Source organism: Staphylococcus sp. GDY8P120P (assembly GCF_017892065.1).
In the GTDB taxonomy this organism is placed as follows: Bacteria; Bacillota; Bacilli; order Staphylococcales; family Staphylococcaceae; genus Staphylococcus; species Staphylococcus nepalensis.
In genome coordinates this window covers 57672-173014 of sequence record NZ_JAESKI010000013.1, presented here as the reverse complement: position 1 = coordinate 173014, position 115343 = coordinate 57672, and the positions used below count along the sequence as shown (strand labels likewise).

Sequence of the window (115343 nt, the reverse complement as noted above, 5' to 3'; positions counted from 1 at the left end):
TAAACTAGCAATTCCGGGTGCTATAACAGCATTCATTGGTGCTGCGATATTAAGTCATATACACAGCGATTTTATTAAACCATTCATTGCTATATTTTTGTTAACAATGGGGCTCTATATTTTATACCAATTTTTATTTACAAAAGAAAAATCTGTCTCAAAAACAAAGACAAAAACATCACGCTTAATCTTAATTCCGCAAGGTGCAGTTGCAGGTTTTTTAGATTCTATAGGCGGTGGTGGATGGGGACCAGTCAATACGCCATTAATGCTTGCTCAAAAGAAGTTAGAACCTAGGTATGCAATTGGTACTGTATCAGCGAGTGAGTTTTTCGTGACGGTGTCTGCTTCTCTAAGTTTTATTATTTTTCTCGGTTGGAGCCAAATCAACTGGTGGCTTGTAGTATCTTTAAGTATTGGTGGCATGGTTGCTGCACCATTTGCTGCATGGTTGGTGAAGCTTTTACCCATGAATATTCTAGCCGTCTGTGTAAGTGGTTTAATTATTTTTACAAACAGTAATTCACTTATCAGCGTCGTCGGGCTGGATCAAACTTTAGCTATTACGATTAAAATTGCACTTATTGTTATTTGGTTCGTGTTAATACTATTTGCTTTATACCAAAATAATAAATTACCATTTTCGAATTTTAAAAATGAATCCAACGTAAATAAACTAGATTAATTCAATAAGGAGTGTGACAAAATGTCATTAATAAATGAAAAACAACAAGCTACAATCCAACCTCACGGTGGTTTACTTGTAAATAGAGAAGTCAGTGGCACAGCTAGAGAGCAATTAATCAAAGAAGCCGAAAACTTAGAACCCATTACTTTAAATTCATGGAGTTTGTCAGATTTAGAATTAATTGCTATAGGCGGGTTTAGCCCATTAACAGGGTTTATGAAAGAAGCGGATTATACAAAAGTTGTTGAAGATTTACATTTAGAAAATGATTTAGTTTGGAGTATCCCGATCACATTACCTATAACAACAGAACAATCCCAAAATTTGAATATTGGTTCTCGAATTGCTTTATATGGCGAAGATGATGTTTTGTATGGCGTGCTCGATTTGGAGGAAAAATATACGTATGACAAACAAAAAGAAGCGCAACTTGTATACGGCACTACAGATGTTGATCATCCAGGGGTAAAGAAAGTTTATGAAAAAGGTGACGTTTACCTAGCTGGACCAATTTATTTATTAAATAGACCTAAACATGATGAATTTGTAGATTACCATTTAGACCCGTCAGAAACAAGACAGTTATTTTCAGATTTAGGTTGGAAAACGGTAGTTGGATTTCAAACTAGAAACCCGGTGCATCGTGCACATGAGTATATTCAAAAGGCAGCATTAGAGGCTGTAGATGGTTTACTATTAAACCCTTTAGTAGGTGAAACTAAATCAGATGATGTACCAGCTGCTGTTCGTATGGAGAGTTATCAAGTCATACTGAAAAAATATTACCCAGAAAATAAAACACGCTTAGTTATTTATCCAGCAGCGATGAGATACGCAGGTCCAAGAGAGGCTATATTACACGCTACAGTACGTAAAAATTATGGTTGTACACATTTTATCGTAGGGCGCGATCACGCAGGTGTAGGTAACTATTACGGAACATATGAAGCGCAAGCGCTTATTTCAAAATATGAAGCTGAATTAGGTATCCGAATATTGAAATTTGAGCATGCTTTTTATTGTAAAACTTGTGAGAATATGGCTACAGCAAAAACATGCCCTCACGATGCTTCAGAACATTTACATTTAAGCGGTACAAAGGTTCGTGAAAAATTGAAAAAAGGTGAATCTTTACCTAAAGAATTCTCAAGACCAGAAGTGGCAGAAGTACTGATTAATGGATTGAAAGAATAGCAGAATGAAAAGGAGTGCATATTGAGTGATGGGAAAATCTAAACATATAACGTGGCATGCTTCGGAAGTGACAAAAAGTGAAAGGCAACAACGTAATCAACATAAAAGCGCTGTGATCTGGTTTACAGGATTATCAGGATCAGGGAAATCAACGATATCAGTAGCACTTGAAAAAGCATTGTTTGCTCAACAAGTGCATACATATCGGTTAGATGGGGATAACGTTAGACATGGATTGAATCAAAATTTAGGATTTTCACCTGAAGATCGTAAAGAAAACATTAGACGTATAGGAGAAGTTAGTAAATTAATGGCCGATGCCGGCTTAGTGACAGTGACTGCTTTTATTTCTCCATATAAAGCAGATAGAGATGCTGTACGTCATCTCTTAGATGAAGCAGATTTTATAGAAGTCTATACAGCATGCAGTTTAACGGAATGTGAAGTTAGAGATCCAAAAGGTTTATATCAAAAAGTAAGAAGTGGGGAAATTGCAGAGTTTACTGGTGTCAACGCACCATACGAAGCGCCTACCGAACCAGAAATTATATTAGATACTGAAACACTTACTGTTGAAGCATCAGTGTCTAAAATTTTGGACTATTTACAAAAACATCAGTATATCAATACAGCACAAGTTTAACGAAAATGAATTATCGCTAAAGGGGCAATCGGATGGAATTATTAAATATTATTGCTTATACGTTACTTGTTGTATTTATTTTAGTAGTAGCTGCTGGTGTATACCTCGTAAATAAAGGCCAGAATAGAAAACATTTTCTTGTAGCACTAAAAATAGTTATCATATTAATGATCATATGTATTATTGGTATAGGTGCATCACTGTTAATATTAGGTTATTATCACCAATTTTAAAATTTAGTAATGAAACGTAACGGGCTTAGAAAATCAAATTTAATTTTTGATTTTTATCCCGTTTGTTTTTTTAATATTTTTATAAAAATACTGTGTTTTGAAGAAGTTGTGTATGCTTTAAATAGTTTTTGCAAAAATGGATTTACTTTATGTATAGTAATGTAAAAAATAAAGTGTTATATTATATGAATCATTTTTATGTAGCATATATATTAACAAGATTAAATCGCAGAATGATATTAATTTAGAGGTAGGGAAGTTTACTATAATGGATAAAAGTATAAAAGATATTGCTAAAATTGAACTCCATTGCCATTTAGATGGTTCTGTAAGTGAAAAGTTAATTCGACAGTTAGCTCAAGAACAACAAATTAATTTGGACGAAGCTAATCTAATTGTGAGTGAGCAGTGTGAAAGTCTAGATGAATATTTAAAGTGTTTTGATGAAATATTAAGCGTATTGCAAACAGCAGATAGCTTGAAAAGGGCAGTTATAGACGTTGCGCAACAAGCCTATGAGGATAATGTGAAATATATAGAAATTCGTTTTGCACCTTTGTTACATATGGAACAAGATATGACGCTCCTAGAAATAGTAAAGGCCGTTGAAACGGGGGTTGAAATTGTACAAGAAACAATGGATATTAAAGTGAATTTATTAATTTGCGCTATGAGACAACATGAACCATCTACAAATAAACAATTGTTTGATGATTTAGATGTATACAACAGCGAGGTGATACGGGGTATTGATTTTGCAGGACCAGAAGTAGGGTTTCCGCCACATACCATTCAAGATACTATTCAATACGGATTAGATAAAGGTATGCATTTAACGTTACATGCTGGTGAATGTGGCTGTAAGCATAATGTGTTAGAAGCAATTAAAATAGGAGCTAAACGTATTGGTCACGGTGTTGCTGTTAACTTGGATGAAGCGGCATTGCAAGAAGTTAAAGCGAATGATGTATTATTAGAAATATGCCCTAAAAGTAATTTGCAAACCAAAGCGATAAACGCTTTGTCAGAAATAAACATACCTTATTTATTAAACAATAATATACCATTTGTTATTAATACAGATAATCGAACAGTGACACAAACTTCATTAAATGAAGAATATGAATTACTGTTTAAACATCAATTAATAGATTTAGAACAGATGAAATATATTAATCAACGTGCAATTCAATATGCATTTTTAACTGAACCGGAAAAGCACCGATTACTTGAGTCGATGTAAAAAACCTAGTGGTTAGTAATACTTATGTAATCCGCATAGCCCTAGTAGTTCTTATGCAAGCGCCTTAGCGCTTGTATTCATTTTGTAGAGGTGGGCAAATAAATTAAACAGATAAACGATTTGGTTAGTAAATATATGCACATTGTAATGGTAAAAGTGTGCCATATCTTTAATCCTGGTTAGCGAAGTTTTTAACAGTTTGGATAAAGTTAGACGTAGGGGCATTTAAATGGTAATTTGAATGCCAAATAAAGTCTGTTGATATATTGCTGTATTTTTCTGGTAAGGCATAACTATATAATTCACCGTTCTCTAAGTCATGTTGAACTGATGATTCAGGTACTAAACTGATGCCAATACCCGATTTAACGCTTCCAATAATTGTTTCTAATGTTCCAAATTCTACAAGATTTGGTTTTTTAATATTTTCAGATTTTAACCAAGATTCGAGATTCCTTCTATAATTACATCCTTTTTCAAACACTAAAAACACAGAAGATGCTATATCTTTTAAGTCCATGGTATCCACATTAGATATCAGTACTAATTTTTCCTTAAATAACTCCATTTTATTTATGTCATGATGTTGTTTAAATCCTGTGACAAACGCGCAATCTAAACGTTGATTGACCACTTTTTGAGAAATATTCGCAGTAACGTCGGTGTATAAAGATAGAGCAACTTGTGGATATTTTTTACGGAACATTGATAGTACTTTCGGTAATTTAGTAATTGTTTCTACTATACCAATTTCAATTTTTCCACTAGACATTTCTTTCTTTTGGAAAGTACTTTCCATTTCATTCAATACATCCATAATTTTTTCAACATATATTTGGAGTTTTTCGCCATCTGAAGTCAATGTTGTTCCTTTTTTATGACGTAGAAAAAGTTGTGTATTGAGCTCTTGTTCTAATCGTTTTATACGGGAGGTAACATGAGATTGGACAAAATTAAGTGATTTGGCAGCACGACTAATACTTTGATATTGGCTAACACTTTGAAAAATCTTTAAATCTTTTATTTCCATAATATCATCCGCCTTTTTCATTTGAGGCCATTATACATGAAAAGATTTATTTTAGAATGAAAAAAGAACTGCCGGCAGTATACCGGCAGTCTATTTATTTTGCAAATTGTTTAATTAAGTTTTTGAAAAAATCAATAGAACGTTCGAATGCTTTGACTTCAACGTATTCATTTGGTTGGTGTGCTAATGTTTCAATACCAGGACCATAAATTAATGTGGGAATATTGCTGTCCGGATTGAGAACAGAACCATCCGTGTAATAGGCCATGCCTGTAATGTTATTTTCATTTGAAATGTCTAAGGCATTTTGAATAATTTCAGCGTTTTCATTAGTTAAAACCGTAGCGCGGTCAAGTAACACCTGCGTACTTACCTTTGGAGATGTGTTGTCCGAAAAAAGTTGGTTTAAACGTTGATTAAATTGATTATAAAGATTGTCATGAATATTAGGTGTAACTGTTCGAATATCGACATTTAATACACATTGGTCAGGAATAACGTTAGTTTGAATGCCACCGTTAATCATATTTGCTGATATACTACTTTTGCCTAATGCAGCTGTTTCTTCAGCCCATTCTTCTTTTAAGTCATTAACCAAATTAATCACTTTATTCATACCTTCTACGGCATTTATACCTTGTTCGGGCATTGCGCCGTGTGCAGTTTTGCCAGTTAACGTGACTTCTATCCATAAAGCGCCTTTATGCCCAATGGCTACTTTTTCGCTAGTGGGTTCTGCGATAATGATGGCATCTATGTTATCCATAGTTGTACTTTGAACATAATGCTTGGCACCTATTGAATCTACTTCTTCTCCAGCAGTAGCTAAAAATTCAATATCTTTATTTAATTCATAGCCTTCTTCATATAAAGATTCTAATGCGAGATATAAAGCGGCTAAGCCACTTTTCATATCACTTGTTCCTCTTCCGTATAGTTTTCCATCCTCAATTTCGCCTTTAAAAGGATCATATTTCCACTCTTGGGCACCAATTTTTACGGTATCTGTATGACCAGATAATAACAACTTACCAGCGTCACGTTGGTTACTTTTTAAAGTTACTGAAATATTACTTCTTTGGTCACTTAAATTGGTTATATCAAATGGTATATTTTTGGATTCACATCGCTTTTTAAAAACTTGCACTACATTATCTTCGTTAGCTGGTGGATTAGTGCTATCAATATTAATCAATGATTTTAAAAAATCTAAATTAGATTGAGTCATTTTTATTTCCCCCTTGCTTTAAAAAATACTTTTGCTTTATTTTCAGGTTGTAAACTTGGACGTGTAATTTTAAATAATGATATATCTTGTGTACTTTTCCCTTTAGTAACTAATTCATATAACACCTCTCCTATAGCGCTTGAAAACTTATAGCCGTGTCCTGAAAAGCCACCAGCAATCACAATATGTTCGTATCGAGGATGTTTATCTATGACAAAATTCTCATCTAATGTATTTGTAAACATACAAGTTTTGCCAACATTTATATTTCCGTAAGCTTGCTGCATATATTGATTTAAAAAATGACTAATATCGTTTTCATCTTTTTCGTAAGCGCCAAATGCTTTATTATAATACATTGGATCAATCGGGTCTCCATTATCATATCGGCCAATTTTTAAACCAGTGCCATCGATAGAAGGGAAACCATAGTAAACGCCGCTAGGAACGTCAGCAAAAAACCCGGGAAAACCATCTGATTTATATAAAATATCATCTGAATCAAACCATGCGATGGTCTGTCTAGATGGTTGAAGTTGCAACTGTAAACCTAAGTCATCTAATATTTTCTTATTCCAGGCGCCTCCAGTAATAATTAATTTATTTGCAGTAAATGTATTAGAATTTGTCTGAACGTTAACGACGTCATCAAACATATCGATATTCATAACTGGAGAGTTGGTTTTTAATTCAGCCCCATGGTTTAAAGCAAGTCTTTTAAAAGTACGTATACAATTTTGTGAAAATAAAACGCCTGCCTCAGGTTCATAGCAACCCATTTGATCAGGAGCTATTGTGATACCGGGCCAACGTTCATTAATTTCATCAGCTGATAATGTTTCAACATTTAGATTATATTTACGACCGCCATCTATTGCGGTCTGTACAAATAAAGAATCGCTTTGTCCAAAAGTGATGACTCCAGTATTAGAAAATATACGTTCGTTTGTTTCATTTTGAAGTTCATCCCAAAGTGTTTGCGCTCTTAAAGCAAGTGGTACGTATTCTAAGCCTTCCCCACAGGCATGACGTATTAAACGTGTATCTCCACTGTGGCTACCATTTTCATGCGGTGGGTCAAAAGCATCAATCATCAAAGTTTTGACGCCATTTTTTGCTAAATAATATCCCGCTGACATCCCCATAGAGCCTGCTCCAACAACAATAACTTCATAATGATTTACCATTTTCATTCCCCCTTTGTCGAATTAAATTAAAATGATTTTAATTTGTGTAATTAACTTAAGTGTAATGGAGAGGAGACATAAGTGTAAAATTATAAAAAGAGATGACTGATATCACTAAAAGAGATGTCAAAATAGTGCTTTTTATTTTAAGTAGACAGGGTGAAGTGTCTTATAGAGATACGCCTCAACTAATGATGAGAAGATAGAGTTTAGATGAGGATTAAAAAATTCATTTTTGTGTTGGAAATGAATTTAACACTATTTTTGCTTAAGTGTTGGTTTTCAACGAATTTAATACAGTTAGGCATTTAAATAAATGAATTGAGAAAAATATAACTTTATAAACATTAGTTGTTATACAATTTAATTAAGCAAAACGTAAAGGGGTGTATTAACATGATGATTGCAGATATTATCGGTGGTATCATTAAATTAATCAAAACTTTAGTAGATACTTTCGCTTAAGTTACAAAATGAATTAAATCAATTTAAAGGAGTGCTTATATTATGTCAAGTATCGTAGAAGCAATTTCAAATGCAGTTAAGTCTGGTTTAGATCATGATTGGGTTAACATGGGAACTAGTATTGCAGATGTAGTAGCTAAAGGTGTAGACTTCATCGCTGGATTCTTTGGTTAACGAGCACATTTCAATTCAATTTATACTTAATTTTTCAGAATAATACTTAAACAAAAAACTACTGCTATCACACTATGAGTGTCGATTTGCAGTAGTTTTTGTTTGTTATAAATTAAAGAAGAAGTAGTATAAACAATGTATAAACATAAAAAAATTATGCAATTATTTTTGTATATTTATACAGTTTATTTAAATTGTCCGGAGGCTATAAATAAACTGGCGTCTTTATTCATAAATATGTTTTGCCCATGGTAAAAAGTTTGGACATTGATATTTGAAAGCCCTAATTTAAATAATTCGCTACTGATGTCATCTTGTGCAAATCCATTATAGACTTTTGGATGGTAGACGTTTTTGTTTTTATCAAAATCAACTATAATGATTAGACCGTCTTTTTTTAAATAAGCTGTTAATCTTTGTAGTAGCTCCTTATAATTACCACTATGAAGTAATACAAGTGAAAGTATAATCACATCATATGATTGATCGACGATAGTTTGGTTTGAAGCTAGCGCATCACCTTTAATAGCTTCAATATGTTTCTTGCTTAATTTTTGAATTTTTGTATCACATATTTCAACCATTTTAGTTGAAGCGTCCAATATCGTAATGTGGTTGAAATGATGTTCAATGTTAAATGTGACAAGTCCAGTGCCACCGCCATAATCTAATAGGGATTGATAGGGTTGATTTTCTAATAACGTATTCACTCCGAGGGAGATGATTTCAGCTAGTTTAATTCTTTCATCATTATCATAATTTTGAGCGATTTGATTGAACTTAGATTGATTCAAGTTAAACATCCTTTTCTAATTCTAAAATAAATGTATATTCTGTTTTTATAGTTATTATAGATACTTTAAGTCTATGATTTATTTTAGCATACTAAAAAGCTAATCACAACCACGCGAAATCTTTAATTTTTTGTATAGCTTTAAGTGTATATATATTTATTTGATGTATAATTAAAATTATAAAATAATTTCTCATAAAATATTAAATATATATTAAATTAGGTAGGCCTAAAGTCTGATTGAGTAGGCTGTGTTTATCTGATTTACTAGAGCGTGGAGAGTTATAATGAGGTGCAGAAATGAGAAAATTATTTAAAATAATAGGACCGCGTTTAAAAGGTTTAGATTATGGAATGTTAGTTAGCTTTATTATATTAGGCATTTTAGGTGTCATAATGATATATAGTGCAAGTATGGTATCTGCGTCTAAAGGTGCCTTAACTGGTGGCATTCCTATTGAAAGTAATTATTTTATGAAAAGGCAATTTATCTTTTTGGTTATAGGCAGTTTGGCCGTTATATTTATAGCAACATGCATCAATATAAATGTATTCAAAAGATCTAATGTACAAAAAATGATAGTTTTAGGAACGTTAGTTTTATTATTAATCACGATTTTAATTGGTAAAGAAATAAACGGTTCAAGAAACTGGATTAATCTAGGTATATTTAGTTTGCAATCTTCTGAATTTCTGAAATTAGCTTCGATTTTTTATCTTTCTTATATCATTAACCAACGCGTTACAAGCCGTAAAGGTTATAGTTTGAAACATATGTTGTCTCCACTTGCTATATTAGGTGTTGGGTTATTACTTGTTTTAATGCAAGGAGATTTGGGTGGTACGCTTTTAACAGTAGCAATTATTGGTTGTATTTTAATATACTCGGATATAAAAAATAAGATAAAGTTTCAAATTAGCGTGATCACGCTAATTCCACTATTTGCGTATGGTGTTTATACGTTGATTTTTGATGCAAAAAATCTATATAGACTGAAAAGAATAAAAGTCATGTTAGATCCATTTAAATATGAAAACGATGCAGGTTATCAATTAACGAGTGCATTAACATCGATTGGCAATGGAGGATTAACTGGTAGAGGACTAGGTAATGGCATCGCTAAGTTAGGTTATTTACCTGAACCACATACCGATTTTATATTTACTGTTATCTCAGAAGAATTAGGACTGCTAGGTGTGTTATTTACATTAATAATTTATGGTTATATCTTAGTAAAAGGACTCATTTATGCGAATAAAACGAGTAATCAATTTTATAAATTGATTTGTGTTGGCGTTGTAAGTTACATATTTATGCAAGTGTTTATTAATTTAGCTGGTGTTTCTGGAATTATTCCATTAACGGGCGTAACCTTACCTTTATTAAGTTACGGGGGCTCTTCCATGTTGAGTATTAGTATTGCTTTTGGAGCACTTTTAGCAGTAGCTAGAAGAATTAACAATGAGAGAAAGGATGTTGTAAGATGACTCAATTTTTAAAAGCAGCCCTTTCAGCTATTTTACTTATTATCATTTTAATTAGTATTACAATAGGTGTTGCAAACCCAATAGATCAAACGGTTTACGATATGCTACATACATATTTAAATTCATCTATTTTAATCGATTATCTTTATTTTGTTTCGGTCATTTTTGAACCAGTTATTTGTTTGATTGTAATTTTATGTATATTAGGCGTCTTATTTTTCTATAATAAAACCAAATTTTGGTGGTATGGTTTCTGGTGTTTTTCAGTATTTTTAATAGGCACATTTATGAAATATGCAATTCAACGGTCAAGACCCTCAGCTGTATTTGATGGATATAGTTTTCCGAGTATGCACGTGTTAAGTGTATGTCTCTTAGTGAGCTTAGTCTTATTAATCAAACGGAATAAAATGCTATATTTAATTGCAATTGTTTTAGTTATATCAATTATAGCGTCTCGTATTTATGTAGGCGCACATTATTTTACTGATACGATGAGTAGTCTTTTAGTCATCTTTATTATGATTCAGTCACTTCAATATGGAAACCAAACAGACGAAAAACTGGATAAAGTGGAATAATTTGCTATGGTAAATATATAGTTTAGTTATTTAATAAAGTAGATGATAAAGGAGGGAATCTATTTGGATAATGAACGTTATTTACATAGAGCTATTGAACTTGCTGAAGCAGCTTTAAATAAAGGGAATGAACCTTTTGGCTCACTTCTCGTAGATATTAAAGGTAGTATTTTATTCGAAGATTTCAATCGCATCAGTAGTGGAGATGCAACTGAACATCCAGAAATTGCTATTGCTAAATGGGCTGCGACGCATCTTACCCCTGAAGAAAGGAAAACAAGTATTGTTTTTACTTCGGGAGAACATTGTCCAATGTGCGCTACTGCACATGCACTCGTTGGATTAGATAAAATTGTGTATGTAAGTTCTTCGAATCAATTGGCTAGTTGGTTGGAAGAGATGAACGTTTCGCCAGCACCTTTTAAAAATTTGCCTATCGAAAGTGTCATTAAAGAAGCGAACGTTGAAGGTCCTTTTGAAGCCTTATCATCAAAAGTAAAAGACTTACATTGTCGTTACTATCAACAGTAAACATGAAGTCGTTTAGTATGAATTCACCCCCGTCACTGAAAATAGTGGAGGGGGTGGTTTTATATGTGATTTAATTTGAGATGAAATTACGTTTCCATCACTTTTTTAATAATTTCAGTAGTGTTTGATTTTAAGATATTACTCGGTGTCACTTTATCAATTTCTACATTAAACATAGAACGCAATTTTTCAACTTCTTCTTTTTCTCCAGCTAAATATAATTGTTGCCAACCGTTCTTTTTGGAAGTTTTTTCGACGATAGAGGTTAAACTTTTTAGCCAACGTTCTTGATTTGCCTTAACACGCGCTTTGAACTCATCTCTTTTGGTACCCCATTGGGTGTAATCATCACCTTGTGGGCCTTGATGTTGGCGCCAATCATTCGTATCTAAATCTAAAGTATAGTCATATTCTCCGATAGCTATACCGATTTCAGTTTCTATCACACGCGCTTTGTCTTGTTGTAATACCACGATGCCAGTATATGGATAACGTTCTGTTAATGATTTCAATTGATCCAATTTAGGCGTATCACCCCAATTAAATTCAGTTTCAATGGGCACGTTAACTAATTGTTCAAACCATAATGACTCGTCTGAAGTGATAAACAATAGCACACCGTTTTTAAAGTCAGGTTCTAAATCCTGCAATCTTTTTTCCACTTTTTTAATAATATCTTTGGATTGGTTCTTTTCCTCATGATTATTACTGTTTTTTGTTCGCTTAGCTAAATCTTGCAAGGCATTTTTAAGTTCTATTTTCCACTTTTCTCCTTGCTCGGGACGTGTATCTAAATACAATGAGAATACTTTTTGGTTATTTTGTTTACCGTTGAATTGTTTCAATTGGTCAAGTTCTTGTTGTAAAAGCATCATCCATCACCCTTTCAATTACATTTACTCTTAAAATTACCTTTTTTATATTTTTTAAACTTTACGTTTATATATTATTGATTTATGAATTACTTTATTTATTTTGGGGAATAATATAAGCGTAAAACAAAAAAGTATTTATTTTTTATAATCAGGTTTTTAATAAACATTGAATACGGAAAATTAATTTATCTATTATTTGATGATTTGACTTTTTATGTTTTAAAGTTTTTATAAGTTGAATTAGCCATGACGGTCGTAGGAAAAGCATTTTGAAATGTTTAACCCTATTATGAATGGGAAAATTAAACATATTAGTATCATGTTATAACCAAATGATATAAATCATTAAGGGGGTCTTCATATGGGTACACTCATTTTTCTTTTAGTTATAGCTATAATCGTTATTATTTATTTACTTGTAAAACAAAAATTTGCGAAAGATTTTCAAATTCAAAAAAGTAAAAGATACAGAGAAAAAAGAGTTATGGATTTTATCCATAACGCATATAAAATAGAAAAAATTGAAGCGATTCATCAAAAACGTGATCATTTAGAACTCATTTATAATCGTAAAACTTTAGATGTGAAAAAAGAGCAAGTGATTTTCGTTGATGAAGCGGACCAAGAAAACGTCGAGTCTAAATTTAAGTTGACAGAAGATGATAATAAAGAAGACATGTTTGATAATATTTTAGAAAACACACATTTTTATATGACAAAAGAACGCTTTGATCATTTAATGATTCAATCTAAAAAGTAATTAATATTATGATGCGTGTATAGTTATAAAGGAGGCCTTTGTATGACGCCAGTGGTAAAAGGATATAGAATTGACGGTGACTTAGAAGTTGATGTTGTAGCACTACAAGATAAAGGTGTAGGTAGTCAAGATATGTACGTATTATCATTAGATAAAAGTCGTACTGACAAAATTGCTGAAGATACAGGAATTACAGGTATCGATATTGAAAAGGAAAACAACCCTGATAGAGTTGCTTTGAAAGAAAAACTTAAGGCAATTGGGGTAGATGATAATACTGTAGCCACATTTAAAAAGGATATGGACGAAGACAAAGTTTATCTAATCGTAACTGATTCCAGAGTGAAGGGATTATTGTAAAGTTTGTAGGTGATGAGATGGCATTACTCAAGGTTAGCAATCTTACTAAACGTTTCAACCACTTTCACGCTTTAAACGGCGTGAATATGGAGGTAAACGAGGGAGAAGTTTATGGATTTATAGGTCCGAATGGTGCTGGTAAATCAACGACGATTAAAGCAATTTTAGGTATGTTAAAGCCAACACAAGGCACGATTGAAATGTATGGCAAAGATGTGCGTAAACACGCGGTTGAAGTGCATAAACATATCGCCTTTGTTCCTGGCGATGTTAACTTATGGCCCAACTTAACAGGCGGGGAGATTATTGACTTTTTCTTAAACTTGCACGGGCGTGCCAACCATGAACGGAAGGAAACATTGATTAAGCAGTTTGAGCTTGATGTCAGCAAAAAATGTAAATCATATTCAACTGGTAATCGTCAAAAAGTAGCGCTAATTGCAGCTTTTAGTATCGATGCAGATTTGTATATATTAGATGAGCCTACTTCAGGGTTAGATCCGTTAATGGAAGATGTTTTTCAAAAATGTATTGAAGAGATAAAAAGCCAAAATAAAAGTGTGCTCTTATCAAGTCATATTTTAAGTGAAGTAGAAAAGTTGTGCGATCGTGTAAGCATTATACGGAAAGGGCAAATTGTGGAAACTGGTACATTAGATGAAATGCGCCATCTTACAAGAATGCATTTTATTGTAGAGAGTACACAAGCTTTAAGTCACTTATCGCAAGTACCCGGGGTCCATAACTTAACACAAGAAGACGAAACTTATTATTTTAAAGTAGATTCTGAAAAAATTTCCGGGGTAATTAACTATTTAGGAAATTATGAAATCAAACGCTTAGCATCCCAACCTCCAACTTTAGAAGATATCTTTAAAAGACATTATGAAGACAATGATAAAGTTGGTGAGTAAATATGAAATCAAACTTTTATCAAACAACTAAAATTTTCTTGTTCTATTTAAAAAGAAACCGTTTGAAAATGCTATTGTGGCTTGTTATTTTAGTAGGTTTGACATTAATGATTCCACCGGCTTTTGAATCGATGTATCCAGATCCAGCTAAAATGACGCCTATTATTGAAATGTCTGAAAATCCAGCGATGGAAGCTATGCTCGGCCCAGGAGATTTTAGACAGGCCAATGTAGGGGTCTTATTTACCCATGAGATGATTTTATTTACTGGAATCATGTTAGCTATTATGAATATAACTATTTTAGCTAAAGACACGCGGGGCGATGAAGAAGATGGCAGGACAGAGATTTTGAATGCTTTACCTATCGGCAGACAAGCTACTGTATTAAGCCATTTAGCGATGTGTATGTTGCTCAACATTTGCTTTGCTTTATTAACTACATTAGGTTTAGTGTCGCTTGGTATTGAAAGCATAGATTTTTCTGGCGCCGTGATTTTTAGCGTGACGCTGGGTATGTTTGGTATTATGATTGCAACGTTTACTATTTTAATAGCCCAAATAGTAGCCACGAGCACTGAAGTAGTCGGTGCTGGCATTTCATTTTTATTAGTTATGTACTTACTACGTGCTTTTGGTGATGTAAGTAATGAGAAACTTTCGTTGATTTCGCCTATGGGCTGGTTATCAAGAAGCTACGCTTTTTCAGAGAATAACTGGTGGCCTTTTTGGTGGATGCTCATATTATCAATTATCGTAGTATGTCTTAGTTTTAAATTAAACGCAATGCGAGATATGAATGAAACTTTGTTACCTAAAAGTGTACATAGACGTCATGCAAAATGGTATATGAAATCTCCATTAGGTTTACAAATAAGACTTCAAAAATCAGCATTTATTTATTTTAGTATTGGCTTGTTTGTATTAGGTTTATCATACGGGTCTATCTTTGGCGATATAAATGACTTTTTTGAAAATAACCCTTTATTAAAATCTATGATACCTAATGCATCGGGGAATTATGCGGAACATTTTTTACCACAATTAATGTTAATCATGGCAATGGTCAGTACTATCCCAGCGTTGATGACTTTATTTAAAGTTAAAAAAGAACAAGATAAAGGTTATACAGTTTTTGTATTATCCAAACCTTTATCACGCGTTAAATATTTGTTAAGTTTTTGGTTGCTTGCATTAGTAAATGCTGTTGTAATGTTGTTCTTATCCGGATTAGGTTTGTATGTTGGGCAATATTATGCTATGAAGGAGCCTTTCCAATTCGATACAATCATTACTTCGGCAATTGTCCATGTACCCGCTATACTTGTATTTATCGGCATAGGCACTCTTATCGTTGGATGGGGCATGCGCTTAGTCTTAGCGGTTTATGCTTTTTTAGCTTATACCTTTTTAGTTAACTACTTGGGTGTGTTGTTAAATATTAAAGCGTGGATGAAAGACATCACCCCTTTTAAACATATACCGCAATTGCCAATTGAAGATTTTCATATACAACCATCCATTGTTATGTTTATTATCTTTGTTGTGCTAAGTATTATAGGGTTTATTGGTTTTGGTAAAAAAGACTTATAGTTAACACGTTCTCAAAATTAGATGTTTATATGACGGAACTGATTAAGAAACAGGGTTTTACTAAGATTAGTCTATTGCTTTTTAAATATCAGCTTGTAAAAGTAACCTTATATGATTGATTTTCAAAAAAATATGTTAAGTGTGTTTTTGAGTAAAGCGAAACAAATTAAATTTTTGTTTCGTCTCTTTCGTGTTTTATAATCAAGAGAAATAGCGTTTTATAGTGTCGGTACATTGACGTAGTAGTATTATATTATGCCAATATACCGACTTTCTTTGTTTATACATTTTTTATGAAACGCCTCTCAATAGTATTGTAATGATTCTATTACCTCAATTGCCCTTTTCATGTGAAAATAACTTATATTCTACTTTAATTCAGGGTAGAAGCGCACAGTCATCGGCACCATGATTTTGGATTGTTTTTGATAATACCATTATAATATAGGTCTTTTATTAGCTTGTTGTTTGTATGTAAAATATATGTTTTCACTTGCTTTCAATATAACTGTTTTATAATTCCTACAATAATGAGTTGATGACGCATATTAAAAGGGTGATTCTATTAATAAGATAAACGGATGCATTCATTTTGGATTATGTGAGATTTTATGTAACTTCTTGTAAACCTTACGATAGGAAGTGTGAATATACACATAGTGGAAGTTAAATGAGTTAGATTTAAGCTATAAAATGGAACTAGTATATGTCTAGTTGAAAGTAACAGAAATACTAAATGGTTTTACTTTTCTAACAAACGTAATTAAAAGTTTGGTTTGTATTTAAACGCAAATGAATTGAAACGAGATATCCACGTACTTTTTCAATAAACGCCTTTGAACAAAATGATATATACATCTATCTATATAGATGATAATCTATATAGTGTTCAGGAGGGATTATTTTGTCGTATAAAGCGTTATCGTCCATTTTAAAAATTTTGGGAGATTCAAGTAGGTTAGAGATTATTGATTTACTTTCATGCGGTGAATTGTGTGCGTGTGATTTACTGGAATATTTTAAATTTTCGCAGCCAACTTTAAGTCACCATATGAAATTATTAATCAACCATGATTTGGTTTCATCACGAAAAGAAGGTAATAAACGTATGTATAACCTCAACCATGATATATTAAAAGCAGTTATAGACAATTTAAATACGATTCATTTAGCCGATGCTTCATGTGTTTGTAAAAATATACAATCAGGTGAATGCTTATGATGGATATTTTAGCAATTTGTATTTTTGTGGTTACTTTGATATTTGTGATTTGGCAGCCTAAAGGCTTAGATATTGGTATAACAGCGCTGATCGGTGCCATCATTGCTATTATTACTGGTGTGGTAAGCTTTTCAGATGTACTTGAAGTAACATCGATTGTATGGAATGCGACATTGACATTCGTTGCAGTGATTTTGATTTCGTTGATTTTAGATGAAATAGGCTTCTTTGAATGGTCTGCAAGGCATATGGTCCGAGCTTCAAAAGGTAATGGATTAAAAATGTTTATCTTTATTATGTTATTAGGTTCAATTGTGGCTGCATTTTTTGCAAATGATGGAGCAGCTTTAATATTAACGCCTATTGTTTTAGCAATGGTCCGCAACCTTGGATTTAATAAAAAAGTCATATTCCCATTTATTATTGCGAGTGGATTTATTGCAGATACGACATCTTTACCATTTATTGTCAGCAATTTGGTTAATATTGTTTCTGCAGATTATTTCAACATTGGTTTTATAGCGTATTTTGGTCGAATGTTGATTCCAAATATTTTTGCACTTTGTGCAAGTATTTTAGTGCTATGGTTATATTTTAAAAAAGCCATCCCTAAATCATTTGAAACTAAAAGACTTTTAGCGCCTCAAGAAGCCATCAAAGATAAAAGGTTATTTAACATATCATGGGTTGTGTTAATCATATTGCTCATTGGTTATTTAGTAAGTGAATTGATTCATATCCCGGTATCAATGATTGCTGGCGCGATTGCATTACTATTTGTATTATTCGCACGTAAATCTAGCGCTGTACATACAAAACGTGTCATTAAAGAGGCGCCCTGGAATATCGTTATTTTTTCATTAGGTATGTATTTAGTTGTATTTGGTTTGAAAAACGTAGGTATAACTACTGTTTTAGCCGATATATTATCACATATTTCAGAGTATGGGTTATTGAACAGCATTTTAGGTATGGGATTTATTTCAGCTTTTTTATCATCAGTTATGAATAATTTACCAACCGTATTAACAGACGCCATTGCGATTGACCAATCTGGTATAACTGGCATAATTAAAGAAGGTATGATTTATGCGAATGTAATCGGTTCGGATTTAGGCCCGAAAATTACACCAATTGGTTCTTTAGCAACTTTACTTTGGCTACACGTTTTGACACAAAAAGGTGTTAAAATAGGTTGGGGCACTTATTTCAAAACGGGGATTGTAATTACCATACCAGTGCTATTTCTTACTTTAATCGGGTTATACTTAACCTTAATTATATTTTAAGTGAGTGTTTATTCAAGACACTTTAAAAAGTGGGGGCCAGAAACGTTAATTCAAATCAATAAATCGAAAATCCCCAATGTTAACTATTAACACTGGGGATTTGATTTAAAAACAGATATGATTTATGAAGCCTTATTTTTAACCATTGCTAAGACTTGATATTGATTGTTTAGGATTAGATATTATATTTTCTCTACATGACCTTGAATGATAGAACCTGTGCCAGTATGTTTAATACCTTCATTACGATAGATCTCATGCTGTTCTAATTGATGAATCTTAACAGGCAAATGCTTTAAATAAGATTCGATTTCATTAATAGTATATAACATGGATTCGTCTTTAGGACCGCCAGTGCCATATGCTAATTGTTCTTTTGAATAAAACTCAAAGTAACTATAACCCCCTACGACTAATGATTGAACGAGGTTATTGAACATCTCTTGTTTGCCTTCATTAGGCACATGACCAAAGATATTAATACTATAGTCAAATGATGACTGAGGCGCTAAATTAGGCTTTGTGATGTCTCCATAGTTTGCATCGATATCAACACGTGCTTCACTTGCTAATTGGTATTGCTTATTAATTCCAACTTGTGACATATCATAAGTTGTTATATCATACCCAAGTTTTGCTAGATATATCGCGTTACGGCCTTCACCTTCTGCAAGTAATAAAATTTTCTCATTATTGTTTGTTTGCTTTTTAAAAATATCTTTGACAAATGAATTCGCTTCTTTGCCATAAATATATTCTTCTGAATCAAATTTTTCATCCCAGTGATTCAATTTAAAGCCTCCTTTTTAATTTATTAAAATACAAGTTGTATAATTGCGATTGCGATTAAGATACTGACAATGGTTTTTTGAACAGTATCAGGTACCTTGGCACCTACTTTTAGTCCTATAGGTGCAAAGAGCATGCTTCCAATTATTAAGAATATTGCACTTTCTAGAGGGATATAACCTTGTATGAATTTAATGATAAAAGCCCCTATTGATGATATGAAAGCAATGACGATACTGTTAGTCACTACTGTATTCATTGGCAATTTGAATAAAACTAACAATACGGGAATAATAATAAATGCGCCGCCTGCACCTACAATGCCTGATACTACGCCAATTCCAAATCCTACTAAGATAAGTAAAACAGGTTTGAACCTTACCTCTTGGGAAACAGATTTAACTTTAACAAACATTAATAATAATGCAACAATGGCGATGATTATATATATAGTGTTTATAAAAGTAGCGTTAAATAAATTAGCTAGCATTGCTCCGAATATGCTTCCAATAACCATACCTCCGCCCATATTCATTACAAGTTTAGGTGAGAATTCAGCTTTCTTTCTCGCCTTAAATGAGCCGCTGAGTGTACTAAAAAACACTTGGCTAGAAGTGAGACCCGAAGCAATATATGCGCTATAGACAGGAGCCCCTAATAAGGACGGTAACAACAAAATAGCTGGATAAATAATAATGGCTCCTCCTATGCCTACCAAGCCAGATATAAAACCTCCAAATATGCCAATCAACAACATAGTTATTATATTGAGCATGTCCATTATTTACTTTTTACCAATAAATTCACAGCTTCATTAATCATTTCTTGAGAACTTTCTCCCTTATCATCGGCTGCTTTTACACATTCTATTAAATTTTCACTTATAATAACACCCATCAAACGTTGGATTGAACTCTTTGATGCACTGAGTTGCGTAATGACATCTTTACAATCCTTTTCTTCTTCCATCATTTTAATAACGCCGTTTAATTGGCCTTGTATTCTATTGATGCGATTTACCATTTGTTTATTATAATCCATATTGGTTTCCTCCGATTTTAAATTGAATATATTTATAGTAATAAATTTATAGTAAATTGTCAAATACCTACCGGGGTATTTGACTTAGGTTGTTTTTACCTGTTACTATACCCCTATAGGTATCTAGAGGAGGAAAATATGAAACAATATCAAGAAGAACATATTAACGAATTAAGTAAAGTAGAGTTAGAGCAATTGGGGAAAAAAGGACAATTGATTGATGTTAGAACACCAGAAGAATATGAGTTAGGGCATATTACTGGCGCAATATTACATTCTGTAGAAAATATTGACACATTCGATAAGAACAAGGATAAAACTTATTATGTCTACTGCAAAAGTGGTAATAGAAGCGCTAAAGCAAGCGAATATTTAGCTAAACAAGGTTATGACGTTGTGAATTTAGACGGTGGTTATACAGCTTATGAAAAACAAAATATGAATCATGACGATGTGGTAGAAGATGGTAATAAAGCAATCAAACCGAGCCGCAAACAATTTAATTTTAATGGTCTTCAATGCCCGGGCCCTATAGTTAATCTTAGTAAAGAAATAAAAAATATTGAAATAGGCGACCAAATTGAAGTAACCGTTACTGATCCTGGTTTTCTTAGTGATATTAAAAGCTGGTCGAAACAGACAGGACACTCACTTGTTAAGTTGGAGGAAAATCATGATGGAATCAATGCTATTATCCAAAAAGAAAAACCAAAAGAACTGGAAGTAAACCATACTGCTAAAGGTACTACAATTGTGCTCTTTAGTGGTGAATTAGATAAAGCGGTGGCAGCAATGATTATTGCGAATGGTGCTAAAGCTGCAGGCAGAGATGTAACGATCTTCTTTACTTTCTGGGGGCTTAATGCATTAAAAAAAGCACAAGCAACGCATGTTAAGAAGAAAGGCATTGCAAAAATGTTCGATTTGATGTTGCCGAAGACGCCAGTGCGCATGCCATTATCAAAAATGAATATGTTCGGTTTAGGTAATATCATGATGCGTTACGTAATGAAAAAGAAAAATGTAGATTCTTTACCATCACTTATCAATCAAGCGATAGAACAAGATATTAAATTAATCGCATGTAAGATGAGCATGGATGTTATGGGAATTACAAAAGAAGAATTAAGAGATGAAGTTGAATTTGGCGGTGTAGGCACTTATATAGGCGAAACAGAACAAGCGAGCCATAATTTATTTATTTAACAAATTAAATTTATTTAAAAAAGGAGTTTTTCTATGTTTTTCAAACAATTCTATGATAACCATTTATCTCAAGCATCTTATTTAATTGGATGTCAACGTACAGGGGAAGCGATGATTATTGATCCAATACGGGACTTAACAAAATATATGACAGTTGCAGATGACGAAGGTTTTACAATTACGAAAGCTGCTGAAACGCATATTCATGCTGACTTTGCTTCAGGTATTAGAGATGTTGCGGACAAATTGGACGTAAGTATATACGTTTCTGGTGAAGGTGACGATGATTTGAGTTATAAAAAGATGCCAAAACAAACTCATTTTGTTAGACATCAAGACACTATTTATGTAGGAAATATTAAATTAGAAGTCTTGCATACGCCAGGTCATACCCCTGAGAGTATTAGTTTCTTACTTACTGACGAGGGGGGAGGCTCTAATATACCGATGGGACTATTTAGTGGTGACTTTATCTTCGTTGGTGATATAGGTAGACCTGATTTATTAGAAAAAGCTGTTCAAATGAAAGGCTCAACAGAAATCGGTGCAAAACAAATGTATCAATCTATAAATAATGTTAAAGATTTACCAGATTATATTCAAATTTGGCCAGGTCATGGTGCAGGTAGCCCATGTGGTAAAGCATTAGGGGCAGTACCGATGTCTACGTTAGGTTACGAAAAAATAAACAACTGGGCCTTTAATGTAACTGATGAAGCAACGTTTGTTGAAACATTGACATCAAACCAACCAGCCCCACCGCATCATTTTGCCCAAATGAAACAAATTAACCAATTTGGTATGAGCATGTACCAACCTTATAATGTTTACCCTAGCTCAAACAATGAAAGAATCGCTTTTGATCTTCGTAGTAAAGAAGCTTTCCATGGCGGTCATACGCAAGGAACTATCAATATTCCTTATAATCACAACTTTATTAATCAAATCGGTTGGTATTTAGACTATGATAAAGATATAGACTTAATTGGCGATAAAGCTACAGTTGAAGAAGCAGTGCATACTTTACAATTAATTGGTTTTGAAAATGTAGCAGGTTATCGTTTGCCACAAACAACAATCATGACATCTTCTATTCACAGCGCGGATATGACTGGCAAAGAAACTCATGTGCTAGATGTGCGTAACGATGAAGAATGGAACCAAGGACATTTAGAACAAGCGGTGAATATCCCTCATGGTAAATTATTAAGCGCAGAAATTCCTTTTGATAAAAACGATAAAATATACGTTCATTGTCAATCAGGGGTTAGAAGTTCGATTGCAACGGGTATACTAGAATATAGAGGTTTTACTAATATTGTAAACGTTAGAGAAGGCTATCAAGATTTACCGTCCTCATTAAAATAATTTAAGGATGTGGGTAAATGATTAAACACTATCAAGTTGCTATTGTAGGCGGAGGCACAGCAGGTATCACAGTTGCTTCTAGATTATTGAAACAAAACCAACATTTAAAGGGCAATATAGCTATTATTGATCCAGCTAAAAATCATTATTATCAACCTTTATGGACTTTAGTAGGCGGGGGCGTTTCTAAACTAAAAAACTCTCGTAAAAGCATGAAGCATGTTATACCTAAAGGGACACAGTGGATTAATCAAGCTGTTTTAAGTTTTAAACCTGAAAGTAACAATATTACGCTAGGAGATAATACAACCATTAATTACGATTATTTAATTGTTGCTCCAGGGCTACAAATTAATTGGTCGTCTATTAAAGGGTTACAAGAGAACATAGGTAAAAATGGCGTTTGTTCTAATTATTCGCCAGAGTATGTAACCGAAACTTGGCGACAAATTTCTAATTTCAAAGGCGGTAATGCTATTTTCACGCACCCCAATACACCTATTAAGTGTGGAGGCGCACCGATGAAAATTATGTATTTAGCTGAAGATTATTTTAGAAAACATAATATCCGTTCAAAAGCTAACGTAATATATGAAACACCTAAAACTGCGTTGTTTGATGTAGAAAAGTATAGTAAAGAATTAGAAAAAATAGCTGAAGAAAGAGATATTATTGTTAATTACAATTACAATCTGATTGAAATTGACGGAGAGAAAAAAATGGCCAAATTTGAGCATATTAAGAATGGTGATGTAAAAACATTAGACTACGAGATGTTACATGTTACGCCACCTATGGGCCCTTTAGATGTGATTAAAAAAAGTGCGCTTGCAGATAATGATGGTTGGGTAGATGTAGATCCTAGCACTTTACAACACAGACAATATTCAAATGTATTTGGTCTAGGCGACGCATCTAACGCACCAACTTCGAAAACGGGTGCAGCTATCAGAAAACAGGCGCCTGTCGTGACACTTAATTTGTTACAAGTAATGAATAACGAAATGTTAACACATCATTACAACGGTTATACCTCATGCCCAATTGTCACAGGCTATAATAAATTAATCTTAGCTGAATTTGATTATAATAAAAAGCCACAAGAAACGTTACCTTTTAACCAAGCCAAAGAACGAAGAAGCATGTATATATTTAAAAAAGATTTGTTACCGAGAATGTATTGGTATGGCATGTTAAAAGGCTTTATGTAAAAATCAACTACTCAACGTAGTTGACGATTATTACCAATAGTTATATTAAAAAGAAGCGTGTAAGGCACATAATTGCTCAAGCGGTTCAAACATTTTATAAAACGGATGGTTTTTACTTTATTTATATAAAAACCGTCCGTTTTGTTATGTTTATACAGCAGAAACTTGGTGTAGATGTTATATTATGCCCAGGAAAAATGAATTAGGAAAAATGAATTATTTGAAAAGGATAGGTTTAATTGGCTATTTTATTATTATTTATTGAAACTATTTTAGTAACGGTTATAATGATTAGTAGTTTGGTAGGAATTTTAAGTAATCCTATTTCACCAGGAATTTTAACCGCATTTTGGTTTGCAAGTATTTTAGCGTTGATTGGTTCAATTACATTGAGAAAATTTTATAAAAGACGGTATAAAAAAGAAATTGCAATAAGAGAAAAAAGCCCTTGATTAGAAGAAAATGAATTTTTTTATCAAGCACCATTATATATATTTGATGATATGCACATTAAAATACATGGTTTAACAGAAATGGCTTGGACGCTATATTTTAATAATAAAATTCAAAAATGGCTTAGTATTTTTGATATTGTATCTGCTTCCGGTTTAAAAGTTACATCACCGAACTATAATATTATTTTGAAAAGGATTAAACTGTGGTCTTTAAGGCCACATTATAGTGTATTGATTAATAACCAAGCAATTGATCGCTTAGAGATGATAAAAATCTTAAAAGGCGGCATTAAGCAACAAACGTCCTATGCGTTTTTTGATAATAAGACTACATATTTATTCAATAATCCATACTTATCAACTGAGACAACTATTTCAAACAAAGAAGGAACAAAAATATTTTCAGCACGTCGCTCGTTTTTAGACTTAGGAAAAAATCTATTCACTCAACGTAGGGGTGAGCAACATCGTTTAATAATGGAATCTTCTACACCTCATCCTAAGGAGTTATGGGTTGCTTTATATATCCAAGTAATGATAAATAAACAAAAAAAGTGATATTGGAAGAAGTTAGTGTTATTTAATCAAAGTAGAGGGAGTCACCCTGTGTATATTGGTATAGATAATAAATAATTTTTTTAAATATTCTTTGGATTAGGTTACTATATTACAATTTATCGGAAGATATAGAGATATTAAAACAGACAAATTGTGCAACTATTTATCCGAAATCTCTAAATCTTAATTGAATTTTGATGTAGTATTAATTGTTGTATCTGCACTACAAAACTGTTTAATTAAAACTAAAATGAAAATCAACAAAGGTCGTTTACGATTTTGCCCACATTCTTTTTAGAACGCATAAGTGTGACCTTACGAGACTTAATTCGTTTATAACGACGACAAATAGACCTGTAAAACCATAATCGTTATGATAAAGTTTATTAAAAAAGAACTTTTATTATAGTTATATATATAATTTGTACTTTGTTAATATTAGTGTCTTTTATTTCTCTTTTAAAAAATACACTTAGTAATAATAAAGATAAACGGTTAGATGTTTTATCTAGTGGTTTACTCTTGATTTCACCAATTACACTTTTAATTTATGGCTTATCTTCTTAAATATAGAGCATAAATTTTGTTTAAAGAATGTATTTATGCCGAGAAAATTTATTATGTGTTTAGAAGCACGCTTAATTAAACTTGCAGACGGATGCCGGCATAGTGTGAGCTGTTAAGCCAACCATTCGACAAGTTTGGGGGGTGTTAAGGATTTAGAAGTTCAACGTTAATAAAGCAACGTTGTATTTAAATAAATAAATTATATATAAAATCTGTTAAGTATGTTTCTATAAATCCTGCGAGTATGTATAAAGGTAAAGCAATTAGAAAGTAAATTTTAAAAACATTACTTAACGCCAATTTAAATGATAAATTTTGCTTTTTAGTTTTTCTAAAAATATTACTTATTTTTCTAATAATTGATTGGCTTACTTTATATAAACCACTGATAACAAGACACATTGCAAGTATTTCTATGATTGTATGCGGAATTGAAGATAATACCATTATGATACCTTTATCAAAATCAAAATGAACTACAAAACCAAATACTATTCCAGTGGTTATTGTTGTAGAAACTAAATTTAAAAAGTATAAAAATGGAATTGGAATTAAAGAAAATATAAACATTTGAAAGGGGACTTTAAAGCCATTATTTATAATATATTCCCAAACCTTGGTTAAGCCATTTGCCCTGGCGATGTTCCCATGTTGGCCATCTGTCATATTTTTGAAATTTTCGATTGACGGGCTGAAAATAACTGCTAGAACAAAAGTGATTAAGAAAATAATAGCTGTGAAGATGAATATTTTTATAGATCTTTTAGCGTAATTGGGATCTTGGATATTGAACATAATCCACCTCTTTTTGTTGGTTTTTGAAATGAGTTTTTTCGTGTCTTGATACTATATACAGAAATAATTCAAAGGTATTAAATTCGATTGGTTGTTGATATGACCGTTTTTTCTTAATCTAAGACTGATTTAATTTGTTTTTTGATAAGACTAAATTAGTGATTAACCATGCTACTTGTATTGCAAATGGAAATAAAAAAGCAAAACCTAAAACAGCTATATTAGCCCACTTTAATTGCGTCGTTTGTATTGCTCCGCTAGCATCTATATCTCTCATCCAGAGTAAAATTGAGAATCCTATAAAACTTAAAACTTCAATAGCACTTATGATCCACCAAAAAATCCAAGAAATTTTCATTTTATTCACCTCCATTTTTAAAAATTTGAATTCAGGATAACTTATTAATTTTTTCAATATTCATCTCTTATTTTTAAAATTGATCTATTTGATTAAAGATAAAATCAACTATGTAATGGATGGCTAAACCGCATACAATAGCAATTATGATAAGGATAAATAAGTTCATTTTGTTATACATATCAGTAGCAGTGTAAATAAAACACCATACGAGTATTAGCATGGATTTTATCGTATTCTTTTTAGCTTCAAACATATATAACGCTCCTTTGTGATTTTGTAAATTAAGTTAAAAGTATGATAATTAAATAAAAAGTCAGTATAAAACTAGCAATCATTCCTATGGCGGATTTTAATATAATGTTTCCAATAAAATACGATATAAATGTCAAAAAAGCTGTAATAAGAGCTGTATTTTCTAAATTAGGAATACTAAAAGTTGATTTCAGTGAGTATATTACAATAGTCAAACATCCCAGAATGTTGCCTATGATACCAAGTGATTTTGCCTTAGGATGCGTTACTTTTTCTTCTTTATTAGCCATTATTTAATTCCTCATTTCTGTTTAGATGCAAAATAATCAGTTGCAAGGTTAAAAACAATAATGCAATCATCAAAAAGACAATAAACCATATATTATCTAAAGTATCTCTGTATCAGTAAGCTAAGAAAACAAAATAATAATCCTTATACTAAAATAAGTTATCTTTAAAATTAATCTTAATTTATGTTTTATTAACCTTTTTATTAAAAAAACACGCTCTTAATAGTGCTAAGAGCGTGTTTAGTTATACTATAATTTCGGTGCCAAAATTAGACGTTTTTCTTTTTGAAAACGAGGATAACTAGAGCTAAGAAAACTACAATATAAACAATATTGCCAATAAATAATTCATGCAATTCCAGTTTAGTAAATGATTTCATCATTTCATTATCTATAATTTGAGAACTTAAGTTCAACATATTAATAGGCAACCATTTTAACCATTCCCATTGATTAATTAATGCAAATAATATGCCAGAAACAATAGAAATAGCGAAATAAAAGATAATGCCAATCGCAATAGAAACGCCAGGACTTTTGAATATACAAGAGATAAGTAGCGTTAAGCTTAGTAATAACCACATGCCAACATAATTACCTAATGCAGTTAATAACATTTCTTGTAAAAGGGATAGGTTATCACCCGTTTGTTTTAAAATATTAATGTCAGAGAACATAGTTAAATTGATAACTAAAGAAATGATAATACTAATCACAAATATAATAAGTGAATAAATAAATAATGATATAAACTTACTTATGATAATGCTTGTTCTAGAATAATTTCGATATAATAAATTTTTAATTGTACCATAATGAAATTCCATTGTAATTATCGTACTTGCTTGTATAATCATGAGAAAGAAAATCCAAGAAAATGAACTATAACCTTGTTTGAATAGTGATTTTGACCCCATAATATCAGGGTAATTTTTACTTAGTACTGCTAACCCAATCATTAAAATAAAAATAAGGATTGGAATAATGATAGATGATTTTTTCTTGAACATTTTAAATAGTTCTTGTTTTACGAGTGTTGTCATGGTTAGGCTTTCTCCTTACGGTCAATAATATTAAGAAGTACATTTTCTAAATCATTTTCATCTGTTTGATTCAATTCATCCATTGTAGTTTCTCTAACAATTTCCCCTTTATCGATAATCAAGAGTGAGTCAGTCACTTTAACAAGTTCACTTAATATGTGACTAGATATAAGGAAAGTAACACCTTGTTCCCTTAAGTTAATAATTGCTTCTCTCACATCTTTTACAGCCCGAGGATCTAATCCATTCATAGGCTCGTTTAATACAACGAGTTGTGGATGGTTTAAGAAAGCAAGCGCAATACCTAATTTTTGTTTCATACCTAAAGAATAGGTTTTGGCTTTGTTATGTATAAAGTCTTCCATTTTTAGTTTTTCGATAATAAGATTTATATTTTTATTATCGGGGTCTTCATCGATTAATTTCATGTTTTCATAACCTGTTAAAAATGGGTATAATCCAGGAGCTTCAATCAACGCTCCTATATCGTTCTGATTAGTACTGATATGATTTTTCAAAGTACCAGATTGATAGTTAGAAAGCCCTAAAATAACTTTCATTAATGTGGTTTTACCAGCACCATTTCCGCCAACCAAACCTATAATATGTCCCTTTTCAAGTGAAAATGTGATGTCTTTCAAAATGCGTTTTCGTTTGATTTTTTTACTAATATTTTCCATAGATAAAAGTTCCAAAATGTAACCTCCTAAATTTTTTACGCCGATTAAAGGTTAACAAAAATAGTGATTAAAAGAAATAGTATTTTTATAAGAATAATATATTTTTTTGTAAAAGAGAAATATAATTATAGTGGTCCAACATATTAGAAATAAATTGTTTTTATTTTAAGTAAGTATGTTGAATTTTATAAATAGGAGGTAGCTTATGCATTTAATTGTAGCGACTATTGCTGATTTGTTACTAGGCTTGTAGTTTCATAAATAATTTTATTTATGAAAGCTGAAATAACGTATTAATACTTGGAGAAATTGAGAAAGATACTGATAATTGTTAAAAAAAGTTTGTTAGTTTAGATAAAGAGATGTATTTATATAACATGTATATAGAACGTCCGACAGGTAATGTATATAGGAATTTTATTTATAAAGAAGCTTTTGAAGCTAAAGTGATTAATGAATTAAAGCTAAATGATTTTATTTACAAAAGATAGCGCATGATATATAGTGAAAGATATACAAAGATATATTAGGAAATACGATTTCGGAAGGGGATAACCAATATGGCAGTAACTAACACAAGAAAACTTAGAAAAATTGGCAATAGCAAGGTTCTAACAATACCAGAGGAAGTAATACAAGCTTTAGATATTAATGAGGGACAAAAAATCGCATTTAACGTTGAGAATGGTCAAGTGGTATTAGAAGCAGTTAAAACGGATAGTAACGAAATGGATATTTTAAGCATGGCCGATCAAGTAAGTAATCAGTATGATAGTGCTTTAAAAGATTTAGTGAATAGATAGCAGCAGGTTAATACGTAGATGTAGATGAATGATAAAGACTACTGGAGGACAGCATATGCAGTATTTAACAGAAAAAGACATTATCACACTAAATGTATATGTTATTAATAAATATAGCCCTAATGAGCAAATAGGCGTAAAAGAACCAAATGCTTTAAATATGCTAGTTAACGCACCTAAGCAATGTGTATTTGGTGAAGAACAGTACCCCACTTTAGAACTGAAAGCAGCTAACTTAGTTAGAAATTTAGTACAAAAACATGTGTTTTACAATGGTAATAAAAGAACAGCTTTAATGACATTGGTTGTTTTCCTTAAGATGAATGGATATCAGTTTAATGCTAGTAATGAAGAAGTGGCCGACTATATGGTTAAAATTGCTACAGACAACTTACAGGAAGCAGACATTAAGCAATGGATTAAAAAGTATATAACACTAATGAATGAAAAGGATTGATTATCGGGCGTTGCATATCCCCGTAAATATGTTTTGACTATACAGGTTACTAATGTATAGTCAATTTAATTAATAATAGTAATAGAAAGTGAAGTTCTGGAAGGAATTTAGAGAATATAGATAATGTAAAAGGAAATTATTTTTCGTATAGAAGAGTCTCATAAAAATATAAAATGAGTGAGTTAGATTATTATAAAAGAATTAAAGACGTATCTCATAAATTTCGTGAATTTAAATCAGCAACTATTAAAACATATATTAGTAAGACAGCAGACCTTCGGGATTTACAGAATTTGTATATAAAAGATAATTTGGAAAATTTAAAGAAGAGACAAAAGATATAAAGCTTTTGCCAGAAGCAAAAGTGAAGATAACACTTAAAGATATACAAGAGCAAAGCGAGAAAAAGTAGTTAAAAAAACATAGTAGATAAAGTTAAAGGCAAATTGAAGAAACGTTAGTTGAAGATTTTTAAAAAGAATCAAGAGAGATACTTTTGTTTATAGCCACTAAGGCGTTATGAAAATCATAAGAGAAAATACAGATACAAACATAAACAAATCCTAATACCCCCTCACCCCGCAAGAATTGAAAGATGTGGGGGCGGGGGTAATTTTTATTGAGATTTTGTAAATTAAGCAAAAAGTATAATAATTAAAAAAATAAGTATTACCTATAACATAAACCTAAGAAGTGTTTAGATTGTATGATAACGCAATACTTATACTTTTAGCTATATTGGGTTTGATAGGTTATATTTCTTTAGGGTCCTTACCATATTTATTTTCTTTTTTGGAACCATTAGTACAACAAATAGCTAAAGATATAATACACATTACTATGTATATAACCCCGATAATGACAAATAAAGTATACAAGAACGAGCCTGTATTTATTTCAGCTATATAGTTATTAGTGACACCTAGTATTATACCAAAAATAAAAAATATTATAGGGAAAAGCATAGACATACCTAAATCATGAAACCGTCGAACTGATACAGAAAAATTTGCGATATATGTAGCTATTGTAAAAATCCAATAAATAATTATAGCTAAAATGGAAGGTATAGGTATTATATAGTTTAAAACAGAAGCCACTAAAGAAATAATAAATGTCATTAGTTCTGGGTACCAAAATTCTTTACGTCTTGACCTCCCTTTTAGATTTAACCCATTCATCCAAAATAATTTGTAGTAATATAAGATGATTGATCACTCCTTTTTAACAAACTTGATCATAAAAAGGCTAAATTTTATTTGAAAACATTGACCGAAATATTCATTATTAACCAAATAAAAGCTCTGAAATCATTATTATTGCCTATAGGTAGATCATTAAACCAAGGGTACATAGATATATTTACTATAATAATTATCCCAAATATAGTGGTAAAATATCATAGTTCAGAAACATAAAACGATGCGATCCAAAATGTGATTGCTATTACTCAAAATATTATATTCCAAATAGAGAAAGGATATAAAAAATTAAACCCTACTTTGCTTTAGACGACAGTAAGGCTTGCATATGACGAACCATATTTTTAATTAATGAGTATGAGTGTAACATAAAGAATAATTTATATAAAATTTACTAGGTTGAGTTAATAGAAGTGGTTATTATTGAGTTGAGAACATAATATACAAAATAATTGGAATTTTTATATCCTTAGCACATTTAAACCTTAACTGCTTTTTATAAAAGTTGGTAATTTTTTATAAAATTATATAAACGGAAGTGAACGAATGGAAAAATTTAAAGAAGCTATAACAAATTATATAGAGAAAGATGAAAATTTTGCAGTGTTTGTTGATGGAGGATGGGGAACAGGTAAAACACATTTCTTTGAGCATGATTATTTCTTAAATAAAGTAGGAGAAGATAATGATGAAATTCAAGAAATCCACGATAAGAAATGTTATAAGAAAGAATATATTAGCGTATATGGCAAGCATAGTTTGAAAGAAATAAAAGAAATAATTGTTACAAAAATTTTGAGCTATGTAGATGATGATGTAATTAGCGAAAACTTAAAACAAGGAATTAGTAATATTTTTAAAATGTTTGAAGTAAAGTTTTTGAATACTGAAAATATAACTGCTTCAATAGATGATTATTTAGAATCAAAAGCACGTGATAAAATTAAGGATAAGCTCAATAATAATGGAGGACGAGTCGTCTTTATAATAGACGATATAGAAAGATTAAATGATGGAATCAGTTTAAAAGAATTTTTAGGGTTTATACGTAATGTTTTATTAGACAGCTTTAACTGTAAAGTTATTATAATTGGTAATAAAGAAGCAATAACGAGTGAAAATAAAAATGAGATGAAAAATTATTGGGAGAAGGTAATCAGTAGAAATTTAAAGTTTCCAAGTAATTTAGAAGTAGGAAAGAAAATATTAAATAATGATTTGAGAAAAAGTTATTTTAATGAAAATGAAATTCAAGATTTAATAGAATTAATTCAGGTTTCACCCTTGTCCACGTCTAAAGCAAATGTATTAAATCTTAGGACGTTAAATTTGGTAATAACAGATTTTAAAAATATATATGATCAATTAGAAAATTGTAATAAAGAACAAGTGAATACACGTATGTCTTTATTTATTTCTCTATTTATATTGCATAATATAAATAGAAATAATGTAATTGACAATGAAGAAAAATTCAAAGATATGAAAGTTCCTAATGGGTTTACTTTTATAAACTCTAAGAAAAAAAACCATCACCTGAAGAAGAAATTTACCAAAAATATTTTCAAGAAAATGAAATTGCAAAAAAATATTCCTTTTTTTCAAGGGAATTAAACAATTATATTTTAGAAGGTGTTTTAGATATAGAAGAATATCAAAAAAAGCTAAACGATAATTTTAGTGAAAAAAATGCAGAGGAAGACGTACTGTATATATTAAGAAATTTTATGTTGTATAGTGAGGATAAAGTTAAAGGTAAAGAAAGTGAAGCAATTGATATAATAAAAGGTGGTAGATATTCATTTGGTTATCGTCTCAACATTTATATGAAACTTAAAGAATTATGCCTAAATGGCATAGTAACTTTAAATGAAAAAGAAATAGATGAATTAGAAGATTATTTACTTGAAAATTATGAACTACAAATAAGTGATAGTATAGAAGGAGAAGATTTATTAAAGCTAATAAACTTTCACTTTCCACAAAACCCTGAACTAATAGAATATAAAAATGAATTATCTGAAAAATTGATGAAGCAACAAAAAATATATATGAAAAAACAAGGGATATACCAACAGTATATTGAAGCTATATTAAATGAAGAGCGAAAAAAAAGAAGCGAGTTAGAAATGCAGTATAAAGAAATAAAAAACGTAGATATTTTCACTATATTTAATAGTTATATAAGCGATATAGAAAAAGAACTTCTCGGAAATAATGCTAAAATTATTTATTTAAATAGATATATTTACAATAGAACAGATATATTTATAGAAACTTTGGATAATATTGAACGATTTATTAATAATATAAAACAAATAGAAGCTCAAAATAAGGATAAAATCGCTAAATATAATTTTGATACATTACAAGGTACTCTGTCGAACATAAGAGAAAATACAAGGATAAAGCTAAATACCTGTGGTAAGAGAGGAAAGGAATATAAAATAAGCCCCGTGAAGATTTCTAATTTAAGAAATCTTTTCGGAGCTGAATTTTGGAGCATATGTTGCAAGAATTTCTCGTTTGTTAGCTAAAATTACCCACACATACTAAGTAAAGTGACAAAAGCAAATGTTATATTGTTGGTTTCAACAATCCATTTTTAAAAGTATAATCTTAAATAGTTAATTTATAAATGTTAGTAACATGCTTAACGTGATTTGAGTTCGTCGCTTGTCATCCATTTATGATTTTTAACCACTTCGTCATTTTCCGTGGATTCATAGTCTACCATATAAACGGTGGTGTTTTTTACATCATCTATTTTAGCCTTTGCACCTTTCATACCAGGCATGTGATCAGCTTCTAACTTAACTGTATCGCCTTTTTTGAGTCCGCTTTCAGGGGCGTTGGCAACTTCTTCATTAACAACCCATTTATGATTATTAACCTTTTCATCCCCATTTGTAGGTGTGTAGCTTACGACATAAGCATATGTCTTGTAAGCGCCTTTTACGGTAGCTTCGGCATTTTTCATACCAGGCATGTGTCCTGCTGTAATAGTAACTTCATCACCTTTTTTAAACTTACCATCATCTGTAGTCTTTATACCATTTGGAGCTTTACTTTCGCTTTTATGTGCCATATGTTCTTCTTGTTGTTGGTCTTTAGACTCTTGTTTTTCTTTTTCATTATCATTGGAACAAGCTGATAATACTAAACCTGATGCTAATATAATAAAGCTCAATTCTTTCATCATATTTAAAAACTCCTTCGTTTATTTTAATGTAAAAGCGTTAATTACTATGAGTATCGTGTTTAAAGATATTAATAATTGCGTCTGCAGTCTGTGGTAATATCAAACTAATAAAAGCTGATATATCGGACATAAGAGGGGCGATAACCACGTTATATCCTGTAGCACACGTAAATTTTGAGTTATTTTCCTCATCGTATTTATTACGATAACGTTGCTCACATTCATGTTGACTATGGGGGTTTCAGTTATTCGACACAATAAACCTCCTGAATTTTAATTTTTAAAGATATTTATAAGATAATGAGAGTATAACATATACCCTATAGGGGTATAAAGATTTCGCTTTTCTTATATTAATAAAACTAGTAATTAGTCGGTATCCAAGAAGATTATATAAACCGTTTAAATATAAAGAACTATATTGAGTGAAATGATGATTATAATTTATAAAAAAACACCTCTTTTTAAAAGAAGTGTTTTAGTCATTTAGAAATAAAATACCATACATAAAAATTATAAACATAAACAGCCACATAGTGATTTATCCTTTTGAACTATGGTTAGAGCTGTAATGCCAATAATCATTATATGTAACCATCAAGTAATTAAACAGCAAAATAAACCATGGAATTGTTTGTTTTTAGTTAACACAATCGATTGCTGGGAGTGGGCACATTCAGATGTTTACAGACGTTATAATAATGAAATCACCTATCTCTCGAGCGCCAAGTTGATTTAAAGAAAGAGGTATAAAAGGATGCTCATTTTCGTTCGCATTAAAGCGTCAATCATCATTGATTGTGTTATGATGCGTCTACTTATTGGCATAGTAAATGAAATAAAAAATTAGGCGACATTAGGCCAAACCAATAAAAATCCCCTCGCTACTCGCAGTAGTGAGGGGTGTGAATAAGCGAACACTTATTTTCGTTAAATATATTTAACATCACAGCAGTTGGAAGGTAAAAGGATAAAGTTTTTGATATTTTAACGCCGGTATAAATGCTGATTATTCTTTGAGGTTAGCTAAAGTTTCAATCATATCTTCAGAAGCTACTAAACCACGTAATTTAGCCCATTCATCTCTATTTACAAAATGCACTCTGTTATTTTTTACAGCGTCAAGATCGTCCCATTGATTACTATTTTGTAATTTGTTTAAGTCTTCATCATCATCATTTTCAACCATAACAATTAATCTTTCTGGATTAACATTAGCAAGTTGTTCATATGACATTTCTAAATAATCTGATTCTCTATATGCTGGTAATTTATCAGCAATTTTTTCGTTAAGTGCGTTTTTGAAACCTAATTTATTTAAAAATTCACCCACATATGTTTTATCTGAATGTGCAGTCACACCTTGTTCAGAAATTACAACTGCTAGGGTTTCTTTATTTTTATCTATATCAATTTGATTGTTATAGTTATTTATTAAATCTTTGTGACTATCTAAGCGTTCTTTAGCCTCTTTAGATTTACTAACTGCTGTACCAATACGTTGGAATACTTCTAATGATTCTTGGTAACCAGCGTCAAAGCTTCTAAATAAAATCGTAGGAGCTATCTCGCTTAATTCATTATATATATCGTCATGGCGATCAGCATCTCCGATAATAAGTTGTGGGGCAGCAGAACGAATTGATTCAAAATCTGGATCAACACGTGTACCTACTGAGACATAGTCACCGACTTCTTCTTTTATTGGTGATATTAAATTCGTACTATCATTATCATCAGCAATACCTTTAATGTCTATATCTAAAGCTACTAATGCATCAACGAATGAAAATTCTAAAGCTACTGCTGAATTAATATTTTCTGGTAATTCAGTAGTTCCTACATCATGTTTAAATTCGAAAGTCATCGTATTACCTCCTTTAGGTACTCATAGTATTAATATTCCACGTAGTTATTACATGAAACATAGGCTGTTTTTATTATATAAAAGTAAAAATGGTTTGTTAGCTGAATTATAGTATTAGTCAGTAATAAAGAATGCATTTATTTAGCCGAACTAAAAGACACTTAGATTTATGAAAGCAAACGTCAATTTCTATATTATTTCAATAGAAATTGACGTTTGTACTTTAGGTAAATATATTTATATTCTAAACGCTTAATGTCACACAATGCATGTGATTGATAAATGCTATTTTTGGTTTCAAGCATTTTCGCCAAAGTGTATCATTTTAAAAGTTATGATTCATTAAGTTGCTCGTTGAGAGACACTAGTACAAGATCGTGTAAATTTTTGCGAAATACTGCTTCGTAATGATCTAGAAAGGCGTCAGTCGTTTTTCCCATAAATTCCTCGGCATCTGAAACTTGCTCAGGGACTAAATCATTAAAACGATTTTCAGTTTCTTTAATTGTCAGTTCTGCTGCTTTAGGGACTAATTCGTCATATTTAACCAAAACTTTTTTCATTATATCACCTGATTCTATCATTTTAGATATTCCACTTGTGTGCTTTTTATTTGTTTTGCTGATTTTCAATTTTTATCGAATGTGTCTGGTATTAACTTTTTTCGTTTTCTTATTATTCTTACAGTGTAATAATATACCGTGGGAGTAGCAATAATCCTGCTCACTAAAAATATAACTGTTTTCAGTTTATTTTTAGTTGTTTTAATATTTGATGCGCATCTGCCTGTGGTTTCATTTTTCGTCTTGAAACCATTGTTGAAAATTGGTAATTAAATTTTTCATAAATTTATCTAGCAATGAGTTTCTAATCAATGCCTCCCTATTAGAGTAAATTTAGTAAAGAGTGTATACAGCATTATCTATTTAGCAGAAAACAACTCAAACTTATAAATTTTTATCTTTCTTAACTTTATATATATGGATATCTCTAATAATAGTTATGATAGGTCTAATTAATAATTCAAAGCTACCAATGACAAATAGTACAGTGCCATAGAAAGTAGTGGATTCACTAAAAAATAAAAAACTACCAATGATAAAGCATAAGGCTAACAGGATATCGTTGATTTGATAAAGAAGTTTATAGAAAGCGTCAATTTTTATATCAAAGCCTAGAAATGTAAACTCTAATTCTTTTTTTTGTGTTTTCATCCATGTAGTATCACCTCTAAATGATTGTATAACCCATCCACTAGAAAGCGTAACATAGCAAGATAAAATAAAAACTACTGTTAGTGCAAAATAGACGACTAACAGTAGCAAGTGTAAAACGAAAAATTATGTCAAGAGCTAGTATATAGTTACCCGTTCCTAATTAAAGCAAAACACTTTGGGATAAGGGTGGATGATAACCTTATTATTACTATGAATAAACCCTTGGTGCATTATGTTGCAGAAAAACCTCGTAAACTAAAATGTTTACGAGGTTTTGATAACGATTATGAATTATAATGTACGACGTTTTGGCTTACTGTCATCAGAAAGTTTAAATGATAATAGCAGTGCAATAACTGAAATAATTGTAGCAGTAATGAATGTGATGTTTACACCATGAATCATACCAACCATACCTTCTGAAGGTATTGCTGAAACAGACATCATAGTAATGAAAACTGCTGTACCAATTGCACCAGCCATTTGTCTAAATGTGTTGTTCATCGCTGTACCATGTGCGATCAAATCGTTTGGTAATTGGTTGATTGCTAATGTAGTCATAGGCATCATAACCATAGCGATTGAAACCATTCTGAATGCGTTTGAAGTAGCAAGATACGTAAAGCTTGTATGTTCTGTTAACACTGTAAATGGTAATGTTGAAATAACTAATACAAATAAGCCAATACGAGCGAGCCACTTGCCACCAAATTTATCGAATAGATAACCAGTAATAGGGTTCATCATACCCATAATGATTGCCCCTGGAAGTAATACTAAACCAGATTCTAATGCAGAGAATTCTAACATATTCTGCATGTATAGTGGTAAGATGATGTTCGTTGCGATTAATACGCCGAATACAAACATACTTAGTACAGTACCTAATGTGTAAATACCGTAACTAAACACTCTAAACTCGAGCATTGGTTCTTTTAAATTTAATTGGCGGCGAATAAATATAACGAGTGAAACGACACCAACAATGATAGGTACAATAAATTGAATACTTCCCCAACCTGCTTCACCAACAGAACTGAAACTATATAGTAATCCGCCAAAACCTAGCGTAGATAAGATAACTGAAGCAATATCTAATTTTGGATGCGTTGTTTCTGTAACATTTTTTAATAAGAAAATGGAAGCGATAATAATAACAATCGCGATAGGGAATACTACATAGAAGACACTTCTCCAAGATAGGTGTTCAACTAATATACCAGATAAGGTAGGTCCAATTGCTGGAGCAAATGCGATAACAAGTCCGAATAGACCCATTGCTGTACCGCGTTTTTCTTTAGGGAAAGTTAAAAATAGAATAGTTTGCATAAGCGGCATCATAATACCTGCGCCCGCAGCTTGAAGGACACGTCCAATTAATAGCATTGAAAAATCAATTCCAATAGCACAGAGTAGCGTACCTGCTGCAAAGATACTCATTGCAGTTAAGAATAGTTGCCTCGATGTAAAGCGCTCAATTAAAAATGCAGTGACAGGAATCATAATCCCGTTTACTAACATAAATATAGATTGTAACCATTGAACTGTACTTTCTGATACTTGAAGGTCTTTCATAATGGGTGGCAACGCTGTACCAAGTAAAGTTTGGTTTAAAATAGTTATAAAAGCCCCTGACAATAGAACTATAAACAGAGGGATTCTTTTTTCAATATGGAATGTTCCGGTTTCTGTCAATATACTCACTTCTTTCTTAACAAATTACACATCAAAACATTATATCACTTGTCGTATGTTAAAGCTAAAGGTTGAACTTACTTTTTTAAAATTTATTTATCATTGTGTTTAAATATGCATGTAAGTACATTTGCTTATATTGCAATACAATTCGAATTGGTTATTTAACATCAGTTGGTGTATGTAAAAAGATTATATATAAAGAAGGAAGCGGGAGAGAAACCATATTTTCCAAAATAGTTTCGGGGGGCCGCTCCAGCAAGAATAACTAGAAAAAATACAAGTACTATGCTGATTACCTTCATAAATGACTGCATGGATTAAGACGCATGTATAACTGGCTACCACTTTAAAAGAATAAGTTTTTTAAAATACTGTTATAGATTTATTTTTGAGAAAGTTTGCTGCTATCCAGTGTAATATTTTAAAAGAACATATTACTTTAAGTTTATGTTCCTAAGATGCATCTCATAGTTAAAGTTACTCAGGCGTCACGATTTATCATCTAAGTAATTGGGTTTCATTTTTAAAGGCGTAAATGCATAATCGATATTTGTCCAATTTAAAAAATCTGCAAATTTTAAATAAGATGCTTTGAAAAATTGAGTAATAGTATCAACATGATGGTGATGGGCGTGTTCAAAAATAAACTCCATTAATTGTTTATCGAAGTAACTATTTTCTGGGAAATGATGATCTGCGTTAAACGATTGGTCTGCAAAAGGGTAAGGTAAGACAAAACATGTTGGACTTTCAAACTGTTCATCACCAAACCAGAAACCAAATTCAATCATTTCTTCATCGAAGGCTGCGCGTTCAATGACTTTAGAATCATCTCCAAATGGTGCAGCTTTATCTTTTACAATAATGCATGAAATATCAAAAGTTCCCCAGAATAACCCCGGTTTTGATTTTCTTACTCTTAAGCTGTTAATAAAATTCGCTTCAGCATGATAGGCAAATTTCATTAAATCTAAAGCTTTTTCAGCTATTTTAGGTTCATAGTGATGATGTGTATCGTCTTTTTCAAACGGAATTGGATGAGTTACTTCTTGCGGCAGCGTATTGATTTTTAAGTTAATACCTAATTGGTTTAAAATCGTTTCAATTTGGTTGTAATAAAATTGTACTGTTTTTCCATTTTCTAAATCGATATCATTTATGTGTTGGTCAACTACTATTTCAATTTGATGTTGTAATAAATTAACTTCCAGTGAGAAGGTATGTGTCTTATAACTTAACATACCTGTAGAAAAGCCTTGAACATTTATATTAAGAGTGACGTGAGACCATTGAGGTTCTTGGTAATTTGCTTCTAATTTATATTTCCCCAAAATCTGTGATAATAAGTGTAGTGTATCTTTTTCATTTTCCCAATCTTTAATCTTCATAATGCCGCACCACCTAATAAAGTTTTTGCTATAAATGTCTTACCACAAAATACAAGTATGAAACCAATACGACAAATGCTTAGATGAAGTAAATTAGATTATCATTTGTTATAATGTTAAAATGATTTAGGTATATAAGCTAAGTGGATATGTAATAACTTTTTGTTCTGTTAGAAAGGCATACTCATGTGTTTTTATTTTCAGAATAATCAGAACCGATGTAATTTCATATTACATCGCATATTACAAAATTAATGATCGATTTAAGGAGAGTAACAAATGAATAAAGCAAATCTAATTGCTCCAGAAAAATACAATATAGTTAGTGAAATTGAAAAATATGCAACCAATCCATCGAAAAAAGCAATTATTTTCAGGGATCAAAGTGGTAAAGAAGAAGATACGACATATACCCAACTTATTAATAATGCTAATAAAATTGGACATATGTTTTTAAAATATGGTTTAAAAAAAGGTGACAAATTATTAGTTATGTTGCCACGTGCAATTAAGACATATGAAGTTTATCTAGCAGCATTAAAATTAGGTATTATTATCGTCCCTAGTTCTGAAATGTTGCGCACTAAAGATTTGCAATATCGGATTACGCATGGTGAAGTGAAAGCAATTTTAGCTACCAGTGACAGCGTTGAAGAATTTAAGGATGTTAAAGAATATGAGTCATTACTTAAATTTATTGTTGGTGACAAAGTAGAAAATTGGATAAACGTTGAAGACGAACAAGCTGAAGCTTCAGATGAGCTTACAATTGAAGCAACTTCAAAAGAAGATATTGCTTTATTATCATATACTTCAGGTACTACAGGAAATCCAAAAGCAGTTGTGCACTCTCATGGTTGGGGATACGCGCATTTACAAATGGCGCCTAAACATTGGCTAAGTATTGTAGAAGATGATACGGTCTGGGCAACTGCAGCGCCAGGTTGGCAAAAATGGGTATGGAGCCCATTTTTATCAATTTTAGGATCAGGTGCGACAGCATTTGTCTATAACGGTAAATTTAATGCAGAGACATATCTTGAATTACTAGAAATATACGACATCAATGTATTATGTTGTACACCAACAGAATATCGTTTAATGGCTAAGTCACCCAATCTAACAAATTATAAACTAGCACATTTGCATAGTGCCGTATCTGCAGGTGAACCATTAAATAAAGAAGTTGTTGATAAATTCAAACAAAACTTTAATTTAACAGTTAGAGATGGTTATGGTCAGACAGAAAGCACATTGTTGATCGGATTCTTAAAAGACACTGAAGGACGCCCTGGATCAATGGGTAAAGGCATTCCTGGTAGTTACGTTACAGTTATAGATGATGATGGTAACCCTGCACAACCAAATGAAGTAGGGAATATCGCAGTGCCGTTAGATTTACCTGCTTTGTTTAAAGGTTATTATAAAGATGAAGCACGTACTGCTGAGCCACAAATTGGTGAATACTTTATTACTGGTGATTTAGCGAAATTAGATGAAGATGGTTACTTCTGGTTCGAAGGTAGAAAAGATGACATTATTATCAGTTCTGGTTATACAATTGGGCCGTTTGAAGTTGAAGATTCACTTACAAAACATCCATACGTTAAAGAATGTGCAGTAGTAGCTAGTCCACATGAAATCAGAGGAAATATCGTCAAAGCATTTGTGATCTTGCAAGATCACATTACTGGGGACGAAAGCGTAATCAAAGAATTACAAAATTTTGTTAAACAAGACGTTGCACCTTATAAATACCCAAGAGCAATTGAGTTTGTTGAAGACTTGCCTAAGACCAACTCTGGCAAAATAAGACGTATTGAGCTAAGAGAAGCGGAAAAAGCGAAGTATTTATAATTTAATTCTAGTTTATGAAGGAAACATTTAAGTAGAATAGCAATAGAAAAATCCCGGCATACTGTTTAACAGTGCGTCGGGATTTTTTGTTAATGGTTCATGTCATCAGATGGTTGGATTTATATATTTCGTTATGACGTATATAAAAACTATAACTTTGTTAATATATCGTAAATAAGCATATAAAACGATTAGATAAGTGTCTATTTACCTGGTGCACTTAAATAAAACCTATATTACTTATTAACAAAATGATACCAATTAATGTGAATATGATACCGCGAATCAATTGTTTCTCCCATAGATGTATCACGCCACTCATGACAATCAATAGTGACATAATAATTGAAGCAATTAAGTATACAGTGTCATTAACGATATTAAACATATGTAAAAATAATGTTCCAAAACACAAGATGGTTACAATAACTAAGCTTCTCAAAAGAAACTTGTCTATTTTTGAATTTTTGGCCATAAAGCGTTCCTCCTTAAGCCATTCACAAAATTCTATTTTTAGAATAAGTTTTAAACGAGTTGAATCATTAGTGAATATGCTTATGTAAAATATGTTTAATCGTTATTTTTACATAAGTAAACTTATTAATCAAAAAAGCCTGAAACAACAATGTTTCAGGGTTTTTTGATAGAAATATTCATTATTGGAAACTTGCGCCTATTAAAGCAAAGCCAACTGATACGAGAATGTAAGCAATTGCCCATATCATAGCTGCCTTTTTAGATAGGCGATTTGTTGCAAATAGCATAATACCAAAGACATATGCATCAATAAGTGTTTGTAAATTTAACGCACCTAGCATTTGGTTTCCTTTATCAAAAATGTTTAGGCTTGCAATGTTGTAATCTAACAGTGATAAACCTGCAACCCATTGAATCAATACAACAATTAACCCAACGATGCCAGTGATTAAAGAGAAACTTAACGTTGCAGAAAAGATTGATTTTGCACCTGCATCTGATTTCATTATTTTGGAAATAATTAAAAAGATTACAAATGTAACGCCGATACCTATAATACTACTAAAAGCGCCGCCAACAATGCCCACGATTAATCCGATCATGCCCATATCCATGTCCATGGCTTCTCCATTCGCACCTGCTTCTTGATATATTTCATTATAATCAATTGACATGGCACCGATAGCTGCAGAAAGTGCTGCCACGATAATAGAAAGGATCAGTTTAAGCCCCCATTTAGGGTTTTCGCGTAAATTTGAAAAGTGTTGTAAAAATGGTAAATTAGAATTCTCCATCTGTCCCTTGCCCCCTATATGTATTGTTTCCAAATCATAACATTACCTACAATATTTTCAAACAGTTTTAAGAAAAAAATTAAATAAAATTAAAAATAATAAATTAACTTAGATTCACATTTTAACATTACAATATTTTTAGATTTATATTTTTAAATAAATATTGTGTAGAAAATCATGTTATGCATTATATTTTTTATTGTGTGTTTGTGATAGTATCTAAAATGAATATATTTTAAAGGAGTGTTTACTAATTGAAGAAAAAGTGGACGTGGGCCATCGCCGTTATTGTAATTATTTTATTAATTGCAATTGCACTTATTTTAAGACAAGCAAACAACAGTTCGAAAGATAATAATGGCTATGATACATATAAGGTAGAAAAAGAGAGCCCACTCAATTTAGAAGGTAAGGCGTCACCTAAATCAGTAAAAACATACAATAACAACAGTCAATTAGGTACATATGTAAGTACACAAGTTGATGACGGTCAATCAGTTAAAGAAGGCGATCCGCTTATCAATTATGAAATTAATAATAATAAGCGCCAACAATTAATTGATAAAGTGGATAGCGCTAAAAATGAAAATGAGAGAGCGGAAGCGCAGCAACAACTAAATCAATATGATCGTCAAGTTAATGATAGTATCTATGCTGCATTTGATGGCAAAATAGATATTAAAAATACGGATCACGTCTCAGATGGCGAACCTATTTTGCAACTTGTTGGAGATGAACCACAAATTAAAGCAACAGTGACTGAGTTTGATCTTGGGAAAATTAAAGAAGGCGATCAAGTAGACGTCAAAGTAACAAGTACTGGTAAAAAAGGCAAAGGTGAAATACAGAAAATTTCAGAATTACCTAAAAGTTATGAAGAACGCTTGAATAAAGGTGGTAGCGGCGCAGTAGCTACTGATTCAAGTAGTGAAGAAGGCGGCGGTACGCAAGCTTCAAACCCAGTTTCGGACCCAAGTAGTGGCGAAGACTCAGACACATCAAAATATACCATCGTTATTGATAATATCGATATTCCCGTACGTGCTGGCTATTCAACAGATGTCGAAGTACCATTAGATGCGATTAAATTACCAAAATCAGTATTAACGAAAGATAATAATGTATTTGTAGTAGGTAAGGGTAATAAAGTAGAAAAACGAGACATTAAAATTGATAAAGTTAATGGGGAAATTTTCGTGAAAGAAGGTCTGAAAACCGGCGATAAACTGGTTAAAAACCCTAAAAAATCTATGAATGATGGAGACAAAGTTGAGGTGTCATCATGATAGAACTTGTAGATGTCAATAGACATTTTCAAAATGGCGATGAGACAAACCATATTTTGAAAGACATTAATATTAGCATTCAAGAAGGTGAATTTATAGCCATTATGGGGCCTTCAGGATCAGGTAAAAGTACATTAATCAATATATTAGGTTTTATTGATCGAGGTTATGAAGGCGATTATTTATTTAAAGGTGAAAATTATAAAGAAAGTTCAGACAATGAATTAGCAGAAATCAGAAACAAGACGGTTGGGTTTGTGTTCCAAAACTTTAAATTAATTCAAAATAATACTGTTTTAGAAAACGTTAATATTCCTCTAGTTTATGCAGGACTTGGAGCACAAGCGCGTAAAACTAAAGTATCCAATACATTACATGATGTTGGGCTATACAATAAAGAAAATTTAGCGCCTAATCAATTGTCTGGAGGACAACAACAACGTGTGGCGATTGCACGTGCGATTATTAATAACCCTAAATTTATTATTGCTGACGAACCAACTGGCGCACTGGATTCAAAAACCTCAAAAGACATCATTGAATTGTTTATGGCATTAAATAAAGAGCATAATACGACGATGATTCTCGTGACGCATGACCGTAAAGTGGCAGACAAGGCAGATCGTATCATTCATATCCTCGATGGTCGTGTCCAAAGAGAAGAGGTGGTTGAATGAAGAACTTATCAAATATCATCGCTATTTCATTCAAATCCATTTTAAAAAATAAACGGCGTAATATCTTCACGATGATTGGCATTATTATCGGTATTGCTGCAGTTATCACAATTATGTCGCTAGGTAACGGATTTAAACAAACGGCCTCAGAACAATTTGAAGATACTGGCGCAGGTAAAGATTCAGCAACAGTGAATTATATGAAAAGTGATGGCGAAGGCGCAAAGGAAAATCCATTTAGTCAGCAAGATATAGATATTGCTAAACAAGTTAACGGTGTTACCGATGCAAAAATTAAAGAGACCGAAGACCAAGGTTATTCAGCTAAGATGACTAACGCGCAGAAAAAAGGCGATATTAGTATTTTAAAGAAAAAAGAAATGACGCGTCCTGAAAAAGGTGACGGTTTTAATGAAGATGATAATGAATTAAATAAAAAAGTCGTCACTGTGGATGATAAAATTGCTAAAGATGTGTTCAATAATGAGCCAATTGGTAAGACATTATATATTGACGATCAAGGTTTTAAAGTAGTAGGTATTGTAAATGATGCGATGAACCCATCAGCTGTAAATATGCCTGCCAACACATTTGACAGATATATGGGCTATTTAACACAAGATTACCCATCACTTCAATTATCATTGACAGATGACGCCGATAAAAAAGAAGTTGCAGATAAAGTGGCTAAAGCTTTGAATAAAAAAGGTTCAGGCGCAGGTGAAGGTAGTTATACTTATACAGATATGGAAGCGTTTATGAAAAATATCAACAAAGTATTTGATGGTATTACTTACTTTGTGGCTGCTGTTGCGGGTATTTCATTATTTATCGCTGGCATAGGTGTAATGAATGTAATGTATATCTCTGTAACTGAACGTACGGAAGAAATTGCCATTCGACGTGCTTTTGGTGCAAAAGGACGAGATATTGAAATTCAATTCTTGGTGGAAAGCGTTGTGTTATGTGTCATTGGCGGTATTATTGGTCTAATCATAGGAATACTTGTCGCAAGTCTTGTAGATGCTGTAACACCAGAATATATTAAGAGTGCGGTCAGTCTAAGCTCGGTTCTTATTGCAGTAGGTGTTTCAACGTTGATAGGCATTGTGTTTGGTTGGATTCCGGCACGTTCAGCGTCTAAGAAAGAATTGATTGATATTATTAAATAGTTACAGGAATAACTCGAAACTGAACCATACCTATATCAATGTCTCAGTTTCGAAGATGACGCTGATAGTAGGCGCCAGGTTGAAAGGTAGTCTTATATCAAACATTTGTAGAATGACTAAAGTGCTATAGATCGATAGGTTTTAGTTCATTTAATCGGCTAGTCGTAGTAGTTCTGCAAGTGCCATAGCGTTTGTGTTTGCTTCTTAGTTATTGAAGTATCGACGGGGTAATGCAATCTTATTAGTAATATAAGACGACTATCCCGTCTTTTTCTTTGTTTCACTAAATTTACGTTTGAATACACATGCAAGTTATACTTTATTAATACTTAAATCAATTTTTAATCGATTTTTTATAAAAATGTATTGTTTGTTTTAATGGATTATATTATGTTTAATTTATAAGTTGTTTAATGTTAAACCATTTATATTGTTTTAAATGATAAAAAAAGATAAGGGGATAACAATGACATATTTGCTAAATGTACAAAATTTAAGTAAAAGTTATGCTGATTCTGATTTTAATCTTAATCAAATTAATTTAACGATTGAACCTCACACAGTGGTTGGGCTTATTGGAAAAAATGGTTCTGGTAAATCAACGCTAATCAATACATTAGTTGGAAACCGGTTTGCAGATTCAGGTGAAATTCAATTTTTTGATGAATCTATAACGAACCGTGAATATACATATAAAGAACATATGGGTGTCGTGTTTGATGACCTTCGTCTTCCAAATAAACTGAATGCTAAAGAAATTAGCAAAGTATTTGCCAACATTTACCGTACTTGGGATGAAAAGCACTTTTTTGATATGCTTGAAAATTTTGGATTACCTAAAGAACGTCAAGTTAAGACATTCTCACGTGGAATGAGCATGAAAATATCGCTATCGATTGCATTGTCACATGATAGTAAACTTTTAATTTTAGATGAAGCAACGGCAGGGATGGATGTTTCAGGGCGCGAAGAAGTATTAGAAATACTTGAAGACTTCATAGATAAAGGTAATGGGATTCTTATTTCTTCACATATTTCAGAAGATATAGAAACACTTGCTGATAAATTAATATTTATGAAAAATGGTCGCATTTTATTGCAAGAACAAAAAGAAACGTTATTAAACGATTATGGCATTGTTACTTTTGAAGAGGGGCAATTTGATGTAAATCAAAGTGCTGTTATAGCTTATCGTATACATAAAGGCTCAGGTAAAGCACTGATCAATAACAAAGATGAAATAGATATAGCACAATCTATAGAACAAATTGATGACGCGACGAAAATATTAATGAGAGGAGAGTTAGTATGAAAGGTTACTTAATGAGTTATTATTTTACGAATAAAAAATCCATTTATACATATTTGTTATTAAGTATTCCAATTTGTTTATTTTTCTCATTTTCCAATCCATTAATCGCTAGTTTTATGCCTATGATCTTTTTAGTTTCTCCAGCAACAGATAATTTAAAGGATGAAAAGGATTCAAAATGGATGTATTTTGTGTCAACGTTACCTTATAGTCGAAATACTTATGTGGCAAGTCACTTTGCTTTTTACAGTATATTGGCACTCACGGGTATGATCGTGTCCCTTGTAATCAATGCTATTGTGGCAGATAGTATCGTTACAGGCATTAATTCTGCAATGCTGGGCATTGGATTTATTGCATTATATTCACTTATTTTCCCGTTTACTTTTAAAATAGGTGCTGAGAAATCTAATGTAATCTTTATGATTGTTTCTATTATAGTAGTGATTGTATTTTTCGTTTACTATTTTGGCTTATTAGCCTTATTCTCTGGTTCAGGGGATATGATAAGTGAAGTCAGTAAAAATCTTTGGTATGGTGGCACATTTGCAGTGTTCGGTTTAATCGTTATGTTGCTTTCGTTTATTACTTCTAAACATGTGTTTAAACATAAAGCATTGTAAAACAACGTAGTAACATGTAGTCTTTCTTGACAAACACGAATAATCGTTATATCTTATTAATATTGAAAACTAAAATGTTAGGCATATTATTCTCTGTTTTCTACGTAAATCATGCTTTAGCAAGTTGCTAATTGAACTGTATTGGTAAATTGAAAAAGTGTATGAATATCAGTGGAAATTAAGAATTGTACGTCTCACAGTACGACATTAAAAAATGAACTTCAACATAAATAAATATTTAATAGGTAGCAGCGCAAAACACAAAATGATGTGAGTTGTAATGAAGCCGACAATAATAATGAATCAATATCGATTTGTTATTAATTGTCGGCTTTTTCTATGGAAAATGTAAATCTCAACGATTATGCAAATGGACATTTTGCGCTGATGTAAATTTAGAAGTTGTATTAAAGGAGGTAGCGTGATGATCGTAATTAATACGAATGCATTGTTAGCATTGCTATTTATAACATTAATTGTTTCTATTTTGAGTAGTCTCTTTTTCTTAATCAAAAAAATCACACCTAAATATGCACGTATACATATTTATTTTGTAGCATTACCAGCTTTAGTTGCATGTTTAGGTCTTATTTTTTCGCAGAAAAATGTAGAAGTAGGTGTATGGCGTTCGGATGTATTGTCATGGTTAATGGCAGGCTTTGTTTTAGTCATCGGTTTGGTTATTCAACGCTATTGTATTCGCTATTTGGCAGGAGATAAAAGTTATAAAAAATATTTCACTTTATTTACTTTTACGACTACTTTTGCGGCATTAGCTTGGTTGACTGCAGACATGAGAATCATGGTAGTTTGTTGGGGAATCACATTATTAGGGCTTACGCTATTAATTAGATTGACAAATGCATGGCAAGTGACACGCATTGCAGCTAAGGTGACAGCAAAATTATTTTTATTAAGCTGGGTAGCGTTACTTTTAGGAGTATTATGGATTGGTATATTGACAGGGGAATGGCATTATTCTACTGCGCTAGATGAGACACATTTATCTATTATAAGCAGCTGGGGTCAATTCGGCGTTAATTTACTCATTGTTTTAGCAGTTATGATTCCAGCGGCGCAATGGCCTTTCCAACGTTGGCTAATCGAGTCAGTAGCCGCACCGACGCCAGTTTCTGCTATTATGCATGCTGGTATCGTTAACGCTGGGGGTATCATGTTAACAAAATTTTCACCAATCTTTAGCGGCGATATAGCAGCTATTATTTTATTGTTTTTTGCAAGTGTTTCGGTATTGTTAGGTGCAGGTATAAGCTTAATACATGTGGATTATAAGCGTTTACTAGTAGGATCAACGATTGGCCAAATGGGTTTTATGCTTATCCAATGTGCTCTGGGGGCATATGTTCCAGCTATTATTCATTTAATTTTACATGGTTTATTCAAAGCTACATTATTCCTTCGTTCTGGATCAGCGGTACGCCATTTTAGTGTGCCAAGTCGTGCAAATGAAAGAATGTCTTATGTATGGATTGTAAGTGGGCGTATTTTAGCAATCGTTATTGGATTAGGCTTTTGGTTAAGCGCGCCAGAAGAAGGTTACCGCCTTGTGAGTGGCCTTATCTTAGCTTGGTCGTTATCTGTATCGTGGACGCAGTTAGTTGCGTTTGGAGAAGGTCGTTTAGGGCGTGTTGTCGGTTTGACAGTATTAATTGTTGTCGGTGGTGTATACTTCTTAGTCCATCATTATTTTGCTGATGCATTATATACAATGACATTGCATAGTGCGCAACCTCCTACAATTATCGTGATTCTTGTAGCGCTTATTTTATTGTTAGGTAGTTTAATTAGTACATGGGTGGCACACAATCGTTCTACTGTAGCATTTTCAATTTTATATATGTGGATTGTGCGTTTAGGTGATGCAAAAGCTGAAACAGTTGAACGTCATCCTAATTATCTTAAGACTTATTTATCAAAAGGAGGCCGCTAAAATGGGAATGAATAAAGTCATAACAAACCAAAACCAGTATACGGATGATATCAATCATATCATCTCTGAAGCAAGCAGGGTCATTGTGCCTTTATCGCCTATTTCAGTATTTGCTGCAAGAAACCCATGGGCCAATTTAGAGCAATATACATTTGAAAATATTGCACAATGGTTGAAAAAAGTACGTGACGTAGATATTTATCCAACATTTAATACATTTAAACAGGCATATGAGCGTAATGAAATAGATGACCGTGAGATTGAACTTAAGTTACAACAGTGGTTAAAACAAATAAACCCTTCTATAGCTAAAAATCACGTTGAAACTTATGCTAGAAAATCTCTAGATTTAGCCCACTTAACAGTATTGAATCGTGTTTCAGAAAGTCAAGACATAGCAAACCATCGTACGAATGCATTAAATAAAACAGATGACATGAATACAACATCATTAGTGAGTACGTATATCACTGATAAAAACGATAAAAAATTAATAGATATAGTAGATTATCATGTAATTAAATGGTGTAAATTGTACCTTGACGATGCCCAATCGGGTTGGACAATGCCCAACCGTGACCAAGGGTTGTTTGTTGCATGGAGACGCCTTGTTCAACATGATCCTGCGTTATCTAAAAAACAGCGTACACGTCTGAAGACTTTACCAGATAATGCTGAAGATTTACTTGAAGTATGTTTAGAAGCATTAGGAGTGTCGGAGGGCCAGATACAATCCTATTTAGAAAATCATTTATTAGCGTTGCCTGGGTGGGCTGGCATGATGCTATGGCAAGATGAATATCATCACACTGAATATCAATTGCTATTAGCCTATTTAGCGATTCGTGTTGGCTTAGAATGGGCTATCGTTCAATCTTATTTGCCTGCAACAGAGCCAAATTATGAATTTGAATATTCAGTTGATGAATTTAGGGAAAATTGGATTCATACCGATCTGTTTACAACTGAACAATGGGACCAGTTATCCGTATCTCAACAAAAGGTGTATATTGATTTTGCGATCCATTTTGAAACGCAAATTTGTAAAAAATTGTTACTAGAAGCTTGGGAAGCAACTTATGAAAAACAGTTAAAAACCGCTGTTGAATCGGAGCAAAACGTTGAGCACAAACAGCACACAACACAAGTGCAAATGGCATTTTGTATCGATGTGCGTTCAGAACCTTTCCGTCGGCAAATAGAAGCGGCGGGGCCATTTGAGACAATTGGTATTGCAGGCTTCTTTGGCTTGCCTATTGTAAAGGAAGCGTTAGGAAGTGAACATAGTCATCCTTCTTTACCTGTGATGAACCAGCCTCAACATAAAATTAAAGAGTACACACACGAAAAAGAACCTACTACTTTTCGCCAACATCAGCATATACTTAAATCAATAACGTATACATTTAAGAAAATGAAGCAAAACGCTTTGCCTAGTTTGCTATTACCAGAATTAAGTGGACCTTGGTTAACCCTTCAAATGTTTTCACGTAGTTTTACACCCAGACCTGTTGGTAAATTAATTAGAAAATTTTACGCGGGTTGGTTACAAAAGCCAAATGATACAACATTATCGTTGCAACATTGTAACCATACTGAAGAAGGTATGCCAGTTGGTTTTACAGAAAAAGAGAAAGTAGCGTATGTGCATCAGGCGTTGCGTTTAATGGGACTGACTTCTCATTTTGCGCCGTTAGTGGTGTTATGTGGCCATGGAAGTCAAAGTGCGAACAATCCCTATGCTTCCTCGTTAGACTGTGGGGCGTGTGGCGGTGCAGCAAGTGGATTTAATGCAAAAGTATTGGCGCAATTATGTAATTTACCAGAAGTAAGGGCGTCCTTATTAACTGAAGGCATCGTTATCCCAGAAGATACTGTTTTTGTAGCAGCAGAACATCAAACTTCTATCGATGAGTTAGATTGGATATATACGCCTAATTTATCTGAAACTGCGCAAAATGCTTTTAATCAAATACAAGCAGCTATGCCTGATATTAGCTATAGAGCAAACGAGCAGCGTTTGAAAGCTTTGCCAGACAATCATTTGTTTAAAAAAGACCCTTTAAAAGAAGTACATCGCTTAACAAATGATTGGAGCGAAATTAGACCTGAGTGGGGGTTAGCAAGAAACGCTTCATTTATCATTGGTCAACGTGACTTAACTAAACATAGTGATTTAAAAGGGCGATCTTTTTTACACAATTATGATTGGAAGCAAGATAGTGACGGTAGTATATTAGCTAATATAATTAGTGGACCAGCTACTGTAGCACAATGGATTAATTTACAATACTACGCTTCAACAGTAGCGCCTCACTACTACGGTAGTGGCAGTAAGACGACACAAACAATCACAGCTGGTATAGGCGTGATGCAAGGCAATGCGAGTGATTTATTGACAGGTCTACCTTGGCAATCTGTGATGTCAGCAGATAATGAAATGTATCATTCACCTATCAGACTCCTTATTGTCGTTCAAGCACCGGATGATTTTATTAGACAGATATTAAACGATAATCATGATTTTTATCAAAAAGTATTAAACAGATGGGTTAAATTAGCAAGTATAGATGCATTTGGTCAATGGCATGATTGGCCATTAAATTAATTTATCAAGATGATTTTAAAATGATATGGTGGCAGATAAGTGAATGGTTAAGGCAACTAGATAGATTAATTTCTTGGTAATTGCGCATAAGTATGGAGAAATACATGCAAAAATGATAATGTTAGCATTATTAAAATAATGTGATAAGACATTCTGATTCTATGGGAGATGCATACGACATGAAAACAACCAAAGGTGCCTATGAGTCTGAAATCAGTAAAGCAATTACACAATGGGAAAAAGATTTCCTTGGTCGTGGTTCGCTTTCTGTAAAAACAGATATTTTACGTGATATGATTATTGTGAGTTTACAAGGCGTTTTGACACAAGCTGAATATAAAGTTTGCGAAACGCATGAAGGATTATTAACAATTAAACGTACAAGATCAAAATTAGTAGAATCTGGTATTGAAGCACTCGATGATATTATTTACTCGATTACTGGTGAAGAAGTTAAAGGTTTTCACACTGATTTAAGTTCTAAAACAGGTGAACGTGTCATGATATTTAAACTTTTCAACAATCTTGAGAAAAAAATTGCTGAATAAATCCGTTATCAAATTTAGTGTTTTGAAATTTTGTATAATAGGATGTAGTAACAGATGGTTGTTGGTACAAGTATAGTTTCATTCAAGTTCATTACTGCTAACAATAAAAATGAGCCTAAGGCATAAAAGCTGCCTAGGCTCATTTTTATTGTTAGTCTCAAAAATAGAGTACCTACTGATGTAAGGGTCAGTAGGCACTCATAACCTATTGAAATCAGAAGTATCGTTTGTTAAAAGATGGCTATCCTCATATAAATAATTGGGTGTTAAAGAATCATAATTTTTATCCATGCTTTAAAATTATAAAGGTAAAATGCTTGAAACTAAGTCTAATACTGTTTGTAATAATCCTCCTACCATAATATCCCTCCTTTCAAATGTATGTAACCTTAATCTGAATACTTATCCATTGTAAGTATTTCATTTAAAAGAAACATCTACTATTTTAAAATATCTTTGAAAATGAGTTCAAGTATGTTTTCAATCATTTTAATCACTCCTTCATATTTAAAAGTAAAACGCGATTATTTAATTTGATCAAAAATTAATTTGAGAACTTGTTCTGCTAATGTTGCTAACATAGTGAACACCCCCTTTATCTGAATATTATAATAATTATATTGGTTTATGTTGAAAATTCCCTAGATAACCAAAAAGTATTCCTGAGCGTTAATATAATAAATTAATTGAAATTAGAATGTATGTAATTATTATTTTAACTAGTGTAAAATGTGCTTGATAGATAAAGAAGTATATAAAATTGATATTGAGTAGTTGAGGGGGGTAAAGAAAATCAAAAAAATGCTTTATTTCAAAGTGTTTTTGTAGTAATATTACTTATTGGGTGTTAAAGAATCATAATTTTAAATTATGGTTCTTTTTCTTTTGTCTATTTTTAACTAAAAACATTAAAAAATATAGTGATAATTATGCTTAAACACTTTGCTAATCCTTATATTTTTAATAAACTAGATGAGGTTAACGTAGTGGCATAGATCATTGATAAGGTCGTAATTTAGAGCGAAAGTTGGATTTGTTTCAGCTTTAAAAAGGTTATAATAAACTAAAGTGACAATGTGTTAAGGAGGAAGTATAGTTGGATCAAGTGAAAAATATTCTATATTCGATAATAGAACCATTATTGAAACCAGAAACGTATCAATCATTACTCTCTAATCTAATAATGATTATTGTTTATGTAGTGGCTGCATGGATTATTTTACATTTTGTGAACAAAGGTATCGCACAGTTCTTTAAAATTCAAAATAAAGGCAAAAATGGTAATAAAAAGCGGTCAAAAACTTTAATATCATTAGTACAAAATGTAGTCTCGTATGTGGTATGGTTTATAGTGTTGACTACGATTTTAAGTAAATTTGGTATCAGTGTGGGAGGCATCATAGCAAGTGCTGGTGTTGTAGGTTTAGCAGTCGGTTTTGGTGCACAAACTGTAGTTAAAGATATCATTACAGGTTTCTTTATTATTTTTGAAAATCAATTTGACGTGGAAGACTATGTTAAAATTAGTAACGGTGGTGCTCCAGTAGCAGAAGGTACTGTTAAATCAATAGGGTTAAGATCTATGCGCATTAATACTATTTCTGGCGAACTGACGACATTACCAAATGGTAGTGTCGGTGAAATTACGAACTACTCTGTGATAAATGGTGAAGCGATCGTAGAAATCCCAGTTTCTATAGAGGAAGATATTGATAAAGTAGAAGAAGAATTAAATGCTTTCTTTGAAGCGATTCGTTCGAAATATTATTTATTTATATCTACGCCAGAGGTTGTGGGTGTAAATTCCATCACAAATAATGAAATCGTATTGCGTATTTCTGCAGAGACGATACCTGGAGAAGGCTTTACAGGCGCACGCATTTTAAGAAAAGAAATATTGAAACTATTCAAACTTAAAGAAATTAAAATGCCACAACCAATGATGGTAAAATACGAAGCCAATCAACAAAATAATGCGTAAGACGATCGGAGGTGTTACAGAATGACATCCAATTACGGTTTAAATGATATTGTAGAAATGAAAAAACAACATGCCTGTGGCACAAATCGTTTTAAAATTATTCGCATGGGTGCAGATATCCGAATAAAATGTGAAAATTGTCAAAGAAGTATTATGATTCCAAGACAAACTTTTAATAAAAAATTAAAAAAAATACTAGTATCTAATCAAGATACTGAAAACAAGGAGAATGACTAAATGGCTTTAACAGCAGGTATCGTTGGTTTACCCAACGTAGGTAAGTCAACACTTTTCAATGCAATTACTAAAGCTGGTGCACTTGCAGCGAACTATCCATTCGCAACAATTGATCCCAATGTAGGCATTGTAGAGGTTCCAGACAGCAGATTAGATGTATTGACGGATATGGTACAACCGAAAAAAACAATACCTACAACATTTGAATTTACTGATATTGCAGGTATTGTGAAAGGCGCTTCTAAAGGTGAAGGGTTAGGGAACAAATTCTTATCTCATATTCGAGAAGTTGATGCCATTTGCCAAGTTGTGCGTGCATTCGATGATGATAACGTAACTCATGTGTCTGGTAAAGTGAATCCTATAGAAGACATCGAAGTGATTAATATGGAACTTGTACTAGCAGATTTAGAATCAGTTGAGAAACGCCTACCAAAATTAGAGAAAATGGCGAGACAAAAAGATAAAGATGCTGTAAATGAAGTTCGTATTTTAACAAGAATTAAAGAAGCATTAGAAGAAGGCGCTCCAGTAAGAAGTTTAGAGTTCACTGAAGAAGATCAAAAATATGTGAATCAAGCACAATTATTAACATCTAAAGAAATGCTATACATCGCTAACGTAGGTGAAGATGAAATAGGCGATGAAGATAATGAAAAAGTTCAAGCAATTCGTGAATATGCAGATAAAGAAGATTCTGAAGTAATCGTAATTAGCGCTAAGATTGAAGAAGAAATTGCTACACTTGAAGCTGATGACAGAGAAATGTTTTTAGAAGATCTAGGTATTGAAGAACCAGGTTTAGATCGTTTAATTCGAACAACTTATGACTTATTAGGTTTAGCGACTTATTTCACAGCTGGTGTACAAGAAGTACGCGCTTGGACATTTATTAAGGGTATGACTGCGCCACAATGTGCGGGCATTATCCATACAGATTTTGAACGCGGTTTTATTCGTGCAGAAGTGACAAGTTATGATGATTACGTTGAATTTAACGGTGAAAATGGTGCCAAAGAAGCTGGTAAACAAAGATTAGAAGGTAAAGAATATATCATGAAAGATGGCGACGTTGTTCACTTTAGATTTAATGTTTAAATTTAAAACCCCTATATATTACGTATTTTGTAATATATAGGGGTTTTTATAATTTTAATATTTAATCATACGGCTGTCTTAAATATTAAAATTTGTACTTCTAACTTATTTTTGGAAATTTAATTTGTGCTGTCTGATATCTTCCGGCATACCTTCATATGGTGCTTGTGCAATAACTTGTTCATTATCCACGCCAGGTGCACCAATGTAAGTAATTTTTGCAAATTCTGGTACAACATATTTAGGGTACGTTTCATATTTTTCTCTAGATGTTTCCATTAAACCAATGAAATCATTTTGATAACAAACGGTGATATCTGGGCGCTCATGCACCCATTTCGGGAAGAAAATAACACCATGCATTAGATTTTGATTAGGGACAAAGTTTAATGAAACATCGGTACCAGTTGGCTCTGTCCAAGATATTTTATAAACCCCTTCAATGATTTCAACGATATCAGCTTCTTGGTCTTTTACCCATCTGCCTCCAACCATGCCTGAATGAATACGGTAATCAATGGTATGGTCATTTTTAACATACATTTCGTATTCCCATCCATTGTCATACGTATAAATCATATGCATTCCAATAAATTCTTTTAATGTAGACATGCTGATCGACCTCCTATATGTAATTACTTACATGTTTACTTTTACATTTTAAATCTGTATACTAATCATGTCAAATCAATGGGAGTGGTTAAATTGAAAAATGTGCTTCAATACACAATTTTAGGTTTATTAAACCATCAAGCTTTAACAGGGTACGAAATTTATAAATCATTCAGTGAGGTTATAGGGGAGATTTGGTCTGCCAAACATAGCCAAATATATAATGAACTAAAAAAACTTTTGGAATCTGAACATATTTTTATTTCAGATGTAGATGAAACGAGTAAGGTAACAAAAAAAATATATCGTATTACGCCGTTAGGTCAGAAAACCTTACACCATTGGATTGAAACAGCAGATGAGGAAGAAAATAATAAAGACCCTTTTGCAATTAAAGTTTACTTCTATGATTATTTAAAGGCTGAAGAGAAGAAAAATCTTTTAGTAAGTAAGCAAACATATAAGTTAGAAAAACTAAGTTACTTAGAGTCGATTTTTAAAAGTCTTGATTCTACTAAAGATGCTCAACATATTCGTATATTGAAAAAGGCAATACTTCGTGAACAAGCTTATATTGATTGGTTAGATTTTTGTTTGAGTGATATATAAATAAAAAAGAAAGACTTGAGCTTATATATGTGTACCCAAAATAAAAATAGGGCAGCAATCAATTTTAGAAACATTGGATTACTGCCTTGCTTCTTATATGTTGTGGATGTTTTTATAACACATTGTGCAGTTATTTTAAAACACTTATGATGTGAACCATGATGTATCTACACCAGGGCCAGTATAATTTGCATCTACATTTTGATTTAATTCAGGTGATGCGTAGCTATCTGTATATTGCCATAACACATGTTCTTGAGTTGGTTGTCCTGGATTATAATTAGCTATCCAATAGCCATCATATTGACCAACAGATTCCGAAGCATGTTCTTTCATAAAGTTTTCATAAGAATAGAATAAGATTTTTTTATCACCAGCAAGGCTGCGCATTTCATCATACCATGCGGAAGTACTTTCTTCTGTCGTGCCAGATGTTACGGTGTTTTCTTCAAAGTCATTAATATAAAAGCTAGCCTTAGGTGCTCGGTTATATAATGTTTGTGCTTCATATCGTGCGTCCTCTGGATTTTCATACATGCTGTAGGAATAAACACCGAAATCTAAGTTATATTTATCTAACAAATTTGAATTGTGTTCTAATGTAGCGTCAACTTTTTCGGATCCGTATTGGGCGCGAATAATAATAAAGTCGTAATTTGATTTTAAGTCTTTTACTTGTTGAGCTGTTAGGTCACCTTGCCATTCTGATATATCTAAGACGCGTTCTCCAGCAGCTGTTGTGCCAGCTTCAGAACGAAAACTACTTTCAGGTTTTTCTTTTTGAGCTTTTTCTGGATGTTCGTCAAGGTATTTTTGGTACCCGTAACCCATTGTGCCTTTTTGGTTAGCTGTATCTTCAGCTGCATGTGCAGCATTCAAAGTCATTGTAGTTGCAAATAGAATACTAATTGATAAAAACCCTTTTCTGATTATTGAACTCATATAAATCTCCTTTTTAAATATAGAATGATGTAAATAATGTAAGCGTTTTTTGCTACAAGAACATATAAAACAAGAACATATTTGACATGCTAGTAGAATTAAAATTATTTATCAAGTTTGTCTCAAGTGATTTTTAATTATATAAATAAGAAATTTTTATAAAATATAAATGGGGTTCATGATTTAAAGTATGCGTTTATTGTGATTTTGGAATTTCATTAAATGTACTCGTATTTCTAGATGTTTCATATGAAACATTCAATAAAAAATATACGTTTGAACGTCTGTTAATCATTGTAAAATGTAAAGGCGTGTGCTATAATTCTTGATTGTGAGTAATGAAAATTATTCCTTGCTTACCACATTAGATGGTGAGCCGTATAGACCACAAGGAGGTGCAATTATAAATGAGAACATATGAAGTTATGTACATCGTTCGTCCAAACATTGAAGAAGATGCTAAAAAAGCTGTTGTTGATCGTTTCAACGGTATCTTAGCTTCTCACGGATCAGAGGTTTTAGAAACTAAAGATTGGGGCAAACGTCGTTTAGCTTATGAAATTAATGATTTCAGTGAAGGTTACTACAATATCGTACGTATCCAAACTGAAGATAACGAAGCTACTGACGAATTCCAACGTTTAGCTAAAATTACAGATGATATCATCCGTTATATCGTAATTCGTGAAGACGAAGATAAGACAAGAAAATAATAAATGGGGGTCGTTTAAATGATAAATAGAGTTGTTTTAGTCGGTCGTTTAACAAAAGATCCAGAATATAGAACAACACCCTCAGGCGTGAGTGTTGCGACTTTTACTCTAGCGGTAAATCGTACGTTTACAAATGCGCAAGGGGAACGCGAAGCTGATTTCATTAACTGCGTTGTTTTTAGAAAACAAGCAGAAAATGTAAGCAACTACTTATTCAAAGGTAGTTTAGCTGGCGTTGACGGTCGCATTCAATCACGTAGCTATGAAAACCAAGAAGGTCGTCGTATATTTGTGACTGAAGTTGTCTGTGATAGTGTTCAATTCCTTGAACCTAAAAACCAAAATCAGCGTCATGCTCAAGAAGGAAATAATAATTTCCAAAACTTTGGTGGACAACAATCTGGACAAAACACGTCTTCTTATCAAAATAATAACAATAATTCATCAAATCATAATCAATCAAACAACCCATTTGCGAACGCAAACGGACCTATTGATATTAGTGATGATGATTTACCATTCTAATTATAGTGAACATATAAAATATAAAATTTTTTAAAAGGAGGCAGTTACCATGGCAGGTGGACCAAGAAGAGGCGGACGTCGTCGTAAAAAGGTTTGTTATTTCACAGCAAATGGCATTACACATATCGACTATAAAGATACAGAATTATTAAAACGTTTTATCTCAGAACGCGGTAAAATTTTACCACGTCGTGTAACAGGTACTTCAGCTAAATACCAACGTATGTTAACTTTAGCTATTAAACGTGCACGTCATATGGCATTATTACCATATGTTAAAGAAGAACAATAATAAATATTGTATCTGTAAACCTCGTAGGCAGAAAGCTTACGAGGTTTTTGTATTGTCATTATTTTATAATGCGGACGAAGTAACTTAAATATTGTGTTATAGTTTAGTAGAAAAAATATCAATTTAAGATTTACATTCTTACTAATGCGTTTTATAATGTACTTTGCATGCCCTCGGGTGTGCGAAAATGAGGAGATGGGTTTTCTGTGTGCCCTTGGGTATGCAGAAGATTCATAACTCCCGTTATAAAGGCCCCTTTAATTAGGGGTCTTTTTTATTTAGCATTTTATAGCTATTTACGAATTAAAAGTATATATGGTATTGTATTTTCATGTTGATTATCGCAATATTCGTGTATCTTAAAATTTATAGTTAAGAAGGAGATTATTCATATGAGTTTTATAATAATGATTATTGTCGGTGGTTTGGTCGGCTGGATTGCAGGTGCTATTGTAGGTAAAGATATCCCAGGAGGCATCATTGGAAACATTATTGCTGGACTTATCGGTTCAGCTATAGGAAGCAGATTATTAGGTACTTGGGGACCAGTATGGGGCGGCGTCCCAATCTTCCCAGCGCTTATCGGCGCTATCGTACTTATTTTTGTAGTTTCACTTATTGTTGGGGCACTTAAAAAGAATAAATAAAGACACAATATAATGGAAAGCCAATGAATGATACAACAATTTCTTAATATAACGGGTAGAAAATGATGAACAATTGTAAAAAGCGTTGCGGTAATCAACGACCATCTCTAATTTTAAATTTAAAGGTGGCTTATTATGATTAATATCATTTCCGCCATTGGTTCTATAGGAACATTTATAATGGCATTGTTTTATTTTGTTTCAGTTTCGATTCAATTATATCAAATGAAAATCACATTTATTCCTGCTTTAGGGTTTAATCAGATTCTACTTTCTCTAGATAAAGATAACCAATTACAAATGATTAATACAAGCGCTGATTCTCTTAATCATCAAGACTATTTAAAGATGTATAATTTAGGAGGCGGCGCAGCTAAAGACATTAAGATAGAAATTTTGTTAGATGAAGATAGTGTAATTCAGAAAAAATATGTGAGTATTTTACCTAGTAAAGAAAGCTATTTGTTACCAATCAATAAAGATGTTTTCGATGAATTACAGTCTACGATTCAAAATAATGGTTATGAGTCTCATTTAAATATAAAAATTACTTATTACCATAATGTAAGTAGAAAAGAAAAAACGATTATGTTAAATGGTAAGCTAGATAGATTTAATACGTATGAAGAAAAAGCACTTTATGAATTACAATTTATTAATAAATAATAACTGATAAATATATGCGTTTTTTATGTAAATCATTTAATGGACAACACTCATTTGCTAACTGATGACAGTTATGATGAGTGTTTTTTGTTATATTTTCTAACATTAATTTGCTGCTGGTTTACATTCAATATACAATAAGTGAGAGGTGATATTTTATGATACGACATGCACAACAAACAGACTTACAAGCTATTTTAGCTATTTATAATGATGCGATTTTAAACACTACTGCAGTTTATACATATGAACCAGTTACATTAGCAGAAAGAGAAGTGTGGTTTTATTCGAAATTAGAAAAAGCGGAACCTGTTTTTGTTTACGTTAAAAACGGTAAAGTGGTTGGATTTGCAACATACGGACCATTTAGGAATTGGGTAGCATATCAATATACAGTGGAGCATTCTATTTACGTTGCTCCCGAAACACGTCATGAGGGTATTGCTTCCCAATTATTAACTAAATTAATTGATGAAATCACAAAAAATAATTTTAAAACAATCGTAGCAGGTATTGATGCTTCTAATGTCGGGAGTATAAAACTTCATCAGAAATACGGTTTTGAAGCATGTGGGAATATAAAATGTGTTGGTTATAAATTTGAACAGTGGTTAGATTTAGCATTTTACCAATTAATACTAAAGTAAATCATAAAGCATATAAGTAGAGAAATATGAACATAATGAATGATAAAATTCAATAGTATGGTTGCGTCATTTTTTTTATACATAAATGGAAATGTATATGCGAATTGAAGCGGAATAGGCTTATCTTTATGATTAATAAGTAATTAACGAATTAAATCATCAACTGTGGCCCCATGTATTTTAGCAAGTTTGAATGCCAAAGATCACGAAGAGTTGTATTGATTGTTTTCAATAGCATTAATAATTTGTCTAGATACATTCACGACTTGGTTTCATGTGAATTGAGAAATGCATTGCTATGACGATAAACGTTAATTTTATTTTTGATTTAATGACCTTTTGACATATATTTACGTCTAATATAGAAATAGTTCATAATAGCTAATGAGAAAATAATGAATATCATAGTTATTTCTGGATAGTTTCCAAATAGACTATGATTAAAATCCCACACATTTAATAAGCGCATGATAAGAATAAATAACAAACTATATACACTCCATACGCAGGTTCTTGCTAAAACCGCTAAAAACATTTTTCTTTGCCTCTCGTCAAATTGATCGTTTGGGTGGTCAGTTAGCTCTGAAGGTAAAAATTTATGAGACAAGACGTTCCAACTAGCTGAAAACAATAGAACTACAATAAAAATAATTAAATATTTCATATATGACACCTCGAAATTAAAATAGGTTTAACGTATCATTAACATAAAAAAATTGCGTAATATGTCAAATCTTTTTAACATTATCTATAGTCAATTTGAAATGTAAAAATCTGGTTATTTTAGTTTATAAAATGGGTATGAATAAATAAGCAGTGTAACTTATTCGTAAGGATATATTAAGGTGAATATTACTGAATAAGCGCATTTTTAACGATTTGGGGTGTTCGTGGTGTCTGTACTGATTTTGTTATTTCATGTAATCTGTTTAATCATTGTGGTAAGCGCTGGTATTGTAGCAATAAAAGAGTTTAAAAAACCTATGAATAAGCGGAACCAAAGGAAAATTGACTCAATATTAGTATTAGTGCTCATAGTGGCTTTAGTCGCGATTTTATCAAGTGTTTTTACAGATATATAATCAAAGTCGTTACTCGAAATGAGTAGCGGCTTTTTTTGTAAATAATTAAAATATAATTTTTGTTATTATAATGAGCCAAATAAAATAACATTTTGTAAATGTTTCAAAATTAATATAGAATAAATTAAAGAGGTTTTGAAAATGAATTTTTTTGAAATCGACATGTAATATGATTCAAATTTTAACTAGGGAGATGTTGTTATGAAATTTAGGTTTGGTGTTTCACTATTATTGGTTTCTAGCTTGCTACTTTCGCAAACGGCGATGGCTGCCCAAGATAATAATGAACAAAACACAGATAAAAGCAATAAGCAAAATAGAGAGGACACCAGCAAAGCGATTGATTATGAAGAAGCTCAAAAAATGAGCCCACAACAATTGAAAAATGCACTGACACCAGAAGATTTAAAATTACATAATAAAGTTGCAGAACATAATAGTACAGAGATGAGAAGTTTTGCTGCAAATCGTGCTTATCAAGATATGAATACATATATAGCAAATAATAATATTAAGCCAGCGAAGATTGTTCAAGATACTAGAATAAATAATTTGCCACAGTATAGTTATAAGTCTGGCAAATACATTGGTGTAGTTATTCATGAAACGGCTAATCCAAATAGCACGATTGATGGTGAAGTGAATTATATGTACAACAATTACAATAGTGCATTTGTTCACGCATACGCGAGTAGTGATAAAATTATTCAAACTGCCCCAAGCCAATATTTAGCTTGGGGGGCTGGCGCAAACGCGAACCCTTATTTTTATCAAATCGAATTAACAAGGTCTAATACATTTGATGAATTCGCTAAATCTGTAAATAACCAGGCCTATTTAACAGCAAAAATGTTGAAAGCTAATGGTTTACAACCTTCTCTTGCAGATAACAACCAAGGTACAGGGACAATTATTAGTCATAATGCTGTAAGTCAGTATTGGGGTGGCACAAACCATACGGATCCTATTGGTTATTTTAGTCAATGGGGATATGACATGAACCAATTTTACAGTTTAGTACAAAAACATTATAAATCTCTTTCAGGTGACGATAGTGATGATGCTATTACTGGCAGCACATACAAAGTGACAAAAGGAGATACGCTTTACAGTATTTCAAGACGAAGTGGTGTTTCAATTGATAATATAAAAAAATGGAATAACTTAAGTAGTAACAATTTAACTGTGGGGCAAGTATTGAAGTTGAAAAATCCCGAAACACCGAGTGATTCGATTACTGGCGATACACACAAGGTAGTCGAGGGAGATACGCTTTATAATATTTCGAAAAGAAGTAAAGTGAGTGTAGATAATATAAAAAAATGGAATAACTTAAAATCAGATCATATTAGTAAAGGGCAAACTTTATACTTAGTTAAAACACACACTGTTAAAAAGGGAGATACGCTCTACAGCATTGCTAAAAAGCAAGGGACGAGTGTAGAAAAAATTAAAAAGGATAATAAATTAACGTCGAATAGTTTGAAAATAGGACAAATTTTAAAAATCAAATAAAAATTGCTACTGTCAATAAGGCCGAACATTTATAATGTCTCGGCCTTCAATATAATTTAGAATATGTGTATTTGAAATAGAAATAGTCCTTATATAAGCGTTTTACCTTCTATATTCAGTCTGTTCTAATCTTGTGTTAGTACTGTTTTTCTCTTTTTATTAAAGTTGTGGAATGTATCATGTCGTGTTAAATTAACTCTATGCATAGAAATTGAGAGACTAATATATACATTATTTCAAATATTAAAACGTAGGTGTCTAAGTTCAGAGAGTATGATTTAGAAAGATATCAAAATAATTAATATTGATATCGTAGGGGCATGTTTATGAAATATTTTAATCATTATTTTACGTTATTATATGCTTTTTTATTGATAGGGTCTATTTACCTTATTTTTGAATATACAAATTTAAAATCATTTGAAGGCAAGGGATTTTGGATTTATATTATATATATGATATTTGGTGTGTTGATTGGAATAATGAACCGTAGATATCGTATCAAAAAGGACATACATCAATAAAAAAATAAATGAACTTCATTTAGTGATAGCCAAAAATGAACAAGTATATGTATAAAGTTTATGATTCAATCACACATATAGAGCACTTTACTTAGTTATAAAATATAAATCAAAAGATAATTATAAAACTTGAGGTGAAATGCTATGTTAACAAAAGGAATTAAACATCGACGTGTTAAATTATTATTTGATTTTATTGGAATTCTGTCTGCAATTGGCGTGTTGATTATTGTATTTATAAATAGTTACGTGGGTAATCATTCTGGGAATTTTAAATTAGGCTTCGACGTGTATGGTACAGATATGATTATAATGAATATCTTCTTATTAATTACGGTGGTGTGTGCAGTGATGTCTATTATTTTAAAAAGCATAAAATGATATTGGTAGTGTAGTAATTGTTAAATGCTTTAGACAAATGGTACACCATTTGAAAGATGCGTTATAGTGGGTATTCGTTAAATAGTTTGTAGAATAAGAAGAGCCTGGGGGAGCAATATATGCCCCAGGCTCTCAATATGCTTGGCTGTAGTAAACTAGAATTAAAATATACTAATCGTGACGTTTTTATAAGGCAACTATTAAAAAGTCTTAGCCTGTATAATACAAAATAACCTCAGTTAACGAAAATAAAATAAAGATACCTTCGTTGAATTTATTTTAAAATGAGTTATTTAATAAATTAAATTTTTTATGTTTGAGAGTGAATGCCTTTAGTGACAGCTTCTGCAAAATCATAAATAGATTGACGATATTTAGAAGTGTTCTCTCTCGTTTTTCTGTCTAAGTTATCTTTTTTGAAAAACGATTTTCTGATAGAAGTAGATATCTCAAGTTGTACACCAGAACCACTGTCGTTTTTATTAATAAAGTTATTATTTGAACTCCCGTCAATACGGTTGGGACTTTCCTCTACATTAAATCCTTCTTTTTCTAATTCTTTCTTAATTGAATCGGCCATTTTTTTATCCCGGCCACCAATATAAACTGCATTCTCATCGCTTTGAAAGCCATGTATAGAAATAGATTCTTTAGATTTATTACTCATTTCTTTTAATTTAGAATCATCAAAACGAGTAGAAGTAATATGTAATTGTTTATTATTTGATTTTAATAATCCTTCAAAGCTGTATAAGTTGAAATCTCCTTTTTTAGAGATAATCTTAGCTAATTCAGAAGTACCAGGTTCAATGCCACCACCATGGATAGCAGTGATTAATATATCTTTATTATTAGTTTTCTTAATGTTTCTTTGCCAATCGCTATTTTTCTCAGTGTCTGATTTTAATTGAGAGAAATTTTGGTATTTATCCTGATTTTGAGATTGGTCTTGGTTATGGGATTGATCTTGATGCTGGGATTGATCATGGTTCTGAGGTTGGTCCTGATTCCATACGTATGTGAAATATAAACCGAGTAATACTATGCCGACAATAACGAGCATAATTAAATAATATAAATAAGTTTTTAAGATGTTTTTCATAATTAGCTCCTAAATCTATATATTTAGTGATTGTTAAATTATAACAAAATTATTAATAATATATAAGTTATAAGTAATTTGCAATTGTATTACTGATTCCGTAATACCTAGTTACATTTTAGGGTATGACATAATACATAGCCAATAATGAAACAGTTGAAAATGAACATATGGTTGGTAGATAAAAGATTTATTTTAGGAGAAAGGTTGTGAATTTATTGGATATAGTAACGAAAATGTAAAACAATGTGCCTAGTGATAAAGTGTTTGAAGCTTTTGTAAATCCAGATTGTGTTGGAGGATTCTGGTTTTCCTCTGGCTCTGAGCGTTGATGTTAAGGAAAAACAACAACTTACGATATGAGGCGTATAATGCTGAAATTAATATATTTATAAAAAATATTGTTGAAAATGAAGAAATTAACTTTAAATGAGGAGCATCGCATTCAGTCACAATTCATTTTAAATGTAATAGTCATTACACGATAGTGACTACAAGAGAAAGTGGGTTTAATGGAAATGATGTGAAGCGCTTACTGGGACAAAAAGAAGGTGGATTTATATGTCAGTTGTTTAAAGATATATATGGTATACGATAATAAAATAAGAGGTGCATGATTATAAGTTCCATGAAGAGGAAAGATGTTAAATCATTTTGAACGCTTTTCGTTATAATATAGCAAAGGATTAAACAAATGATTTGTGTGAAATAAAATTGTATGTTTAAATGTAACTATAAAAGTTTCAATTAAAATCAAAAGGTGAGACTATGAATTTAGAATTTAATATAGCAGTACACTTATTATCATTTTTGGTAAAGCATTTTGATGAACGTTTTAATAGCACTGAATTAGCTGAACGTATTTGTGTAAACCCAGTGCAATTACGTAGGGTGACGCGTAAATTAAATCAATACCAATATCTAGAAACATCAAGAGGTAAGTTTGGTGGGTATCGAGCCAACATTACAACGGCTCGGGTGAATTTAGCTGAATTATTTATACTTTTTAATGAAGATAAATCGGAAGGACGTATATATACTGGAGATGAAAGCAATAATTGTGAAATATCTAGAGAGATTGGTAATACAATGTCTAAGTTCCACAAAAAGGAACAGCAGATATTAATCGATTATTATAAAGGTATTACAATACGTGATGTTTTAAATGAAACGCTTAAGGAGGATACTAATGAAACAATTTGATTTACTTATTATAGGATTCGGTAAAGGCGGCAAAACATTAGCCAAATTTGCAGCTGGACAAGGGAAAAGTGTCGCTGTAGTTGAAAAATCTAAGAAAATGTATGGTGGTACATGCATTAATATAGGATGTATTCCTTCTAAAACGCTTGTACACGAAGGATTAGAGCATGGTTCATTTGATGAAGCTTTTTCTAGAAAAAGCGACGTAGTTAATGCTTTAAATAGCAAAAATTATCATAATTTAGCAGATGATAACAATATAAGTGTCCTAGATTATAAGGCAGTATTTACGTCTAATAAAGAAATTGATTTATTAGATGAAGACGATCAAATACAAGAAACAATCACAGCAACTGACATTGTTATAAACACAGGTGCGAATCCCGTTATTCCATCCATTGATGGTGTAGAGACGTCACAACATTTATACGATTCTACAGGTATTATGGCGTTGACAACTCAACCTAAACAGTTAGTTATCGTTGGTGGAGGATATATTGCATTAGAATTTGCTTCTATGTTTGCGAATTTTGGTACACAAGTCACAATTTTAGAAAAACATGATGATATTATGCCTAAAGAAGATAAAGAGATTGTTTCTGAAGTTAAGAAGGATTTAGAAAATAAAGGCGTAAACCTCGTATTGAACGCAGATACAGAACGTTTTGAAGATACAACTTCTGGCACGATTGTGCACACTACGAAAGGTAACTATGAAGCAGATGCCGTATTATTAGCAACTGGCCGTAAACCTAATGTAGATTTTGGACTAGAAAATACGGACATCAAAATTGGTGAACGTGGTGAAATAAAAGTAGACAAACATTTACAAACTGATGTACCACATATATACGCATTAGGTGATGTGAAAGGCGGTATGCAATTCACTTATATTTCATTAGATGACTTTAGAATCGTCAAAGACCAGTTATTTGGGAAAGGCGAACGTACAACTGAAAATCGTGGCGTTGTACCTTATACAGTATTTATTGATCCTCCATTATCACGCGTTGGTTTGACAGCAGGAGAAGCCAAAACGCAAGGTTATCAAATTTTAGAAAATGCAGTTCCAGTTAATACAATCCCACGTCACAAAGTAAACAATGACACAAGAGGTTTGTTTAAATCAGTAGTTAACAAAGAAACAAATGAAATACTAGGTGCGACATTATATGGTTTACAATCAGAAGAAATCATTAATTTAATAAAATTAGCAATCGATCAACGCTTACCTTTTGAAGTATTGAAAGAGAATATTTATACCCATCCTACAATGGCAGAATCTTTTAATGATTTATTTAATATGTAGGTAGCAAACAGTAATAAGTATACATTTGCTAAGATTTGTATATAAGGACTACTAAGGTTTAGAGCATCGTATAAAGCAAGTTCATGCATAATAGAATACGACAGAAAACGTATGTTTCTAAAATGGTTTCTGTCCTATCTCGGTAAAGGTGACTAGAAAAAAAGCATGCAAGAGCTAAAATGCTTGCCATAAGTGCCTTCAACTTAATAAATTAAGAAGTGGTACTTTAAAAATTTAATATCAGTGTATTTTCATTCCAGTTATCTACTGCCAATATGATATTTAAGGCTGAGACATTGTACTAAATTTGTCTCAGCCTTCTTATATGAAACGTATTATATTATTGACTTAATAATCTGACCAATCAATCCAAAAATACCAATAACTAAACAAACAACGCCGAAGCTAACTAAACTTTGTTTTTTGCCCACGTTTTCTTTTTTTGGTATACGATTATTTAGGATGAGCAACACAATACCAACAATAATGAGTAATATTGAGATAATCCACATTTTGCGTCCCTCCTTATGTAATTTGATTATGACACATGCTCTTATTATATATTTACCCTTTTACTTTCTAGGATTAACGCATTCGTCTTGTTATTTATAATGATATTATGCATATTAAATTTAAAATACGGTTTATATATATTATAAATGATTATGTAAAGAAAGGGTATAGTTAGATATAAAACAAAAAAGCCAATAAATGTCGTGTTTTTAATGCGGTGATTTATGGGGCTATTGCAAATAAAGCCTATCCAAATTATGAAATAGAATATTAATATATCCAGGGACGTTCTCCTGCGTGTATTTAATTTTAAACATGATATCGAAAATTAAAAACAGATATGTTATTGGTGCTAATCAAAAATTAAAAGATGAGTATACTGATTCGTATGCATCAGTTATACTCACCTTTTTGGTCGAGGATTTAGATTATAAAATATTGTGGCTCACATCCTCGTGTGAATAGTTTTTTAATAATGAACAGCCTAGTGGATGTTGACCGTTATCTACATAGTGATTGATTTCCTCAAGTACATCTAAAATCTCGTATTCAGGTGTATTGATATCAAAAGTATATTTGAATATTTGTTTCTTGTCGGATAATACAGTAGCAATAAGTTCATCATTTTGCATTTTGTAATTTAATAATTTCATCATAATCCCTCGCTTTTATAAAAATTTATAGTTTAATTAATCAAAGTACTTAATTGAGAATGAGTTTCATCAATCACGCTATTAAATTATAATTATTATAATTTAATGCTTAGTATACATTAAAATTCATAAAATGTAGAGAGTTTTGACTCGAAAAATTATAAAAAAAGTGCAAAATTAAGCGTTAATCTTATGTTAAGCGTTTTCCTTATGATAATTATTATAATTTATGATAAAATTCATTTCTTAAGCTTGAATATAAAAGTGTAATTTGATATGATTTAAATAATTGAATAAACGCTTTCTAGGGTTCCACAACATTTTTGTTGGTTCGGTCCGAGAGAAAGCCACATATATGATGTGACACGGAAGGATAAAAGCCTGGGAGATAGTATGAACAACTATCTCCCGGGCTTTTTTAACTTTTTTAGGAGGTATCTTATTATGAATTGGTTAAAAATTATTATTGCAGCTGTCTTTGAAGTAGGATGGGTGATTGGTTTAACGCATGCTTCATCAGTATTTGAATGGATTTTAACTATCATTGCTATATTTTTAAGCTTTTACTTGCTTATTGAAGCATCTAAAGTATTGCCAGTAGGAACATCTTATGCAGTGTTTGTTGGACTTGGTACGACCGGTGTGACATTATTTGATTTTCTATTTTTTGGACAACCATTTAATTTAGGGAAAATTATTTTAATAATAACATTATTATTAGGTGTAATTAGCTTGAAATTAGTGACAACAAGTGATGGGGGGCGTTCGTAATGGCTTGGATTTTATTAATTTTTGCAGGTGTTTTTGAAATGTTAGGTATCACGTTTTTGAATGCTTATGTGCATAGTCGTAAATGGCGTTCGCTTGGATGGATGATAGCTTTCTTTGCAGTGAGTTTCTTAGCGTTATCCATAGCAATGAACCAATTGCCTATGAGTACGGCTTATGCTGTATGGACTGGTATTGGTGCAGTCGGAGGGGCTGTTTTAGGTATGCTATTTTATAAAGAGTCAACTGATATAAAAAGAATTATCTGTATTATTGTCATATTAGGCAGTACGATTGGTTTGAAATTAATAAGTTAATGTTTATTGTATCAATCAATATTAAGAAGATGTGTAATCCTCTTATTGGCTAATGTTAGTCTTTAATGTGTTTGATTTGCTTTGGAGGTTTAGAATAGAACTTACAGCTTACGCAATATGCGATAGTTTTTTCTAGACAAAATATAAAAAGATCGAAAAATAAAGATTAGCTTATTCTCGATTCATTGAGTTATTGCTAATAAAATAGAAGAGAGCAGGGTGAAAACTTTTGAGTAAAATCGTTTCTGTCCTGCTCTCTATTAAGTGTAATATGTTTATGAATATAAAAGACAAGTAGCCGATTCTCGACTACACAGGTAATATAGCATAATCGTTTAATTTGAATCAATTCAGACGGTGTATTTTTATAGTAAAATGTTTAAGGCCTAGCTTGTAATATACTTTCTTTGAATTATTAAAAAATAATGGACTAGCGTGTTGCGATGGTCAGTGCATCTTGATAACATAAACAAAGTGGAGGTGCATAGAATGGAAGGATTAGCCGCATTTATTACAATTACTTTAATGATTATTATCGTCCCTGGTCCAGATTTTTTTGTAGTAATGAAAAATTCGATTACTTCAGGTAAAGGTAATGGCGCAATGGCAGCGTTAGGTATCACAACCGGTCACGTTGTTTATTCTTTATTAGCGGTTTTTGGTATTATTTTTATATTAGCAAATATGTATTATGTATTCTTAGTAATTAAAATACTTGGCGCTGGTTATCTTATATATCTAGGGATAAAAAGTATTATAAGTGCACGTCAAGGTATGAATTTTTCTGTAACGCAAATCGAAGCGCAACAGTTTAGTTATTTAAGCTCTTATAGACAAGGCTTTTTGAGTACCATATTAAATCCGAAAGCACTACTCTATTACATAAGTATTTTACCGCAATTTTTAAGTACGGGTGAAGGCGTTACAACACAAATAGCCATACTGTCAGCGATTGTAACTACAGTTATTTTATTATGGTTTATTTTTTGTGTTTATATTTTTCAATATATCAAGCTACTTTTTGCTAATAGAAAAGTCAAAGCCATTTTTGATTACGCAGTAGGAACAGTTTTAATAGGTCTGTCACTTAACTTACTATTTAGTAAAAGTAGTTAATAAAAGCGAATATAAAAAGGGAGGATGGTTTCACGTTTATTAAGAACCATCCTCCTTTTTAAATATTATTTTACGGGTTAAAATAAGCATTTTCAGAAATTAGTACTTTAACACCGCGATAAACGTTTTTAATTGTATACCAAATGGTCAATATGATTAAAATGATAGAGAAAATAATAGCGATAACAGTAATCGTGTTTTGTTGCTGATTGAGGAGTGTGCTTCCTAAACCTAACGTAATTGCAATGAAGACTGGACCGATATATGTGATAATATGATAAAATAACGATTTAGCTGCATGCGCAGACGCTGGCTTATCAGCAAAAATCCAAATAATGATTGGTAAAATAATAGGTGCAAAAAATATACTAAAATAACTGATAGAAGATAGAACGCGACCGCCTTGTGTATCCGAATGTAATGATTGTTCATTCATTTTTATCACCTCATGTTAATCATAACAACAATAAAAAATGAATTATAGTCTATATGCTCCATCTAACAAAAGTGTTAGATGAGATAAAAAGGAGGATAAATCAATATGAAAATATACTTAATTCGACATGGTGAATCTAAATCTAATTATGATAAAAAAGAAGGGAATCATTATTTTTGTGGCCAATTAGACGTGCCTTTAACGGAAAAAGGAGCGCGCGGCGCACAACGATTACAATATCATTTTAATAAAATGAAGATTGACCATATCTATTTATCAGATTTAACGAGAACTAGGCAAACATATAATGCAATTTTTGATAAATTTATCCCTGCAACTGTGACCCCTTTATTAAGAGAACGTTCTTTAGGTATTTTTGAAGGTAAAAAAGTGAGTGAAGTTGAACAAGATCCTCAATATGCAGCATATTTTGGTAATGGCGCATATCATGCATTTAGACACAGCTTTACTCAAAAAGCGCCAGAAGGTGAAAGTTATGAAGATGTATTGAAACGTGTAGAAGCTTTCTTTAAAAATGAAGTAGACCCATCTTTAGAATCTATTGTAATTATTGCGCATCAAGTCGTAATCAGATGTTGCTTAGTATATTTAGGGTATGAAAATAAAGATACTGTAATAGACAAAAAAATAGAAAATTGTGTACCGTATGAAGTTGAAAAATAGCATAAGAATCTAAAGATAAATACTCACGGCCAAAATAAAAATAAAATGCACCTTCGTTAAATAAGGTGCACTGTTATATTTAAGTATTTTAATTTTGAACGTACATACTTGCCAATGCGTATGATTTGGTGCTGTAGTTTCTGATACAGACTTCTGTGGGTCTCAGTATGCTATCAATAGATGGCCAGGAATGAAAACACGCTTCAAGCTTTATATTTACATTAACTAGCCATCCTTGGCAGGGCGCAACTGAGCAATCATTTTAGAGAAATGTGAACTCTGCCCTGTCAGTTAATATCTTTTTGCTGCTGTTAAGCTATCATGAAATCCTTGAAAAATTGTGTGTATATTGTCTAAAAAACTACCGACAATAACTGCTAGTATGACGTAAGTTATACTTAGAGCAATTGATTTATATGAGATAACGCCATATGTTTCTTTCTTCTCAAAGAGATTAAAAGCTATGAAGACAGCAGCCATTGCACCTAGTAAAATAGTTATCACCATGGGTGCTACCTCCTTAAAATGGTTTCTCGACTGTGCTCCTACGTTTACTGTATTTGATCTTATACTAAAGGATAACAAACACAACTCTGAGAAAAAAAGACATATCATATTAAAAAACCTTACAATCATGTAAGGTTTTTTACAAATATAAGTCAATGTTTTTCGAAAAATAATGTGTAAGCGTTTAAAAAGCTTTATGAGACTGGAAATTAAAGATGTCATCGTTTTGTAATGCTATTGATTTAATCTCTTATTAAGTAAAGTAAATATGACATTTATTTAAAATAATGTTCACAATTATGATTATTATTTTCATAAAAATAAATAATGTGGTTATTTATCTACTGCGTCACTTTTTATGCCTTTTTCTTTAAGGAATTTTTTAATTTTTTCTTGTTGTTTACCATTTACATCTCCAGCGTATTCTGTCGATACATCTACAACGTTCAATTTGTTCTGGGGTTGGTAATTCACTTCTTCAATTTGTTTATCAGCATCTTTAATTGTGCTATTTAAAGCTGTGAAGTAAGTGATAATACGGTCAACATGGGTTTTATAACCTTTTGGTAAATGATTTTCTTTGACGAATTTCTCGAAGCGTACATCATTTTTGATAGCGTTGTGAGACAAATCTGATAATCTTTTTGCTTGAGCATCTGTAATTTTAGTATCAGTACCCGTTTGTTTATCTAGTTTATACTGTATTAAATATTTGTTGTCTATAATATCTGAGTTAACATCTAAATACTTTTTAATTGCTTTATTCATTTCCTCTTCACTAATGGCTTCATCTGTTTTATTCGAACTAAAAATGTCATTTTCTGTTAATTTTTTGACATCGGTAGGTGCGTGTCTGTCACTGTGTTGTTGGTCATCATTCGAATCTTCGTTAGAACATGCGGCGAGTATAGCAGTTAGCATGAGTACTAACGATAAAAATATACTTTTTTTCATAGAACGTACTACTCCTTTAATCATAGTCCTGTTTATATCATAATCTATTTGCTCTTGAAATTATAACTTAAGGGTATCATCTCAAGCTACTGATTTATATAGACGAATGATACATAAACGCACAATCTTTTGAACGAAATATAAAAGTGCAATCTGACTTAAACGATTTGTTATGGATGTTAAAACATCAAAACGGTACGATTTATTAACTGAAAACATAAAAAAGGAGAACCGATTTGGTCCTCCTAGAAAGTTATCTATTGATTTTAATAGGGCATGTAATTTAGTGACGAATAATATAATCAAATGCATTGAGTGCGGCATTTGCGCCAGCGCCCATTGAAATTATAATTTGTTTGTTACGATCGTCTGTTACGTCACCTGCTGCGAATATGCCAGGAATACTTGTGGCGTTGGTACGATCAATTATAATTTCATTCGCTTGATTTAATTCGACATAATTATCAAGCCATTCTGTATTTGGTAGTAACCCGATTTGAACGAATATACCTTCCAATTCAACAGTATGGTCTTCGCCCGTTTCTTTGTCTTGGTATTTAAGACCAGTAACTGAATTTTCACCAAGCACTTCAGTAGTTTGAGCATTTTTAATAATTGTAACGTTTGGTAAAGAGCTCAAACGTTCTTGTAGTACGTCATCTGCTTTAAGGCTAGCGTTACGTTCAAATAGTGTTACGTGCTCTACAATACCTGCTAAGTCTATTGCAGCTTCAACACCAGAGTTTCCGCCTCCTACGACAGCGACGTTTTTATTTTCGAATAAAGGACCGTCACAGTGCGGACAGAATGCAACGCCTTTATTGATAAGCGCTTCTTCACCAGGTACTTCTAGTTTCCGCCAACGTGCACCTGTAGCAATGATAACAGTTTTACTTTGTAATTTAGCGTCATTATCTAAAGTAACAACTATACCGTTATCTATTTTTTCAATGTCGCTCGCTCTGACACCTGTCATCATATCAACATTATACTGTTTTACATGATCTTCAAGTGCAGATGAAAACTTAGGTCCGTCTGTTTCTTTAACAGTGACAAAGTTTTCAATTGTTGCAGTATCATTCACTTGCCCGCCGATGCGATCGGCAACAATACCAGTGCGTAATCCTTTACGAGCTGTGTAAATCGCAGCACTCCCACTTGCAGGGCCACCACCAACGATTAACACGTCATAAGGCGCTTTATCATTAAACTCTGATGGGTCTACTTTACTGCCTAATTCAGTTAATATATCTTGAACAGTCATACGGCCATTACCAAATTCTTCACCATTTAAATAGATAGCGGGCACTGCCATGATATCTTCAGATTCATCTCTAAAGATTGCACCATCAACCATAGTGTGAGTGATATTAGGATTTAATAAGCTCATTAAATTTAAAGCCTGAACAACATCAGGGCATTTTTGACATGTTAAACTGATATACGTTTCAAAATTAAGCGGGCGGTCTAAAGCTTTAATTTGATCTATGACAGATTGTTCTTCTTTAGGCGCACGACCACTTACTTGTAATAAAGCTAATACAAGAGAATTAAACTCATGACCCATAGGTAAACCAGCAAATGTTACACCTGTGTCTTCATCAGGTCTATTAACAGTAAAGCTTGGCGTACGTTTTAGGTCTTTTGCTTCAATTGTTATGTTTGAAGACGCTGCAGCTACTTCGTCTAGCAATTCTTTTAATTCTTTAGATTTATCATCTGAACCAAGACTTGCACTTAGTACAACGTCACCTTCCATCAATTGAAGTAATTGTTGCAATTGTGATTTTAGCTGATCATTAAGCATTCAAATCAATGCCTCCTTAGATTTTACCTACTAAGTCAAGACCAGGTTGTAATGTTTCTGAACCTTCTTCCCATTTTGCTGGGCATACTTCACCTGGGTGTTGACGTACATATTGTGCTGCTTTAATTTTGTGTACTAATGTACTTGCATCACGGCCAATGCCGTCTGCATTAATTTCAGCTGCTTGAACAACACCATCAGGGTCTACGATGAATGTACCACGTTGAGCTAAGCCAAGTTCTTCATCTAATACTTCAAAGTTACGAGTGATTGTTTGTGAAGGGTCACCAATCATTGTATATTGAATTTTATTAATCGCTTCAGAATGATCGTGCCAAGCTTTGTGTACAAAGTGAGTATCAGTTGATACTGAATATACATTGACACCTAGTTCTTGTAACTTGTCATATTGTCCTTGTAAATCTTCTAATTCAGTCGGGCATACGAATGAGAAGTCTGCTGGGTAGAAGCAAACGACATTCCAAGCACCTTTTAAGTTTTCATCTGAAACTTCGAAAAACTCATCTTTCTTTGGATCATAAGCGTTAGCTGTGAATGGTAAAATTTCTTTGTTGATTAAAGACATGTAAAACATCCTCCTATTTAATAACTTATTGTTAATGTAAAATATTATTGATTAGATTATTATTATTTCTTAATTATAATAATTCTAATCTTTCATTTTCTATTATTGCATGTAGTACGTATTTCGTCAACAATAGAGGGCTTGAATCATAATAGATTTAAAGCGTGCGCGCTATTTGCGTTGACAGACAATTTGAGCCATGCTTACACATACAAAAATGAAAGCATATACATTGTTTATATAGTCTTTCATAAAATATAAATAACCTTTCAATTCTCAACTAAACATATGAAATTGAGAAGAAAGGCTATAGAATATTGATATAATGCGTTTGAAGTAAATTATAACGAATTTGTGAACATTCTTAACGCTTTCGGAACTTGTAATCATAAACGAATGTTAAAGTAATGATACTTACAATTAACCAAATCATTAAATAAATTAAATTTAACGTTGCGTGATTTGTTTCTAACTCTAAAACGAGTCCGAAAGGTAACCAGTTTAATACTTTTTCAAAGAAACCTAAATCTAAGACATCCTTCATCATTTCAAATAAAGGTATCATACCAAATATAAAGAAGGGTAGCATTGTATACGTTGTAGCTGCTCCGGTACTGTTAGATAAAAGGCCTAATGTTAAACCTAATATAAGATAGAAAAACAACATGATCACAAGTCCGATATAAGTTTGAAAACCAAAATGAATAGAACTACCAAGAATTAGGAGACTTAAGATAGTTGTAATGATAGTAAGTATTGTCATTATAATGGCTTTTGATAATAATATCTCAACTTTTGATGCGGGCGTTTCAATTAATCCTTTTAAAGTGCCTTTTTCATTTTCTTCAGCAAACATCGTAATGATTGTCGCAGTTGCCACCATCACAAACGCCATATTAACCACAATAAATTGCATTAGGATTGTGGCTGAAGTAGCGTTGCCTATTTCAGACATTATAAAACTGTAGAAAAAGCTAACAAACAATATAATGATTGGCATAAATATAATAGATGGGTTACGTATGGCTTCTTTTAGATCTTTTTCTAATAGGGCAGATAAACGTGTGGTATTCATATTAAACGAGCTCCTTTCCTGTGATTTTTAAGAATACATCACCTAATGTAGGTAAATCAGAGGAAATATATTTTAAATCATTAGCTTCTAACATATCTGAAATATATTGGGCTGATTCACTAGTCATGGGTAAAGTCTTGGACCGATTGTTTTTGTGCATCACTTTAATCGTATGGTTCGAATGATTAAATCTAAAGTTATCAGGTGTATCGATTTCTTTTAGTATGCCAGATTCAATAAATGCGACGCGATGGCATAGATCGTTAGCTTCTTGCATATTATGCGTCGTTAAAAATATCGTTGTACCTCGTTCGTTGAGCGCTTTAAGCCCTTTGTGTATGTGTTGAATTGTTAAGGGATCTAATGAAGCAGTAGGTTCATCCAAAAACAGTAATTCTGGTTCGTGTATCAATGCTTTTGCTAATAAAACGCGCTGCTTCATACCGGCTGATAAATGTTTAACCAATGTTTTTTTATCTTGAGTTAAACCAATAAAATTTAAAGTGTCATCTATTTTTTGTAACGGCACATCATTTAATTTCGCAAATAATTTCAAATTATCTGCAATGCTTTGTCTTTCGTAAGCAGTACTGTGGTCAGATAGTATACCTATTTGATCTATAAATCCATTAGAACCAATGTTTTCATTACGATAACCTAACACCGTTAGACTACCCTTAGACTGACAGTAGGAACCAGTTAGCATTTTAATTGTCGTCGTTTTTCCAGAGCCGCTTGGGCCAAGAAAACCGAAAATTTCTCCTTTTTTTACGGTGAAACTCATGTTTTGAACAGCATCTTTATTTTTAAAAGACTTCGTTACATTTTCCATTTCAATTACATTATCCATGAAAAAACCTCCTTTTGAAATCAACAACAGTTTATCGTTTACAGGAGCGCTGTACAGTCAAAAGAAGGTGAATTGTATCTATATAACAGTGAAATGTTACTCATAAATATTGAAAAATTGTTCAATATCCTTAGCTTTCTGTCTTGATAAAGGTATTAATGTATCTTTGGAAGTATTAATTCGAATAGAGTAACTATTTTTAGACCATGAAATAATTTCGGTAATTTTTTGTAAATTAATAATATACGAACGGTGGCATCGATAGAAACCATAAGGAGTGATAAGCGTTTCTATATTTTGTAATGTCGTGTCATGAATATATTGTTCATCGCCCACATGAATGACTACTTTGCCATCTTGGCTTTCTAAATAATCAATATCTATAGGGTCAAGGAACATTGTTTTTTCATTTGTCTTTACTGTTAGTCTTCTGATCGGCTGACGACTTAAGTGTGTTTGATTTTCGGCAATAGATGATGCATACTTTTCAGAATTGTCGTTGGAAAGCGCTATGGGTTTGAATGAATTTTTGTTAAAACGATAGCAATATTCACTAATTAGAAGCGCTTCTTCAGTGTGATTTGTTAATGAAATAATGGTATTAGATGTACTTAACTCATTAAGTAAATTAATAATCGTATATTTTGTTTCAATTGTGACGTTTTGTAGGGGTTCTTTTATAATAAATTTTGATTCTGGCACTATCACAAGCTTAGCGATATGTAATAGCTTAAGTTCAGAATTAGAAAGTTTTTTAATTCGTTTTTGACTAAATATTGCGAGATTGCATTTGTGTATGATGGTTTCGCTAGCGAGACTGGAGCTATACCATTTGCACCAAAATTTAATGATTTCTTTGACTTTCATACGTTCTGGGAGTGGCTCGTCAAGCGTGTAAGTCTTAAAATGCGCGTAATTATGATTTAAGTTGATAATAGAATATTGAAGTTCGTTTTCTGTCACTATCGTAGCTAGGTGATGTTTGAGTTCAACTTCTTTATCAGCATATATAAACAATTTTACGTTATCAACCATAACTGACACCTCATTTAGTATATTTGTAACATAGTATAACAATCTTATACCGCTGTGTGTGTTCATTTCTAAAAGAAAATAAGAGAGAAATAACAAAAATGCGCTTTGTTACTTCTCTCTTATATTGAGGTAGTTTAATCTATAGCGCACGGAGGTGTTTGCTGCATGTATGATTTATAAATCTCCGTTTAACCAAATGCGCATGATGTTTTATCTAATGTGTTGGAAACGAACTGTATGAGATTAGACAAATTAATTAAATGTTTGTAGCATCCACCAAATTGTAACAACGACAGGAAAGAAGAGCCACCAGTAATTAGACAGAAATTCCCAACCATCCATAGGATGGTGATTTTGGTTTGAAACAGGTTGTTGGTAGGTTTCGATAGTAGTTTCCTTAAAGTTTTTATCACCTTTAATTAGTTCATCTAGAGAAACATCGAATAAATCACTCATTTTAATGAACATATCAATACTAGGGTAGACTTTATTTAACTCTCATTTAAAAATACTTTGATGTGAAATGTTTAGTATTTCAGCTAGTTCGTCTTGCGACCCATTTTTGAGTTCGCGTTGTTCTTTGATGCTTGAACCAATTTCCATATTAACCACGCCTTGTATTCAAAAATAAAGTAATGTGAGTATAAGGTCACGCGCCTAATTATTTTCTACAAGGCAACTTGAGGTTGCGCTATTGCGCCTTTAGGATTTTTGAAACGTATGCGGGTAAAGCATCATCCATCTATGTCGCCGCAAGCTATAATTAATCTAATATCTACTTACACAATATTTTAATGGATAAAAGAAACGGAGGCGAGAAAAAATTAAAAGTAACAATTTAATTTCTTAACTCGCCCCCAGTAGGAAGGTGACTAACCTGTATATAGTTTGCTAGTGATTAAAAAGATTATCTGTCCCAATATCTTTTGCGTTCAAATGCTTGCACAATTGTTTGAGGGTCATCTGAAACAAAGACACCAGGAGCTTCTAAATTTAACTTAGCACCTGCTAAGCCTTGAGAAGCTGCTTGGTTCACCACTAATGGTTTATTGTGCTTATACGTGAGTTCTGCGAATTCTTCAACAGGTGGAAGAATGTCGCTGCCATCTGATAAAACGATTAAACTATCAAATAGTGTTGGATGAGCAGTATCAAATGTTTCCGTGATACCGAATTCTTCTGAAATATCTTTAGGGTGCTGTCCAACGAACGCATAATTCAATTTGTTTTCTGTAAATGTTTTAGCGAAAGATTTCAATGTATCCGCACTGATATCGCCATTTACTGCTACTGCTACAGAGTGACCAGCTAATGGAATATCTAGTGTTTCCATTGATAATTTGCTATCTTTTTCGTCTGAATTTACTTCTTCATTTACTTCAGGTACTTCGACACCTACATTTTTAGCTACACGCTCAGCTAAAGTGCGGTCTACCTTATTTAATTGGTTAACTGCATTTTGCTTAACCATAATAGAATCACACATGCCTATTTCAAATGAGAAACCATCTACAGTATGGTCAAATTCAGGTTGCGTTAAACTATTTAAATAAAGTTTAGCTTGGCTATAATAATCTTTGAAACTTTCGCTACGTTTTTGGATTTTACGGCCTTCGACTTTTTCTTGGTAGTGTTCATAGCCGCCTTCTTCTTTAGGTGTTGTATGAGGATCATTGTTGTTAAGTGCGTTTTTATGGTAAGCTACTTGTCCTTTGTTCACGTTCATTTGATGCATGGCATCTCTTTGGTTATTGTGTACCTCGTTAACAGGACGGTTGATTGGTATTTGGTTGAAGTTTGGACCACCTAATCTAGTGATTTGTGTATCTGTATACGAGAATAAACGTCCCTGTAATAATGGGTCATTAGAGAAATCGATACCTGGCACAATATGACCAGGATGGAAAGCCGCTTGTTCAGTTTCGTCAAAAACGTTAGTAACATTTCGATTTAATGTCATTTTACCAACTCTTTGAACTGGGACCTGATCTTCAGGCCAAATTTTAGTTGGATCTAAAATATCAAAATCAAAATCGAATTCTTGTTCAGGACGTATAATTTGGAGACCTAATTCCCATTCAGGGTAATCGCCTTTTTCAATGGATTCATACAAATCTTTACGATGGAAGTCTACGTCCTTACCATGTAACATTTGAGCTTCGTCCCATACTAAACCTTCTAAACCTTGAAGCGGCTTCCAATGGAATTTAACGAAATACGAACCGCCTTCACTGTTCACTAGACGGAAAGTATGAATACCAAAACCTTCAATCTGTCTGAAGCTCTTAGGTATACCACGATCACTCATTGCCCACACAGTTGTATGTGTTGATTCAGGATTTTGGGCAAAGAAGTCATAAAATGTATCGTGCGCTGTACCACCTTGAGGCATTTCATTGTGTGGTTCTGGCTTAACTGCATGAATTAAATCTGGGAATTTGATTGCGTCTTGGATAAAGAATACTGGGATGTCATTTCCTACTAAATCAAAAATGCCTTCATCTGTGTAGAATTTTGTGGCAAAACCACGTACGTCTCTGACTGTATCTGGAGAACCTTTAGAGCCTTGAACGGTTGAAAATCTAACAAACACTGGCGTTGTTTTTTCGGGGTGTGTTAAAAAGTCTGCAGAAGTGTATTCTGATAAATCTTTATATACTTGGAATTCACCGTGAGCTCCAAAACCGCGTGCATGAACGACGCGTTCTGGGATACGTTCATGGTCGAAATGCATGATTTTTTCTCTGAAATGGAAATCTTCTAATAAGCTGGGGCCACGTTCTCCTACTGTTAAGGTATTTTCATCTTCGCTTATTTTGACACCATTATTCGTCGTCATTGCTTTTTCGTCATTGTCTTTTTCTACATTTTTTAATTGATCTTGTTTTTTGTTACTCAAAATAATTCCCCCCTTACATTATGAGTTCCACGTTAATGGGTTTAGAAAACATTTTAGTTGTAAATGATTGATTATATAATGAAGTTTTCATCAATATGATTTGAACATGTATAAAAAGCATTGTCACGCAAAGGAAAGCAGGTCGAAATTAATTTTTAACTATTATGTCATGCGTTTCAAAAATTCATTTACAAATATAGCACTAATTTAATTTATATCAGTATTCAATTATTTTGAAATAATAAAAAATGGGTAAACAGATAATGAGCAATTAAATACAAGCTTTGTTATCATTTAAATACTATAAACATTTACATAAAGAGGAGCGGATATGACATGTCTGATTATGTATACAACTTATTGAAAAAACATCATTCGGTTAGAAGTTTCAAGAAAGATCCTGTCTCAGAAGAGAGCGTTAAACAATTAATTGAAGCAGGGCAAAGTGCTTCGACATCCAGTTATTTACAAGCGTATTCAATTATCGGTATTGATGACCCTGAGGTTAAAGAAGATTTGAAAGAAGTCTCTGGTCAACCCTATGTAGTTGAAAATGGCTATTTGCTCGTCTTTGTAATGGATTATTATAGACATGCAATTGTGAATGAAAATTCTAAAAATGATATGTCGACGTCTTTTGAATCAGCAGAAGGACTATTAGTAGGTACAATTGATGCGGCATTAGTTGCTCAAAATATTGCTACTACGGCTGAGGATATGGGCTACGGCATGGTCTATTTAGGATCGCTTAGAAACGATGTTGAACGTGTACGTGAAATTTTAGAATTGCCAGAGCATACTTTCCCGTTGTTTGGAATGGCATTGGGTATACCAGCAGATAACGAAAATGGTAGCCCTAAACCACGTTTACCAATCGAGCATGTCTTCCATCAAAACAAGTATAACAGCGATAAAGAAGTGCAACGGAGAGCATTAAGTGCTTATGATCAAACAGTTAGTAAGTATTATGCATCTCGCACAAATGGAGAACGTAGTGAAACATGGTCAGAACAAATCTCTAATTTTATGAGTGCTAAACAGAGATTAGATATGTTAGAGCAATTGAATAAATCAGGTTTTATTCAAAAATAGTAAACTGACAACTTCTGTTGAACACCATTTAGGATGGGAAAAGTTCATCTCTTAGAAAGGGGTTGGTTATGTTGAGCATGTTTGACAAGTTATTTGGAAAGAAGACGCATGGAGATTCCAATGCAAATAAAAACTATATTTACTCTTCTAGCAGTAAACTAACCCCTCAAGAAGCTCAAGCCTATTGGGTAAAGATGGCTCAAAAATTAATCGTCGGAGCGATAAATTCAGTTGATCATACAGCAGAGCGCGTATTTATCCTTGTTTCGTTCAATGAGAATGACTCCACGATAGATATATTCTTTCAAATGGACGGCCAGTTAAGAATGTGGAATGATTTAGATAACCAAACGCATAAAAACATTATATCTAATAGCCTAATTTCACAAGCACCTAATCTCGTTAAGCATGTGAACTGCCTGTATGACAGTGTTGATATCACACGGCTTGCCTATTCACAAATTCAATATGAGTTCGAGAGTAAGGCTTGGTATTTACATGATATTAGTGAAGATAGTGCAGAAGCCTATTTAGATAAAAACCCAGCTTTTTTAAAGTGGTTTGATGATGTATCTAACACAATAGATTCAATTCCATTAGATGGTAAACAGAAAATTACTTGGGGTCCATTTAAACCTGAATATTAATGACTAAAAGCACGTTTCTTGGATATGACTAAGACATATCCAAGAAACGTGCTTTTTTGATTGTTAAAATAATATATAGTTTATATATTTAAGAAAGCATTATGAACATCTAAGAGCTAAAAAATAACAACTTATTCAATTGTTTATTAAAAACGTCTGCTTACATAAATGAATTGAAATCACCCTAGATAAAATTGATTTTAGACATAAAAATAACTCCTTCTAAAAAGTTTTCACTGTTAAGTGTCTACTTTAGAAGGAGCATCGTAATGGATGTCTTAGTTCTAATCTATATTCGGGGTAAAAGGTAATGATAGATTAGGAACTTGTAATTTCACCATAATCTTTGGAATGATAAGTGTCAGAATCTAAGTTGTTTGTTAGTTTAGCAGTGCCAGCACCTGCAAGCATAGAGTCGTTAACATTTAATGCGGTACGACCCATGTCAATCAATGGTTCTACAGAGATTAACACCCCTGCTAATGCAACTGGTAAGTTTAATGTAGACAACACAATGATAGAAGCAAATGTTGCTCCGCCTCCGACACCAGCTACACCGAATGAACTGATAATAACAATGCCAATTACAGATAAAATAAATTGCAAGTTAACTTCGACGCCAGCTGCTGGGGCTACCATGACAGCAAGCATCGCTGGATAGATACCAGCACAGCCATTTTGACCAATTGAAAGACCGAATGAAGCTGAGAAGTTAGCAATACCATCTGGTACACCTAAACGGTTTTTTTGTGTTTGAACGTTTAGAGGTAAGGCCCCTGCACTTGAGCGAGATGTAAACGCAAATAAGAGTACTTCAGATGTTTTCTTAACAAATGTAACGGGGTTCAAGCCGATACCTGTCACGATAATCAAATGAATGATATACATGACAATCAATGCTGCATAAGATGCAATCACAAATTTACCTAATGTCCATATTGCGCCAAAATCACTTGTTGCGATGGTATTCGCCATGATAGCTAAAATACCATAAGGTGTTAAGCGTAATACAAAAGTTACGATAGACATAACAATACTATAAATAGCATCGATACCGCGTTTAAGTAAATGTCCGCTTTCAGGTTGTTTACGCATAACGCGTAAAAATGCAAAGCCGACAAACGCAGCAAAGATAACTACAGCAATTGTAGAAGTCGTACGTTGGCCAGTGAAATCTAAGAATGGGTTAGTTGGTAATAACTCTAAAATTTGTTGAGGTAACGTACTCGCTGTCATATCTTTAGCTTGGCTTGCAAGTTCACTACCTCTTGAACTTTCAGCGCTACCTAAATCGATTGTTGAAGCGTCTAAACCAAATACTAAGGCTGAAATAATACCAATGACTGCTGCAATTGCAACAGTACCGATTAAGAAAATGAAGATGTAAATGCCAATTTTAGCAAATTTTTCTCCAATTTGGATTTTTGTAAAAGCTGAAACGATTGAAATGAAAATTAAAGGTATAACAATCATTTGTAAGAATGAGATGTAGCCATCTCCAACGATACTAAACCAATCTGTTGTTTGTTTAGTAACCTTTGAATCCACACCGTAAATTAAATGGATAGCGATCCCAAAGACAATCCCAATGCCTAACGCTGTGAAGACACGTTTAGGAAATGAAACGTGTCTTCTTGCCATTACATATAAACCGATGAGGAAGGCCACAAAAATAACGATATTAAGAATTGTTAATAACATAAAAACAGGACCTACACTTTCTAAATTTAAATTAATTTTTTGAAATCCGATACGCATACTAAGGATAGTAGCAAAACAAATAATATTCAAGTCAATTACTCAAAAAATTTTAAGAAATTTATATAACACCCAATTTGTGGTAGTTGTATATAGGATATACATGCGGTTGGAACAAGGCATAAAGGGATTGGAGTAGGGGGGTTAAACATAAAAAAGCCATCCTAATTTTAGGATGGCGTGCTATTTTCACTATTATAAATTGAATAAACGTGCAAAAAATCCTTTGCGTTCTTCTTTAGGTTCTTCTTTAGCTATTGGTGAAGAATAAGAAGGTGTCTCTTGAGATGCATCTGTTTCTTGTCCTGGCGTATTTGATTCGTTAGTAGTTGATACGGTTTCTTCTTTATTATCGATGTCTGTAGGTTGTACACTTTCATCGTTTTCTTTATTAGACTCCGCATCGGCGCTTTGCTCTGATTCATCAGTGGATGCTTCACGCTTAGTTGCACCACTTTCAGGTGTTGCTTGGTCATTTTCTGGATTTGTTGATTGTTCAGAAGGTTGTTCGCTAATTTGAGTGATTTCTTCGCTTTCAGTTTGGATTGACGCATTTTTGGCACTATCGTTTGCAGCGTCATCAACGGACTTATCCGTTTCTTTATCGTCTGATTTTGCTGATACTTGCTCAGTTGTATTTTCTGTGAACGAAGTTGTTTGATCATCAGAAGTTGTTTGGTTAGTGTGTACTTGTTCTGTTTCAACATTGGATTTCACAAGTTCAGTTTGCTCTTTTTGTGAATCTTGGATAACACTCTGAGTAGATTTAATCTCATCTGTTGATGATTGAATCGCTTTTAGAGATTCTGTATTCTCTTCTAAATGAGATGTAATTTGGTTTTGCATTTTGTGCAATTCTTGTTGTTGATGATGAACTTGGTTAATCATTTGACCAAGCATTTGGCGCTCGTCACGCATTTTTTGGATTTCACTGCGTAAGTCTTCAATGAGTAAAGAAACATTTTGGTCAGAAGGAAGATTGTTATCATCATCCTTGACTAATACTTGTAAGAAGTCTTTTTCTTTTTCAAGTTCTTCGAAAGCCAAGTCATAACTATTCGTTTGTTTGACTTTTTCAGCGATATCTTGGAATAATTCGATATCTTCCTCTTGGAAATCTGTGGCTTCACGACCACGGTATTCAGTCTTGCTAAGTTGGTAACCGCGTTCTTCTAAATGCTGAACGATTTTACGGACTTGTTTTTCGCTTAGCTCAACGCGTTGTGCAAATTCTTTAGTTAACATAGAAATAAGTCCTTTCATCATAATTTTTATGTATACCGACGTTTGTCTTCGGTTAGTGAAACGTCAGCCTTACCTCTATGCTAGTCTAAACTGTTTTTATAGTGATTTCAAGTGGTGTCTTCTATGATTTACGTAAGTTCATCTCTTCTAATAACGGATAAATAATACTTCTAGAAATTCTATTAGCAAAGACATATTTTAAGATATAGTTAGATTTGATGCTTGGTCCGTAAATATCTTTAGTGAGCTCGATATTTGATTTGATATATAAATCTTTAGGTAACCCTTCCGAGAAACCGTCTGAATTGGGCGCTAAATAGTCAAGGTCATACTGTTTTTCGAAACCATGATTAAATAAGAAATCACGTCTATGGTTCAAAATTGCTTTTTCTTCTTCTGAAACTTGGTCAGGTTCTTTAGGCACTTCTAGCATAATAAAATTGACATCATGCGCATGTAATTGATTCGATAAATAACTAATTTCCTTTTCTATATGCCCTAAAGTTTTGGTGATTATTTCATCATGGTCTGGTTGATCGTTTGCGACGAGATAAATTAAAAAAGAAGAATTTGTAGTAGCTTCATAATGTGCTGTAGCCAAGCTGACAACTCCATTTGATTGTATCCCAACTAAAAAGATATAATCATCTTTGGTATGTTCATTTTTTAAAGATTGCTTAAATATTTGTTCATCTTCAGATAAATCAATGCCGAATTGTTTATCATATAACGCCAATGCGGCTTTGAATAACGGATCATCGATTGATTGAATCGTTTTAAATTCCATAGAAAGACGTCCCCCCAATAATAATGCGTTCATTATAACATAGTAAAACAGTGGACATAAGTTGCTTAAAGATTTTAAAAATAATTTTATGCGTTGAAGAAGTCAAAGAGGGGCGAGACAGAAATCAAAATAATTAAATTGATTTCATATGCTCGCCCCTAATAAAGGTGGCTAAAATTTTAAAATATCATATATGTATATTTTAAAAATGAGCCACTTATCATATAAGTTTAGTATATTGATATAAACATAGGTCTACCATTACTTAAGCCACTCAACGAGTATGAATGATTAAGAAGGTTAAGATTTTGGTCCTTCGGTCTCTTCTGAATAATGCGTGCCTTCAAAAAGATCAGTAGCATAAGCAGCGTTGGCTTCTTGAACTTCTTCATGAGAAGAACGATCCTTAGCAGCGATAATAAGATAATTATTATCTAAAATTTCTTTCTTATAACGCTCTTTATCATAATCACTAATATCATAATAAGATAAAACCACTTCTTCGCCATCTTCGCCAGTTAAAATTTTAGCCATTTTGTCACTAAATGAACCGCTTGTAGCTGTTAAGTTCACTTCAGAATCGTGTAATTCTTCGAAATGCAATTTAGTCTTACTTATAACTGAAATTTCGGATTCAGCATATCCTTCAGAAAGTTTCTTTTCAATTGTAGGCAGTATTTCTTCTCTACTTTGTATGATTGTAAAATCAGCCATTGTTTGTCCCTCCGTCCGTTTTTCTATTACTTCTATAATGTGTTCCCTATTAATGATTAGATAAAACGAATACAATTTTATTATATAATGAAGTTACGCATCTGACAATCTTGATTTTACAGTAAAGAAAACGTTTACTAAAGTACATATTTAATAATAAATCTATCTTTTTAAAACGCTTACTTATAATAATTGTATTGAAAACAACGCGAAAATTTGCTATCATCAGTTAATAATTTATCTAACTCATATAATCTAGAGGATACGGCTCTAGAAGTTTCTACCATGTTGCCATTAACGACATGACTATGAGTAACCAATACAATACGAGACATTCAACTTCAATCGTTTTAAAGTATGATTTGGGAAATGTACCTTTTAATTAGCACACTTATAAACCATTGTTGTTTTTCATTTTTACATAAATAGGGAAATGAATGTAGAAGCATTGATTAATGCAGCGCAAGTTGTAAGTTGAACATCACTTCTTTATAGTATTGCACGTTCACTCATAGATCCTGAAACTAGGTTAGTTTAGGATTTTTTTTGTATACAAAATGAGGAGGTTTTTTGAGTGGATTTGTTAAAACGGAAAGTTGAGGCAGACGGCGTTGTTATTGATGAGAAGATTTTGAAGGTAGATGGATTTCTAAATCATCAAATTGATGCAAAGCTGATGCACGACGTAGGGCTAACGTTTTATAATCAATTTAAAGATGAAGGGGTTACTAAAGTATTAACCATTGAAGCATCTGGTATTGCACCAGCGATTATGGCAGCGATGCATTTTGATGTACCGTGTTTATTTGCTAAAAAAGCAAAACCAAGTACATTAACCAAAGAGGCTTACTACGCTGATATCCATTCATTCACCAAAAATACGACAAGTACTGTTATGGTTTCAGATGAATTTTTAGATAAAAATGATCGAGTATTAATCATAGACGATTTCTTAGCTAATGGCGATGCATCGTTAGGCTTAAATGAGATTGTTAAACAAGCAAATGCTGAAACTATAGGTGTTGGCATTGTAGTGGAAAAAAGTTTTCAACCAGGGAGAGCGCGTTTGGAAAAAGCTGGGTTGAAAGTTTCATCCCTATGTAAAGTTGCTTCTCTTAGTGGTAATAAAGTGACATTTGTTGAGGAACAATCATGAAAACCTTTATTTTAAGTTTACAACATCTCTTAGCGATGTACGCTGGTGCAATTCTTGTACCGATAATTGTCGGGACGAGCTTAGACTTCACGCCAGAACAAATTGCATTTTTAGTTACTGTAGATATTTTTATGTGCGGTGTGGCTACATTCTTGCAAGTGTGGAAAGGGACAGGTACTGGTTTACCCATTGTCTTAGGCTGCACATTCACTGCAGTTGCGCCGATGATTTTAATTGGCCAAACGAAAGGCATAGGCGACTTATATGGTTCCCTCTTTTTATCAGGTATATTAGTCGTTATAATCGCACCATTCTTTTCTTATTTAGTTAAATTCTTCCCGCCTGTTGTAACAGGTAGTGTGGTTACTATCATAGGTATTAATTTAATGCCAGTAGCAATGAATTATTTGGCGGGTGGAGAAGACGCTAAAAACTTTGGTGACGCTAAGCATATCATGCTCGGTGTTATCACATTAATTGTCATATTAATTGTACAACGCTTTACAGTCGGTTTCTTAAAATCGATTGCCATATTGATTGGTTTGGTTGTTGGCACCGTCTTAGCTTCAACGTTTGGCATTGTAGACGTTAAACAAGTTGGAGAAGCCCATTGGTTTGCATTGCCACAACCGTTTAGATTTTCAACATTCAGTTTTGATTTTGGTGCAACTTTAGTGTTCTTTATCGTTGCATTAGTCAGCTTGATAGAATCAACAGGTGTTTACCACGCATTAAGTGAAATTACAGGGAAGCGCTTAGAGAGAAAAGATTTTCGTAAAGGCTATACTGCTGAAGGTATCGCGATTATTTTAGGCTCTATTTTTAATGCATTTCCGTATACAGCATATTCTCAAAACGTGGGACTAGTATCATTATCAGGCGCTAAAAAGAATAAAGTCATTTATGGTATGGTCATCCTACTCATCATTTGTGGCTGTATTCCTAAATTAGGCGCTTTAGCTAATATGATCCCGCTGCCTGTATTAGGCGGCGCGATGATAGCTATGTTTGGCATGGTAATGGCATATGGTGTTAGTATATTAGGTAATATTAATTTCAAGAATCAAAATAATTTGTTGGTTATTGCGGTATCAGTTGGACTAGGAACGGGTATAAGTGCAGTACCACAAGCATTTCAAGCTTTAGGCGACCAATTCGCATGGTTGACTCAAAATGGTATTGTACTTGGTGCTATTTCAGCAATTGTTTTGAATTTCTTTTTTAACGGCATTAAGAATCAACAAAATGTAGAAACTATGGAATAATGGAGCTATAAAACAAATATTAGGAGGCTGTATTCATATGTGGGAAAATAAATTTGAAAAAGAATCTTTAACTTTTGACGATGTGTTATTGTTGCCAGCAGAATCAGATGTATTACCGAAAGAAGTAGATTTAAGTGTTCAATTATCAGAAGGTATTAAACTGAATATTCCTGTTATTTCAGCAGGTATGGATACTGTAACGGAATCTAAAATGGCTATCTCAATGGCGAGACAAGGTGGCCTAGGTGTTATTCATAAAAACATGAATATCGAAGATCAAGCAGATGAAGTCCAAAAAGTGAAACGTTCCGAAAATGGTGTCATTTCAAATCCGTTCTTCTTAACGCCAGAAGAAAGTGTGTTTGAAGCAGAGGCATTAATGGGCAAATACCGCATTTCAGGTGTGCCAATTGTAAATAATGAAGAAGATAAAACATTAGTTGGTATTTTGACTAATCGTGACTTACGTTTTATTGAAGATTTTTCTATAAAAATTTCAGATGTTATGACGAAAGAAAATTTAATCACAGCCCCAGTTGGTACTACACTAGATGAAGCAGAAGAATTATTACAACAACATAAAATTGAGAAGTTACCTTTAGTTAAAGACGGGAAATTAGAAGGTTTAATCACAATTAAAGATATTGAAAAAGTACTTGAATTCCCAAATTCTGCTAAAGATAAACTTGGCAGACTATTAGTAGGCGCAGCAATCGGCATCGCAAAAGATACCGATATCCGTGCTGAAAAATTAGTTGAAGCTGGCGTAGACGCATTAGTTATTGATACAGCTCACGGACACTCTAAAGGCGTATTAGAACAAGTTAAACATATTAAAGAAAAATTCCCACAAGTTACATTAATTGCCGGAAACGTAGCTACTGCTGCAGGTACGAAAGCTTTATATGAAGCGGGTGCTGATGTTGTTAAAGTTGGTATCGGTCCTGGTTCAATTTGTACAACACGTGTTGTTGCAGGCGTTGGTGTACCACAAATTACAGCAGTGTACGACTGTGCTTCAGAAGCGCGTAAACAAGGTAAAGCGATTATCGCTGATGGTGGTATTAAATTCTCAGGTGACATCATTAAAGCGCTAGCTGCTGGCGGACATGCAGTTATGTTAGGTAGCTTGCTTGCAGGTACTGAAGAAAGCCCAGGCGATACAGAAGTATTCCAAGGTAGACAATATAAAGTGTACAGAGGTATGGGCTCATTAGGTGCAATGGAAAGTGGTTCAAACGATCGTTATTTCCAAGAAGATAAAACACCGAAAAAATTCGTTCCAGAAGGTATTGAAGGACGTATTGCTTACAAAGGCCCATTACAAGACACAATTTATCAACTTATGGGCGGCGTAAGATCAGGTATGGGTTACACTGGTTCAAGTAACTTAGAAGCGTTAAGAGAAGAAGCTCAATTCACACGTATGGGACCAGCTGGTTTAGCAGAAAGCCACCCACATGATGTGCAAATTACAAAAGAATCACCCAATTATTCATTCTAAGTTAAAGGAGATTTAAATCTATGGAAATGGCGAAAGAGCAAGAGCTCATACTTGTTTTAGACTTTGGTAGCCAATATAACCAATTAATCACACGTCGTATACGTGAAATGGGCGTGTATAGTGAGTTACATGACCATGAAATTAGTATTGAAGAAATTAAACGTTTGAACCCGAAAGGTATTATCCTTTCAGGAGGACCTAATTCAGTATATGAGGAAGATTCATTCACAATTGATCCAGAGATTTACAATTTAGGCGTGCCTATTTTAGGCATTTGTTATGGTATGCAACTAACTACTAAGTTATTAGGTGGAAAAGTTGAACGCGCTAATGAACGCGAATATGGTAAAGCTGTGATTAACGCTAAGACAGATGAGTTATTCTTTGGATTACCTGAAGAACAAAATGTGTGGATGAGTCATTCAGACAAAGTCATCGAAATTCCAGAAGGCTTTGAAGTGATTGCAGACAGTCCAAGTACAAACTATGCAGCAATTGAAGACAAATCGCGTCGTATCTATGGCGTACAATTCCACCCAGAAGTACGCCACACAGAATTTGGCAACGATTTACTGCGTAACTTCGTACGCCGTGTGTGTGACTGTACAGGTGAATGGTCAATGGAAAACTTTATCGATATTGAGGTAGAGAAAATTCGTGGGCTCGTTGGTGACCGTAGAGTACTTTGCGCAATGAGTGGCGGCGTGGATTCATCCGTTGTTGCAGTGCTATTACACAAAGCAATCGGAGACCAATTGACATGTATATTTGTAGACCATGGTTTATTGCGTAAAGGCGAAGGCGACATGGTCATGGAACAATTCGGTGAAGGTTTTAACATGAATATTATTCGTGTTAATGCTCAAGAACGTTTTATGAGTAAATTACAAGGCGTATCAGACCCAGAACAAAAACGTAAAATCATCGGTAACGAATTCGTTTATGTCTTCGATGATGAAGCATCTAAACTAGAAGGTGTAGACTTCTTAGCACAAGGCACGTTGTACACAGATGTTATCGAGTCAGGCACGAAGACAGCACAAACGATTAAATCTCATCACAATGTAGGTGGATTGCCAGAAGATATGGAATTCCAATTAATTGAACCAATTAATACATTATTTAAAGATGAAGTACGTGAATTAGGTATTGAATTAGGCATTCCAGAACACTTAGTATGGAGACAACCATTCCCAGGACCAGGTTTAGGGATTCGTGTACTGGGTGAAATTACAGAAGATAAACTTGAAATCGTACGCGAATCAGATGCGATTTTAAGACAAGTCATCCGTGAAGAAGGTCTTGAACGTGAGGTTTGGCAATATTTTACTGTCTTACCGGGTATTCAATCAGTAGGTGTTATGGGAGATTACCGTACGTATGATCACACTGTAGGTATCCGCGCAGTGACATCTATTGATGGTATGACAAGTGACTTTGCCCGCATTGACTGGGAAGTCTTACAGAAAATTTCAAGCCGCATCGTAAATGAAGTAGACCACGTTAACCGCGTTGTCTATGATATTACTTCTAAACCACCAAGCACAATCGAGTGGGAATAATAGTATAAAATGATGAAACCCCTTAGGCATAGGCTTAAGGGGGTGTTTTTGTGTGGTTCTTTATCAAAGAGGATGGATACAATTTTTTGATTACCAGATTTCGTAAAATGCTCTTATTTATTCTTTTCGAATCCGCAAATAATACGTATAAGAAGTATCACAAATATAACCGGCACAAAAATAGACACTACTAATAATGGGATAGCCATAAGTAGATCATTATAATCATATTTATAATGAATTGCCGAATTTCATAATCTGCTCCCAAAAAAGTTATATTATTTCTTTTTATAGTCATCTATAGTAATGCCATTATTCTTAACTTGTTTACTGTTTGCTCTAATTAATAAAATAGCATTTACTAGAATTAAAGTGGCTAGCGTTATTGATACTGGTAAATTCAAAGTATTAAAGAAATTTACTATTATTAAGATAATCATTAGGAGAATGTTGAGTGTGTGATGCACAATCATTGCTTTATTCATTTAAACTTTTCCTTTCTTTTTCTTTATGCAATATGCTCTTAAAATTAAGTCTACGATGTATAGTAAAATTTAAAGTAGCGTGTATGTGTACTGAAGTGCGTAGTTATGACTACTATTTGTTCTTCTTATTTTCAATTTTACTTTTACGTTTTAAAAGGTTACTTAATAACCTTGATATTTTCCATTCAAAAAAACTTGCTATAGCTACAACTATATCTATTGTTTTAATCACTAAACCAATAAGTATATCCAATTTTAGAACCTCTTTATATTTTTATGGCCATTTCGTACAATGTGTTCGATTATAGACACGTTAATTGGCTATTTAAAATAACTTGAGTATATTGCAATACCAATGAAAGCAGAAGCGATAAACCCATTACCAATGAAAGCGATATAAAATGTTTTCTTAGTCATAGGTCTAAGTCCGTTGGGCTTTACTTATTTTTTATTTTCCCAAAGATACGAATGTCCAAAAATAAACATAACCCATTATAAAAATAACCCCTAAAACAATAGCGACTGGTAAACGCATAGTAAATATCCTTTATGTATCATCAATTTAGTTTTTATTTAATGACACGGTCTCACCTTGAATTGTTTTTGGTTTTAGAAATCATATATGTATTTAAAAATAGTGTTAACATAGATGTAAAAATCATTAAACTGAATATAGATAAAGATAATGCAAGTATACTATCTTTGGTTAATATATTATAAATTGATAGTGCGATAAAAAATATATGCATAGGTAAGATAGTGAGGAAAATTGCTTTAATATTTGAGTTGCTTGTTCTCAATTTATCGTCTTTCATACCAATGCTCCTTGTCGCTTTTTAATAAACTACTTTGAAATAAGGCGTGTGTACGCAGAAATTCAAAGTGGTTTGTTATTTGATTTATTGTGCTTTATCCTTACCTTTTTTCCTTACGTTTAAATAGCTTGCCAATATATAATAAACTTTCTGGGATGACGCTCAATATGAAATCAATTGCTTTTATTAATATAGCTATGATCGTTTCCAATTTAAGACTCCTTTATGAAAGTGATTATTACGTCGTTTTATGTAATTTGTTCTTGAAATATTTCGCTTCAGCATATAGCACAAATTACTACAAGATATGCCATTTGATTGATAGAATGCTACCATTTTTCAGTAACAGAATAGGTTTGCTAGTTCAGAACGATTTAAATTCTTTTTGTAACGCTCATATTATAGATCAGGAGCATGAACGAAATTAAAGGTAGGTTTAGTAAAGCCAATGTAGATTTTGTGTTTCTACAGTGTTTAAGTTAAATAATTTTGGATGGCCATTTATTCGTTCTTTGTAATAGGAGAAATCCTTTGTATTTCTAACTAAAATATCCATGCCAGAGGGTGTGATAAGAGTGGCGCTAAATTTAATAATTAATAGGTCTGAATCTAAATATAACACCTTCCACTTACTAGTAAATGGTTTTAACCATCCTTTGCCTCTCCAAATAAATGACTCATTACGAAGTTTGTCATAGCCAGTAATACTTTTCAATTTATGATTTTTCTTATATTCTACTAAATCATTAAAAATGAGTGGAACATCCTTATGTAATGAATAAGTAATGGTAGGATTTTTATTTTTATCCGATTTCCATATGCTAAATGAAGTAGCAACAATTTTCCATTTTCCAGGAAGGTGTTTTTTATAATTCATAGGCTGTCACCTTTTCGCTAATTAAATTTGATTTTACAGCTAAACGCGGTACCAAAACTATAACAAAGGCATAGTTTATTAAGGCTTGCTTACCAAGTAGGATTATTTATGTGTATCTTCTATCGACAGACCATCTTCTCTTACTTTTTTACTATTAGTTCTGAATGAAAGCATAGCATTACTGAAAAATACAACGGTTTATATGATCGAAGTAGTTAGACCGCCAATATCTAAAAAATTCAAAGCGATTAGCGTCATCATAAGTACAATGTTGACTGTGTGGTGTAAGTATATCGCTTTATTCATTGTTTCCCCTCTAAATAAATGTTTGAATGGATCGCCATGACTAATCAATCTTTTAATTTCAAGATTGCGTTTTAACTTTATTATAAAGTATACCTACGCCATAACCACTGTAACCTATTTGATAATCAAATTTGAGAATTTCGATATAAGGGTTTTCTTCTAAAAATTCATTTACTTTTTTATTTAAGCCTTTTTCTGTCATCGCAGTAAAGTTTATAAATTTCATATGTGAACTCCTTTGCTATTGCTTGTTATTTTTATTATATTATACTCTGTTTTACCAAATTATTGTGCACAGTTTAAACCTAAAACTAATTACCTTAAACCATAACAAAATGTAAAGATTTAGCATAGTACTATTATTTTTGAAGGTATCATGAATAGCTTTCGAATTTTTGACCAAATCATTGGACTAGGGGTTTTTAATTTTTGTTATTAAATCGCTATTTTAATAGGTGTCTGACAAGAGGAAATACAGTCATTATTTATTGTGAATAATATCTTAAAGTGATTTGTATCGTTAACATAGAGAAGTAAACGTCAAAAAACGAGATGGTATAGTTGTAAAAAAGAGATATGATGATGGAATGCTATACCATTTTGCGTTCACCAGCCCCATCACGCGGTGCGATAGTGAGGGGTTTTTAGGTGTTGACTGATAAAGCCACCTGTTTTTCCTTCTTGTTGTGATTGCACACCCAATGCGTAAAATATGAAACGATACAACCGCTAATTGTTGTGATAATGATATGAACAAAGATGTTCATCAGCATAGCACCTCATCTCTACGTCAATTTGACGCCTGAGAGATAAGCTATTTCATTATTATACTGTCTTTAAATGAGAAAAATATTCCGTTTTTGATAAATGGGTTTGTACTCCATTTTTCTTTCTGTAAAACTAACTGATTTTAGTGATAGAAATAGAATGAACCACTTCCATAAAAACCAACTTGAGCAGGTCATAAATATTTAAAATTTAGGGGATAGCTAAATACGAATGAAGTATTTTCAAAAATATAAAGCGCTAGAAAAAGTATTTTTCCGGATATATTGTATTGAGAAAATAGTTTGCTCAGATAGAAAAATCCTGCTTTATTTAAAAGGTAAAGCATCAAACATTAACTTAGTATAAATATAAATAAAAGTAAATCTGCCACTAAATATCTTTACTCATTAACGTGCAAATAACTATACACTCAATTTTACTTACAAATTAGAAAATAGACATCTTCACTAATAATATATAAAACCCTATAGCCATGATGGCATATAAACACCACATAAAGCGAAATTGTTTACCATTCATAGGTGCTGCGTCTTCAGTTCTCGACTTTTTAATCAGCTTATTTTGTAATAGTATAGTTGAATTTGAAGCTGATACATAAACGAAAACAATACCGAAAAGTACGAGTAGCAATGGGTCCATATTAATCCTCCAATACCATTAAATTAAGGTGAAATATTTATAAAGTTTAAAACATTTAGCATTCATTTTAAAATAACATAGATAGTGTTCAATTATAATAAATATTTAAATTAATATTTATAACGTATTTGTTTTTAAAAAATATTATGGTAACATATGGGTTGAATTAAATGACACGCAGGGGGGTACATCATGGGTTTAGTACTATGGATTATCGTTTTAATTGTGAATTTTGTGGAAGCTTTGTATTTGTTAGTTCAGTACATTAGATTGAAAATGCGTAACGCACCAGACCAAGCGTATAAAGACTTAGTAAGTTCACCACTGTGGTTGCTCTCATTAATTATTTCAATTATATTATTTATCATTGGAAATATATTAAGCTAAAAATAAATGAGGGGTGACGAGATGGGATATTATTTTACGGGAAATAAAGTAATCATATATTTATTAACTTTAGTCTTATTACAAAAAATTATTTTTAGCGTATTTGGTATTCAAGGATTTTCCATAATAAGTTATGTCATACATATTTTACTGATCTCACTAGGGTTAGTTATCATTGGTATCTATTCGATTTTTAGAAAACTTGATCATTAGCCTACAGATTTCGCGCTCATTTTGTTATAAGAATGATACTTTATTAATATAACGCAATGTGGAGGTCTAACATGAAATTATCATCTATATGAATCAGTATCATGACGGGATGAATTATGTTTTTAGTAATCTTTTACACGGGTAACCAAGATTTATTAACCTCAAGCATAGTAGGCGTTGTAGGTTTAATTGGAAACATACTGATAGGAATTGATGTCAAAAAGAGATTGTAGTTATTAACATTCTAAAAATGGCAAACTTGGGGCTAGGACAAATGGTAAACTGTACACAGTCAAGCTCGGACAACTAAATAATTAAAATAACTTAACGGTCGCATTCATAGCTAAGCTATGGATTCGGCCATTTTTAATGTTATTCGATTAGTATTATAAAAATAGATATGATTAGTTAATTCAATTACTGCGTGTTCATAATTTTTAAAGATAAAATTCTTTTTACCTTTATAGGTTTCACTTTTCAGTGACTACTTTAAAGGGGGCATACCATGGATGTCTCAGACTTATATTTTTGTGGAAAGTAAATAAATATTAAAGGTGCGATATCATGCTTTCTTTTAACCTTATTTATCATTTTAGATGCGTGAGATTGACATTTAATTTTCGAAATAAGACGTTAGTTTGATTACTATCATTTTTATTACATTTGTTTATTAAAGCAAACTAGTCATGTTTTGAAAAATTGTAATACGTCAATATCTAAATCAAAGGGGGAGATTGGGATGGATAAAAATCTGAAAGATAAAACAAATTGGCTAGGGGGATTGCAATGGTTTTTCTTCATCTTTGCAAACATTGTAATCATACCTCTAACGATTGGAGAAGCATTCCATTTAAGCCAAGATAAAGTAGTCGCTACATTACAATATTCATTTGTGATTACTGGGATTGCTTGTTTGTTTCAAGCATTTTTTGGACATCGCAGAGCAATTATGGAAGGCCAATCCGGTCTATGGTGGGGGATTATTTTAACGCTAGTAACCACATCTGCTGCTCAAGGTATATCATTACAAGAATTGGGCGGTAGTTTAGCTGTGGGCATTTTTATTTCTTCAATTATTACCATGCTCATTGGATTAACTGGCCTTGGCCCGATGATTGCAAAATGGTTTAATTCTGGGGTCATGGGAACGTTTATGTTACTTTTTGGATTTACATTAATTAATATCTTTTTGAAAGGTATGCTTGGACTCCCATTTGGGAACCAAACTTCTAAAATTGATTTACCTATTGCGTTACTTTCATTTATTATCGCGATTATCGTAATTATTTTTAATATTAAAGCTTCAGCAAACATTCGTAGTTATGGCCTTTTAATAGGTATTATAATAGGCTGGATTGCCTTTGTACTTATTTTTGGTACAAATAAAAACATGGGTAGTGCATCATTTAGCTTTACATGGTTCCCTTTAGGTCATCCTACGTTTAATTTGGGCATTATTACGACTGCGGTGATAACAGGTTTGTTGAACTTAGCAAATACATTTGGTGCTTTGAAAGGTACTGATGATATGTACGAGAAAGAAACGACACGTAAACAATATCGCCATTCTATTACAATTAGTGGTTTTTTTACTGGTATCGCCGGGTTCTTAGGTGTTGTGCCTTATGCACCGTTTGTATCCTCAATCGGGTTTTTAAAACAAACACAAATTATTACTAAGTTGCCATTTATTATTGGAAGTATCATCTTTTTATTAATTGGTTTGATCCCTCCTATAGGCGAATTTTTCTCAACAATCCCGTTGAGTATAGGTAGTGCAGTATTATTTGTTGCATATTTACAATTACTTAATTCTTCATTTGATTTCTTTAAAAAATTAAAATTTAACTCACTTAATATTTACCGTGCAGCGATTCCAGTGTTCGTTGGGACTGTAGTTATGATATTACCTCCAGAGACGTTTTCATCTATTCCAAGTATTATTCGTCCGATATTAAGTAACGGCTTATTAGTCGGTATTATTTTATCTTTATTACTAGAAAATATAATTCAATGGGATAATATAAAAGAATAAAATGTTTTGAAAATTTTTAAAACGGATAGATATAAAATAGGTTCTTTATAAGGGGATGAGGAATATGGATAATATGATTGATCCACGTATTGGGCAACCATTTGTTTCCAAAAACGCAGCTGTTGCATCGCCTAATAATTTAGCAACGGTAGCAGGAAACAAAATTATGCAACAAGGTGGAAACGCAATTGATGCTATGGTGGCGGTGAATGCCACATTAGGTGTCGTGTTCCCGCATATGACTGGAGCTGGGGGAGATGCTTTTTGGCTCATTTACGATGCTAAGACTCAGCAACAATACGTTTTAAATGCTAGTGGACATTCAGTCAATGATGTAGATATTGAGCATTATCAACAGCAAGATTTTATTGATAATAGAGGGGTCAACGCAGCAATTACAGTACCTGGCGCAGTTGATGGTTGGTATGAAGCGCATAAACGATTCGGTAAATTATCATTTGCTGAATGTTTAGCACCAGCAATAGAATATGCTAGAGACGGATTTCCTGTGAGTGAGTCATTCGCACAATTTTCAGACGAAAAATTAAATATTTTAAGAAGATACGACGAAACTTCTAAAATATTTTTAAAAGACCAGGTATCTCCTTATTTGGAAGGAGATATTTTTTATAATCGTGATTTAGCAAATACACTTGAAGAAATAGCTGAAAAAGGTAGTAAAGCATTTTATCAAGGAGATATTGCAGATAAAATCGTGAATTATATGGAGAAAGAGAAAGGTTATATTACGCGAAATGATTTACTCAAACATCAATCACAATGGGAAGACCCGCTATTTATTAACTACAATGGTAAAACTGTAAGCTCGTTACCACCGAACTCAGATGGCATGGCTACACTTCAAATTTTAGGCATGCTTGATAACATTGCCAACGAAGAATTAGATAAAAGTAGCGAAGATTTTATCAATTGGTTTACTCGAGCAACCGTACTTGCTTTTGAAGACCGTAATGCTTACCTCACGGATCCAGACTTCAAGGATGTGCCCACTGATAAACTCCTAGATGCACAATATATCTCAGAACGCGCAGAAAGATTACAACAAGAATCTAAGCAAAAACCACCAGAAGAAGAAATTAATAGTGAAGGGGACACCACATTTAGTTGCGCTGCGGATAGCGAAGGCAATGTAGTTGGCGTCATCCAAAGTATATATTGGGAATGGGGTTCTGGTATTGTTCCAGAAGGCACAGGTTTCTTGCTTCAAAATAGAGGCGCCTTTTTCTCACTTGATAAAAATTCACCCAACCAATTAGAAGCCAATAAACGGCCTGGTCATACATTAACCTGTTCTATGGTTGAGGGCGATGACGGTCCTGAATTGATTGTAGGGGCTATGGGTGGTGATGGGCAGCCTCAAACCCAAGCGACTTTAATTCGTAGAGTAATCGTTGAAAGTAGAAATATTCAAGAAGCGATTGATCAACCACGATGGTTATTAGGTAGGACTTGGGGAGAAAAACATAATGGATTAAGACTTGAGGGCAGATTTGATAAAAGCCTTATTCAAAAACTAGAAAAATTAGGCCACGCTCATGTCACCTTGATTGATAGTTATAGTGATTTAGTTGGCCATGCACAAGGTATTCAAATATTTAAAGACCATTTTGAATCTGGGGCAGACCCACGTTCACATGGTTTAGCATTAGGATATTAAGGGGGATTTTAGTATGAATAAAAATATAAATCATAACTCAACACCACATCCAATAAGAGGAGACAAAGGTGCAACAGACGAAGGACCAAGAAATATCGAAAGAGATCTTCAAAATCCAGATATGATCGTACCTCCAGCAACAGACGGCGGCACACTAGATAATATGAAATTTTCATATTCTGATACACATGTACGTATAGAGCACGGCGGTTGGTCTCGTGAAGTGACTGAACGTGAATTGCCTATTTCTAAACAAGTTGCTGGTGTTAACATGCGTTTGACACCTGGTGGCGTGCGTGAAATGCATTGGCACAAAGAAGCGGAATGGGCGTTTGTAATCAATGGCGATGTGCGTGTAACTTCAGTGGACCAAGATGGTAAAGTTTGGATTGATATCGTGCATGAAAATGAACTTTGGTATTTCCCAGCAGGCATCCCACATGCATTAAAAGGCATGGAAAATGGCGCTGAATTTATTCTAGTATTTGATAACGGAAGTTTTTCTGAAAATAGTACATTTTCAATTACAGATTGGTTCTCGTCTACACCCAATGATGTTTTAGCGAGCAATTTTGGTGTGTCATCAGAAACATTCGAAGATTTTCCACAAGGTGAAGCATACATCTATCAAGGTGAATTGCCAAGTAAGGCAGAGGAAGAAGCGATTTTGAATAAAGTTGAAAAATCTCCTAATCCATTTACCTTTAAACTAAAAGATGTAGAATCTGTTAAAACTTCTGGTGGAGAAGTTTGGATTGCAGATTCAAATAATTTTAAAGCATCAAAAACTGTAGCTGGCGCTTTAGTTGAAGTAGAACCAGGTGGCATTAGAGAAATGCACTGGCATCCTAATGCTTCAGAATGGCAGTACTATATCCAAGGTGAAGCAAAAATGACTGTCTTTGCTGCTGAAAGCCACGCGCGAACGTTTAATTATCAATCAGGAGATGTAGGCTATGTGCCATTTGCGATGGGCCATTATGTCCAAAATACGGGAGATACAACGTTGCGTTTCTTAGAAATGTTTAAAGACGATCACTTTGCCGATGTATCATTAAATCAATGGATGGCTAATACGCCTAAAGATTTACTGAAAGAACATCTACCTTTAGACGATGACTTTATCGAAAATAACTTGAGCCATGACAAACACCCTAATGTAAAATTCGATAAACAAGATGAATAAATTGGATGTCTAAATAGCGTTTTAGACCTCTAGCCTTCATGACTTAAGAGCGGTGTAAGCAATCAAATCTGAACTTTGTGTTTCTATCCCGCTCTTTTTGATTACTGATATTTAAATTAAAAAATTAAATTAGTGAGCATAACGTTTAAATCTTAAATTTGGGGTAAAATTGTAATATGTAACTTTTATATTTGGTGAGATAGGTTTGTATTTTACTGGAGCCATCTAAAATATAAATGTATAGAATGACCAATAAAGATTAAAAGTGAGGTAACAATTGACGGGGGGGGTATAACAATGGTTAATGCTTATAATAAAGAGATTAAAATAGACAGAACAGATGAAATTCGCTCAGACGAAATTTCTAAAATGATAGAAGAAGGCGGACTTGGCGCTGATCAGTATTATGTTATCGATAAGCATCAAGCAGGTCACAAAAAATTGGTGGAGAATATCGATCAATTTCGTGAAGAATTAACGCAAATGGGCAATGATGAATTAGTAGACGTATTGATTATTAACACACAGGAAAATACAAGTTCAAAGTATAGCCAAGCATTGATGATTATTAAACATGAAATTGTTAAGAGAATGAACACATAAAAGATGGAAACATAAAAATAACCCCACACTATTAATATTAGCGTGGGGGTTATTTTATGCATAAAATATTGATGTTAATCTGATTGAGTGGAAAGAAAACAATAAGTTGTTTTTAAATTTAGAATACAGCAAGGTTTGTGACATCACTGCTGGAGTTTATTAAGTGCCTTTTTAGGCACGTCGTGTTTAGGGATTTCTTCATAACTTTGTACGTGGCCAAGTTTAGCTTCTAACTTCAAGTAATGATTGGTTTTTAATGGTCTGTCATCAAAAGAATTGAAATCCATTGATTGTTTATTGCCTTTTGTATTATATCCATTCTGTTTATAATTATATGTGGTTATTCTTTCTCCATCGTCCATTTTTCTATGCGTAACTTTAGATGGTTTTTGCGTTTTTACATAATAATCCTCGTTTTGAATCAGTGGATTTAATTTTGCGAAATCTACTACACTGGCATTATCTGAATTTTTCTCTGCATAAACTTTCCAAACAAAAAGGCCAACAAAGATAATTACAATTATAATAATAATACTCATCAGTGTTTTTAAAGGTTTATTCATATCTATTACCTCCTAAAAAGTGGTTAATTATAATGTAAAATTTATTTTCTTATTTTTCTATAATTTGAAGTAACAAAATAAGCATTTCATATAACAATTTTGTCATTCTGCTTTTGGTTATGAAAATGAATATATCATTATCAACTTATTGTTTTAATAAAAAAACAAGTGCAAAACTTACCTATTTACAAATAAGGGTATACAAAAGCTAGAGTATTCGTTATAATAGGAATTAAGTAATTTAGTTCGTGAAATTGATTTGTAGTTTTATTCTTTTGAATTTACTCCTTTTGATTTTTTAGACAGATTACAAATATTCGTGCAAAAGCACATGGAGGATTTTTATTATGAATAACGGTACAGTTAAATGGTTTAACTCAGAAAAAGGTTTTGGTTTTATCGAAGTTGAAGGTGGAAACGACGTGTTCGTACACTTCTCAGCAATCAACCAAGACGGCTACAAATCATTAGAAGAAGGACAAGCTGTTGAATTCGAAATCGTTGAAGGCGACCGCGGACCTCAAGCAGCTAACGTTATCAAATTATAATAACGCATAAAAAAGACGGGCATCGCTCGTCTTTTTTTATTTGTCTTAAATTAACTTTTAGGCACATTATCATGATTTGAACTATAAAGAAAAAGATGACTATATTACGGAACACTTCGTAATAAGTCACCTTTATGGGTGCGAAGATATGAAATCAGCTTGTGAGTTGTGATTTCTGGTTCGCATCTATTTTTTTGTTTCTAATAATAATGAATATAACATTGATTATACTGGCTAAAATACCAATTATTAATACATAATTTGATCCTAATCCTGTAATAAATAAACCACCTATAAAAGTACCTACAGTAGTACCAAAGTTGACAGCAGATAAATAGATACCGTTAGACAAATCAGGCGCATCAGGTGCGGACGAAGTAACCACGTATTGGGTAACGTTAGCAGAGATACCGGCCAGTGTTCCCCAAGCAATCGAAATAATCATCATTGGTATTAAGAACGAACCTAAACCAAACATAATAATATAAATGACGATAAGTGCAAAAGGTAATGCTAGTATTGCTTTTTTAGGTATACTTGAAAGTAATTTACCAGCAATGATATTACCGATTATATTGGATGCACCATAAAGGAATAATATAATTGAAACAAAATCACCTGATGCTTGCGTTACGATATTTAAAAAGTCTGTAAAGTAACTATAAACGCCAAATACAGCAGCGTTAAAAAGCGTGGATACTAGTATTGAAATCCATGTTAATGGACGTTTTAAAACACGTAATTGCGTACCATAAGTGATTGATGCTTTAGCAGGCATTTTTGGAACATAAATAAGTGTTAAAACAAGTACAGCAATATTAACAATAGCAAAGAATAATAGCGCAATTTGTAGGTTGAATTGTGTTGCTAAAAAGTTAACAATCGGCACCCCTACAACCATACCTGCTGAAACGCCGATGAATACACGGGCTACTGCTTTTGGTGCGTTTTCCGGTTTAACAGAATCAGAAGCTACTGAAAAAGCGAGTGAGATATAAACGGGATGGAAAATCGCTGGTATAATTCTTACGATTAATAAAACAGCAAAGCTCGTTGTAAACACAGAAACTAAGTTACTGATAACGAATATAACTAATACAATAATCATGACTTTCTTGCGTTCTACTTTAGATAATAACAATGGCATGATCGGGCCGGATATGGCAATACCTATTGCAAATATTGAAACTAACCAACCTGCAGTAGAGGTAGTAACATCAAACTGACTAGCAATTTGGGGTATTAAACCGATAAAACCCATCTCAGTATTTAATATACCAAAAACACCTATTGTTAGGATGAATATAATGAATTTGTTATTTTTCAAATCGATACGCTCCTAATTTAATAATTAATTATAGTGTAAAATTGATTTTTAGTTATAACAAATACTTATTGTTTATTTCTAGTTATTCACTATACGAATAACTATTTTTATAAATATTGGAAAGAGAAATTAATATATCAAGTAGTTTGAATATGTAGTTGTCGCTCTATATTTTGGGTTTAAGTCACGCTTAGAAAGATTTTTAGAAAGTTTTGAATTATAAATGTAATCAAGCAAATTGAAAAAGGACTAAACACTGTTAAATCAATGCTTAGTCCTTTTCGTCGGTTCTATTTTTACAAGAATACAATTCTTGAAATTTTCTTTTTCTATGGATTGCGTCCTTCGTTTTTATTATTTTGTTATAAATCCTTTAATATTATATTTCACGTGTATTTTCTGCTTTATTTTTCGTTTTTATAAGTAACGTTAAAATAAAGCCGATGATTAATAATATCGTAGTGAATGCAAATGCTGCATCAACACCTAGTACAGTCGCTTGTTGAGCAATATCGGTTTTTGTCTGACCTGGGCTAGGTGAATAATTAGTACGTACAATCGCCATAATGGTAATCATAATGGCAGTACCTATCGCGCCTGCAATAATTCTTAAAGAGTTCATAATAGCAGTGCCGTGCGAAATATTCTTACTTTCTAGTGCATTAATGCCAATTGTATTAAGTGGCATAATAATGAGTGCTACAGCAAACATACGCACCGCATAAATGACAATAATGTACCAATAAGGTGTTTCTGAAGTTAAGAAACAATGGAGTATCGTCATAATAATTAACAGTATAAAACCAGGGATGGCTAATACTTTTAGTCCATATTTATCATATATTTTACCTGTGTAAACCGACATAAAGGCGTTGACTACTGCGCCAGGTAAAATAACGAGTCCTGAGAGTATTGCAGAGAGTCCGAGTCCAGATTGTACATAGATTGGAATTAATAACGCTGGACCAACAATACCAATAAATAACACCATTGAAGCAAATGATGATAGTGAAAATGTACGGTTTGCAAATACGCGCATATTTAATAGTGGATTATCAATTCTAATTTGTCTTGTGACGAAAACTGCAACAATTAGGATACCTACGATAAGTGAGATAATCACGATTGGTGATGAAAATCCTAAATTTCCTGCACTACTAAAGCCGTAAAGCATTAAACCGAAACCGAGTGTTGAATACACAACAGAAGTTTTATCCAACTGTGTATGTTTTGTTTCGTTGTTACTTTCCACAAAAATTGCACCTACAATGAATGCAATGATAGCAATGAGCGCTACTACTATAAATGGTGCTCTCCAACTAAATGTATCGATTAGGAAACCAGTTAAAGTCGGACCGATTGCGGGTGCTGATTGAGCGACGATACCAGTTAGTCCCATTGCAAATCCACGTTTTTCAGCTGGAAATAGCGTGAATACAGTGAACTGCATGAGTGGTAATAGTATACCTGCACCAATAGCTTGGATTACACGTGCAAACATAAGTAATGCAAATGTAGGCGACAGTGCTGCTATGATAGAACCGACTAGGAATGCACTCATAGAAAAGATATAGAGTGGTCTCGTGTGGAAACGATCCATTAGAAAGGCTGTTAATGGAATCATAATACCATTAACTAACATAAATCCTGTTATTAACCATTGAGCAGTGGTATCAGTTATCTTTAATCCCGTGATAATGGCTGGCAATGCCGTGTTAAGTAATGTTTGGTTTAACATTGCTACAAAGGCACTGCTGAGCATAACTAATATAATGGTATTTCTCTTTTTGTTAGATATAACATTCTCCGACATTATAAATACATCTCCTTTTTATAACATCCCATCGATAAATTTTAATCACTTTAAGTTAGCAAAGCAAACCATTCGGTTTAAAAAACTAATGTTTTTTAAAAATTATTTTCACGAAAATAATATGCAAATAAAATAGGTCGGAATCTGTTATCTTTTTTATATTATGAATAATAAAATAGTTACGTTGGAAGAGATAGAAAAATTTACTTAAACAAGATGCGTCAATATATAAATAATGAAGTAGATAAGTTACAAATGAAGCTTTTACGGCGTGTTTGTTTAGGGGATCGTGCCAAGCCATCACTCCATATCTTGTTTTCAAATAGGTTAAAAAGCCGCTTTTTAATTTATTGAGAGAATTGCACTTATGTGTGAGTTTAGTTTTCCAATTATTTAACTTGGACGTTTTTTATATAAAAAAAGAGACCCGTTTGGGTCTCTGATCGCTTTATAAGCGCTAAAGCGGCTGTGTCATTTTATCTAAGCGTAACTTTACCTAATTGATACAACATACGCTTTTTGAACCTGTGTGGCTTCTGTTATGCTCTGCTTGCGTTACAATATATTGAAACCGTGTCAGTTTCTAGTTCGTCTTCATTATGTTGAAACGTTAATCAAAGTGAATCATTTCTGATACATATAACGCGATACGTATATTTAATGAATGGACAGGATCTTCAATATTAGTACCAATCATATTACTACATTTATTAATTCTATATTTTACAGTATTTCTGTGAATAAATATTTTATCTGCTGTTTTCGTAATATCACATTGATTATCCATATAAACTTTTAGCGTTTGTTTTAATTCCACATCTTTCTTTGTTTTTGGATAACTCAACGGTCCAAGCGTATGTTTAACGAATGGTAATAACTTTTCTTGTGGAATCAATTGTAGTAGCTCTTGAATATCTTTGGAATGATATTGTGAGATAAATGCTTTTGTGCCGCTAGGTAATTCATTTTCAAAGGCTTCATTAGCTTCGAAAAATGAAGAAGGCAACTGTGAAAATTCTGTCACTTCATTTCCGATACCAAATGAAATGCTATCGTCAAAATATTCACTGTAACTTTTTTGGATTTTTTTAAGGTATTCATAGTAATATTCATGGCGATTTTGTAATAATACCGCAAACCGATCATTACTAGGTAATTTATAAACACTAATATAAGAATCGATATCCGTTAATTTATGCTTTAACCAAAGGAAGGTGAGGTGATGACGTTCATTCAAATAGTAGCTATTTTCTAAATTATTTTTTTCATCTATACCACAAATGATAATTTGATAATAATCAGAAGGATAAATATAGTACTGTCTTAATAATTCAGAATGCTTTTTAATAGAAAGCGTTTGATCATTTTGATTATTGACTAATGATTCGAAAAATCGATTGATATCATTTTCTTCCGCTTCTTGAATCTTTGTATTTTTGTACAAAGCAAAACTCAACACACTGACAACTTGTTCGATGGTTAATAAACTAAATGGATAAGATAATTTATTAACTTGAGAAACCATTAAATAATATGGGAAATAAGTGTAACCTAATACTTTAAAAATGACATGATCTCTATTTTCGAAGACTAAATTGTTCTTGTCATATGTGAGTGCATCTTGGTAGTGGTTCATGAAATATTTGATATGTTCAGTCATTAAAGCATTGCCTTGTCTATAATGACGGCTATACGCTTCAGGCGCTTTGAAAGGATCAAATAAAATAATCGGTACGCCAAGTAATTTACTCATGCGATCGATCATTGTATCGATACTAAAGCCCTTGATTAATAATTGATTTAATTCTTGTTGTACCTGTAAAGCATAATTCAGTTTACCTGTTTCAGAATCTGATATAAATGAAGAAATTTCATGCGTGATTTCACCTAGATTCCAACTTTCAGGAATTTCAATTAATGGAAACTCGATTGAATCAGCGAAATCTATGACATCTTGATTGATTTCATGTAAAAATCTTGAAACTTTAATACCTAATCCAGCTGTGTGGATATCATTTAAGTCTTTAATTAATTTTTTTAAGTTATCCTGATTATCTTGAAATAATACGCCTGTCGTTAGAATAAAAGAATTACTCGATGTGAAATGTTTGATATCATTATTTTCAGTGATGTCTAAATTGGTTACTTCTGCTGATAAATCTCCGTTGTTATTGATTAATTTTAAACCTTTAAATTGGGGAACGGATAAAATTTCATTTAGGGTAGTCATCATAATGTCCTCCGTTTCGAATTAACACTAACATAACGCATGCTAATGTGTATAAATATATATAATGATTCAATCTATCTATAGCAAAGAATTTTGTCGATTTGTGATAATGATTGTTCAAAATGTTCAAAAAATATAATTTATAAAATTAATTATACACATATTTTGTTCGATTCCTATAATTTTATCAAATAGAAATGTCATTACTAACAAAGAAAAACGCTTACATTCATACTACACTTATAACTGAAGATTATACATCTAGTTATTAGCTTATTAAAGCAAAGGAGATATAAAGAGAATGGGAAGACAGGCGAATGATGCGGCATTAACAGAATCGGTTTTCAAAGAACGCGGTTATAATGAAGACATAATGCCAAAGACATCAGCACAAAGAAATAACTCCGCATTTAACTTTTTTACACTATGGATGGGGGCTGTTCATAATATACCTAACTACACTGCTGTTGGGGGATTCTTATTACTAGGATTGTCACCATTACAAGTCATATTTGCATTAATATTGAGTTCATTTGTTATTGCTTTATTACTGGTTGGGAACGGCTATGCGGGTTCAAAATACGGCATCCCTTTTGCTATGCAATTACGTCATACATACGGTGATGTAGGCGCTAAGTTACCTGGTATCTTACGTGGTGTTGTAGCGGGTATCGCTTGGTTTGGTTTGCAAACGTTTGCTGGATCACAAGCACTATTAATTCTATTAAATAAAATATTCCCAGGCTTTGCTGATATTGGACAAGGTATATCAATCCTTGGTATCTCTGTTCCAGGACTTATCGCATTTCTAATATTTTGGGCTATTAGTTTCGCAATTGGCTTTGGCGGTGGGGATATTTTAAATAAATTCACTGCTATTTTAAATCCACTCATTTACATTGTATTTGGTGGTATGGCTATCTGGGGTGTTATGGCTGCAGGTGGCGTTGGCAATATTTTAGATTATGAAATTTCTACAAAATCAAGTGGTATTATTTACCCAGCAATTTTATCATTTATTTTAATTTTCAACTCATTATTAGGTGTATGGGCAGGCCCTGGTTCAAGCGTGTCTGACTTTACCCAAAACGCAAAATCTACTAAGACACAAGTTGTTGGGCAAATCTCAGGTATCGTAGTTGCACATATTTTATTTGCAATTGCGAGTGTGTTCATCATTATTGGTGGCTCAATTTATCTAGGTCATCAAGAATGGAATATATTAACGATTATTAATGAATGGGATAACTTCTGGGCCATTCTGATATCAACTGGCGTATTATTGATGACTACTATTTCAACTAATGCGACAAGTAATATCATCCCGGCAGCATATCAACTCAGCGCACTTTTACCAAAATGGATCAACTATCGCCGTGGTGTAGTTATCGCCTCAGTCTTGAGTGTTGTAATTATGCCATGGAAGATGATGGAAGAAGAAGACAGTATTTTCTTATTCCTAAATGCGATTGGTGCTATACTAGGTCCAGTAGCAGGTGTTATGATTGTGCATTTCTATATTGTGTCTAAATGTCACATTGATATAGATAAGTTGTATTTTGATTTGAAAGATAAAAACCACGACATACCACGTATTAATGTTTCTGCGTACATCGGAACGGTTGTTGGTGTAGTTGTTTCATTACTAGGCTTCTTACCAGCATTTACTGTGATATCAGACTTTTCATGGTTTATAGGCTTTATCATAGCCGGTGGTGTTTACTTAATTTTACATTATGTATTCCACGCAGATAAGAGAAAAAAAGGAGGAGTAGATTATAATGAAATATGATTTAATTATTAAAAATGGCTTGGTTATTTTAGAAGATGGGGAGCAACAAGTTGAAGTCGGCGTTAAAGACGGTAAAATTGCTGCTATTGGACAAGAATTAGGAGAAGCTGAACAAGTCATCGACGCACAAAATCAAATCGTTTCACCTGGCATGGTAGACGCACATGTGCATATTACTGAACCAGGCGGTGGATACCGTGATGGATGGGAAGGTTATGTGACAGGAACAAACGCAGCTGCTAAAGGTGGCGTAACTTCATTTGTTGAAATGCCATTAAACCAAGTTCCAGCTACAACAGACAAAGCATCTATCCAAGCTAAATTTGATGCAGGTAAAGATGAATTATCAGTTGATGTTGCAAGCTATGGTGGTCTCGTGCCGTATAACTTAAACGGCGGTATTCAAGAACTAGATGAAGCTGGTGTAGTTGCTTATAAAGCATTCTTAGCTACTTGTGGTGATCGTTCTATTGAAGGCGACTTTGAAAATGTTGACGATTATTCATTATACGAAGGTATGAAACAAATTGCTAAGACTGGAAAAATCTTATCAATCCATTCTGAAAATGCTACAATCACTGATCGCTTAGGTGAAATTGCCAAAGCAAATGGTGAAACTACATTAAGTGCTTATGTAGATAGTCGCCCAGTATTTACAGAAGTTGAACCTATTCGTAAAATTATCTTATTCGCTAAAGAAACAGGTTGTCGTGTGCATATCGTACATGTTGCTTGTGAAGAAGGCGTAGACGAAATTATTAAAGCACAACAAGAAGGTGTAGACATCACTTGTGAGA

Annotated in this window: 120 protein-coding genes and 2 riboswitches (2 of these 122 cut by a window edge); of the genes, 66 read left to right on the top strand and 54 right to left on the bottom strand. The window is 32.6% G+C overall.

Annotated features, from left to right (window positions below; all coding sequences use genetic code 11):
- The 5 genes from KA900_RS09975 to add all read left to right on the top strand — a co-directional run.
- Positions 1-685, top strand: the 3' portion of a protein-coding gene (locus KA900_RS09975) for a sulfite exporter TauE/SafE family protein (RefSeq protein WP_207572950.1). 221 nt of this gene lie to the left of the window's left edge; 685 of the gene's 906 nt are visible here — the last part of the coding sequence; the start codon falls outside the window, past its left edge; its stop codon occupies positions 683-685.
- Positions 686-706: 21 nt separating this feature from the next.
- Positions 707-1882, top strand: coding sequence for a sulfate adenylyltransferase (gene sat / locus KA900_RS09970; protein WP_210139530.1), 1176 nt, complete (start codon positions 707-709; stop codon positions 1880-1882).
- Positions 1883-1910: 28 nt separating this feature from the next.
- The gene (cysC, locus tag KA900_RS09965; RefSeq protein ID WP_096811115.1) at positions 1911-2525 is read left to right on the top strand and encodes an adenylyl-sulfate kinase; all 615 of its coding nucleotides are present in this window, start codon (positions 1911-1913) and stop codon (positions 2523-2525) included.
- 32 nt (positions 2526-2557) lie between these two features.
- Complete coding sequence (locus KA900_RS09960; RefSeq protein WP_096811114.1) at positions 2558-2758, top strand: hypothetical protein; 201 nt, start codon at positions 2558-2560, stop codon at positions 2756-2758.
- A 268-nt stretch (positions 2759-3026) separates the two neighbouring features.
- The gene (add, locus tag KA900_RS09955; RefSeq protein ID WP_207572952.1) at positions 3027-4001 is read left to right on the top strand and encodes an adenosine deaminase; all 975 of its coding nucleotides are present in this window, start codon (positions 3027-3029) and stop codon (positions 3999-4001) included.
- Between the two features lie 169 nt (positions 4002-4170).
- On the opposite strand, the gene KA900_RS09950 is transcribed toward add, so the two are convergent.
- The 3 genes from KA900_RS09950 to solA all read right to left on the bottom strand — a co-directional run bounded on the left by KA900_RS09950 (position 4171) and on the right by solA (position 7446).
- The gene (locus KA900_RS09950; RefSeq protein ID WP_107644394.1) at positions 4171-5031 is read right to left on the bottom strand and encodes a LysR family transcriptional regulator; all 861 of its coding nucleotides are present in this window, start codon (positions 5029-5031) and stop codon (positions 4171-4173) included.
- 94 nt (positions 5032-5125) lie between these two features.
- Positions 5126-6259: a M20 family metallopeptidase gene (locus KA900_RS09945; protein WP_207572953.1), complete on the bottom strand. Its 1134-nt coding sequence runs from the start codon at positions 6257-6259 to the stop codon at positions 5126-5128.
- 2 nt (positions 6260-6261) lie between these two features.
- On the bottom strand, positions 6262-7446 hold the full coding sequence (solA, locus tag KA900_RS09940) for an N-methyl-L-tryptophan oxidase (protein ID WP_096811110.1): 1185 nt from the start codon (positions 7444-7446) through the stop codon (positions 6262-6264).
- A gap of 507 nt (positions 7447-7953) precedes the next feature.
- On the opposite strand from solA, the gene KA900_RS09935 reads away from it, so the two are divergent.
- Positions 7954-8085, top strand: a complete 132-nt coding sequence (locus KA900_RS09935) for a beta-class phenol-soluble modulin (RefSeq protein ID WP_103373417.1) — start codon at positions 7954-7956, stop codon at positions 8083-8085.
- Between the two features lie 185 nt (positions 8086-8270).
- Here the strand turns inward: KA900_RS09935 and KA900_RS09930 are convergent, their stop codons facing one another.
- Entirely contained in the window at positions 8271-8879 is a 609-nt protein-coding gene (locus KA900_RS09930) for a class I SAM-dependent methyltransferase (protein ID WP_207572954.1), read from the bottom strand.
- Positions 8880-9178: 299 nt separating this feature from the next.
- Here KA900_RS09930 and KA900_RS09925 point away from each other — a divergent pair, with 299 nt between their 5' ends.
- The 3 genes from KA900_RS09925 (at position 9179) to KA900_RS09915 (ending at position 11478) form a co-directional block, all read left to right on the top strand.
- Complete coding sequence (locus KA900_RS09925; RefSeq protein ID WP_207572955.1) at positions 9179-10366, top strand: FtsW/RodA/SpoVE family cell cycle protein; 1188 nt, start codon at positions 9179-9181, stop codon at positions 10364-10366.
- The gene (locus KA900_RS09920; protein WP_210139529.1) at positions 10363-10947 is read left to right on the top strand and encodes a phosphatase PAP2 family protein; all 585 of its coding nucleotides are present in this window, start codon (positions 10363-10365) and stop codon (positions 10945-10947) included. The genes KA900_RS09925 and KA900_RS09920 overlap by 4 nt, the downstream gene beginning before the upstream one ends.
- A 63-nt stretch (positions 10948-11010) precedes the next feature.
- Complete coding sequence (locus KA900_RS09915; protein WP_242692959.1) at positions 11011-11478, top strand: nucleoside deaminase; 468 nt, start codon at positions 11011-11013, stop codon at positions 11476-11478.
- A gap of 86 nt (positions 11479-11564) precedes the next feature.
- Here the strand turns inward: KA900_RS09915 and KA900_RS09910 are convergent, their stop codons facing one another.
- Positions 11565-12350: a VLRF1 family aeRF1-type release factor gene (locus KA900_RS09910; RefSeq protein ID WP_210139527.1), complete on the bottom strand. Its 786-nt coding sequence runs from the start codon at positions 12348-12350 to the stop codon at positions 11565-11567.
- A gap of 364 nt (positions 12351-12714) precedes the next feature.
- On the opposite strand from KA900_RS09910, the gene KA900_RS09905 reads away from it, so the two are divergent.
- The 6 genes from KA900_RS09905 to arsB all read left to right on the top strand — a co-directional run bounded on the left by KA900_RS09905 (position 12715) and on the right by arsB (position 18490).
- The gene (locus KA900_RS09905; RefSeq protein WP_096811103.1) at positions 12715-13113 is read left to right on the top strand and encodes a hypothetical protein; all 399 of its coding nucleotides are present in this window, start codon (positions 12715-12717) and stop codon (positions 13111-13113) included.
- Between the two features lie 42 nt (positions 13114-13155).
- Positions 13156-13473, top strand: coding sequence for a general stress protein (locus KA900_RS09900; protein ID WP_096811102.1), 318 nt, complete (start codon positions 13156-13158; stop codon positions 13471-13473).
- A gap of 17 nt (positions 13474-13490) precedes the next feature.
- Positions 13491-14387, top strand: coding sequence for an ABC transporter ATP-binding protein (locus KA900_RS09895; protein WP_107644339.1), 897 nt, complete (start codon positions 13491-13493; stop codon positions 14385-14387).
- A gap of 2 nt (positions 14388-14389) precedes the next feature.
- The gene (locus tag KA900_RS09890; RefSeq protein ID WP_210139526.1) at positions 14390-15979 is read left to right on the top strand and encodes an ABC transporter permease; all 1590 of its coding nucleotides are present in this window, start codon (positions 14390-14392) and stop codon (positions 15977-15979) included.
- 904 nt (positions 15980-16883) lie between these two features.
- The gene (locus tag KA900_RS09885) at positions 16884-17201 is read left to right on the top strand and encodes an ArsR/SmtB family transcription factor (protein ID WP_096811099.1); all 318 of its coding nucleotides are present in this window, start codon (positions 16884-16886) and stop codon (positions 17199-17201) included.
- Positions 17198-18490: an arsenite efflux transporter membrane subunit ArsB gene (gene arsB, locus KA900_RS09880; protein WP_210139524.1), complete on the top strand. Its 1293-nt coding sequence runs from the start codon at positions 17198-17200 to the stop codon at positions 18488-18490. The genes KA900_RS09885 and arsB overlap by 4 nt, the downstream gene beginning before the upstream one ends.
- A 182-nt stretch (positions 18491-18672) precedes the next feature.
- Here arsB and KA900_RS09875 read toward each other — a convergent pair whose 3' ends face one another.
- From KA900_RS09875 to cstR, 3 genes are read right to left on the bottom strand one after another with little or no spacing between them, the layout of a single operon-like run.
- On the bottom strand, positions 18673-19281 hold the full coding sequence (locus KA900_RS09875) for a class I SAM-dependent methyltransferase (RefSeq protein WP_103372681.1): 609 nt from the start codon (positions 19279-19281) through the stop codon (positions 18673-18675).
- A 23-nt stretch (positions 19282-19304) separates the two neighbouring features.
- Positions 19305-20060 carry a sulfite exporter TauE/SafE family protein gene (locus tag KA900_RS09870; RefSeq protein ID WP_103372682.1) on the bottom strand — a complete coding sequence of 252 codons (756 nt, stop codon included), beginning with the start codon at positions 20058-20060 and terminating at the stop codon, positions 19305-19307.
- On the bottom strand, positions 20060-20320 hold the full coding sequence (cstR, locus tag KA900_RS09865; protein WP_017722250.1) for a persulfide-sensing transcriptional repressor CstR: 261 nt from the start codon (positions 20318-20320) through the stop codon (positions 20060-20062). The genes KA900_RS09870 and cstR overlap by 1 nt, the downstream gene beginning before the upstream one ends.
- 138 nt (positions 20321-20458) lie before the next feature.
- Here cstR and KA900_RS09860 point away from each other — a divergent pair, with 138 nt between their 5' ends.
- The 5 genes from KA900_RS09860 (at position 20459) to KA900_RS14785 (ending at position 25118) form a co-directional block, all read left to right on the top strand.
- Positions 20459-21526 carry a DsrE/DsrF/DrsH-like family protein gene (locus KA900_RS09860; protein ID WP_210139522.1) on the top strand — a complete coding sequence of 356 codons (1068 nt, stop codon included), beginning with the start codon at positions 20459-20461 and terminating at the stop codon, positions 21524-21526.
- A gap of 33 nt (positions 21527-21559) precedes the next feature.
- Positions 21560-22894 (top strand): persulfide dioxygenase-sulfurtransferase CstB, encoded by a 1335-nt coding sequence (gene cstB, locus KA900_RS09855; RefSeq protein WP_119487952.1) that lies wholly within the window; start codon positions 21560-21562, stop codon positions 22892-22894.
- A 17-nt stretch (positions 22895-22911) separates the two neighbouring features.
- Positions 22912-24105, top strand: coding sequence for a type II sulfide:quinone oxidoreductase Sqr (gene sqr, locus KA900_RS09850; protein WP_096811094.1), 1194 nt, complete (start codon positions 22912-22914; stop codon positions 24103-24105).
- Positions 24106-24344: 239 nt separating this feature from the next.
- The gene (locus KA900_RS14790) at positions 24345-24557 is read left to right on the top strand and encodes a hypothetical protein (RefSeq protein WP_242692960.1); all 213 of its coding nucleotides are present in this window, start codon (positions 24345-24347) and stop codon (positions 24555-24557) included.
- Positions 24558-24638: 81 nt separating this feature from the next.
- Positions 24639-25118, top strand: a complete 480-nt coding sequence (locus tag KA900_RS14785) for a hypothetical protein (RefSeq protein WP_242692961.1) — start codon at positions 24639-24641, stop codon at positions 25116-25118.
- A 753-nt stretch (positions 25119-25871) separates the two neighbouring features.
- Here the strand turns inward: KA900_RS14785 and KA900_RS09840 are convergent.
- The 6 genes from KA900_RS09840 to KA900_RS09815 all read right to left on the bottom strand — a co-directional run bounded on the left by KA900_RS09840 (position 25872) and on the right by KA900_RS09815 (position 29121).
- Positions 25872-26480: a stage II sporulation protein M gene (locus KA900_RS09840; protein ID WP_096811093.1), complete on the bottom strand. Its 609-nt coding sequence runs from the start codon at positions 26478-26480 to the stop codon at positions 25872-25874.
- Positions 26481-26598: 118 nt separating this feature from the next.
- Positions 26599-26838 carry a DUF3923 family protein gene (locus KA900_RS09835; RefSeq protein WP_210139520.1) on the bottom strand — a complete coding sequence of 80 codons (240 nt, stop codon included), beginning with the start codon at positions 26836-26838 and terminating at the stop codon, positions 26599-26601.
- A 73-nt stretch (positions 26839-26911) separates the two neighbouring features.
- On the bottom strand, positions 26912-27094 hold the full coding sequence (locus KA900_RS09830; RefSeq protein WP_096811091.1) for a hypothetical protein: 183 nt from the start codon (positions 27092-27094) through the stop codon (positions 26912-26914).
- A gap of 28 nt (positions 27095-27122) precedes the next feature.
- The gene (locus tag KA900_RS09825; protein ID WP_103373720.1) at positions 27123-27383 is read right to left on the bottom strand and encodes a hypothetical protein; all 261 of its coding nucleotides are present in this window, start codon (positions 27381-27383) and stop codon (positions 27123-27125) included.
- 269 nt (positions 27384-27652) lie between these two features.
- The gene (locus KA900_RS09820) at positions 27653-28426 is read right to left on the bottom strand and encodes an ABC transporter permease (RefSeq protein WP_096811089.1); all 774 of its coding nucleotides are present in this window, start codon (positions 28424-28426) and stop codon (positions 27653-27655) included.
- A 2-nt stretch (positions 28427-28428) separates the two neighbouring features.
- The gene (locus KA900_RS09815; protein ID WP_210139518.1) at positions 28429-29121 is read right to left on the bottom strand and encodes an ABC transporter ATP-binding protein; all 693 of its coding nucleotides are present in this window, start codon (positions 29119-29121) and stop codon (positions 28429-28431) included.
- 545 nt (positions 29122-29666) lie between these two features.
- Between KA900_RS09815 and KA900_RS09810 the strand changes: the two genes are divergently transcribed.
- Together KA900_RS09810 and KA900_RS09805 are read left to right on the top strand one after the other, a co-directional pair.
- A complete protein-coding gene (locus KA900_RS09810; RefSeq protein WP_096811087.1) occupies positions 29667-29909 on the top strand; it encodes an AbrB/MazE/SpoVT family DNA-binding domain-containing protein in 243 nt (80 codons plus the stop codon).
- A gap of 55 nt (positions 29910-29964) precedes the next feature.
- A complete protein-coding gene (locus KA900_RS09805) occupies positions 29965-30366 on the top strand; it encodes a type II toxin-antitoxin system death-on-curing family toxin (RefSeq protein ID WP_119488227.1) in 402 nt (133 codons plus the stop codon).
- Positions 30367-31118: 752 nt separating this feature from the next.
- Here KA900_RS09805 and KA900_RS09800 read toward each other — a convergent pair.
- Positions 31119-31547: a DUF805 domain-containing protein gene (locus KA900_RS09800; protein WP_242693736.1), complete on the bottom strand. Its 429-nt coding sequence runs from the start codon at positions 31545-31547 to the stop codon at positions 31119-31121.
- A 567-nt stretch (positions 31548-32114) separates the two neighbouring features.
- Here KA900_RS09800 and KA900_RS09795 point away from each other — a divergent pair.
- Positions 32115-33182 (top strand): P-loop NTPase fold protein, encoded by a 1068-nt coding sequence (locus KA900_RS09795; protein WP_210139516.1) that lies wholly within the window; start codon positions 32115-32117, stop codon positions 33180-33182.
- Positions 33183-33298: 116 nt separating this feature from the next.
- The gene (locus KA900_RS09790; RefSeq protein ID WP_207572960.1) at positions 33299-34105 is read left to right on the top strand and encodes a hypothetical protein; all 807 of its coding nucleotides are present in this window, start codon (positions 33299-33301) and stop codon (positions 34103-34105) included.
- A 116-nt stretch (positions 34106-34221) separates the two neighbouring features.
- Here KA900_RS09790 and KA900_RS09785 read toward each other — a convergent pair whose 3' ends face one another.
- The 6 genes from KA900_RS09785 to KA900_RS09760 all read right to left on the bottom strand — a co-directional run bounded on the left by KA900_RS09785 (position 34222) and on the right by KA900_RS09760 (position 40940).
- The gene (locus tag KA900_RS09785) at positions 34222-34770 is read right to left on the bottom strand and encodes a DUF1541 domain-containing protein (RefSeq protein WP_096811084.1); all 549 of its coding nucleotides are present in this window, start codon (positions 34768-34770) and stop codon (positions 34222-34224) included.
- Between the two features lie 1009 nt (positions 34771-35779).
- Positions 35780-36637 carry an ABC transporter substrate-binding protein gene (locus KA900_RS09780; RefSeq protein ID WP_119488023.1) on the bottom strand — a complete coding sequence of 286 codons (858 nt, stop codon included), beginning with the start codon at positions 36635-36637 and terminating at the stop codon, positions 35780-35782.
- Positions 36638-36969: 332 nt separating this feature from the next.
- Positions 36970-37221, bottom strand: a complete 252-nt coding sequence (locus tag KA900_RS09775) for a hypothetical protein (RefSeq protein WP_096811082.1) — start codon at positions 37219-37221, stop codon at positions 36970-36972.
- A 363-nt stretch (positions 37222-37584) separates the two neighbouring features.
- Entirely contained in the window at positions 37585-37851 is a 267-nt protein-coding gene (locus KA900_RS09770; RefSeq protein ID WP_210139514.1) for a YrhK family protein, read from the bottom strand.
- Between the two features lie 294 nt (positions 37852-38145).
- Entirely contained in the window at positions 38146-39549 is a 1404-nt protein-coding gene (locus KA900_RS09765) for an MDR family MFS transporter (protein WP_207572961.1), read from the bottom strand.
- A 491-nt stretch (positions 39550-40040) separates the two neighbouring features.
- A complete protein-coding gene (locus KA900_RS09760) occupies positions 40041-40940 on the bottom strand; it encodes a DUF5996 family protein (protein ID WP_210139512.1) in 900 nt (299 codons plus the stop codon).
- 279 nt (positions 40941-41219) lie between these two features.
- On the opposite strand from KA900_RS09760, the gene mbcS reads away from it, so the two are divergent.
- The gene (mbcS, locus tag KA900_RS09755; RefSeq protein WP_115342462.1) at positions 41220-42797 is read left to right on the top strand and encodes an acyl-CoA synthetase MbcS; all 1578 of its coding nucleotides are present in this window, start codon (positions 41220-41222) and stop codon (positions 42795-42797) included.
- Positions 42798-43017: 220 nt separating this feature from the next.
- Here the strand turns inward: mbcS and KA900_RS09750 are convergent, their stop codons facing one another.
- On the bottom strand, positions 43018-43272 hold the full coding sequence (locus KA900_RS09750; RefSeq protein ID WP_207572963.1) for a hypothetical protein: 255 nt from the start codon (positions 43270-43272) through the stop codon (positions 43018-43020).
- A 181-nt stretch (positions 43273-43453) separates the two neighbouring features.
- On the bottom strand, positions 43454-44068 hold the full coding sequence (locus tag KA900_RS09745; RefSeq protein WP_210139510.1) for a hypothetical protein: 615 nt from the start codon (positions 44066-44068) through the stop codon (positions 43454-43456).
- A gap of 254 nt (positions 44069-44322) precedes the next feature.
- Between KA900_RS09745 and KA900_RS09740 the strand changes: the two genes are divergently transcribed.
- The 11 genes from KA900_RS09740 (at position 44323) to ychF (ending at position 57561) form a co-directional block, all read left to right on the top strand.
- Positions 44323-45354, top strand: a complete 1032-nt coding sequence (locus KA900_RS09740; RefSeq protein WP_115342461.1) for an efflux RND transporter periplasmic adaptor subunit — start codon at positions 44323-44325, stop codon at positions 45352-45354.
- Positions 45351-46031: an ABC transporter ATP-binding protein gene (locus KA900_RS09735; RefSeq protein ID WP_115342460.1), complete on the top strand. Its 681-nt coding sequence runs from the start codon at positions 45351-45353 to the stop codon at positions 46029-46031. The genes KA900_RS09740 and KA900_RS09735 overlap by 4 nt, the downstream gene beginning before the upstream one ends.
- Entirely contained in the window at positions 46028-47203 is a 1176-nt protein-coding gene (locus KA900_RS09730; RefSeq protein WP_103373503.1) for an ABC transporter permease, read from the top strand. Before KA900_RS09735 ends, KA900_RS09730 begins: the two co-directional genes overlap by 4 nt.
- Before the next feature lie 466 nt (positions 47204-47669).
- Entirely contained in the window at positions 47670-48515 is an 846-nt protein-coding gene (locus KA900_RS09725) for an ABC transporter ATP-binding protein (RefSeq protein WP_115342459.1), read from the top strand.
- Positions 48512-49138, top strand: a complete 627-nt coding sequence (locus KA900_RS09720) for an ABC-2 transporter permease (protein WP_115342458.1) — start codon at positions 48512-48514, stop codon at positions 49136-49138. Before KA900_RS09725 ends, KA900_RS09720 begins: the two co-directional genes overlap by 4 nt.
- A gap of 424 nt (positions 49139-49562) precedes the next feature.
- Positions 49563-51089, top strand: a complete 1527-nt coding sequence (locus KA900_RS09715) for an NADH dehydrogenase subunit 5 (protein WP_242692962.1) — start codon at positions 49563-49565, stop codon at positions 51087-51089.
- Between the two features lies 1 nt (position 51090).
- A complete protein-coding gene (locus KA900_RS09710) occupies positions 51091-53697 on the top strand; it encodes a DUF2309 domain-containing protein (RefSeq protein WP_115342456.1) in 2607 nt (868 codons plus the stop codon).
- 179 nt (positions 53698-53876) lie between these two features.
- Positions 53877-54245, top strand: a complete 369-nt coding sequence (locus KA900_RS09705) for a Na-translocating system protein MpsC family protein (protein ID WP_096811074.1) — start codon at positions 53877-53879, stop codon at positions 54243-54245.
- Between the two features lie 1096 nt (positions 54246-55341).
- On the top strand, positions 55342-56226 hold the full coding sequence (locus tag KA900_RS09700) for a mechanosensitive ion channel family protein (protein ID WP_096811073.1): 885 nt from the start codon (positions 55342-55344) through the stop codon (positions 56224-56226).
- A 21-nt stretch (positions 56227-56247) separates the two neighbouring features.
- The gene (locus KA900_RS09695) at positions 56248-56463 is read left to right on the top strand and encodes a DUF951 domain-containing protein (RefSeq protein WP_096811072.1); all 216 of its coding nucleotides are present in this window, start codon (positions 56248-56250) and stop codon (positions 56461-56463) included.
- Positions 56464-57561, top strand: coding sequence for a redox-regulated ATPase YchF (ychF, locus tag KA900_RS09690; protein ID WP_096811071.1), 1098 nt, complete (start codon positions 56464-56466; stop codon positions 57559-57561).
- 105 nt (positions 57562-57666) lie between these two features.
- Here the strand turns inward: ychF and KA900_RS09685 are convergent, their stop codons facing one another.
- Positions 57667-58173, bottom strand: a complete 507-nt coding sequence (locus KA900_RS09685; RefSeq protein WP_096811070.1) for a phenolic acid decarboxylase — start codon at positions 58171-58173, stop codon at positions 57667-57669.
- Positions 58174-58275: 102 nt separating this feature from the next.
- On the opposite strand from KA900_RS09685, the gene KA900_RS09680 reads away from it, so the two are divergent.
- The gene (locus KA900_RS09680; protein ID WP_242703032.1) at positions 58276-58782 is read left to right on the top strand and encodes a PadR family transcriptional regulator; all 507 of its coding nucleotides are present in this window, start codon (positions 58276-58278) and stop codon (positions 58780-58782) included.
- A 144-nt stretch (positions 58783-58926) separates the two neighbouring features.
- Here KA900_RS09680 and KA900_RS09675 read toward each other — a convergent pair whose 3' ends face one another.
- Positions 58927-59724, bottom strand: coding sequence for a GH25 family lysozyme (locus KA900_RS09675; RefSeq protein ID WP_096811068.1), 798 nt, complete (start codon positions 59722-59724; stop codon positions 58927-58929).
- Between the two features lie 407 nt (positions 59725-60131).
- On the opposite strand from KA900_RS09675, the gene rpsF reads away from it, so the two are divergent.
- The 6 genes from rpsF (at position 60132) to KA900_RS09645 (ending at position 63214) form a co-directional block, all read left to right on the top strand.
- A complete protein-coding gene (rpsF, locus tag KA900_RS09670; RefSeq protein WP_096811067.1) occupies positions 60132-60437 on the top strand; it encodes a 30S ribosomal protein S6 in 306 nt (101 codons plus the stop codon).
- An 18-nt stretch (positions 60438-60455) separates the two neighbouring features.
- Positions 60456-60962: a single-stranded DNA-binding protein gene (ssb, locus tag KA900_RS09665; protein ID WP_096811066.1), complete on the top strand. Its 507-nt coding sequence runs from the start codon at positions 60456-60458 to the stop codon at positions 60960-60962.
- Between the two features lie 49 nt (positions 60963-61011).
- Complete coding sequence (gene rpsR / locus KA900_RS09660; RefSeq protein WP_042737618.1) at positions 61012-61254, top strand: 30S ribosomal protein S18; 243 nt, start codon at positions 61012-61014, stop codon at positions 61252-61254.
- A 392-nt stretch (positions 61255-61646) separates the two neighbouring features.
- A complete protein-coding gene (locus KA900_RS09655; protein ID WP_207572965.1) occupies positions 61647-61901 on the top strand; it encodes a GlsB/YeaQ/YmgE family stress response membrane protein in 255 nt (84 codons plus the stop codon).
- A 135-nt stretch (positions 61902-62036) separates the two neighbouring features.
- A complete protein-coding gene (locus tag KA900_RS09650) occupies positions 62037-62567 on the top strand; it encodes a hypothetical protein (protein ID WP_207572966.1) in 531 nt (176 codons plus the stop codon).
- A gap of 158 nt (positions 62568-62725) precedes the next feature.
- Positions 62726-63214 carry a GNAT family N-acetyltransferase gene (locus tag KA900_RS09645; RefSeq protein WP_119488029.1) on the top strand — a complete coding sequence of 163 codons (489 nt, stop codon included), beginning with the start codon at positions 62726-62728 and terminating at the stop codon, positions 63212-63214.
- Positions 63215-63542: 328 nt separating this feature from the next.
- Here KA900_RS09645 and KA900_RS09640 read toward each other — a convergent pair whose 3' ends face one another.
- Positions 63543-63878: a hypothetical protein gene (locus tag KA900_RS09640; RefSeq protein WP_119488030.1), complete on the bottom strand. Its 336-nt coding sequence runs from the start codon at positions 63876-63878 to the stop codon at positions 63543-63545.
- 619 nt (positions 63879-64497) lie between these two features.
- Here KA900_RS09640 and KA900_RS09635 point away from each other — a divergent pair.
- The 3 genes from KA900_RS09635 to KA900_RS09625 all read left to right on the top strand — a co-directional run bounded on the left by KA900_RS09635 (position 64498) and on the right by KA900_RS09625 (position 66716).
- Complete coding sequence (locus KA900_RS09635) at positions 64498-65811, top strand: LysM peptidoglycan-binding domain-containing protein (protein ID WP_207572967.1); 1314 nt, start codon at positions 64498-64500, stop codon at positions 65809-65811.
- Between the two features lie 326 nt (positions 65812-66137).
- Entirely contained in the window at positions 66138-66335 is a 198-nt protein-coding gene (locus tag KA900_RS09630; RefSeq protein WP_096811059.1) for a hypothetical protein, read from the top strand.
- A gap of 144 nt (positions 66336-66479) precedes the next feature.
- Positions 66480-66716 carry a hypothetical protein gene (locus KA900_RS09625; RefSeq protein WP_119488031.1) on the top strand — a complete coding sequence of 79 codons (237 nt, stop codon included), beginning with the start codon at positions 66480-66482 and terminating at the stop codon, positions 66714-66716.
- Positions 66717-67026: 310 nt separating this feature from the next.
- Here KA900_RS09625 and KA900_RS09620 read toward each other — a convergent pair whose 3' ends face one another.
- Positions 67027-67818 (bottom strand): poly-gamma-glutamate hydrolase family protein, encoded by a 792-nt coding sequence (locus KA900_RS09620; protein WP_119488032.1) that lies wholly within the window; start codon positions 67816-67818, stop codon positions 67027-67029.
- A 768-nt stretch (positions 67819-68586) separates the two neighbouring features.
- Here KA900_RS09620 and hypR point away from each other — a divergent pair.
- Positions 68587-69021, top strand: coding sequence for a redox-sensitive transcriptional regulator HypR (gene hypR, locus KA900_RS09615; RefSeq protein ID WP_115342449.1), 435 nt, complete (start codon positions 68587-68589; stop codon positions 69019-69021).
- Complete coding sequence (gene merA / locus KA900_RS09610; protein WP_115342448.1) at positions 69008-70330, top strand: hypothiocyanous acid reductase MerA; 1323 nt, start codon at positions 69008-69010, stop codon at positions 70328-70330. The genes hypR and merA overlap by 14 nt, the downstream gene beginning before the upstream one ends.
- 335 nt (positions 70331-70665) lie before the next feature.
- Here merA and KA900_RS09605 read toward each other — a convergent pair whose 3' ends face one another.
- Both KA900_RS09605 and KA900_RS09600 read right to left on the bottom strand, forming a co-directional pair.
- Positions 70666-70842: a hypothetical protein gene (locus tag KA900_RS09605; protein WP_170006901.1), complete on the bottom strand. Its 177-nt coding sequence runs from the start codon at positions 70840-70842 to the stop codon at positions 70666-70668.
- Between the two features lie 429 nt (positions 70843-71271).
- On the bottom strand, positions 71272-71496 hold the full coding sequence (locus KA900_RS09600; protein ID WP_096811054.1) for a hypothetical protein: 225 nt from the start codon (positions 71494-71496) through the stop codon (positions 71272-71274).
- 293 nt (positions 71497-71789) lie between these two features.
- Positions 71790-71886, top strand: a riboswitch (guanidine-I (ykkC/yxkD leader).
- A gap of 54 nt (positions 71887-71940) precedes the next feature.
- Here KA900_RS09600 and KA900_RS09595 point away from each other — a divergent pair.
- From KA900_RS09595 to KA900_RS09585, 3 genes are all read left to right on the top strand, one after another.
- Positions 71941-72267: a DMT family transporter gene (locus KA900_RS09595; RefSeq protein ID WP_096811053.1), complete on the top strand. Its 327-nt coding sequence runs from the start codon at positions 71941-71943 to the stop codon at positions 72265-72267.
- Positions 72267-72581 carry a DMT family transporter gene (locus KA900_RS09590; protein WP_096811052.1) on the top strand — a complete coding sequence of 105 codons (315 nt, stop codon included), beginning with the start codon at positions 72267-72269 and terminating at the stop codon, positions 72579-72581. The genes KA900_RS09595 and KA900_RS09590 overlap by 1 nt, the downstream gene beginning before the upstream one ends.
- 489 nt (positions 72582-73070) lie before the next feature.
- A complete protein-coding gene (locus KA900_RS09585; protein WP_096811051.1) occupies positions 73071-73697 on the top strand; it encodes a LysE family translocator in 627 nt (208 codons plus the stop codon).
- A gap of 70 nt (positions 73698-73767) precedes the next feature.
- Here the strand turns inward: KA900_RS09585 and KA900_RS09580 are convergent, their stop codons facing one another.
- Complete coding sequence (locus tag KA900_RS09580; RefSeq protein WP_115342447.1) at positions 73768-74133, bottom strand: DUF4870 domain-containing protein; 366 nt, start codon at positions 74131-74133, stop codon at positions 73768-73770.
- 105 nt (positions 74134-74238) lie between these two features.
- On the opposite strand from KA900_RS09580, the gene KA900_RS09575 reads away from it, so the two are divergent.
- Positions 74239-74817, top strand: a complete 579-nt coding sequence (locus KA900_RS09575; RefSeq protein ID WP_115342446.1) for a histidine phosphatase family protein — start codon at positions 74239-74241, stop codon at positions 74815-74817.
- A gap of 291 nt (positions 74818-75108) precedes the next feature.
- On the opposite strand, the gene KA900_RS09570 is transcribed toward KA900_RS09575, so the two are convergent.
- The 10 genes from KA900_RS09570 to KA900_RS09530 all read right to left on the bottom strand — a co-directional run bounded on the left by KA900_RS09570 (position 75109) and on the right by KA900_RS09530 (position 84530).
- A complete protein-coding gene (locus KA900_RS09570; RefSeq protein ID WP_096811048.1) occupies positions 75109-75324 on the bottom strand; it encodes a hypothetical protein in 216 nt (71 codons plus the stop codon).
- 333 nt (positions 75325-75657) lie between these two features.
- Positions 75658-76278 (bottom strand): NDxxF motif lipoprotein, encoded by a 621-nt coding sequence (locus KA900_RS09565; RefSeq protein WP_096823959.1) that lies wholly within the window; start codon positions 76276-76278, stop codon positions 75658-75660.
- Between the two features lie 283 nt (positions 76279-76561).
- Positions 76562-78085 (bottom strand): alkyl hydroperoxide reductase subunit F, encoded by a 1524-nt coding sequence (gene ahpF, locus KA900_RS09560; RefSeq protein WP_115342445.1) that lies wholly within the window; start codon positions 78083-78085, stop codon positions 76562-76564.
- A gap of 16 nt (positions 78086-78101) precedes the next feature.
- A complete protein-coding gene (gene ahpC, locus KA900_RS09555) occupies positions 78102-78671 on the bottom strand; it encodes an alkyl hydroperoxide reductase subunit C (protein WP_096811045.1) in 570 nt (189 codons plus the stop codon).
- 364 nt (positions 78672-79035) lie between these two features.
- Positions 79036-79746 (bottom strand): ABC transporter permease, encoded by a 711-nt coding sequence (locus KA900_RS09550; protein ID WP_096811044.1) that lies wholly within the window; start codon positions 79744-79746, stop codon positions 79036-79038.
- 1 nt (position 79747) lies between these two features.
- The gene (locus tag KA900_RS09545) at positions 79748-80596 is read right to left on the bottom strand and encodes an ABC transporter ATP-binding protein (protein ID WP_096811043.1); all 849 of its coding nucleotides are present in this window, start codon (positions 80594-80596) and stop codon (positions 79748-79750) included.
- 96 nt (positions 80597-80692) lie between these two features.
- On the bottom strand, positions 80693-81631 hold the full coding sequence (locus tag KA900_RS09540) for a LytTR family transcriptional regulator DNA-binding domain-containing protein (protein WP_096811042.1): 939 nt from the start codon (positions 81629-81631) through the stop codon (positions 80693-80695).
- Between the two features lie 252 nt (positions 81632-81883).
- Positions 81884-82087, bottom strand: a complete 204-nt coding sequence (locus KA900_RS15010; RefSeq protein ID WP_232165005.1) for a hypothetical protein — start codon at positions 82085-82087, stop codon at positions 81884-81886.
- A 42-nt stretch (positions 82088-82129) separates the two neighbouring features.
- The gene (locus KA900_RS15005) at positions 82130-82234 is read right to left on the bottom strand and encodes a helix-turn-helix domain-containing protein (protein ID WP_232514185.1); all 105 of its coding nucleotides are present in this window, start codon (positions 82232-82234) and stop codon (positions 82130-82132) included.
- Positions 82235-82538: 304 nt separating this feature from the next.
- Positions 82539-84530: a catalase gene (locus tag KA900_RS09530; protein ID WP_210139508.1), complete on the bottom strand. Its 1992-nt coding sequence runs from the start codon at positions 84528-84530 to the stop codon at positions 82539-82541.
- A gap of 336 nt (positions 84531-84866) precedes the next feature.
- On the opposite strand from KA900_RS09530, the gene nfsA reads away from it, so the two are divergent.
- Together nfsA and KA900_RS09520 are read left to right on the top strand one after the other, a co-directional pair.
- Positions 84867-85622: an oxygen-insensitive NADPH nitroreductase gene (gene nfsA / locus KA900_RS09525; RefSeq protein ID WP_096811040.1), complete on the top strand. Its 756-nt coding sequence runs from the start codon at positions 84867-84869 to the stop codon at positions 85620-85622.
- 77 nt (positions 85623-85699) lie between these two features.
- Positions 85700-86269, top strand: coding sequence for a hypothetical protein (locus KA900_RS09520; protein ID WP_096811246.1), 570 nt, complete (start codon positions 85700-85702; stop codon positions 86267-86269).
- Between the two features lie 318 nt (positions 86270-86587).
- Here KA900_RS09520 and KA900_RS09515 read toward each other — a convergent pair whose 3' ends face one another.
- The 4 genes from KA900_RS09515 to KA900_RS09500 form a co-directional block, all read right to left on the bottom strand.
- The gene (locus tag KA900_RS09515; protein WP_096811245.1) at positions 86588-87970 is read right to left on the bottom strand and encodes an L-cystine transporter; all 1383 of its coding nucleotides are present in this window, start codon (positions 87968-87970) and stop codon (positions 86588-86590) included.
- A 252-nt stretch (positions 87971-88222) separates the two neighbouring features.
- On the bottom strand, positions 88223-89272 hold the full coding sequence (locus KA900_RS09510; protein ID WP_207572969.1) for a prolipoprotein diacylglyceryl transferase: 1050 nt from the start codon (positions 89270-89272) through the stop codon (positions 88223-88225).
- 121 nt (positions 89273-89393) lie between these two features.
- Entirely contained in the window at positions 89394-90059 is a 666-nt protein-coding gene (locus KA900_RS09505) for a hypothetical protein (RefSeq protein ID WP_210139506.1), read from the bottom strand.
- A 300-nt stretch (positions 90060-90359) separates the two neighbouring features.
- Complete coding sequence (locus KA900_RS09500; protein WP_096811037.1) at positions 90360-90773, bottom strand: general stress protein; 414 nt, start codon at positions 90771-90773, stop codon at positions 90360-90362.
- 226 nt (positions 90774-90999) lie between these two features.
- Positions 91000-91102, top strand: a riboswitch (purine riboswitch).
- Positions 91103-91347: 245 nt separating this feature from the next.
- On the opposite strand from KA900_RS09500, the gene xpt reads away from it, so the two are divergent.
- The 4 genes from xpt to guaA are packed head-to-tail and all read left to right on the top strand — an operon-like array spanning position 91348 to position 96260.
- On the top strand, positions 91348-91929 hold the full coding sequence (xpt, locus tag KA900_RS09495; protein ID WP_096811036.1) for a xanthine phosphoribosyltransferase: 582 nt from the start codon (positions 91348-91350) through the stop codon (positions 91927-91929).
- On the top strand, positions 91926-93194 hold the full coding sequence (gene pbuX / locus KA900_RS09490; protein ID WP_096811035.1) for a xanthine permease PbuX: 1269 nt from the start codon (positions 91926-91928) through the stop codon (positions 93192-93194). Before xpt ends, pbuX begins: the two co-directional genes overlap by 4 nt.
- Before the next feature lie 37 nt (positions 93195-93231).
- Positions 93232-94698 carry an IMP dehydrogenase gene (guaB, locus tag KA900_RS09485; protein WP_096811034.1) on the top strand — a complete coding sequence of 489 codons (1467 nt, stop codon included), beginning with the start codon at positions 93232-93234 and terminating at the stop codon, positions 94696-94698.
- 20 nt (positions 94699-94718) lie between these two features.
- The gene (gene guaA, locus KA900_RS09480; protein ID WP_096811033.1) at positions 94719-96260 is read left to right on the top strand and encodes a glutamine-hydrolyzing GMP synthase; all 1542 of its coding nucleotides are present in this window, start codon (positions 94719-94721) and stop codon (positions 96258-96260) included.
- Positions 96261-96857: 597 nt separating this feature from the next.
- Here the strand turns inward: guaA and KA900_RS09475 are convergent.
- From KA900_RS09475 to KA900_RS09450, 6 genes are all read right to left on the bottom strand, one after another.
- The gene (locus KA900_RS09475) at positions 96858-96998 is read right to left on the bottom strand and encodes a hypothetical protein (RefSeq protein ID WP_210139504.1); all 141 of its coding nucleotides are present in this window, start codon (positions 96996-96998) and stop codon (positions 96858-96860) included.
- 334 nt (positions 96999-97332) lie between these two features.
- Positions 97333-97560, bottom strand: a complete 228-nt coding sequence (locus KA900_RS09470) for a hypothetical protein (RefSeq protein WP_096811031.1) — start codon at positions 97558-97560, stop codon at positions 97333-97335.
- A gap of 436 nt (positions 97561-97996) precedes the next feature.
- The gene (locus KA900_RS09465; RefSeq protein ID WP_210139494.1) at positions 97997-98437 is read right to left on the bottom strand and encodes a hypothetical protein; all 441 of its coding nucleotides are present in this window, start codon (positions 98435-98437) and stop codon (positions 97997-97999) included.
- 364 nt (positions 98438-98801) lie between these two features.
- Positions 98802-98969 (bottom strand): hypothetical protein, encoded by a 168-nt coding sequence (locus KA900_RS09460; protein WP_096811029.1) that lies wholly within the window; start codon positions 98967-98969, stop codon positions 98802-98804.
- Between the two features lie 418 nt (positions 98970-99387).
- A complete protein-coding gene (locus tag KA900_RS09455) occupies positions 99388-99510 on the bottom strand; it encodes a type I toxin-antitoxin system Fst family toxin (RefSeq protein WP_369970495.1) in 123 nt (40 codons plus the stop codon).
- Between the two features lie 448 nt (positions 99511-99958).
- Positions 99959-100171, bottom strand: a complete 213-nt coding sequence (locus KA900_RS09450) for a hypothetical protein (protein WP_103372913.1) — start codon at positions 100169-100171, stop codon at positions 99959-99961.
- A gap of 192 nt (positions 100172-100363) precedes the next feature.
- On the opposite strand from KA900_RS09450, the gene KA900_RS09445 reads away from it, so the two are divergent.
- The 5 genes from KA900_RS09445 (at position 100364) to KA900_RS09425 (ending at position 106273) form a co-directional block, all read left to right on the top strand.
- Positions 100364-100558, top strand: a complete 195-nt coding sequence (locus KA900_RS09445) for a hypothetical protein (protein WP_096811027.1) — start codon at positions 100364-100366, stop codon at positions 100556-100558.
- Positions 100559-101510: 952 nt separating this feature from the next.
- Positions 101511-102806, top strand: a complete 1296-nt coding sequence (locus KA900_RS09440) for a uracil/xanthine transporter (protein WP_103372914.1) — start codon at positions 101511-101513, stop codon at positions 102804-102806.
- A 64-nt stretch (positions 102807-102870) separates the two neighbouring features.
- A complete protein-coding gene (ggt, locus tag KA900_RS09435) occupies positions 102871-104484 on the top strand; it encodes a gamma-glutamyltransferase (RefSeq protein ID WP_210139492.1) in 1614 nt (537 codons plus the stop codon).
- Between the two features lie 13 nt (positions 104485-104497).
- The gene (locus tag KA900_RS09430) at positions 104498-105670 is read left to right on the top strand and encodes a cupin domain-containing protein (protein WP_107643829.1); all 1173 of its coding nucleotides are present in this window, start codon (positions 104498-104500) and stop codon (positions 105668-105670) included.
- 297 nt (positions 105671-105967) lie between these two features.
- Complete coding sequence (locus KA900_RS09425) at positions 105968-106273, top strand: hypothetical protein (protein ID WP_096811022.1); 306 nt, start codon at positions 105968-105970, stop codon at positions 106271-106273.
- Positions 106274-106416: 143 nt separating this feature from the next.
- Here KA900_RS09425 and KA900_RS09420 read toward each other — a convergent pair whose 3' ends face one another.
- A complete protein-coding gene (locus KA900_RS09420) occupies positions 106417-106836 on the bottom strand; it encodes a YxeA family protein (protein ID WP_103372917.1) in 420 nt (139 codons plus the stop codon).
- 347 nt (positions 106837-107183) lie between these two features.
- Here KA900_RS09420 and cspD point away from each other — a divergent pair, with 347 nt between their 5' ends.
- Positions 107184-107384 carry a cold-shock protein CspD gene (gene cspD, locus KA900_RS09415; RefSeq protein ID WP_019469926.1) on the top strand — a complete coding sequence of 67 codons (201 nt, stop codon included), beginning with the start codon at positions 107184-107186 and terminating at the stop codon, positions 107382-107384.
- Between the two features lie 154 nt (positions 107385-107538).
- On the opposite strand, the gene KA900_RS09410 is transcribed toward cspD, so the two are convergent.
- The 3 genes from KA900_RS09410 to KA900_RS09400 form a co-directional block, all read right to left on the bottom strand.
- Positions 107539-108711 (bottom strand): MFS transporter, encoded by a 1173-nt coding sequence (locus KA900_RS09410; RefSeq protein WP_210139490.1) that lies wholly within the window; start codon positions 108709-108711, stop codon positions 107539-107541.
- 379 nt (positions 108712-109090) lie between these two features.
- On the bottom strand, positions 109091-110524 hold the full coding sequence (locus KA900_RS09405) for an MDR family MFS transporter (protein WP_096823958.1): 1434 nt from the start codon (positions 110522-110524) through the stop codon (positions 109091-109093).
- A 610-nt stretch (positions 110525-111134) separates the two neighbouring features.
- Positions 111135-112754 carry a PucR family transcriptional regulator gene (locus tag KA900_RS09400; RefSeq protein WP_096811018.1) on the bottom strand — a complete coding sequence of 540 codons (1620 nt, stop codon included), beginning with the start codon at positions 112752-112754 and terminating at the stop codon, positions 111135-111137.
- A gap of 301 nt (positions 112755-113055) precedes the next feature.
- Here KA900_RS09400 and allW point away from each other — a divergent pair, with 301 nt between their 5' ends.
- A complete protein-coding gene (gene allW / locus KA900_RS09395; protein ID WP_096811017.1) occupies positions 113056-114546 on the top strand; it encodes an allantoin permease in 1491 nt (496 codons plus the stop codon).
- Positions 114536-115343, top strand: the 5' portion of a protein-coding gene (gene allB / locus KA900_RS09390) for an allantoinase AllB (protein ID WP_115342438.1). Its footprint extends 554 nt past the window's final position; 808 of the gene's 1362 nt are visible here — the first part of the coding sequence; its start codon is at positions 114536-114538; its stop codon lies beyond the right edge, outside the window. The genes allW and allB overlap by 11 nt, the downstream gene beginning before the upstream one ends.

What these genes read in the sequence shown, in the direction of transcription:
- sat (WP_210139530.1), top strand. Translation starts at nt 707, where the DNA reads ATGTCATTAATAAATGAAAAACAACAAGCTACAATCCAACCTCACGGT.
- cysC (WP_096811115.1), top strand. Translation starts at nt 1,911, where the DNA reads ATGGGAAAATCTAAACATATAACGTGGCATGCTTCGGAAGTGACAAAA.
- KA900_RS09960 (WP_096811114.1), top strand. Translation starts at nt 2,558, where the DNA reads ATGGAATTATTAAATATTATTGCTTATACGTTACTTGTTGTATTTATT.
- add (WP_207572952.1), top strand. Translation starts at nt 3,027, where the DNA reads ATGGATAAAAGTATAAAAGATATTGCTAAAATTGAACTCCATTGCCAT.
- KA900_RS09950 (WP_107644394.1), bottom strand. Translation starts at nt 5,031, where the DNA reads ATGGAAATAAAAGATTTAAAGATTTTTCAAAGTGTTAGCCAATATCAA.
- KA900_RS09945 (WP_207572953.1), bottom strand. Translation starts at nt 6,259, where the DNA reads ATGACTCAATCTAATTTAGATTTTTTAAAATCATTGATTAATATTGAT.
- solA (WP_096811110.1), bottom strand. Translation starts at nt 7,446, where the DNA reads ATGGTAAATCATTATGAAGTTATTGTTGTTGGAGCAGGCTCTATGGGG.
- KA900_RS09935 (WP_103373417.1), top strand. Translation starts at nt 7,954, where the DNA reads ATGTCAAGTATCGTAGAAGCAATTTCAAATGCAGTTAAGTCTGGTTTA.
- KA900_RS09925 (WP_207572955.1), top strand. Translation starts at nt 9,179, where the DNA reads ATGAGAAAATTATTTAAAATAATAGGACCGCGTTTAAAAGGTTTAGAT.
- KA900_RS09920 (WP_210139529.1), top strand. Translation starts at nt 10,363, where the DNA reads ATGACTCAATTTTTAAAAGCAGCCCTTTCAGCTATTTTACTTATTATC.
- KA900_RS09910 (WP_210139527.1), bottom strand. Translation starts at nt 12,350, where the DNA reads ATGCTTTTACAACAAGAACTTGACCAATTGAAACAATTCAACGGTAAA.
- KA900_RS09905 (WP_096811103.1), top strand. Translation starts at nt 12,715, where the DNA reads ATGGGTACACTCATTTTTCTTTTAGTTATAGCTATAATCGTTATTATT.
- KA900_RS09900 (WP_096811102.1), top strand. Translation starts at nt 13,156, where the DNA reads ATGACGCCAGTGGTAAAAGGATATAGAATTGACGGTGACTTAGAAGTT.
- KA900_RS09895 (WP_107644339.1), top strand. Translation starts at nt 13,491, where the DNA reads ATGGCATTACTCAAGGTTAGCAATCTTACTAAACGTTTCAACCACTTT.
- KA900_RS09890 (WP_210139526.1), top strand. Translation starts at nt 14,390, where the DNA reads ATGAAATCAAACTTTTATCAAACAACTAAAATTTTCTTGTTCTATTTA.
- arsB (WP_210139524.1), top strand. Translation starts at nt 17,198, where the DNA reads ATGATGGATATTTTAGCAATTTGTATTTTTGTGGTTACTTTGATATTT.
- KA900_RS09870 (WP_103372682.1), bottom strand. Translation starts at nt 20,060, where the DNA reads ATGGACATGCTCAATATAATAACTATGTTGTTGATTGGCATATTTGGA.
- cstR (WP_017722250.1), bottom strand. Translation starts at nt 20,320, where the DNA reads ATGGATTATAATAAACAAATGGTAAATCGCATCAATAGAATACAAGGC.
- KA900_RS09860 (WP_210139522.1), top strand. Translation starts at nt 20,459, where the DNA reads ATGAAACAATATCAAGAAGAACATATTAACGAATTAAGTAAAGTAGAG.
- cstB (WP_119487952.1), top strand. Translation starts at nt 21,560, where the DNA reads ATGTTTTTCAAACAATTCTATGATAACCATTTATCTCAAGCATCTTAT.
- sqr (WP_096811094.1), top strand. Translation starts at nt 22,912, where the DNA reads ATGATTAAACACTATCAAGTTGCTATTGTAGGCGGAGGCACAGCAGGT.
- KA900_RS14785 (WP_242692961.1), top strand. Translation starts at nt 24,639, where the DNA reads ATGGCTTGGACGCTATATTTTAATAATAAAATTCAAAAATGGCTTAGT.
- KA900_RS09840 (WP_096811093.1), bottom strand. Translation starts at nt 26,480, where the DNA reads ATGTTCAATATCCAAGATCCCAATTACGCTAAAAGATCTATAAAAATA.
- KA900_RS09835 (WP_210139520.1), bottom strand. Translation starts at nt 26,838, where the DNA reads ATGAAAATTTCTTGGATTTTTTGGTGGATCATAAGTGCTATTGAAGTT.
- KA900_RS09830 (WP_096811091.1), bottom strand. Translation starts at nt 27,094, where the DNA reads ATGTTTGAAGCTAAAAAGAATACGATAAAATCCATGCTAATACTCGTA.
- KA900_RS09825 (WP_103373720.1), bottom strand. Translation starts at nt 27,383, where the DNA reads ATGGCTAATAAAGAAGAAAAAGTAACGCATCCTAAGGCAAAATCACTT.
- KA900_RS09820 (WP_096811089.1), bottom strand. Translation starts at nt 28,426, where the DNA reads ATGACAACACTCGTAAAACAAGAACTATTTAAAATGTTCAAGAAAAAA.
- KA900_RS09810 (WP_096811087.1), top strand. Translation starts at nt 29,667, where the DNA reads ATGGCAGTAACTAACACAAGAAAACTTAGAAAAATTGGCAATAGCAAG.
- KA900_RS09805 (WP_119488227.1), top strand. Translation starts at nt 29,965, where the DNA reads ATGCAGTATTTAACAGAAAAAGACATTATCACACTAAATGTATATGTT.
- KA900_RS09800 (WP_242693736.1), bottom strand. Translation starts at nt 31,547, where the DNA reads ATGAATGGGTTAAATCTAAAAGGGAGGTCAAGACGTAAAGAATTTTGG.
- KA900_RS09795 (WP_210139516.1), top strand. Translation starts at nt 32,115, where the DNA reads ATGGAAAAATTTAAAGAAGCTATAACAAATTATATAGAGAAAGATGAA.
- KA900_RS09785 (WP_096811084.1), bottom strand. Translation starts at nt 34,770, where the DNA reads ATGATGAAAGAATTGAGCTTTATTATATTAGCATCAGGTTTAGTATTA.
- KA900_RS09780 (WP_119488023.1), bottom strand. Translation starts at nt 36,637, where the DNA reads ATGACTTTCGAATTTAAACATGATGTAGGAACTACTGAATTACCAGAA.
- KA900_RS09775 (WP_096811082.1), bottom strand. Translation starts at nt 37,221, where the DNA reads ATGATAGAATCAGGTGATATAATGAAAAAAGTTTTGGTTAAATATGAC.
- KA900_RS09770 (WP_210139514.1), bottom strand. Translation starts at nt 37,851, where the DNA reads ATGAAAACACAAAAAAAAGAATTAGAGTTTACATTTCTAGGCTTTGAT.
- KA900_RS09760 (WP_210139512.1), bottom strand. Translation starts at nt 40,940, where the DNA reads ATGAAGATTAAAGATTGGGAAAATGAAAAAGATACACTACACTTATTA.
- mbcS (WP_115342462.1), top strand. Translation starts at nt 41,220, where the DNA reads ATGAATAAAGCAAATCTAATTGCTCCAGAAAAATACAATATAGTTAGT.
- KA900_RS09750 (WP_207572963.1), bottom strand. Translation starts at nt 43,272, where the DNA reads ATGGCCAAAAATTCAAAAATAGACAAGTTTCTTTTGAGAAGCTTAGTT.
- KA900_RS09745 (WP_210139510.1), bottom strand. Translation starts at nt 44,068, where the DNA reads ATGGAGAATTCTAATTTACCATTTTTACAACACTTTTCAAATTTACGC.
- KA900_RS09735 (WP_115342460.1), top strand. Translation starts at nt 45,351, where the DNA reads ATGATAGAACTTGTAGATGTCAATAGACATTTTCAAAATGGCGATGAG.
- KA900_RS09730 (WP_103373503.1), top strand. Translation starts at nt 46,028, where the DNA reads ATGAAGAACTTATCAAATATCATCGCTATTTCATTCAAATCCATTTTA.
- KA900_RS09725 (WP_115342459.1), top strand. Translation starts at nt 47,670, where the DNA reads ATGACATATTTGCTAAATGTACAAAATTTAAGTAAAAGTTATGCTGAT.
- KA900_RS09720 (WP_115342458.1), top strand. Translation starts at nt 48,512, where the DNA reads ATGAAAGGTTACTTAATGAGTTATTATTTTACGAATAAAAAATCCATT.
- KA900_RS09715 (WP_242692962.1), top strand. Translation starts at nt 49,563, where the DNA reads ATGATCGTAATTAATACGAATGCATTGTTAGCATTGCTATTTATAACA.
- KA900_RS09710 (WP_115342456.1), top strand. Translation starts at nt 51,091, where the DNA reads ATGGGAATGAATAAAGTCATAACAAACCAAAACCAGTATACGGATGAT.
- KA900_RS09705 (WP_096811074.1), top strand. Translation starts at nt 53,877, where the DNA reads ATGAAAACAACCAAAGGTGCCTATGAGTCTGAAATCAGTAAAGCAATT.
- KA900_RS09695 (WP_096811072.1), top strand. Translation starts at nt 56,248, where the DNA reads ATGACATCCAATTACGGTTTAAATGATATTGTAGAAATGAAAAAACAA.
- ychF (WP_096811071.1), top strand. Translation starts at nt 56,464, where the DNA reads ATGGCTTTAACAGCAGGTATCGTTGGTTTACCCAACGTAGGTAAGTCA.
- KA900_RS09685 (WP_096811070.1), bottom strand. Translation starts at nt 58,173, where the DNA reads ATGTCTACATTAAAAGAATTTATTGGAATGCATATGATTTATACGTAT.
- KA900_RS09675 (WP_096811068.1), bottom strand. Translation starts at nt 59,724, where the DNA reads ATGAGTTCAATAATCAGAAAAGGGTTTTTATCAATTAGTATTCTATTT.
- rpsF (WP_096811067.1), top strand. Translation starts at nt 60,132, where the DNA reads ATGAGAACATATGAAGTTATGTACATCGTTCGTCCAAACATTGAAGAA.
- ssb (WP_096811066.1), top strand. Translation starts at nt 60,456, where the DNA reads ATGATAAATAGAGTTGTTTTAGTCGGTCGTTTAACAAAAGATCCAGAA.
- rpsR (WP_042737618.1), top strand. Translation starts at nt 61,012, where the DNA reads ATGGCAGGTGGACCAAGAAGAGGCGGACGTCGTCGTAAAAAGGTTTGT.
- KA900_RS09655 (WP_207572965.1), top strand. Translation starts at nt 61,647, where the DNA reads ATGAGTTTTATAATAATGATTATTGTCGGTGGTTTGGTCGGCTGGATT.
- KA900_RS09650 (WP_207572966.1), top strand. Translation starts at nt 62,037, where the DNA reads ATGATTAATATCATTTCCGCCATTGGTTCTATAGGAACATTTATAATG.
- KA900_RS09645 (WP_119488029.1), top strand. Translation starts at nt 62,726, where the DNA reads ATGATACGACATGCACAACAAACAGACTTACAAGCTATTTTAGCTATT.
- KA900_RS09640 (WP_119488030.1), bottom strand. Translation starts at nt 63,878, where the DNA reads ATGAAATATTTAATTATTTTTATTGTAGTTCTATTGTTTTCAGCTAGT.
- KA900_RS09635 (WP_207572967.1), top strand. Translation starts at nt 64,498, where the DNA reads ATGAAATTTAGGTTTGGTGTTTCACTATTATTGGTTTCTAGCTTGCTA.
- KA900_RS09630 (WP_096811059.1), top strand. Translation starts at nt 66,138, where the DNA reads ATGAAATATTTTAATCATTATTTTACGTTATTATATGCTTTTTTATTG.
- KA900_RS09625 (WP_119488031.1), top strand. Translation starts at nt 66,480, where the DNA reads ATGTTAACAAAAGGAATTAAACATCGACGTGTTAAATTATTATTTGAT.
- KA900_RS09620 (WP_119488032.1), bottom strand. Translation starts at nt 67,818, where the DNA reads ATGAAAAACATCTTAAAAACTTATTTATATTATTTAATTATGCTCGTT.
- hypR (WP_115342449.1), top strand. Translation starts at nt 68,587, where the DNA reads ATGAATTTAGAATTTAATATAGCAGTACACTTATTATCATTTTTGGTA.
- merA (WP_115342448.1), top strand. Translation starts at nt 69,008, where the DNA reads ATGAAACAATTTGATTTACTTATTATAGGATTCGGTAAAGGCGGCAAA.
- KA900_RS09605 (WP_170006901.1), bottom strand. Translation starts at nt 70,842, where the DNA reads ATGTGGATTATCTCAATATTACTCATTATTGTTGGTATTGTGTTGCTC.
- KA900_RS09600 (WP_096811054.1), bottom strand. Translation starts at nt 71,496, where the DNA reads ATGAAATTATTAAATTACAAAATGCAAAATGATGAACTTATTGCTACT.
- KA900_RS09595 (WP_096811053.1), top strand. Translation starts at nt 71,941, where the DNA reads ATGAATTGGTTAAAAATTATTATTGCAGCTGTCTTTGAAGTAGGATGG.
- KA900_RS09590 (WP_096811052.1), top strand. Translation starts at nt 72,267, where the DNA reads ATGGCTTGGATTTTATTAATTTTTGCAGGTGTTTTTGAAATGTTAGGT.
- KA900_RS09585 (WP_096811051.1), top strand. Translation starts at nt 73,071, where the DNA reads ATGGAAGGATTAGCCGCATTTATTACAATTACTTTAATGATTATTATC.
- KA900_RS09580 (WP_115342447.1), bottom strand. Translation starts at nt 74,133, where the DNA reads ATGAATGAACAATCATTACATTCGGATACACAAGGCGGTCGCGTTCTA.
- KA900_RS09575 (WP_115342446.1), top strand. Translation starts at nt 74,239, where the DNA reads ATGAAAATATACTTAATTCGACATGGTGAATCTAAATCTAATTATGAT.
- KA900_RS09570 (WP_096811048.1), bottom strand. Translation starts at nt 75,324, where the DNA reads ATGGTGATAACTATTTTACTAGGTGCAATGGCTGCTGTCTTCATAGCT.
- KA900_RS09565 (WP_096823959.1), bottom strand. Translation starts at nt 76,278, where the DNA reads ATGAAAAAAAGTATATTTTTATCGTTAGTACTCATGCTAACTGCTATA.
- ahpF (WP_115342445.1), bottom strand. Translation starts at nt 78,085, where the DNA reads ATGCTTAATGATCAGCTAAAATCACAATTGCAACAATTACTTCAATTG.
- ahpC (WP_096811045.1), bottom strand. Translation starts at nt 78,671, where the DNA reads ATGTCTTTAATCAACAAAGAAATTTTACCATTCACAGCTAACGCTTAT.
- KA900_RS09550 (WP_096811044.1), bottom strand. Translation starts at nt 79,746, where the DNA reads ATGAATACCACACGTTTATCTGCCCTATTAGAAAAAGATCTAAAAGAA.
- KA900_RS09545 (WP_096811043.1), bottom strand. Translation starts at nt 80,596, where the DNA reads ATGGATAATGTAATTGAAATGGAAAATGTAACGAAGTCTTTTAAAAAT.
- KA900_RS09540 (WP_096811042.1), bottom strand. Translation starts at nt 81,631, where the DNA reads ATGGTTGATAACGTAAAATTGTTTATATATGCTGATAAAGAAGTTGAA.
- KA900_RS15010 (WP_232165005.1), bottom strand. Translation starts at nt 82,087, where the DNA reads ATGAGTGATTTATTCGATGTTTCTCTAGATGAACTAATTAAAGGTGAT.
- KA900_RS15005 (WP_232514185.1), bottom strand. Translation starts at nt 82,234, where the DNA reads ATGGAAATTGGTTCAAGCATCAAAGAACAACGCGAACTCAAAAATGGG.
- nfsA (WP_096811040.1), top strand. Translation starts at nt 84,867, where the DNA reads ATGTCTGATTATGTATACAACTTATTGAAAAAACATCATTCGGTTAGA.
- KA900_RS09520 (WP_096811246.1), top strand. Translation starts at nt 85,700, where the DNA reads ATGTTTGACAAGTTATTTGGAAAGAAGACGCATGGAGATTCCAATGCA.
- KA900_RS09515 (WP_096811245.1), bottom strand. Translation starts at nt 87,970, where the DNA reads ATGTTATTAACAATTCTTAATATCGTTATTTTTGTGGCCTTCCTCATC.
- KA900_RS09510 (WP_207572969.1), bottom strand. Translation starts at nt 89,272, where the DNA reads ATGTTAACTAAAGAATTTGCACAACGCGTTGAGCTAAGCGAAAAACAA.
- KA900_RS09505 (WP_210139506.1), bottom strand. Translation starts at nt 90,059, where the DNA reads ATGGAATTTAAAACGATTCAATCAATCGATGATCCGTTATTCAAAGCC.
- KA900_RS09500 (WP_096811037.1), bottom strand. Translation starts at nt 90,773, where the DNA reads ATGGCTGATTTTACAATCATACAAAGTAGAGAAGAAATACTGCCTACA.
- pbuX (WP_096811035.1), top strand. Translation starts at nt 91,926, where the DNA reads ATGAAAACCTTTATTTTAAGTTTACAACATCTCTTAGCGATGTACGCT.
- guaB (WP_096811034.1), top strand. Translation starts at nt 93,232, where the DNA reads ATGTGGGAAAATAAATTTGAAAAAGAATCTTTAACTTTTGACGATGTG.
- guaA (WP_096811033.1), top strand. Translation starts at nt 94,719, where the DNA reads ATGGAAATGGCGAAAGAGCAAGAGCTCATACTTGTTTTAGACTTTGGT.
- KA900_RS09470 (WP_096811031.1), bottom strand. Translation starts at nt 97,560, where the DNA reads ATGAAAGACGATAAATTGAGAACAAGCAACTCAAATATTAAAGCAATT.
- KA900_RS09465 (WP_210139494.1), bottom strand. Translation starts at nt 98,437, where the DNA reads ATGAATTATAAAAAACACCTTCCTGGAAAATGGAAAATTGTTGCTACT.
- KA900_RS09460 (WP_096811029.1), bottom strand. Translation starts at nt 98,969, where the DNA reads ATGAAATTTATAAACTTTACTGCGATGACAGAAAAAGGCTTAAATAAA.
- KA900_RS09455 (WP_369970495.1), bottom strand. Translation starts at nt 99,510, where the DNA reads ATGAACATCTTTGTTCATATCATTATCACAACAATTAGCGGTTGTATC.
- KA900_RS09450 (WP_103372913.1), bottom strand. Translation starts at nt 100,171, where the DNA reads ATGGACCCATTGCTACTCGTACTTTTCGGTATTGTTTTCGTTTATGTA.
- KA900_RS09445 (WP_096811027.1), top strand. Translation starts at nt 100,364, where the DNA reads ATGGGTTTAGTACTATGGATTATCGTTTTAATTGTGAATTTTGTGGAA.
- KA900_RS09440 (WP_103372914.1), top strand. Translation starts at nt 101,511, where the DNA reads ATGGATAAAAATCTGAAAGATAAAACAAATTGGCTAGGGGGATTGCAA.
- ggt (WP_210139492.1), top strand. Translation starts at nt 102,871, where the DNA reads ATGGATAATATGATTGATCCACGTATTGGGCAACCATTTGTTTCCAAA.
- KA900_RS09430 (WP_107643829.1), top strand. Translation starts at nt 104,498, where the DNA reads ATGAATAAAAATATAAATCATAACTCAACACCACATCCAATAAGAGGA.
- KA900_RS09425 (WP_096811022.1), top strand. Translation starts at nt 105,968, where the DNA reads ATGGTTAATGCTTATAATAAAGAGATTAAAATAGACAGAACAGATGAA.
- KA900_RS09420 (WP_103372917.1), bottom strand. Translation starts at nt 106,836, where the DNA reads ATGAATAAACCTTTAAAAACACTGATGAGTATTATTATTATAATTGTA.
- cspD (WP_019469926.1), top strand. Translation starts at nt 107,184, where the DNA reads ATGAATAACGGTACAGTTAAATGGTTTAACTCAGAAAAAGGTTTTGGT.
- KA900_RS09405 (WP_096823958.1), bottom strand. Translation starts at nt 110,524, where the DNA reads ATGTCGGAGAATGTTATATCTAACAAAAAGAGAAATACCATTATATTA.
- KA900_RS09400 (WP_096811018.1), bottom strand. Translation starts at nt 112,754, where the DNA reads ATGACTACCCTAAATGAAATTTTATCCGTTCCCCAATTTAAAGGTTTA.
- allW (WP_096811017.1), top strand. Translation starts at nt 113,056, where the DNA reads ATGGGAAGACAGGCGAATGATGCGGCATTAACAGAATCGGTTTTCAAA.